Here is an 86,294-nt window from a genome sequence, read left to right as displayed (position 1 = left end):
CTTGTACTGGACGTACCAGGGTGCTGCGACAACGCGGCGAGGCGCCGTGCCGGGCGGCGCGGGGGCGTGCCCCACTTCCCCGAGGCCGCTTAGAGGCGGCCGGCGGACTTGAGGGACAGGTAGGCGTCGGCCAGGGCGGGGGCCAGGGTGTCGGGGGTGGCGTCCACCACGTGGATCCCGTGGCGGGTCAGCTGCTCCGCCGTGCGGCGGCGGGCGGCCTGGGACTGGGTGCCGGCCGCGGCCTCGTACACCGCGTCGAGCGTGCCGCGGGACTTCGTCATCCCCTCTATGTGGGGGTCGGCCACCGAGGCCAGCAGGACCGTGTGGCGCTGCGTGAGGCGGGGGAGCAGGGGGAGCAGGCCTTCCTCTATCGGGGCCGCGTCAAGGCTCGTCAGAAGGACCACCAGGGACCGGCGCGGGGCGTTTCGGAGGACGGTGGAGACCAGGGTGCGGGCGTCGGTTTCGACGAGCTCCGGTTCCAGGGTGGCCATGGCGTTCACGAAGGCCGGGAGGATGTCGCCGGCCGAGCGGCCCTGGACCTGGACGCGGGTGCGGCGGTCGTGGGCCAGCAGGTCGACGCGGTCGCCGGCGCGGGAGGCCAGCGCGGCCAGCAGCAGGGCCGCGTCCATCGCGGAGTCCAGGCGGGGGGCGTCGCCGACGCGGCCCGCCGAGGTGCGGCCGGTGTCCAGGCAGATCAGGATGTGCCGGTCGCGTTCCGGACGCCAGGTGCGGACGGCGACCTTGTTCTGGCGGGCGGTGGCCCGCCAGTCGATGGAGCGGGTGTCGTCGCCGGGGACGTAGTCGCGGAGGCTGTCGAACTCGGTGCCCTCACCGCGGGTCAGGACGCTTGTACGGCCGTCCAGTTCGCGCAGCCGGGCCAGGCGCGAGGGGAGGTGCTTGCGGCTGGTGAAGGGCGGCAGGACCCGGACCGTCCAGGGGACGGTGTGGGTGCCCTGGCGGGCGAACAGGCCGAGCGGTCCGTACGAGCGGATCGTCACGCGGTCGGCGCGGCGGTCCCCACGGCGGGTGGGGAGCAGCCGGGTGGTGATCCGGCGGCGTTCGCCGGCCGGGATCGTCAGGGTGTGCCGGGAGGCCTCGGCCTCGGTGCCGGGGAGCCAGCTGCTGGGGGGCCAGGCGTCGCGGATGCGGGCCCGGAGCGTGCGGGTGCCCGGGTTGGTGAGGGTGAGGTGGACCTGCGCCGGTTCACCGAGGCGGACGGAGGTGTCACCCGTGCGGGTGAGGCTGAGCCTGCGGACCGGCGCGGCGAGGGCGTAGTCGACGGCGCAGGCCAGGGCGAGGGTGCCGTTGACCGCGAGCATCCCCGTCCAGCTCGGTTCGAGGATGCCGACGGGGAGGCTGCCGAGGGCCGCCAGCAGGGCGGCGCGTCCGGTGAGGGCCATCAGCGCGGGACGGGGACGTGGGACAGGATCGCGGTGATGACGGCGTCGGCCGTGACCCCCTCCATCTCGGCCTCCGGGCGGAGTTGGACGCGGTGGCGCAGGGTGGGCAGGGCGAGGGCCTTGACGTCGTCGGGGGTGACGTAGTCGCGGCCGGTGAGCCAGGCCCAGGCGCGGGCGGTGGCCAGCAGGGCGGTCGCGCCGCGCGGGGAGACGCCGAGGGTGAGGGACGGCGATTCGCGAGTGGCGCGGCAGATGTCGACGACGTACCCGGCGATCTCCGGGGAGACGGACACCTTGGCGACGGCGTCGCGGGCGGCTTCGAGTTCGGCCGCGCCGGCGACCGGGCGCAGGCCTGCGGCCTGGAGGTCGCGGGGGTTGAAGCCGGCGGCGTGCCGGGTCAGGACGCCGATCTCGTCCGCGCGGGAGGGCAGGGGCACGGTGAGCTTGAGGAGGAAGCGGTCCAGCTGCGCTTCGGGGAGGGGGTAGGTGCCCTCGTACTCGACCGGGTTCATGGTGGCGGCGACGAGGAACGGCTCGGGCAGCCGGCGCGGGGTGCCGTCGACGGTGACCTGGCGCTCCTCCATGGCTTCGAGGAGGGAGGACTGGGTCTTGGGCGGGGTCCGGTTGATCTCGTCCGCGAGGAGGAGGTTGGTGAAGACCGGGCCGTTCTGGAAGGAGAACTCGGCGGTGCGGGCGTCGTAGACGAGCGAGCCGGTGACGTCGCTGGGCATCAGGTCCGGGGTGAACTGGACACGCTTGGTGTCGAGTTCGAGGGAGGCGGCCAGGGCCCGTACGAGGAGGGTCTTGGCGACGCCGGGTACGCCTTCGAGGAGGACGTGGCCGCGGCACAGGAGGGCGACGACGAGACCGGTGACGGCCGAGTCCTGGCCGACGACGGCCTTTCCGATCTCGGTGCGGATCGCTTCCAGGGAGGAGCGGGCGCTGTCCGTGGTGGCCGTCATGAGGTGCGGACCTCTCTTTCGAGGGCGTCGAGGTGGTCGGCGAGCGCGACGAGTGCCGCGTCGTCGGCGGGTGTGGTGCCGAAGAGGAGGGCGGTCAGGTCCTCATGTCCGGCCGTCAGGCGGGCGGACACGGCGGGGACCAGGGCCGCGGGTTCGTGGGCCTGGGTGGGCGGTACGCCGACCAGGGCGGCCAGGCGTTCGCGGGCGGCGGCGCGCAGCACGGTGGCGGCGCGGTCGCGGGCGCCGGCCTTGCGGTAGAGGCGGGCGCGGCCCTCGGTGGTCTCGGAGGCGCGGATGGCGACGGGCAGCTTCTCGGTGACGAGGGGGCCGAGTCGGCGGGCGCGCCAGAGGGCGGCGAGGGCGGCGGCGACGAAGAGCTGGAGGAGGGCCCAGCCCCAGCCGCGGGGGACGAGCTCGAGGAAGCCCTTCTCCTGGGCGGGGTCCTCGTCCTGGACCTCCGTGAGGGAGGGCAGGTACCAGACGAGGTCGGGGCGGGAGCCGAGGAGTTGGAGGGCGAGGGAGGCGTTGCCCTCGGAGGCGAGCTTCTTGTTGAGGAGGAGCGTCTCGGAGCCGAGGAGAACGGTGTCGCCGCCCGTGGTGCCGGAGGGGAGGACGAGGAGGGTGGGGTGGCCGCCGCTGGGGTAGCACGCCGCGGCGGCTGCTCCGCCGGTGTAGCGGTGGCCGCCGCCGGTGGTGGCGCGGCCGGCGGTGGCGGCGGCGGGCAGGGCGCAGCCGGGGTCGAGGTTCTCGTCGAGGGCGTCGCCCTTTGTGCGGGCGGCCGGGGCCAGGTCGGAGAGGCTGACGCTGCCGGGGGCGAGCAGGACGGTACGGCCGCCGGAGAGGTCGATCGCGGAGCGGATGGCGCGGCGCTGGGTGTCGCCGAGCCGGTCGGGGTCGGTGACCAGCAGGGTGGTGCCGGGGCCGGCCGCGGCGGCGGCCTCGCGGGCGCTGGTGACGACGCGTGTGGTGACCCCGCGGGCCTGGAGCAGCTCGGCGACGGCCCGGCTGCCGTCGGGGTCGGCGGAGCGGGGGTCGAGCCGCCCGTGGCGGCTGCCGGAGCCGAGGGCGGCGAGGACGACGGCGCCGACGAGCAGGATCCCGAGGCAGAGGAGCACACCGCGGGAGCGCCGCCACACGGCGGTGGGAGTGATCCCCCGGGCGGCCGTGCCGGGGGCTTCGCCGGGCGGCGGGCCCGTCGGTGTGCCGGGGGCGTGGGGGCCGGGGGCGGGGGCGGTCATGCCGGGGGTCCCGTCAGGAGCGGCTTCGTGCGGGCCAGGGTGGTGTCGAGGGTGTGGAGGCGGGCGTACATGGCCTCGTCGCCGGGGCGGCCGCCGTACGTGACGTCGTCGAAGGTGCGGGCGGCAGCTCGGAGGGCTTCGGCGTGGTCCGGGAGGGAGAGCGCGGCTTCGGCGGCCGCCTCGTCGGCGGTGCGGCCCGGGCGGGGGTCGAGCAGGGTGCGTTCCTCGAGGGAGCGGACGACGGCGCGCATGCGCTCCTGGACGGCTTCCGTCCAGTGGCCCGCGGCGGCGTGCGCGGCGGCGGCGGTGCGGTGGTCGGCGGCGCTGAGCAAGGTGTCGTCGAACACCCCCGCCGACGCGGTGGGGGTCCGGCGGGGGGAGCCGAGCCGCCACCACAGGGCGGCGAGGGCCAGGGCGGCCAGGACGGCGATGGCGACCAGGCCAAGGGTGCCGCCGGGGGCGGCGCCCGAGGCGTGGTCGAAGAGGTTGCCGACCCATTCCCAGAGCCGGTCCAGGGTGCGCTGGAGCAGCCCCGGGTCGTCCTGGTGGTACAGCGGTTTGGACAGTTCGCGTTCTGCCGCCTCGCGGGCGGGGTCGCGCGGTGTCGTCACCGGTGGTTTCTCCGCGGCCGGCAGGAGCGCCGCGGAGAGTGTGATGAGGCCCCCCGTACTCATCATCCGTGCATCAGCCTCCGGTCGGCGGTGCGGCGGCGTCCGGGGCGTAGTTCTCCAGGCCTGCCGCCCGGGCGAGCTCCAGGTCGAGGGCCTCGCGCCGGATGCGCTGGTCGACGTACAGGAGGACGGTGACGCCCGACTGGATCGGCATGGTGATGGTCTGGGCGATGACCGCGCCGACCGCGGAGAGGATCAGCGGGGCCCAGCCGGTGGCGGCGGTGCCGTTCTCCAGGCCTTCCATGCCGCTGTCGGCGAAGCCGATGGCGAGCCCGACAGCGGTCAGCGGCCAGACGATGATCGCCGAGACGAACGCGGTGATGAGGCCGGTCAGGGCGGTGATGCCGAAGATGCGCCACCACGAGCCCTGGACGAGCCTCGAGGAGCGGCGGAGCGAGGTGATGACGCTGCTCTTCTCCAGCATCAGCGCGGGCGAGGCCAGGCTGAACTTGAGTGCGAGCCAGATGAGCAGCGGGAGGGCGGCGAGGCCGCCGGCGACGGCGATGCCAACGCTGCGCAGGAGGATGCCGGGCAGGAGCGGCACGAGGACGATGACGATGCCGCCGAGGGCCAGCAGGAGGGTCAGCCCGAGCAGGCGGAGCAGCTGGGGGCGGGCCTCGCGCCAGGCTTCGCCGATCGAGGAGCCGTGGCCGAGCACGGCACGGCTGAAGATCATCGTGAGCATGGCGGTGGCCACGATGGTCCCGATGAGCTGGACGAAGCCGTTCGCGAGCAGCGCCACCATGCTGCCGCCGAGGGCGTCGAAGGCTTCCTTCAGGCTGTCCCCGGAACCGGGGTCGGAGGTGACGGCGAGGTCGGCGTACGTGTACTTCTGCACGAGCACGCTGATGACCTGCACGACGGTGGCCACGACCAGCGTGATCGGCAGGACCGTGCGCCAGTGGGTGCGCATGGTGGCGACCGCGCCGTCGAGGATCTCGCCCAGGTCGAGGGGGCGCAGCGGGATCACGCCGGGCTTGGCGGCCGGGGGCTTGCCCCACTGGCCGCCCTGCGGGCCCTGGGGGCCGCCGTACGATCCCCAGCCCGCGCCCGGCTGAGGCAGCTGCTGCGGGGCCTTCGGGGCCTGGGGGGTGCCGGGGCTCGACCACTCGCCGGGGGGCGGCTGCTCGGCGGACCACTTCGGTCCGCCGGCGGGCGGCGGTGTGCCGCCTTCGGCGCCGTCCCGGCCGTCTGATGCGCCCGGCCGCTCGCCGTCGGACGGGGAGGGTCCGGGCACGGCCCAGCCCGGAGAGTCGTTCATCGTCGCTCCTTCACGTGCACTGCGGGGCGGGGGGCGTCAGGGGGTGTGTTGCGGGTCAGGCCGGGCTCGCGGCGCCCGGCACCGCGCCTCGCCGCGTTCTCGTCGGTCGCCGACGCTCCGCGTCGACTCCCTCCTCCGCCTTGCGATCCACGACACCGGACACCGCTCCCTGATCCGGCCTGGCCCACAAGACACCCCCCTATTCGGCTGCCATCGTGCCACGTGGGAATGTTGAGCGGACCGGCCGTCCCCCGGAACTCCGGCCGCCCGCGCCTTCAATTGTCGCCCGGATCCGGGGCAGACTGGTCGGTCTGATCTCCACGCAGGTCCGAGGGGCGATTTCCAGCCCTTTTGGCTGTGGGACAGCTCACCGACAGGTAACGATTAGCTAATGGGATGATGTCAAGCATGAAGGGACGAGTCCTTGTCGTCGACGACGACACCGCGCTGGCCGAGATGCTCGGCATTGTGCTGCGTGGAGAAGGTTTTGAGCCGTCGTTCGTAGCGGACGGCGACAAGGCGCTGGCGGCCTTCCGCGAGGCGAAGCCGGATCTCGTGCTGCTGGACCTGATGCTGCCCGGACGGGACGGCATAGAGGTCTGCAGGCTGATCCGGGCCGAGTCCGGCGTACCGATCGTCATGCTCACCGCGAAGAGCGACACGGTGGACGTCGTCGTGGGCCTGGAGTCCGGGGCCGACGACTACATCGTCAAGCCGTTCAAGCCGAAGGAGCTGGTGGCCCGTATCCGGGCCCGCCTGCGCCGCTCGGAGGAGCCCGCGCCCGAGCAGCTGGCCATCGGTGACCTGGTCATCGACGTGGCCGGGCACTCGGTCAAGCGGGACGGTGCCTCGATCGCCCTGACCCCGCTCGAGTTCGACCTGCTGGTCGCTCTTGCGCGCAAGCCCTGGCAGGTGTTCACCCGCGAGGTGCTGCTGGAGCAGGTCTGGGGCTACCGGCACGCGGCGGACACCCGCCTGGTCAACGTGCATGTCCAGCGTCTGCGCTCCAAGGTCGAGAAGGACCCGGAGCGCCCCGAGATCGTCGTGACGGTGCGCGGTGTCGGCTACAAGGCGGGACCGAGCTGACGTGCAGCCCGGCAGGCCCCGCCGCGGGTCCCGCTGGGGGGCCCTGAGGGGCGGCCGGCAGCTCCGTCAGATGGCAGACGGAGCGCCCGGCGGCCCTGTGCTGCGGTTGTTCGTACGCCTCGTACGCCGGCCGCTGCTTCCGGCTGTCCGGCTGTGGCGGCGCAACATCCAGCTGCGGGTGGTCGCCGCCACGCTGCTGATGTCGCTGGCCGTGGTCCTCTCGCTCGGCTTCGTCGTGATCGCGCAGGTCAGCAAGGGGCTCCTCGACGCCAAGGAGGAGGCCGCGCAGAGCCAGGCGGCGGGCGGGTTCGCGGTCGCACAGGAGAAGGCCAACACGCCCTCCACGGTGGACGGGCCCGATGCCACCGACAACAAGGTCGGGCGGGACGCCAGCACCTGGATGAACTCGCTGGTCAAGCAGCTCGCCAGTGGCGGCCAGACCGCCTTCGAGGTGGTCGCGCTCGGCGCCGGCCCCGGCGCGGGCGGGCAGCCCGACGGGCCCACCGTCTCGGGCGTCAAGGGCGCCCGAGCCTCCGGGAACGTGGACCCGACGGCGAGCGTCCCGCCGCAGCTGCGGCGGGAGGTCAACCACGCCACCGGGACCTTCAAGACCTTCTCCCAGATCCGGTACACCGCCGGGGCCGGGGACAAGGCGCCCGAGCCCGCGCTGGTCGTGGGCAAGCGGCTCACCGACATCAACGGGGACCCGTACGACCTGTACTACCTCTTCCCGCTCACGCAGGAGGAGGAGTCCCTCAACCTGATCAAGGTCACCATCGCCACCGCCGGCGTCTTCGTGGTCGTGCTGCTCGGCGCGATCGCGTGGCTCGTCGTGCGCCAGGTCGTGACGCCCGTGCGGATGGCCGCCGGGATCGCCGAGCGGCTCTCGGCCGGGCGGCTCCAGGAGCGGATGAAGGTCACCGGCGAGGACGACATCGCCCGTCTGGGCGAGGCCTTCAACAAGATGGCCCAGAACCTCCAGCTCAAGATCCAGCAGCTGGAGGACCTGTCGCGGATGCAGCGCCGGTTCGTCTCCGACGTCTCGCACGAGCTGCGGACGCCGCTGACGACCGTACGGATGGCAGCCGATGTCATCCACGACGCCCGGGTCGACTTCGACCCGATCACGGCCCGCTCCGCCGAGCTGCTCGCCGGGCAGCTCGACCGCTTCGAGTCGCTGCTCGCGGACCTGCTGGAGATCAGCCGGTTCGACGCGGGTGCCGCGGCCCTGGAGGCGGAGCCGATCGACCTGCGGGAGGTCGTACGCCGGGTCATCGACGGCGCCGAGCCGCTCGCCGAGCACAAGGGCACCCGGATCCGGGTGCTGGGCGACACCCAGCCCGTCATAGCCGAGGCCGACTCCCGGCGCGTGGAGCGGGTGCTGCGCAATCTCGTCGTCAACGCCGTGGAGCACGGTGAGGGCCGCGACGTGGTGGTCCGGCTCGCATCGGCGGGCGGGGCCGTCGCGGTGGCCGTACGGGACTACGGCGTCGGGCTCAAGCCCGGCGAGGCCACCCGCGTCTTCAATCGCTTCTGGCGGGCCGACCCGGCCCGCGCCCGCACCACCGGCGGGACGGGCCTCGGCCTGTCGATCGCCGTCGAGGACGCGCGCCTGCACGGCGGCTGGCTCCAGGCCTGGGGCGAGCCGGGCGGCGGTTCGCAGTTCCGGCTGACCCTGCCGCGGACCGCGGACGAGCCGCTGCGCGGGTCCCCGATCCCGCTGGAGCCGGAGGATTCCCGGGCCAACCGGGCCAGGGCCGCGGCCGACGCGGCGGGCTCCGGTACGCCCCCGCAGGCGCCGCCGGCCCCGGGGCGGCCCGACCGCTCGCCGATACCGCCCCGGTCGGCGGTCGGCGGGGCGCTGCCGGTGCCCGCGGACCCGACGGCCCTGCCGGGCAACGGGGCCCGCGTCGTGGCCCGCCCGGCCGACCAGGCGGCGGCGGACCGGACAGCGGCGGACCGGGCGGCGGCAGACAGGGCCGACGCGGCCGACCAGGCAGCAGCACAGGAGGATCGAGCAGGTGGACGCTGAGCCCGCACGGGTACGCAAGGACGACCGCCGCCGGTGGCGGACGGTGCGGGCGTACGCCTTCGGCGCGGCCGGGCTGCTGCTGGCCGGCTGTGCCTCCATGCCCGACCACGGCGAGATCCGCGAGGTGCGGGCCTCGCAGGGCGTCGACTCGCAGGTCCGGGTGTTCGGCGTGCCGCCGGCCGACAAGGCCGGCGCGGCCGACATCGTCGACGGCTTCCTGGAGGCCATGACCAGCGACGACCCGCAGCTGCAGACCGCCCGGAAGTACCTCACCGAGGACGCGGCGAAGAACTGGAAGCCCGGCGCCGCCGTCACCGTGCTCTCCGCGGGCATCGACCGGTTCTCCGTGCAGGGCGAGAAGGACCCCTCGGGCCCCCGCTGGAAGATGACCGGCACGAAGCTCGCGACGGTGGACGAGCGCAGTGCGTACCAGCCGGAGACCACCGGGGCGCGCTACGAGGAGTTCCTCCAGCTGGTCCAGGAGAACAAGCAGTGGCGGATCGCGACGCCGCCGAGCAGCCTCGTGCTCAGCGAGTCCGATTTCCAGCGCATCTACATGCCGGTCAACAAGTACTACTTCGCGGGCGGCAGCCTCGTCGCCGATCCGGTGTACGTGCGCCAGCGCAGCGACCCCGACTCGCGGATGGACCCGACCACGCAGACCGTGCAGTCGCTGCTGGCCGGGCCGTCCAAGTGGCTGGGGCCCGTGGTGACTTCGAGCTTCCCCACCGGGACGGAACTGCGCGAGGGCACCAAGTCCCTTGCGTATGACGGCCAGAACGCGCTGAAGGTGCCGCTCAACGACAAGGCCGACAACGTCGCGCAGCCGCAGTGCCAGAAGATGGCCGCGCAACTCCTGTACACCGTGCAGGATCTGACGGCCTCCCGGCTGGCGCGGGTCGAGCTGCTGCGCTCGGACCGGTCCTCGCTGTGCTCGGTGACCGATGCGGCAGCGGGGGCGATCGCCCACCGGGCGCCGAGCCCCGAGTACCAGTACTACGTGGACAGCGACAGCCGGCTCGTGCGGATGAAGCTCGACATCTCCAGCGAGGACCAGCAGTACAAGCCCGAGTCGGTGCCGGGGCCGCTGTCCCCGACCGCCACGAGCCCCGGGTTCAAGGTCGGCTCCGCGGCCGTCTCGTACGACGAGAAGCGCGCGGCGGTGGTGTCCGAGGACCAGCACGGGCTGTACCTGGTGAACCTGACGACGGCCGGGCCCGTTCCGCAGCCGGTGCTGACCAGCAAGGGTGTCAAGCCGAACGGGCTGGGTGCGCCGAGCTGGGACACGGCGGGCGACCTGTGGATCGCGGACCAGGACCCGCAGAATGCGGGGCTGTACCGGGTGCCGGGCGGTACCGGGGCCCCGCAGAAGATCGATGTGGCCGGGCTCGACGGCGGGCGGATCAGGGCGCTGAAGGCGTCGCCGGACGGGGTGCGGATCGCGCTGCTGGTGGAGAAGGACGGCCGCAAGAACCTGTACATCGGGCGGATCGAGCGGCCCGAGGGCAAGGGCGATGCGGGGCCGGTGTCGGTGCGCGAGCTGCGTCCGGCGGCCCCGCAGATGGCGAGTGTGACGGCGCTGAGCTGGGCGCCGCGCGGCCGGCTGCTGGTCGTGGGCCGGGAGAGCGGCGGGGTCGTGCAGGCCCGGTACATGCTGGCCGACGGTTCGATGGTCGCGGCGAGCCTGCCCGGGGCGACCGGGCTGGACGCGGTCGCGGCGACGGAGGACGAGAAGAAGCCGGTGGTCGCGTACTCGGAGGAGGACGGGATCGTGTGGCTGCCGCCGGGGGCGCAGTGGCGCACGGCGGCGGCGGGCGGCCGGGCCCCGATCTACCCCGGCTGACCTGTCTGACCTGTGCTTTTGTGCCCGGGGCCCGGTTGTCCACAGGGGTGGCGGGGTGCCCGGCCGGCCCGGCACAGTGGTGGGTATGCGGGGGTGGTGGCAGGAGCTCGCCGGGCTGGTCCTGCCGGTCGACTGCACCGGCTGCGGGGCTGCCCGCGTGCTGCTGTGCGCGGGCTGCGCGCAGGCGCTGAGCGGGGCCGCGGCGGGGTCTGTGCGGCCGTCTCCGGGACCTTCGGGGCTGCCCGTGGTGTATGCGGCCGCCGCGTACGAGGGCGCCGTACGGGAGGCCGTACTGGCGCACAAGGAGCGCGGGGTGCTGCCGCTGGCCGGGCCGCTCGGCGCTGCCCTGGCGGCGGCCGTCCGCGGGTGCCTCGGTGCGGGCCTCCGCGGGGGCTGGGCGTGGTCGGCGGGGGAGGAGCTGGTGCTCGTCCCGGTGCCGTCGGCGCGGCGGCAGGTGCGGGCGCGCGGGCACGATCCGGCGCGCAGGATCGCCCTGGCGGCCTCGGAACGGCTGCGGCGGGCCGGTGTTCCCGCGCGGGTGGCGCCCGTACTGCGCCATGTCCGGCCGGTGGCCGATCAGGCGGGCCTGGGGGCCCGGGAGCGGCGGGAGAACCTCGCAGGGGCCCTGGGGCTGTGCCGCGGGGGCGCGGTGCGGCTGCCGGCCGGTGCCCGGGTCGTGCTGGTGGACGACGTGATCACCACCGGAGCCACGCTCGCGGAGGCGGCCCGGGCGGTGCGGGCGGCGACGGCGGCCGGAGCGGTGGCGGGGGCGGCCGTGGTGGCGGCTCCGACAGGATCCTTCGTAAGAAATCGGTCGACAACCCGTACAGAGCAACGCTCTTGTGAATAGATTTGGAACTCTTGGGGAAGGCGCATCGTTGCAGGTAGTAGGAGAGAACAGCCACCTGAACGGAGGTACGGTCCGGTAGCGGGTGCCGACAACCGGCATGGAGGGATATGTTCGGTTGTAAGGAACTGGCGAGTCCTGGCTACACGCATCGGATCGCACGTTTCGGAGGTGAAAGTCGCCAGTCCGGGGCTCCGGTGTTCACCGGGGCCTGGTGCGAAAGGGAGACGCTTCGCCCCATGAGGCGGAGCTATCCGGGAACGGAGTTCTGCGTGGACATCGTCGTCAAGGGCCGCAAGACCGAGGTGCCCGAGCGGTTCCGCAAGCACGTGGCCGAGAAGCTGAATCCGGAGCGGATCCAGAAGCTCGACGCCAAGGTGATCAGCTTGGACGTCGAGGTGTCCAAGGAGCACAACCCGCGCCAGGCCGACCGTTCCGACCGCGTGGAGATCACTCTGATTTCGCGGGGCCCGGTGATCCGTGCCGAGGCCGCCGCCGCGGACCCGTATGCGGCGCTCGACCTGGCACAGGAGAAGCTTGAAGCCCGGCTGCGCAAGCAGCACGACAAGCGCTACACCCGCCGTGGCAACGGCCGGCTCTCGGCGGCAGAGGTCGCCGACGTGGTGCCGGGCGTGGCCCAGCTGAACGGAAACGGCGAATTGTTCACGGGGGAGAAGGCGGAGGCGATCCCGACCACCCGGATCGGATCGCTGGAAGTACAGGGCGAAGGCCCGCTCATCGTCCGCGAGAAGACGCACTCGGCAGCACCCATGCCGCTCGACCAGGCTCTGTACGAAATGGAACTGGTCGGCCACGACTTCTATCTGTTCGTCGACTCCGACACCAAGATGCCCAGCGTCGTCTACCGGCGCCACGGCTATGACTACGGCGTGATCCACCTCAACTCCGACCAGGCCTCCAGCTCGGGTGAGCCCGGCTCCGGCGCGGGCGGGGCGCTCGGCGGCTGACGCCGCATCCTGAATTTCGGTGAAGTGCCCCCGGGGATGCAGCAGCGTCTCCGGGGGCCTCTGCATGACTCGTATGCGCCAGGTGGTCGTCGCAGGCTCCCCGCCGGGTGGCGCGGGCATGGAATCATGGCGGGCAGTCAACCGGCGCGCATCGCGGTCCGGTTGACTCGGCAGGTCGGTACATGCAGGGGGAGGAACGATGGCGGACAGTTTCGGGCCGGTGCGCGGTGATGAGGGCGGCGAGCCGATCCGGGTGCTCGTCGTCGACGACCACGCCCTGTTCCGGCGCGGGCTGGAGATCGTCCTCGCGCAGGAGGAGGACATCCAGGTCGTCGGTGAGGCGGGGGACGGCGCGGAGGCGGTGGACAAGGCGGCGGACCTGCTGCCGGACATCGTGCTGATGGACGTGCGGATGCCCCGGCGCGGCGGTATCGAGGCATGCACCTCGATCAAGGAGGTGGCCCCCTCCGCGAAGATCATCATGCTGACGATCAGCGACGAGGAGGCGGACCTCTACGACGCGATCAAGGCGGGCGCCACCGGGTATCTCCTGAAGGAGATCTCGACCGACGAGGTGGCGACGGCGATCCGCGCGGTGGCCGACGGGCAGTCGCAGATCAGCCCGTCGATGGCCTCGAAGCTCCTGACGGAGTTCAAGTCGATGATCCAGCGGACGGACGAGCGGCGGCTGGTGCCGGCACCGAGGCTGACGGACCGCGAGCTGGAGGTGCTGAAGCTGGTGGCGACCGGAATGAACAACCGCGACATCGCGAAGGAGTTGTTCATCTCCGAGAACACCGTCAAGAACCACGTCCGCAACATCCTGGAGAAGCTGCAGCTGCACTCCAGGATGGAGGCCGTGGTCTACGCGATGCGGGAGAAGATCCTCGAGATCCGCTAGCCGAAGCGCGCGGGCGGGCCGGGGCGCCCCGGCCCCCCGCCCGCGCCTACAGGGCGGCCAGTTCCGCCGTGATGGCGGCGGCCTCCCCGGGACTCTGGGCGCGCTCCACGCGGACCGAGTCGCAGCCGACCCACTCCGCCGCCTCCCGCAGGGCCTGGGCCATCGGGCGGGCGGCCTTCGGGGACGTCAGGGAGACCTGCCGGGCGACCAGGGTGCTGCCCTCGCGGGCCGGGTCGACGCGCCCCTGGAGCAGTCCGCCCGCGAGCAGCGGCATCGCGAAGTAGCCGTGGATCCGTTTCGGCTTGGGGACGTACGCCTCCAGGCGGTGCGTGAAGCCGAAGATCCGCTCCGTCCGGGGCCGGTCCCAGACCAGGGAGTCGAACGGGGACAGCAGCGTAGTGCGGTGGCGGCCGCGCGGCGCCGTCGCCAGGGCCGAGGGGTCGGCCCAGGCCGGCTTGGACCAGCCCTGGACTTCGACCGGGACCAGTCCGGAGTCCTCGACCACGGCGTCGAACTGCTCGCCCTTGAGGCGGTGGTAGTCCGCGATGTCGGCGCGGGTGCCGACGCCGAGGGACCGGCCGGCCAGTGCGACCAGACGGCGCAGGCACTCGCGGTCGTCCAGGTCGTCGTGGAGCAGATCGTCGGGGACCGCCCGCTCGGGCAGGTCGTAGACCCGCTTCCAGCCGCGGCGCTCGGTGACGACCACGTCGCCGGCGTCCAGCAGCCACTCCACGGCGATCTTGGTCTCGGACCAGTCCCACCAGGGGCCGCCGTTCTTCGCGCCGCCCAGTTCGGTCGAGGTCAGCGGGCCCTCGGCGCGCAGCCGGTCCAGGACGAGGCGGCAGGAGCCCTCCTTGTCCTTCATCCTGTGCCAGCGGTAGCCGTGCGCGCGCTTGATGCGGCGGCGGAAGGCGAAGTGCGGCCACTCCTCGATCGGCAGGATGCAGGCCGCGTGCGACCAGTACTCGAAGGCGTGCCGGTCCGACCAGTACGCCTTCTCCACGGTGTCCCGGCCCACCGCGCCCAGCCGTGCGTACGGGATCAGCTCGTGCGAGCGGGCCAGTACGGAGATCGTGTCCAGCTGGACGGCGCCCAGGTGGCGCAGCACCCCCCGGACCCTCCCCCTGGCTCCGCTGGGGGTACCCCCGCCCCGGCGGTCGGGCGCTCCGAGGAACCCCTGCGCGCGCAGGGCGATCCGACGCGCGTCGTCGGCGGACAGGGCGAGCACGGTCTCGGTCATGCCGCGAGCCTAGGAGGTGCCACTGACATTGATACGCGTAGCGGGCAGGTAGGGCAGCGGGGAGGGCAGGCCGAGGTCGGAGGGGAGCAGGGCGCCGATCCAGCAGTCGCGCAGGGTCCCGCGCAGGTCGAGCCCGGCGCGCAGGGTGCCCTCGACAAGGAATCCGGCCCGTTCGGCGACGGTGCGGGAGGCCGTGTTGCCCACGGCGGCGCGCCACTCCAGCCGGCCGGCGCCGACCTCGGTGAACACCCAGTGCGCGACGCCGCGGACGGCCTCGGTCATGTAGCCGCGGCCGCGGTGCTCCTTTGCCGTCCAGTAGCCGATCTCGTACGCCCCGGGGCCGCGCACGTGCACGCCGACGGCCGCGACCAGCGGGCCTTCGGCCCCGAGCCGCACCGCGAAGGCGTACGCGGTGTCGTCGCGCCAGCCGCGGGGGGAGAGCTCGGTCACCCAGCCCTCCGCGTGCGCACGCTCGTACGGGGAGGGGACGAGCGTCCAGCGCTGGATGCCGGGGTCCTGGCAGGCCGCGTACACCTCCTCGGCGTCCGAGGGGGCGAAGGGGCGCAGGAAGAGGCGTTCGGTGGTCAGCGTGGTCGGCTCCATGGACGGATTGTGGTCGCGCCGGGTAACCCGGGCGAGCGGTTTTCGCCCGCGACGGCACCTTCCGCGTCCCCCGTACGTTCTCATTCCGGGCGCTCGCGCCCTGCGGAAGGTGCGGACCTCCCGACGCGACCGCGTCCTCGCTTACGATGGCCGTTGCGGTGGGGCCCACCCTCCGTGCCCGTGTACGAACCAGTGCCAGGCCCGACCGGCAAGGAGACAAACCTCGGTGTCCGTCTTCAACAAGCTCATGCGTGCAGGCGAAGGCAAGATCCTGCGCAAACTGCACCGCATCGCGGACCAGGTCAACTCCATCGAAGAGGACTTCGTCAACCTCTCCGACGCCGAGTTGCGTGCGCTCACGGACGAGTACAAGCAGCGCTACCAGGACGGCGAGAGCCTGGACGACCTGCTGCCCGAGGCCTTCGCGACCGTCCGCGAGGCCGCCAAGCGCGTCCTCGGCCAGCGGCACTACGACGTCCAGATCATGGGCGGTGCCGCGCTGCACCTCGGCTACGTCGCCGAGATGAAGACCGGTGAGGGCAAGACCCTCGTCGGCACGCTCCCCGCGTACCTGAACGCGCTGTCCGGCAAGGGCGTCCACCTGATCACGGTGAACGACTACCTCGCCGAGCGCGACTCCGAGATGATGGGCCGGGTGCACAAGTTCCTCGGTCTCGAGGTCGGCTGCATCCTGGCGAACATGTCCCCGGCCCAGCGCCGGGAGCAGTACAACAACGACATCACGTACGGCACGAACAACGAGTTCGGCTTCGACTACCTGCGCGACAACATGGCGTGGTCGGCGGACGAGCTGGTGCAGCGCGGCCACAACTTCGCCGTGGTCGACGAGGTCGACTCGATCCTGGTCGACGAGGCCCGTACCCCGCTGATCATCTCCGGCCCGGCCGACCAGGCCACGAAGTGGTACGCCGACTTCGCGAAGCTGGTCACCCGCCTCACCAAGGGCGAGGCCGGCCAGCCGCTCAAGGGCATCGAGGAGACCGGCGACTACGAGGTCGACGAGAAGAAGCGCACCGTCGCCATCCACGAGGCCGGTGTCGCCAAGGTCGAGGACTGGCTCGGCATCGAGAACCTCTACGAGTCGGTGAACACCCCGCTCGTCGGCTACCTGAACAACGGCATCAAGGCGAAGGAACTGTTCAAGAAGGACAAGGACTACGTCGTCATCGACGGCGAAGTCATGATCGTCGACGAGCACACCGGCCGTATCCTCGCCGGCCGCCGCTACAACGAGGGCATGCACCAGGCGATCGAGGCGAAGGAAGGGGTGGACATCAAGGACGAGAACCAGACCCTCGCCACGATCACCCTGCAGAACTTCTTCCGCCTGTACGGCAAGCTGTCGGGCATGACCGGTACGGCCATGACCGAGGCCGCCGAGTTCCACCAGATCTACAAGCTCGGTGTCGTCCCGATCCCGACCAACCGCGACATGGTCCGCAAGGACCAGCCGGACCTGATCTACCGGACCGAGGTCGCGAAGTTCGCCGCCGTCGTCGACGACATCGCGGAGAAGCACGAGAAGGGCCAGCCGATCCTGGTCGGCACCACCTCGGTCGAGAAGTCCGAGTACCTCTCGCAGCAGCTCTCCAAGCGGGGCATCCCGCACGAGGTGCTCAACGCGAAGCAGCACGAGCGCGAGGCCTCGATCGTCGCCCAGGCCGGCCGCCGCGGCGCCGTGACGGTCGCCACGAACATGGCCGGCCGCGGTACCGACATCAAACTCGGCGGCAACCCGGACGACCTGGCCGAGGCGGAACTGCGCCAGCAGGGCCTGGACCCGGAAGAGCACATCGAGGAGTGGGCGCACGCCCTGCCCTCCGCGCTCAAGCGCGCCGAAGCGGCCGTGAAGGCCGAGTTCGAAGAGGTCAAGTCGCTCGGCGGGCTGTACGTGCTGGGCACCGAGCGGCACGAGTCGCGCCGTATCGACAACCAGCTGCGCGGCCGCTCCGGCCGTCAGGGCGACCCGGGCGAGTCCCGCTTCTACCTGTCGCTGGGCGACGACCTGATGCGCCTGTTCAAGGCGCAGATGGTCGAGCGGGTCATGTCGATGGCGAACGTGCCGGACGACGTGCCGATCGAGAACAAGATGGTGACGCGCGCGATCGCGTCGGCCCAGTCGCAGGTCGAGACCCAGAACTTCGAGACGCGCAAGAACGTCCTGAAGTACGACGAGGTCCTCAACAGCCAGCGCGAGGTCATCTACGGCGAGCGCCGCCGCGTCCTGGAGGGCGAGGACCTGCACGAGCAGGTGCGCTTCTTCATGGATGACACGATCGACGCGTACATCGCGGCAGAGACGGTCGAGGGCTTTGCCGAGGAGTGGGACCTGGACCGGCTGTGGGGCGCCTTCAAGCAGCTCTACCCGATGAAGGTCACGGTCGCCGAGCTCGAGGACGCGGCGGGCGACCGCGCGGGCATCACCGCCGAGTTCATCGCGGAGTCCGTCAAGGACGACATCCACGAGCAGTACGAGACGCGTGAGAAGGCGCTGGGCCCCGACATCATGCGCGAGCTGGAGCGGCGCGTGGTCCTGTCGGTGCTGGACCGCAAGTGGCGTGAGCACCTGTACGAGATGGACTACCTGCAGGAGGGCATCGGCCTGCGGGCGATGGCCCAGAAGGACCCGCTGGTCGAGTACCAGCGCGAGGGCTTCGACATGTTCAACGCCATGATGGAGGGCATCAAGGAGGAGTCCGTCGGCTACCTGTTCAACCTGGAGGTTCAGGTCGAGCAGCAGGTCGAGGAGCTTCCGGTGCAGGACACGGCGCCGTCGCTGACGAAGCCGGAGATCCGGGCCAAGGGGCTCGACGCCCCGCAGCGGCCGGACCGCCTGCACTTCTCGGCGCCGACGGTGGACGGCGAGGGCGGCGTCGTCGAGGGCGACTTCGACGCCGACGAGGCGGGCGACGGGATGACCCGGGCCGAGCGCCGCAAGGCCCAGAAGGCCGCAGGCGGCCGCCGCCGCAAGAAGTGACCCCTGCCCGTACGGGCACCCCCGGCGGGGCCGGACACCACACGGTGTCCGGCCCCGCCGGCGTTCTGGCACCGAGGCCGGCCGGGTCCGGGCGGAGCCCGGGGAACGGGGGAAGGGCGGGGCTGGGAGAGGCTCCGCGCAGCGGTGGTGGAAGGGGGCCCGTTTCCCCCTGAGCGCAGTGCCCGTTTCGGGCCTGGTCGCTGCGCACAACGTCAAAGTTCCACCCCCCGTTTTGTACAGATCCGGCGCATGACTCGGAGGGGGTGCCCGGTGCTTAACTGAAGCCATGGACAAGCGAGTTGAGAGCAATCGGCAGCAGCAGCAGTTCGAGCTGCGCTGTGGCGGGCTGCACGTGGTCATTCACCGTGTCCCCGTCTGGCTCATTGCGCTGGTGACCACGGCCACCGGCAGCGGAGCCGCCGCCTGGTGGACCGGCCGATAGGGCCCCGGTCACGGCAGAGGGGCCATCTCGATGGCCGCGCAGCGCCAGCGGAGGTCCGGGCCCTGTTCCAGGCGGAACGCCATGGCCGAGACGCGGTCGCCCGTCGTGATGCGGGCGAAGGCCTCGATCACGCCCGGGCCCGGGTGGAAGCGGCCGCACCGGCGCAGGACCGGGCGGAGCCCAGCCCGAAGGGCGAGGGCCGTGGGGGCCAGGGTGACCAGCTGCTCGTAGGCCGGGCCGACCGTGTGGCCCAGCAGCGAGTGGACCGGCCGCTGGCCGCTGACCACCGCCAGCAGCCGCTCCGCGAACCAGTCGTGCGGGCCCCGCGGAGTGCGGGGGCGGCGCTGGTCGTGTCGGCCGGGGGGCCGGGTGGTGTTCCTGGTCCTGGTCATGGCGGTCGTCCCCGAGAAGTCCGGGCCCGGAGCGGTACCGGGCGGTAACTTGGTAGGGGACTTCTACGGTCCGCGGCCACCCTCCGCAACGGCCGCTCCGCGGGCCGCACGGGCCGCGACCCGTTCACCTATCCGGGTGGGCGCCGCGCGGCCCCCGGCCGGTCCACGGGCCTCCGAGCGGCACGCGGTGGACGGAATCCGGGCGGCGGACGGGAGTCCGAAGGGGGACCGGCGCCGTCACCCGGCGGAGTTCCGCCAAGTCGTATCCTGAGGGCGTTTCCGACTACCGAAAGCAGCCGGCCATGCGCGTGTACGTCCCCCTGACCCTCCCCGGGCTCGCCGAGGCGCACAAGGCGGGTGAGCTGGGCCCCGCCCCGCTGCGTGCGTACGCCGTCACGCCCGGCCTGCGGGAGTGGTACGTGTCGGACGACCTGGAGGAGCTGGAGTACGCCGCCCTCGGCCGGGCCGCCGCGGCCTCCCTGCGGATGCTCGCCGAGGACGGGGCCGCCCCGCGCAAGCGGGTCGTCGTCGCCGTCGACGTGGACGACAAGGCCGCCGCCGCGACCCCCGGGGCCGACGAGGCCGCCCTTGGCCAGGTGACCCTCGCCGCGGCCGTACGCCTCTCCGTGGCCGCCGCCGTGCACGTGGACGCCGACGACGCCCTGGGTGACGTGACGGCCGCCGCCGCTGCCCTGGAGGCCGCAGACGGCGGGGACGACGACGCGCAGTTCACCGTGGACGGCGCCGAGGACCACGAGCTGCTGTGGTTCGGCGTCCAGGAGATCCCGGGGCTGCTGAAGTGATCACATCCAGCACCCGGGCCGACCCCGCCGACGCCCCCGTCCACATAGTCTGGGACTGGAACGGCACGCTGCTGCACGACATCGACGCAGTGATCGCCGCCACCAACGCCTCCTTCGCCGAGTTCGGCTTCGCGCCGATCACGCTGGAGCGCTACCGCGAGCTGTACGTCGTACCCGTGCCGAAGTTCTACGAGCGGCTGATGGGACGGCTGCCCACCGACGCCGAGTGGGAGGTCATGGACGCCACCTTCCACCGGCACTACTGGGCCGCCGCCGACACCGCCGGGCTCACCGAGGGGGCCCGCGAGCTCCTGCGCGACTGGCAGGCCGACGGGCTCACGCAGTCCCTGCTCTCCCTCGCGCCGCACGAGAAGCTCGTACCACTCGTACAGGCGCACGGCATCCACCGGCACTTCCTGCGCGTCGACGGCCGGACCGGCCCCTCGCACACCAGCAAGGCAGGACATCTGGTACGCCATTTGGCGGCCCTGGAGGAGACGGGCGTGACCGCCGGCCGTACGGTCCTCATCGGGGACGCCGTGGACGATGCCATGGCCGCTGCACATGTGGGTGCGAGAGCCGTCCTCTACACGGGTGGTTCGCACAGCCGACGCAGTCTGGAATCGGCGGGTGTCGACGTCGTCGACACGCTGGCAGAAGCCGTATCCGCTGCTCGCCGACTGGCTGAATAAGTACGCGCCGAATATGCCCCCGTCACTGCGCACATCGTCAAAGTTCGGGACCTGCTTTTGTACAGATCCAGTGCGTGACGGACAGGGGGTCCGGCGAGATAGCCTGGTACCCGTGATCAGCGCGATAGTCATCGGAGGCATTGACGCCTCCGGCCAGCGCCCGGCGCACGACCGTGCCCGGGCCTTCGCTGATCCCTGCTGCCGGGAGCCGCAGCCGATCATGGCCAGTTCCTTCCCGGTCGCCTCTCATCACGGCAGAGCGCCGATCCCCAGCGGTCACCCCGCGTCGCGGCGCCACGCCATTCCTTCCTTCACCTACGTCACGCAATGGCGCGCGACAGGAGCCAGAGGACATGCAGACCAAGCTGGACGAAGCAAAGGCCGAGCTGCTCGCGCGGGCGGCCCGGGTAGCTGAGCACAGCCCGGCCGGGGGGCTACTTCCGACTGGGTCCGAGCAGGGAGAGCGCCCCGACCGGGACACCACTCTCGCCTACCTCCAGCGCTACTACCTGCACACCGCCCCGGAGGACCTCCTCGACCGGGACCCGGTCGACGTGTTCGGGGCTGCGCTCTCGCACTACCGTCTCGCCGAGAACCGGCCGCAGGGCACCGCGAACGTGCGCGTGCACACCCCCACGGTCGAGGAGAACGGCTGGACGTCCAGCCACTCGGTCGTCGAGGTCGTCACCGACGACATGCCGTTCCTCGTGGACTCCGTGACGAACGAGCTGTCCCGGCAGAGCCGCGGCATCCACGTCGTGATCCACCCGCAGGTCGTCGTCCGCCGTGACCTCACCGGCAAGCTGATCGAGATCCTCGGAGCCGACTGCGACGCGCACGGCCCCAAGACCGCGCGCCCCCACGACTCCCTCGTCGAGTCCTGGATCCACGTCGAGACCGACCGCGAGACCGACCGCGCCGACCTCAAGCAGATCACCGACGACCTCAAGCGCGTCCTGTCCGACGTACGCGAGGCCGTCGAGGACTGGGAGAAGATGCGCGACGCCGCGCTGCGCATCGCCGACGCCCTGGCCGACGAGCCGGTCGCCCCGGACCTGCGTCAGTACGAGCTCGAAGAGGCCCGTGAGCTGCTGCGCTGGCTCTCCGACGACCACTTCACCTTCCTCGGCTACCGCGAGTACAACCTGGTCGACGGCGACTCGCTGGCCGCCGTCCCCGGCACCGGCCTCGGCATCCTGCGCTCCGACCCGCACCACAGCGGCAAGGACGACGGCCACCCGGTCTCGCCGTCCTTCAACCGGCTGCCGGCCGACGCCCGTGCCAAGGCCCGCGAGCACCGCCTGCTGGTGCTGACCAAGGCCAACAGCCGCTCCACCGTGCACCGCCCCTCGTACCTCGACTACGTCGGCGTGAAGAGGTTCGACGCCGAGGGCAACGTCGTGGGCGAGCGCCGCTTCCTCGGCCTGTTCTCCTCCGCCGCGTACACCGAGTCCGTGCGACGCGTCCCGGTCATCCGCCGCAAGGTCGCCGAGGTCCTCGAAGGCGCCGGCTTCTCGCCGAGCAGCCACGACGGCCGCGACCTGCTGCAGATCCTGGAGACCTACCCGCGCGACGAGCTGTTCCAGACCCCGGTCGACAAGCTCCGCGAGATCGCCACCTCCGTCCTGTACCTCCAGGAGCGCCGCCGGCTGCGGCTGTACCTGCGCCAGGACGAGTACGGGCGTTACTACTCGGCGCTCGTCTACCTGCCGCGCGACCGGTTCACCACCGGCGTCCGGCTGCGCCTGATGGACATCCTGAAGGAGGAGCTCGGCGGCACCAACGTCGACTTCACCGCCTGGAACACGGAGTCGATCCTCTCCCGCATCCACTTCGTCGTCCGCGTCCCGCAGGGCACCGAGCTGCCCGCGCTGACCGACGCCGACGTCGAGCGCCTCGAGACCCGCCTGGTCGAGGCCGCCCGCTCCTGGGCCGACGGCTTCGGCGAGGCCCTGGTCGCCGAACTGGGCGAGGAGCGCGCCGCCGAGCTGCTGCGCAAGTACGGCACATCCTTCCCCGAGGGCTACAAGGCCGACCACAAGCCGCGCGCGGCCGTGGCCGACCTCTGCCACCTCGAGCGGCTTTCCGCCAGCGACCGGGAGTTCGCGCTCTCGCTGTACGAGCCGGTCGGCGCGGCCCCCGGCGAGCGCCGGTTCAAGATCTACCGCACCGGTGAGCAGGTTTCGCTCTCCGCGGTCCTGCCGGTGCTCCAGCGACTGGGCGTCGAGGTCACCGACGAGCGCCCGTACGAGCTGCGCTGCAGCGACCGCACCAACGCGTGGATCTACGACTTCGGCCTGCGGATGCCGCTGCCCGCCGGCAACGGCGGCGACAGCTACCTCGGCGACGACGCCCGCGAGCGCTTTCAGGACGCCTTCTCCGCGGTCTGGCAGGGCGACGCCGAGAACGACAACTTCAACACCCTGGTGCTGAGCGCCGGGCTCACCTGGCGCCAGGCCGTGGTGCTGCGCGCGTACGCCAAGTACCTGCGCCAGGCCGGCGTGAACTTCAGCCAGGACTACATGGAGGACACCCTCCGCAACAATGTCCACACCACCCGGCTGCTGGTCTCGCTCTTCGAGGCCCGGCTGTCGCCCGGCCGCCAGTCCGCCGGCACCGAGCTCATCGACGCCATGCTGGAGGAGCTGGCCGGGGCCCTGGACCAGGTCGCCTCGCTGGACGAGGACCGGATCCTGCGGTCGTTCCTCACGCTGATCAACGCGACGCTGCGCACCAACTTCTTCCAGCTCAACGACGCGGGCGAGCAGCACGCGTACGTGTCGATGAAGTTCGACCCGCAGGCCATCCCGGAGCTCCCGGCTCCGCGCCCGGCTTTCGAGATCTGGGTGTACTCCCCGCGCGTCGAGGGCGTCCACCTGCGCTTCGGCAAGGTCGCCCGAGGCGGCCTGCGCTGGTCCGACCGCCGCGAGGACTTCCGTACGGAGATCCTCGGCCTGGTCAAGGCGCAGATGGTCAAGAACACCGTCATCGTGCCGGTCGGTGCCAAGGGCGGCTTCGTCGCCAAGAACCTGCCGGACCCGTCGGTGGACCGCGACGCCTGGCTCGCCGAGGGCATCGCCTCGTACAAGATCTTCATCTCGGCGCTGCTCGACATCACCGACAACATGGTCGGCGGCGTGGTCGTGCCGCCGAACGGCGTGGTCCGCCACGACGAGGACGACACCTACCTCGTCGTCGCCGCCGACAAGGGCACCGCGACCTTCTCCGACATCGCCAACGGCGTCGCCGAGGCGTACGGCTTCTGGCTGGGCGACGCGTTCGCGTCGGGCGGCTCGGCCGGCTACGACCACAAGGGCATGGGCATCACCGCCCGCGGCGCCTGGGAGTCCGTCAAGCGGCACTTCCGCGAGCTGGGCCACGACACCCAGACCGAGGACTTCACGGTCGTCGGCGTCGGCGACATGTCCGGCGACGTGTTCGGCAACGGCATGCTGCTCTCCGAGCACATCCGCCTGGTCGCCGCCTTCGACCACCGGCACATCTTCCTCGACCCGTCCCCGGACGCGGCGACCTCGTACGCCGAGCGCCGGCGCCTGTTCGAGCTGCCCCGCTCCTCGTGGGCCGACTACAAGGCGGAGCTGCTCTCCGCGGGCGGCGGCATCCACCCGCGCTCGGCGAAGTCCATCCCGGTCAACGCGCACGTCCGCGAGGCCCTCGGGATCGAGGACGGCGTCACCAAGATGACCCCGGCCGACCTGATGCAGGCGATCCTGCAGTCCCCCGTGGACCTGCTGTGGAACGGCGGCATCGGTACGTATGTCAAGGCGTCGACCGAGACGCACACGGACGTCGGCGACAAGGCCAACGACGCCATCCGCGTCAACGGCGGGGACGTCCGGGCCAAGGTCATCGGCGAGGGCGGCAACCTGGGCCTGACCCAGCTCGGCCGGATCGAGTTCGCCCGGATCGGCGCCGGCGGCGAGGGCGGCAAGGTCAACACCGACGCCATCGACAACAGCGCGGGCGTGGACACCTCCGACCACGAGGTGAACATCAAGATCCTGCTCAACGCGGTGGTCAGGGACGGGGACATGACCGTCAAGCAGCGCAACAAGCTGCTGGCGGAGATGACCGACGAGGTCGGCCACCTGGTGCTGCGCAACAACTACGCGCAGAACGTGGCCCTCGCCAACGGCATCGCCCAGGCCCCCAGCCTGCTGCACGCCCAGCAGCGCTTCATGCGCCGCCTGGAGTCGGCCGGTCTGCTGGACCGGAGCCTGGAGTTCCTGCCCACCGACCGGCAGATCCGCGAGCTGCTGAACAACGGCAAGGGCCTGACCCAGCCGGAGCTGGCCGTCCTGTTCGCCTACACCAAGATCACGGTGGCGGACGAGCTCATCGCCACCGAGCTGCCGGACGACCCGTACCTGCGCCGCCTGCTGCACGCGTACTTCCCGGCCGCCCTGGGCGGGAAGTTCCCCGAGCAGATCGACGCGCACGCCCTGCGCCGCGAGATCATCACGACGCTGCTGGTCAACGACACGGTCAACACCGGTGGTTCGACCTTCCTGCACCGGCTGCGCGAGGAGACCGGGGCCTCCACGGAGGAGATCGTCCGGGCGCAGCTCTCGGCCCGCGAGATCTTCGGCCTGGCCGGGGTGTGGGACGCGGTCGAGGCGCTGGACAACAAGGTCGCGGCCGACGTCCTGACCCGGGTGCGGCTGCACTCGCGGCGCCTGGTCGAGCGCGGTACCCGCTGGCTGCTGAACAACCGGCCGCAGCCGCTCCAGATCACCGAGACCATCGAGCTCTTCGGTGACCGGGTGGGCCACGTCTGGGACGAGCTGCCCAAGCTGGTGCGCGGCGCCGATCTCGAGTGGTACCAGTCGATCATGGACGAGCTGATCGGCGAGGGCGTCCCGGAGGAGCTGGCGGCCAAGGTCGCCGGGTTCTCCTCGGCCTTCCCGACGCTGGACATCGTCGCGATCTCGGACCGCACCGGGGTCGACCCGCTGGGTGTCGCCGAGGTGTACTACGACCTCGCCGACCGCCTGGACATCACGCAGCTGATGGACCGGATCATCGAGCTGCCGCGGGCCGACCGCTGGCAGTCCATGGCCCGCGCCTCCATCCGCGAGGACCTGTTCGCGGCGCACGCCGCGCTGACCGCCGACGTGCTGGCGGTGGGCAACGGCAACTCGACTCCCGAGGAGCGCTTCAAGGCGTGGGAGGAGAAGAACGCGGCGATCATCAGCCGGGCCCGGACGACCCTGGACGAGATCCGGGGATCGGACGACTTCGACCTGGCGAACCTGTCCGTGGCGATGCGGACGATGCGCTCGCTGCTGCGGACCCACGCCTAGTCGCCGGGCTCCGCCGCAACGGCTGAACGGGCGGCCCCGGGACCTGATGGTCCCGGGGCCGCCCGTTTTCCGTAGGGCGGTCGCGGCCTCAGCGGCCCGAGGTGAACTCCTCGTACGCGTCGCAGACCTCGGCGGAGGGGCCGTCCATCCGCAGGACGCCGGCCTCCAGCCAGATCGCCCGGTCGCAGGTCTCGCGGACCGTGCCGATGCTGTGGCTGACGAGGAAGACGGTGCCGGCGCGCTCGCGGAGCTCCTCGATGCGGGCCTGGCTGCGGCGCTGGAAGGCGGCGTCGCCGGTGGCGAGGGCCTCGTCGATCATCAGGACGTCGTGGTCCTTGGCGGCGGCGATGGAGAAGCGCAGCCGGGCGCCCATCCCGGAGGAGTACGTGCGCATGGGCAGGGAGATGAAGTCGCCCTTCTCGTTGATGCCGGAGAAGTCGACGATGCCCTGGTAGCGCTCGCGGACCTGCTGCCTGGACATGCCCATCGCGAGGCCGCCGAGGACCACGTTGCGCTCGCCGGTGAGGTCGTTCATCAGGGCGGCGTTCACGCCGAGGAGCGAGGGCTGGCCGTGGGAGTAGATCCTGCCGCGGGCCACGGGCTGGAGGCCGGCGATCGCGGAGAGCAGCGTGGACTTGCCCGAGCCGTTGGAGCCGATCAGGCCGATGGCCTCGCCCTTGTACGCGACGAAGCTGACGCCCTTGACGGCGTGCACCTCGCGGATGCCGGGGGCGGGCTTACGGGAGAAGATCCGGCTGAGGGCGGCGGTGGCGCCGCCCTTGCGGGCGCCGGCGCCGTGCACCTTGTAGACGACGTGGACCTCGTCGGCGATGACGGTGGGCACGCGGGTGTCGTCGATCGCCACGGACGGTGCGCGGTGTGCGGGGGCGGTTGCGGTGTCAGCCACGGCCGTACTCCTCCTCAGCCTTCCAGAAGTAGATGAATCCGCCGACGCCCGCGAGCAGGGCCCAGCCGACGGCGATGGCCCATACATGGTGCGGGAGCGCGTGCGGGTCGAAGCTGTCGATCAGCGCGTAGCGCATCAGGTCGATGTAGACGGCTGCCGGGTTGGTCTTGAGCACGACGGTGACCCAGTGCGCGAGGTGGTCCTTCCGGAGCATCTGGTCGATGGACCACATGACCCCGGAGGAGTACATCCACGTGCGCAGGATGAACGGCATCAGCTGGCTGACGTCCGGGCTCTTGCTGCCGATGCGGGCCATGACCATGGCGACGCCGGCGCAGAAGACGGCCATCAGGGCCAGGGTGGGCGCGGCCATCAGCCACCTGAGGGTCGGGGTCTGGCCGCAGGCGAGCAGCAGCAGGACGAGCGCGCCCATGGTGACGAGCAGCTGCTGGAAGAGCTGGACGACGGTGGACAGCGGCAGGCTGGCGCGTGGGAAGTGCAGGGCGCGGACCAGGCCGAGGTTGCTGTGTACGGCGCGGGTCGAGGCGTTGATGGAGCTGCCGATGAAGTCCCAGACGAAGACGCCGGTGATGAGGAACGGGATGTAGTCCGGCACGCCGTGGCTGGCGTTCATGACGATGCCGAAGATGAAGTAGTAGACGGCCGCGTTGAGCAGCGGGGTCACCAGGTGCCAGACCTGGCCGAGCCTGGCCGTGCTGTACGTGGCGTGCATCCGGGCGGTGGCGTACGCGGTCACGAAGTGGCGGCGGCCCCAGAGCTGGCGCACGTAGCTCGGGAGCGGGGGCCGGGCGCCGCTGATGGTCAGGCCGTGGGCCGCCGCCAGTTCTGCGAGCGAGGCGGGCGCGGCGGTCGCGGCGGGCGCGGCGGGCGCGGCGGACGTGGCGGTCGCAGCGGGCGTGGCGGGCTCCGCGGTCGGGGTGGTCTCGGTCACGGGGGTCACGAGGGTCGCTTTCGACGGGGCCGGGGCGTCGGCTGGCTGGGGGCACCTTCCAGCGGTAGCTGGGGGAGGGACGGGTCCGTATCGTCGCTACGGCGAGGTTAGGACGGGTTACGTCGGAACGCAACCGTATCGTCGTGACGAGCTGGTCGCGGCGTACCCGGCTATGCTCTGTGCATGACCACCGACTCGGCCGCCGGCACCGCCCCAGCCCCCGCTCCCGCCCGCCGCGCCCCCGCCGGGGCCGCCGTCCTGCGCGAGGACGTGACCGAGGCGATCCGGGCCGCGGTACTGGACGAACTGGCCGCGGTCGGGTTCTCGCGGATGTCCATCGAGGGGATCGCCCGGCGCGCGGGCGTCGGCAAGACGGCCGTCTACCGGCGCTGGAAGTCGAAGCTGCACCTGGTGCTGGACCTGGTGGGGGCCTTCGCGGTGGACGGCCTGCCGGTGCCCGCGACGGGATCGCTGTACGGGGACGTACGGGCCCTGCTCGAGGTGATGTCGCACGTGCTGCGGCACCCCGTCGCCTCGGCGGTGATCCCGGACCTGCTGGTCGAGGCGGCCCGCAACCCGGAGATCGCGGACGCGGTGCGCGGCGCCCTGCTGGAGGGGGAACGGCGGATGGCCGAGGGGATCGTGTCGGAGGCGGTGGCGCGGGGCGAACTCGCGGCGGGAACGGATCCGGGCCGGGCGCTGGACCTGGCCATCGGCCCGCTCTACTGGCGGCAGGTGGTCGTACGCGACGCCGTGCCGGCGGAGTACCTGGACGACCTGGCCCGATCGGTGGTGGCGGGCCTGACGGCCACGTCGTCCGCGTCCTGACGCGGACGACAGGGGCGGCCGACGGCGGCACCAGCGGGCGGAACGGAAGAACGGGACGGCTACGGCCAGAGACCCGGAGTTGTCAGCGGGGCCAGTGTGGGTTCCGGGGTGGCGGACGGGGCCGAGGGCGGGGCCGTCGGAGCCGGCCGGCGCTCAGCGAGCGGGACGACCGGCGGGACCGCGGCCGGCTGGCCCAGGAAGACGCGGCGTACGACGCGTTCGGCTGCATGGCCGTCGTCGTACGAGCAGAACCGCGAGCGGAACGCCGCCCGCAGCTGCGCGGAGCGCGAGCCCTGCCAGTGGCCGGTGGCGAAGATGTCCACCAGCTCGTCCTCGGTCCGGGCGATCGCTCCCGGCGGGCACGACCGCAGGTCGAAGTAGGTGCCGCGGGCGGCCTCGTACGCCTCCCAGTCGTCCGCGTGGATCACGATCGGCCGGTCCAGCGCCGCGTAGTCGAACATCAGGGACGAGTAGTCCGTCAGCAGGGCGTCCGAGGCCAGGCAGAGCTCTTCCACCGACGGGTACGCGGAGACGTCGACCAGGCGCGGGTGGCGCACCGGCTGGGCGGGCGAGTCCGCGTACGTCAGGTGCGTACGCGTCAGGATCGTGAAGCGCGGGCCCAGATCGCGCAGCACCCGCTCGAAGTCGAGGTGTTCGGGCCGGCTGCGCCGGTAGTCGCGGTGGGTCGGCGCGTACAGGACCGCCGTCGAGCCCGCCGGGATGCCGAGGCGTTCGCGCAGCGCCAGCACGTCGTCCAGGGTGGCCCGGTGGAAGGCGTCGTTGCGCGGGTAGCCGTACTCGAGCGTGGCGTACGAGGAGGGGATCGCCTTCTCCCACACCAGAGTGGAGTGCCGGTTCGCGGAGAGCAGGTAGTCCCACTGGTCCGCGCCGCGCAGCAGGCCCGCGAAATCCGTGGTGGGAGTGGCCGCCGGCCGGTCCTGGAGGTCCAGGCCGACCCGCTTGAGCGGAGTGCCGTGCTGGGTCTGCAACAGCACCTGGCCCGGCCGCTTGACCAGGGCGCGGTCGAAGTTGACGTTCGTGGTGAGGTACGTGGCCCGGGCGAGGGCCGTCCAGTACGCCGCGGAGCCCGGCCGGAGCATCGCCGTCTGCGGCGGGAGCGTCGCCGCGTGCTGCGGGTCGCAGATCCACGCCGTCCGCATCCGGGGCGCGAGCTCGCGCAGCTTGGCCTCGACGGCCGCCGGATTGCAGGCGTAGCCGCCGTGCCAGTACGCGGAGAAGACCGCCAGCTCCTGGCGCAGCGGCAGCAGCCGCTGGACGCGGTAGTGCAGGCGCAGCGCGCTCTCGCGCAGGCCCCGCCACAGCGACACCCCCGCGCGCCCCGCCGCCAGCGCGGCCGAGCGGAGCAGCGACAGCGTGCGGTACGTCCGGCGCACCCCGAACCGCATCAGGGTGTGCCGGATCCGGTCGGTGCGCGACAGGGACAGCGGCCGGATGCCGGCGGCCCGGTAGCGGCGCAGCAGCCCGGAGGCCCGGTGGAAGAACTCGGCGCGGCTCGTACGCGGGAGGCGGCGCGGGTCGGCGTACAGGGCGCAAAAGTGCTCGGCCATCCGCCGGTGCACGGTGGGGCGCCAGCGCTCCAGCTCGGGGCGGCCGGCGAGGAACCCGAAGACCCGGTCGTACTGGTCGAAGATGTCCAGGTGGCGGCCACTGCTGGTGGTCAGGATCGAGCCGGTGCGCCGCTGGCGGTAGTGCACGCACACCCGGTCCAGGACGGCGAGGGACTCGGCGGCCAGCAGCGCCGGGTAGGTCCAGGGGGTGTCCTCGTAGAACCCGGGCGGGAACTCCAGGCCCTCACGCTCCACGTACTCGCGGCGGTAGGCCTTGTTCCAGACGACCATCAGCATGCCGAGCAGGGCCGGGCGGTCCGCGAGCCGGAAGCTGGCCGGGCCCTCCTCGGACAGCCGGTGCGCGAGCCGGTTGCGGACCAGTTCCCCGGTCCAGAAGGTGCGCGCGTAGTCGTAGACGAGGACGTCCGGGGAGCCGGTGTCCTTGAGCCGGTCGGTGATGGCCTGCAGGGCGCCCGGGGCGAGGGTGTCGTCCCCGTCGAGGAAGAGCAGGTAGTCGCCGGTCGCCCGGGCCAGGCCCGCGTTGCGGGCCGGGCCCAGGCCGAGGTTGTGCGCCAGGTGCACGGCGGTGACCCGCGGGTCCCGCGCCGCGTACTCGTCGATGATCGAGCCACAGGCGTCCGGGGAGGCGTCGTCCACCGCGATCAGTTCCAGATCCGGGTACGACTGGGACAGGACCGAGTCCAGGCTCTCCTGGAGGTACGCCTGAACCTTGTACGCGGGCACGATGACGCTGAACCGGGGCACGGCACATCCAGGGGTCGGCGCGGGCATATTGCCCAGCAACCCCCGGTGTGGCGATCGGGTTACGCAGCGTGTGGCATTCGGGTTACCGAGCGTCAATGCCGCACGTCAACGATGCTGTGGTAGTTACTTGACCGCCCCCGCCATCACCCCCGTGACGAACTGCCGCTGGAAGGCGAAGAACACCACGAGCGGCACCACCATCGACAGGAACGCACCGGGCGCCAGCACGTCGATGTTGTTGCCGAACTGCCGTACCTGCTGCTGGAGGGCGACCGTGACGGGCGGGTGCGCCGAGTCCGCGAACACCAGCGCGACCAGCATGTCGTTCCACACCCACAGGAACTGGAAGATGGCGAGCGAGGCGATCGCGGGCGCGCCCAGCGGCAGCACCACCCGGGCGAACAGCCGCAGTTCGCCCGCGCCGTCGAGGCGGGCCGCCTCCAGCAGCTCGCGCGGGATCTGCGCGAAGAAGTTGCGCAGCAGGAAGACGGCGAACGGCAGCCCGAACGCGGTGTGGAACAGGACCACCCCCGCCGTGGTCTCGAACAGTCCGATGGAGCCGAAGAGTTCCGAGACCGGGATCAGCGCCACCTGTACGGGAACGACGAGCAGCCCGACCACGACCAGGAACAGCCAGTCCCTTCCCGGGAACTCCAGCCAGGCGAAGGCGTATCCGGCGAACGAGCCCAGGGCGACCACGAGCAGGGTCGCCGGGACCGTGATGGCCACCGTGCTGAGCAGCGCATTCATGATGGTGTCGTTGGCCAGCAGCCGCTCGTAGTTGTCGGCCGTCAGCCGCGTCGGCGCGGTCAGCGCCTGCCACCAGCCGCCCTTGTTCAGATCGGTGGGAGAGAGGAACGAGGAGATCAGCAGCCCGAGCGTGGGCAGCAGCCAGAACAGCGCGGCCAGCACCAGGAACACGCGGACGGCCCCCGCCGCCGCGCCGGCCGCGAGCCGGCCGGCCCGCGCACCGGCGCGGGGAACGGGGCGGGCACCGGCACGTGCTTCCGGGCGGGCCTGGGCGGAGGCGCTCATCGGGACCCCTCCTTACGCAGCCTGCGGATGTTGTAGAGCATGACCGGGAGCACCAGCGCCAGCAGCAGTACGGCGATGGCGCTGCCCAGCCCCGGATCGGCGTCGGTGCCGAAGGAGGTGCGGTACAGCTGGAGGGCCAGGACGTTCGCGTCGTCCTGCACCGAGCCCGGAGCGATCACGAAGACCAGGTCGAAGATCTTCATCACGTTGATGACGAGGGTGACGAGGACGACCGCCAGCACGGGCGCCAGCAGCGGCACCGTGACCCGGCGGAATACCTGCCACTCGTTCGCCCCGTCCACCCGCGCCGCCTCCAGCAGCTCCCGCGGTACGGCGGCCAGCCCGGCCCCGATCAGCACCATCGCGAAACCGGCCCACATCCAGACGTACGCCCCGATCACCGCCGGGGTCACCAGCGTCGGGCCGAGCCACTCCACCCCCGCGTACGCCTCCCGGAAGTTCGACGCGGGCAGCCGCAGCAGCGCCCCGTCGGCCTTTGCGGACAGGGTGAAGGTGCCGTCGGCGCGGGCCGTCGCCGAGTCGACCACCTTGCCGTCCTTGACCGCCTCGATCCGTATCCCCGCGAAGCCGGACTCGGTCGGGTCGACCGCGTTCGTCCGGCCGCCGCCGCCCCGGGTGAAGTCCTGCCAGGCCGTCCCGGTGACCTTGCCGGGCTCGGCGGGCGCGGCCCGGGCCGTACGGGTCCCCTCGGGCAGGTCCTCCGGGGCCACGCCGACCAGCGGGAGCAGCACCGCTGCGCCCGCCCGTACGGGATCCCGGGTGGTGAAGCCGCCCGCGGCGGCTCCGGTGGCCGGGACCAGCGGGGAGTCGCGGCCCGGACGGGCCTTCGGGAAGGCCGAGGACTCCGCGAACGTGTCGTGCACCCCGACCCAGACCGCGTTCGCGACCCCCCGGTCGGGGTCGTGGTCGTACACGAGCCGGAAGATGATGCCCGCCGCCAGCATCGAGATCGCCATCGGCATGAAGACGAGCAGCTTGAACGCCGTGCCCCAGCGCACCCGTTCGGTGAGCACCGCGAAGATCAGGCCGAGGGCGGTGGCCGTGGTCGGCGCCAGCACCACCCACAGGGCCGTGTTCTTCAGGGCCGTGCGGATCGTGTCGTCGTGCAGGATCTCCTGATAGTTGCCGCCGCCCACGAACGTGTCACCCGAACGGTCGAAGAAGCTGCGGTAGACCGAGTAGCCGATCGGGTGCACGACGAGCGCGCCGAGCAGCACCAGGGCGGGCAGGAGGAACGCCGCCGCGACGAGGCGGCGGCGCCGGGCCTCCGCGGACCGTGAAGGAGAGCCGGCCGTGGTGGCCGCTGATCCCGTGGCCGGCACGGGATCAGTTCCCGTAGGCCTTGGCCGCGTCCGCCTCCAGTCTGGCCTGGATGCCCGCCACGTCCGACGGGTTCGCCAGGAAGTCCTGAAGCGCCTTCCACTCGCCCGCGCCCGGGGTCCCGCCGAACGCCGCCGGTGCCTGGTCCGACATGTCGAAGCGGAAGTCGTCGCCCGCCGCGATCAGGGCCTTGGCGATGTTCCGCTGGATGTCGTTCGGATAGGCCTTCAGGTCGACCGACTTGTTCGGGGAGACGAAACCGCCCTCACGGGCCTGGATCTCCGCCGCGTCCGGGGACGCCAGGAACGTCAGCAGCGCCTGCGCCCCCGTCGACGGCTTCAGCGCGACCGCGACATCGCCGCCCGAGACCACCGGCGCCTTGTCGCCGACCGCCGGGAACGGGAAGACGAGGGCGTCCTTGCCCACCTTCGCCTCGGTCTGCCCGATGTTCACCGCCACGAAATCGCCCTCGTAGACCATCGCGGCCGCCGGACGGTCGCCCCCGGTGAACGTCTGCGTCACCGACTTCGGGAACTCGGTGGCCAGCGCCCCGCTCGGGCCGCCCGCCAGGAAGTCCTTGCGCCCGAACAGCTCCCCGAGGGTGGTCAGCGCCTGCTTGACGCTGTCGTCCGTCCACTTGATCTGGTGCTTGGAGAGCTGGTCGTACTTCTGCGGGCCCGCCTGCGAGAGGTAGACGTTCTCGAACCAGTCCGTCAGGGTCCAGCCGTCCGCACCGGCCACCGAGACGGCCGGGGTACCGGACGCGGAGAGGGTGTCGGCCGCGGTCAGCAGCTCCTTCCAGGTCTTCGGGGGCTGCACGCCCGCCGCCTCGAAGGCCTTCGCGTTGTACCAGACCAGCGACTTGTTGGCGGCCTTGTAGTACACCCCGTACTGGGTGCCGTCGACCGCGCCCAGCTGCTTCCAGCCGTCCGAGTAGTTCTTGTCGAGCTGCGCCTTGGCCTCCGGGCCGACCGGCTGCACCCACTTGTTCTGCACCGCCGACACCAGGGCGCCGACCTGCGGCAGCAGCGCCACGTCCGGCGGCTGGCCGCCCGCGATCTTCGTGCCGAGGAAGGTGACGATCGGGTCCTGGGCCGGGACGAAGGTGACCGTGGCACCCGTCCGCTTCTCGAACTCCTTCAGGACCTTCGTGAAGTTCGCCTGCTCCGGACCCGTCCAGACCGCCGCGACCTCCAGCTTCTCGCCGTTCAGTTTCGGTAATTCCACCCGCTGCCCGGCCGTGGACGCCTCCCCGCCCTGCGGCGGGCCGTCCTTCTTCTCCCCGCCGTCCCCGCACGCGCTCAGCGCGAGCGCACCCGCGGCCGCGAGCGCCGTCCAGGCGGCGGCGTGGCTGCTTCTACGGTTCGTCGTACGGCTCGTTCCCTGCCTGCGCATGGCTCTGCCCCCGATGCCCGTGGTGTGACTGGTCCCACAAGGTCTACGCCGAGCCGCGCACCCCCGCAATACCGCCTCAGCCGTGTCGCCGCGTGTCGCGGTCCCAGGGCTCACGGCGCAGGGCCCAGGGCTCAGCGCTCGGGGCTCACGGCGCCGGGGCGACCGGCGGGGCCGGCGGGAACAGCACGGGTATCGCCGAGACCAGGTGCGAGGCCCGGTCCAGGGCGCTGGCCAGCAGCGCCAGGTCGGTCGGGCCGTTGCCCAGCTCGCGCACGGGGCGGCGGGCCGGGGGATCGCCCATCCGCTCCCACTCCACCGGCACCACGGTCGGCCGCTGCGTCGCCGTCCGCGGGATCCGGCCGGTCACCCGGCCGGCCTGGAACGGGACCGTCCGCCCGTCGGCGTACCGCAGCAGGCCGCGGCCGGGGCCCGGCTGGTCGGGGGCGTCCAGATCGATGCGGAGCGGGTTCGCACGGGACAGCTCGCTGTCGGCCGTACGGTCCGGGCGGGCGCTGGCGGCCACCAGGTGCACGCCGAGCCGGGCGCCGTCGCGGGCCACCGCGTCCAGCGCCCGTACGACGGAGCCGGCGGCGGGGCGGCCCGTACTGCCGAGCCCCGGCGCGACCAGCGCGTCGAAGTCGTCCACCAGCACCACCAGCCGGGGCAGCGGGCTCGGCCCGGCCGGGTCGGTGCGCGGGGCGGCGGTGCGCAGCCGGAGCGTGCCCGTGCGCTGGGGGTCGAGGTCGCCGAGCAGTTCGCCGGGGCTGGGCCGGCGCGGTGAGACCATCCGGTCGGACACCTCGTGCCGGGCGTGCCACTCGGCGAACGGGATCCCGTCCAGGAGCTCGGCGCGGCGCTTCAGCTCGGCGCCGAGGGCCTGCGCGAACTCCCGCATCCGGACGGGGTCGGAGGCGATGAGGTGGGCGGCGACGTGCGGGAGCTCGGTGCAGGGCTGCAGCCCGTCGCCGCGCTCGCCGCCGGCCCCGTCCAGCAGGACGAGGCCCAGCCGGTCGGGCCGGGCGGCCGCGGAGAGGGAGGCGGCCACCGACCGCAGGAGTTCCGTACGGCCGCTGCCGGCGGGCCCCTCGACGAGGAGGTGCGGCCCGTCCTGGACCAGCTCGGCCCCGACCGGCCCGCGCCGTCCGCTGCCGAGCACGAGCTCGGCGCGGCCGCCCACCTCCTGCCCCTGGTCGGTGGCGGCGGCCCAACGGGCCATCAGGGAGGCCGGGGTGGCCCGGGCCAGCCCCAACTCGTCCAGCAGCCGGGCGGTGTTCGGGAGCGCGGCTGCGACGGCCCGCCGGGGCGCGGCGGGGGAGGGCTCGCCGCGCAGCGGGGCCAGGGCCCGGGCGAACCGCTCGGCCCAGGCCGCGGAGACGGCGTCGGCGGTGGCGGTGGTGCCGGGCGGGGCCGGCTTGCCGCCGGTCACCGTGAACGTCCGTACGGTCGTGGCCACATCACCGCTGAGCAGGGCGACCGCGCCGCAGTCCCGGAAGGCGGGGCTGCTCGCGCAGGCGGCCTCGTACGTCTCGGCGAGCGGGGAGGCGGGCGTGGCGGCCGGCGTCTCGGCCAGCACGAGGACGTGGATCCCGGCGGCCGGCCCGTGCGAGGCGAGCCGGCCGGTGATGTCGCGCAGCGCCCCGGAGCCGGGATCGCCGTCGACGACGAGCAGTGTGTACGGGCCCTGGTGGGCGTACGCGGCTTCGCGGACGCTGTGGGGGTCGGCGGCGGCCCAGTGGGTGCCGAGGGGACTGTCGTCGAGGCGCCGGGTCAGCTCACCGGTGCGGGCGGTGGCCTGGTCGCGGTCGTACGCGAGGAGCAGCCGGCAGTCCTGGCCGTGCGCGGCGCGCACGTGCGGCAGCCAGCCGAGCCACCCCCAGTCGCCGCGCCGCTCGGCGACACCGCGCGCCCGGTCTGCGGCGAGGAGCACGATCTCCAGCTCTCCGGGCGCGTGCAGCCCTGCGAGCTGGGCGACGACGGACCGGGCGACCCCGGCCAGCCGTCCGCGGGGCCCGGCGATGCCGAGCGAGCCGACGTCCTGGAGCGCGATCCGGCTCCCGGCCCCGAGGCCGACGTCGAGCTGCCCGCGGGTACGGGACCACAACCGCCGGGTCGGCCCGAGCGCGGCCAGCAGCAGCGCGGCGGGATCATCGGCATCGGGCACGGCGGCCACGGCCGGCTCGGCGGCCGCACCCCCGTACGCGGGCTCCTCTTCCCCCCGCACCCACTTCCGCGCCCAGGCCCCGATCCCCCTCTTCCGCCCCGCCTTCTGCCCACCGGCGCCGGACTCCCCGGCTGCGCCGGGCGTGCCGATGTGCAGGCCCGTCCCGGAAGTGGCCCCGGAGGGGCCGCCGGGCGCCGAGCCCGGGGTGGGTTCGGCTTCGCCGGTCCGGCCCGGCCCTGAGGGGCGGTCGGGGCCGGAGCCCCCGTTTCGGGAAGGGGCGGGGCGGGGGAACGATCCCTGCTGGGCGGCGGCAGAGCCGGCCGCCCCCGGCCGGGAGGGCGCCCGGCCCCCCTCGGACGGCATGCCGTTCCCGCCGGTCCGGCCCGCGCCGGGCTCTGCGGGGCGCCCGGTGCCGAGACCGGCCTCGCCGGACCATTGCGCGCCGGAGGCTCCGGCGGCGGCGTCGGGTTGCCGGCCCGAGTCCGCCGCGCCGGAACGCTCCGTGCCGGGACCGGGCTCGGCGGGGGTGTCCTGGGGCGGGCCCGCCAGGGAGAGGTGGCCCTCCAGGTCCGGGACGACCGGGAGCGGGGACGCCGAGCCGGGGGCCAGGCGGAGGGTCGATTCCCCGACGCGGAGCAGCGCGCCCGGCGGCAGCGCCACCGGCTGCGCCCCCACCACCGCGCCGTCCACCGTCGTGCCGTTCGTCGAGTCCAGGTCGGCCACCGCCACCCGCCCGTCCGGCATCACCGTCACTGCGCAGTGCAGCCGCGACACGTCCGGGTCGTCCAGCGGGACGTCGGCGTCGGCCGAGCGCCCGATCCGGATCGCCCCGGGGTGCAGCAGGTGCACCCCGCCCGCGTCCGGGCCCGCCACCACGTGCAGCTGCGCGCCGTCCGTCCCGTCCGGCAGGACGTCCGGCACCGGCGCGTGCAGCCCCAGCACCGCCCCGTCCACGAGCGGCGGCTCCCCGAGCACCCGCCGCTGGAGGTCGAGCCGCTCCGTACCGGCGTACAGCACGACCGTGCCGCCGGTGTCGGGCCCGCCGACGCTCGCCGCCAGGCCGGAGGCCACGGCGGCGAGCGCGGTGCCCACGGGCGCGGTGACGAGCACGTCACAGCCGGCGGGCGCGGTCTGGTGGCCGCTGCGCGACCCAAGGACGGTCAGCCGGATCTGCATCGCCGTCAGCGGTCCCTTCTGCGCGGTGCGCGGTGCGTGCGCCCGGCAGGGGTACGACGGGCATGCCTGCCCGACCAACCCCCCACCCGGCACGGCGCGTCGTCCGGTCAGGTCTGCCCGGAAGGCGGGGCTCCCGTCCCGGCCGTTCCGTACGGGTGCATCCTCGCACCTGTCACGGACAACACGCCCGGCACCGGCCAATAAATGATCTTGAATGATCGCACCCCTTCGTCCGCGCGAGGCATCCGGCCGGGCGCGCATCCGGACATACAAGCCGACGAAAGCCGGGGGGCGCCGGGCAACCCAGGGGAAAATCGCCCCCGGCATACCCCGCCAAACATCACTCTTCGTATATATGTGCGGCAACCAACCCCCGGCACCCCGCGTCTTCCCCGGCGACACCCCCTAGAGTGGGCCGGAAAAACGAACCACAGCAGGACGACAGCAGGGAGCGCGAGACGTGCGGCCAGTCGGCAGCAAGTACCTGCTCGAGGAGCCGCTCGGACGCGGCGCCACGGGCACCGTCTGGCGTGCCCGCCAGCGGGAGACCGCCGGCGCGGAGGCAGCCGTCGCCGGGCAGCCCGGCGAGACGGTGGCCATCAAGGTCCTCAAGGAGGAGCTGGCCCAGGACGCGGACATCGTCATGCGCTTCCTGCGCGAGCGCTCCGTCCTGCTGCGCCTGACGCACCCCAACATCGTGCGCACCCGCGACCTCGTCGTCGAGGGCGACCTCCTCGCCCTCGTCATGGACCTGATCGACGGCCCGGACCTGCACAAGTACATCCGGCAGAACGGCCCCTTCACGCCGGTCGCCGCGGGCCTGCTGACCGCCCAGATCGCGGACGCGCTCGCCGCCAGCCACGCCGACGGCGTGGTCCACCGCGACCTGAAGCCCGCCAACGTCCTGCTCGACGAGCGCGGCGGGCAGATGAAGCCGATGCTCACCGACTTCGGCATCGCCCGTCTCGCCGACTCCCCGGGCCTGACACGCACGCACGAGTTCGTCGGCACCCCCGCCTACGTCGCGCCCGAGTCCGCCGAGGGCCGCCCGCAGACCTCCGCCGTCGACATCTACGGCGCCGGCATCCTGCTCTACGAACTGGTCACCGGGCGCCCGCCGTTCGCCGGCGGCACCGCCCTCGAGGTGCTCCACCGCCACCTCAGCGAGGACCCGCAGCGCCCGCCGAACGTGCCCGAGCCGCTCTGGATCGTCATCGAGCGCTGCCTGCGCAAGGAGCCGAACGAGCGCCCCAGTGCCGAGAACCTGGCCCGCGGACTGCGCGTGGTCGCCTCCGGCATCGGCGTGCACAGCGCCCCCGCCGAGGTGGAGGCCGCCCTCGGCGTCGGCGCGCTGCTCGCGCCCGACCCCTCGCCCGCGCCAGTCCCCGAGACCCCGGGCGCCGCGGCCGACCCGACCCAGGTGCTGCCCGGCCGCGCCGCCGCCGCGTCGCCCATGGGCGCGTACGACCCGAACGGCATGACCAGCGTGCTCCCGCCGGTCGGCGCCGCCGATGCCACCTCGGTGCTGCCCAGCACGGGCGGCCCCGGCGGGCCCGGCGCGGACCCGACCTCCGTCATGCCCCCGGTGCAGCAGCCGGACCAGCCGCACCCGTGGCAGTCGCAGATGCAGGCCGCGCGCGACCGCAACGAGCAGACGCAGATGCAGTACCTCGACCCGAGCGAGGACCCCCTGCGCCGGCGCCCGCAGCGGCAGGCGCCCCCGCCGCCGCAGCAACGGCCGCAGCAGCCCCCGCAGTACCGGCAGGGCCCGCCGCCGCAGCCGTACCAGCAGCAGCGCCCCCAGCCGCCGCAGTACCAGCAGCCCCCGCAGCAGCAGCCGTACTACCAGCCGCAGCCGCCGCCCCAGCAGTACCAGCAGCCGCAGCAGCCCCCGTACCAGCAGCAGCCCCAGCGCCAGGCGCCCCCGCAGCAGCAGCCCCCGCAGGGCCCGCCGCCGCAGCAGCGCGCCCCCCGGGAGCCCCGCGAGCCGCGCCGCCGCAGCGCCAACCCGGTCAAGATCCCGGGCCTGGGCTGCCTCAAGGGCTGCCTGGTCATGATCCTGCTGTTCGTCGTGGCGGGCTGGCTGGTCTGGGAGCTCACCCCGCTCCAGGAGTGGGTCGGCACCGGCAAGGGCTGGTGGGACCAGCTGTGGACCTGGGGCTCCGACATCGTCGACTGGGTCGGCGCGATCGGCGACTCCGCGGGCGGCGGCACGGGTGGCGGCACGCCCTGAACCGGGCTCTCGTAGCGCCGACTTCGTGGATTTGTCGACTTCTGGGACGTGATTTCGCGCCCAGAAGTGAAGGTCACCGTGTTCCGGGGCGTCCAACCCCCACCCGGCCGCGTAGCTTTGGTGCGTACGCCAGCCGCTGAGGGAGCAGTCGTGGCACGGAAGATCGGCAGCCGGTACACCGCGCACCAGATCCTGGGGCGCGGCAGCGCGGGCACGGTGTGGCTGGGCGAGGGGCCGGACGGGCCCGTCGCCGTCAAACTGCTGCGCGAGGACCTCGCGTCCGACCAGGAGCTGGTCGGACGCTTCGTCCAGGAGCGCAGCGCGCTGCTCGGCCTGGACCACCCGCACATCGTCTCCGTCCGCGACCTCGTCGTCGACGGCAACGACCTGGCCCTGGTCATGGACCTCGTACGCGGTACGGACCTGCGCACGCGCCTCGACCGGGAGCGCCGGCTCGCCCCCGAGGCGGCCGTGGCGATCGTCGCCGACGTCGCGGACGCCCTGGCGGCAGCGCATGCGGCCGGGGTCGTGCACCGGGACGTGAAGCCCGAGAACGTCCTGCTGGACATGCAGGGGCCGCTGGGGCCGGGCGGATCGCATCCGGCGCTGCTGACCGACTTCGGCGTGGCCAAGCTGATCGACTCGCCGCGCCGGGCCGTCGGGGCGCCGGGCGCGCGGGCCTCGGCCCCGACGACCCGGATCATCGGGACGCCGGACTATCTGGCGCCGGAGATCGTGGAGGGCCTGCCGCCGCGGGCGGCGGTGGACATATACGCCCTGGCCACCGTGCTGTACGAGCTGCTGGCGGGTTTCACGCCGTTCGGCGGGGGCCACCCGGGCGCGGTGCTGCGCCGGCACGTGACGGAGACGGTGGTCCCGCTTCCCGGGATCCCGGACGAGCTGTGGCAGCTGATCGTGCAGTGCCTGGCCAAGGCCCCGGCCTCGCGCCTGCGCGCGTCGGAGCTGTCGGTCCGCCTGCGGGACCTGCTCCCCCTCCTGGCCGGGATGCCGCCGCTGGACGTGGACGAGCCGGACGAACCGGAGCCGGAGCCGGAGTCGGCGGAGCCGGTGGAAGGCGACGGCCCGGTCCGCCGCCGGGGGGTGGTCCCGCTGGTGCCGGGCTCCGCGACGGACTCGAACCGGGACACGCACACCTCGATGCGGGTGCCGGGGCCGGACGAGCTGGCCGGGGGCGCGCTGGGCACGGCCCGGGTCCCCCGCCCTGCGGGCGGCCACCGGCCGGGCTCGGCCCGCCACCGCGCGGAGACGGCCCGCAAGCGCCGCCTGGCCCTGACGGCCGGGGCCGTCGCCCTGGCCGCCGCGCTGGGCGTGGGCACCTGGCTGGCCGCCTCCGGCGACGAGCCGCCACCCCCGCAGGACAGCAAACACTCCGCCCCGTCGAAGCCGAAGCCCTAGCCGGCAGCACCTGGCGCCGGACGGGTGGAAGCTCCAGCCCGTCGGCGTTCGGGCTCCGAGCCGGCGGCTAAGCGGCCAGTTCCGGGTGCCAGCGGCGGGCCACCGCCGGGTGGGCCCGGGTCCAGCCCTTCAGCTCGTTGCGGCCGTACTCCGCGTGCAGCGGATTCGTGGCATCGTGCGCCACCCCCGGCGCCGACCGCAGGTACTCGCCCGGAACCGTCTCCACCACCGCATCCAGCCGCGGGTTGTAGAAGAACGGCACCGAGTACCGCTCCACCGCCCCCGGCGGGCTGACCACCCGGTGGTCCGTGGCCACCAGGTACCCCTCCGTCGCGATCTCCAGCAGCTCGCCCAGGTTGACCACGAACGCCCCCGGCATCGGCGGCACGTCCAGGAACCCGTCGCCCTGCCGCACCTGCAGGCCGCCCACCGAGTCCTGCAGCAGCAGCGTCAGGAACCCGTAGTCCTTGTGGGCCCCGACCCCCTGATCGGTGCCGGTCGGGGAGGAGCCGGGGTAGCGGATCAGCTTCGTGTGCAGGTGCGGCCGGTCCGCGAAGGCCTCGTCGAAGAAGTCGGAGGGGGCGCCGATCGAGGTCAGCAGCTCCTGCAGCAGGCGGTGGGCCACCGCGGCCAGCCGGGACTGCCACTCCAGTACGACGGGACGCAGCTCCGGCAGGGCCTGCGGCCACTGGTTCGGGCCCTCCAGCCACAGGAACGGCGGGTCGTCGGGGCCCACCACGGGCGCCGGCCGCTCGGCGCCGACGTCCAGCTGGTCGCGCCAGTCGGAGGCCCCGCCGGTCAGCTCGTGGCCGATACGGGTGTAGCCGCGGAAGTGCGGCGAGTTCAGGTTGCTCACGGCGAGCCGGTCGGCCTCGGGCAGGGCGAAGAAAGCCCTGGTCAGCTCGAGGATGCGGGCGGTCTCCGCATCGGTGATGCCGTGCCCGGTCAGATGCAGGAAGCCGGTGTCCCGGGCTGCCGCGTGCAGCTGCTTCAGGAAGTCGGCCCGCTGGGTCGGGTCGTCGGCCTGGGAGAGATCGATGACGGGAAGAGAGGTGTGCGCGGACGGCATGACGGCTCCGTTTCGGATGTCACGGGGTCCTGTTCCCCAAAGGGTGTCGGGGCAGCGGATGGGGAGGGCCGCCGGCAGGGATGGCGCCGGAGCCGCTTGGGCCGCGTACAGGACCAAGTCGGATCGGGGTGGATCAGGCTTGGGGATGGTCCGGCGGCAGACAGCTCGTCGTCGTGACACGCATGTGGTCCACATGGCGGCGCTTGACGAGGAGGAGAGTCATACCGTGAGCGTACGCCCGTTCCCCTGCTCACCAGAACGGGTGATCCGGCCTGCCCGGACGGTGCCGTCCGCGGACCGGCTACGCTGGACCCGTGGCAGTCGTCGATGTTTCCGAAGAGCTGAAGTCCCTCTCCTCGACCATGGGGTCGATCGAGGCCGTCCTGGACCTCGACAAGCTGAGGGCAGAAATCGCCGTGCTCGAGGAGCAGGCCGCCGCGCCGTCCCTGTGGGACGACCCGGAGGCCGCCCAGAAGATCACGAGCAAGCTTTCGCACCTCCAGGCCGAGGTCCGCAAGACCGAGACCCTGCGCGGCCGCATCGACGACCTCGCGGTGCTGTTCGAGCTCGCCCAGGAAATGGACGACGCGGACACCCTCGCCGAGGCCGAGGCCGAGCTGACCTCCGTCCGCAAGGCGCTGGACGAGATGGAGGTCCGCACCCTGCTCTCCGGCGAGTACGCCGAGCGCGAGGCGCTGGTCAACATCCGCGCCGAGGCCGGCGGCGTCGACGCCTCCGACTTCGCCGAGCGCCTGCAACGCATGTACCTGCGCTGGGCCGAGCGCCACGGCTACTCCACCGAGATCTACGAGACCTCGTACGCGGAAGAGGCCGGCATCAAGTCGACCACCTTCGTGGTCAAGGCCCCGTACGCCTACGGCACCCTCTCCGTCGAGCAGGGCACCCACCGCCTCGTGCGCATCTCGCCCTTCGACAACCAGGGCCGCCGCCAGACCTCCTTCGCGGGCGTCGAGGTGCTCCCGGTCGTCGAGACCAGCGACCACGTCGAGATCGACGAGGCCGAGCTGCGCGTCGACGTGTACCGCGCCTCCGGCCCCGGCGGCCAGGGCGTCAACACCACCGACTCGGCGGTGCGCATCACGCACCTGCCGACCGGCATCGTCGTCTCCTGCCAGAACGAGCGCTCGCAGATCCAGAACAAGGCCAGCGCGATGAACGTCCTCCAGGCCAAGCTGCTCGAGCGGCGCCGCCAGGAGGAGAAGGACAAGATGGACGCCCTCAAGGACGGCGGCAGCTCCTGGGGCAACCAGATGCGCTCCTACGTCCTGCACCCGTACCAGATGGTCAAGGACCTGCGGACAGAGTTCGAGGTCGGCAACCCGCAGGCGGTGCTCGACGGCGAGATCGACGGCTTCCTCGAGGCCGGCATCCGCTGGCGCAAGCAGCAGGAGCAGACCGCGTAAGGCGGCAGCAGACCGCTGAGGCGGCGAACGGCATGGGAAGGGCCCGGACACCTGAGGTGTCCGGGCCCTTCCCATGCCGGAATGTCATGATCGGAACGCGGGGAGGCTACGCCGCCTGCTGCGCCACCCAGGCCAGAGCTGCCACAAGGACCACCAGGAGCAAGATGAGCGCCATGGGGTTCAGGCCGGCGAAGGGGCCCTCCTGCTGGAGGCGCTCCCGGTTCGCCCGGCACACCGGGCAGCGGCCCTGACTGACGGGCGCGGCGCAGTTCGCGCACACGAGCCGGTCATATGTCATGCGCTCTCCTCCTCTCGTCCCCTTGAACAACGCCTGACGGAACGAGTCCGTTCCCTACCACTGTGCCAGCTCTCGCGACATTCGGCGCGGCCCGTCCGGGCAATCACGGACCATCCCGGGACGATCCCCTCCCGGACCAGGGGATATATCGGGCAACTCCGGACGCCGGGCCCCCACCCCCCGCCCGTTCGCGTATGGTCACGCACACCGACTCCGCACACCTACTCCCGGCGACCGTGGTGCACCCGTGATCCGATTCGACAACGTCTCCAAGTCCTACCCGAAGCAGAACCGTCCTGCACTCAGAGATGTCTCCCTGGACATCGCGAAGGGCGAGTTCGTCTTCCTGGTCGGCTCCTCCGGCTCAGGCAAGTCCACCTTCCTGCGGCTGGTCCTGCGCGAGGAACGGGCGAGTCACGGCCAGGTCCACGTGCTCGGCAAGGACCTCGCCAAGCTCTCCAACTGGAAGGTCCCGCAGATGCGGCGCCAGCTGGGGACCGTCTTCCAGGACTTCCGCCTCCTCCCCAACAAGACCGTGGCCGAGAACGTCGCCTTCGCCCAGGAGGTCATCGGCAAGCCGAGAGGCGAGATCCGCAAGGCCGTCCCCCAGGTCCTGGAGCTCGTGGGCCTCGGCGGCAAGGAGGACCGGATGCCAGGCGAGCTCTCCGGTGGTGAGCAGCAGCGCGTGGCCATCGCCCGCGCCTTCGTCAACCGGCCGGCCCTCCTGATCGCGGACGAGCCCACCGGCAACCTCGACCCGCAGACCTCGGTCGGCATCATGAAGCTGCTGGACCGGATCAACCGGACCGGCACCACCGTGATCATGGCCACGCACGACCAGCAGATCGTGGACCAGATGCGCAAGCGCGTCATCGAACTCGAACAGGGCCGACTCGTACGCGACCAGTCGCGCGGCGTCTACGGCTACCAGCACTGAAGGGCTTTGAGACGTCATGCGCGCCCAGTTCGTCATGTCGGAGATCGGCGTCGGTCTCCGTCGCAATCTCACCATGACCTTCGCGGTCATCATCTCCGTGGCCCTGTCGCTGGCCCTGTTCGGTGGCTCCCTGCTCATGCGCGACCAGGTGAGCCAGATGAAGGGCTACTGGTACGACAAGGTCAACGTCTCGGTCTACCTCTGCAACAAGAGTGACGTGGAGGAGAACAGCGAGGGCGGGAGCAAGGCCTGCGCCAAGGGCGCGGTCACGCCCGAGCAGAAGCAGCAGATCGAGGCCGACCTGAAGAAGATGGACCTCGTCGAGACGGTCCACTACGAGTCCTCGGACGAGGCCTTCAAGCACTACAAGGAGCGCTTCGGGCACACCGCGCTCGCCTCGGTGATCACACCGGACCAGATGCCCGAATCCTTCCGGGTGAAGCTGGAGCAGCCCGAGAAGTACAAGGTCATCACCACCGCCTTCGCGGGCCGCGACGGCGTGCAGTCGGTCGAGGACCAGCACCAGGAGCTCGACAACCTCTTCACGATGCTCGGCTACCTCAACCTGGCCGCCCTCGGCATCATGCTGATCATGCTGATCGTGGCCCTGCTGCTGATCGTCAACACCGTGCGCGTCTCCGCCTTCAGCCGGAGGCGGGAGACCGGGATCATGCGGCTCGTCGGCGCCTCCAGCTTCTACATCCAGGTGCCGTTCATCATGGAGGCCGCCTTCGCGGGCCTCATCGGCGGCATGTTCGCCTGCGTCATGCTCGGCGCCGGCCAGTACTTCGTCATCGACCACGGCGCCTCGCTGCGCGCCAAGATGGAGCTGATCAACTTCATCGGCTGGGACTCCGTCCTGACCAAGCTGCCGTTGGTGCTGGTCATCGGGGTGCTGATGCCCTCGCTGGCCGCCTTCATCGCATTGCGCAAGTACCTGAAGGTGTGACAAGCGCCCCGTGTGAGGTCCGCCCAACCCGCCGTGCCTCCACGGGGCTTGTCCTAGACTCGGCGCCATGCCGGGTCTGCCCGCCTTCTGTCTCCGGCCCCGCGACCTGCGTCGCGGGGCCGTTTTGACGTTGGCCTTCATCGCGGCCGTCGGCGCCGCGGCGGGCACCGGCTGCTGGGACCGCGCGGACGCCCTGGGGGCCGCCGGCGGCGGGTTAACGGCCGCCGGTATGCAGACCCCCGCGGCCGCGCCCGAGGCGCCCCGGGAGAGCGGCACCGCCGACCGCGAGGCCGTGGCCCGCGCCGCCGCCGAAGCCGTCGCCGAGGGCAAGTCCGGCAAGAAGGCCGCCCAGGAGGTGGTCAGCCGCAGCGGCGACCGCTGGGGCATGGTCTACGACCAGGGCGAGTACGCCGCCTTCACCGACGACCTCGACGGCCGCTGGACCGGCGTCGGGCTCTGGACCGAGCGCCGCCGGGACGGCCGCATCGACGTCGACAAGGTCCAGCCAGGCAGCCCCGCCGCCCGGGCCGGGCTCCGCGCCGGGGACCGGCTGCTGAGCATCGACGGCAACGCCGTCACCGGCCTGCGCGTCTGCGACGTGGTCGCCCTGCTGCGCGGCGAGGCCGGCACCCCCGTCGTCCTGCACCTCACCCGGGACGGCGTCGACCGCACCGAGACCCTGCGCCGCGAGCAGCTGCACGCCGAGCCCGTGACCGTACGGGAGCTCCCGGGCGGGATCACCGTCATCAAGGTCGCCTCCTTCACCCGCGGCTCGGGCGAACAGGTCCGGGCCGCCGTCCGCGCGGCCCCGGCCGGCGCCGGCTTCATGCTCGACCTGCGCGGCAACCCGGGCGGCCTGGTCACCGAGGCCGTGACGGCCGCCTCCGCCTTCCTGGACGGCGGGCTGGTGGCCACGTACGACGTACGGGGGGCCCAGCGCGCCCTGTACGCGAGTCCGGGCGGGGACACCGCGAGGCCCGTGGTGGCGCTGGTCGACGGCGGCACGATGAGCGCGGCGGAGCTGGTGACGGGCGCCCTCCAGGACCGCGGCCGCGCGGTGGCGGTGGGCACGAGGACCTTCGGCAAGGGCTCGGTGCAGATGCCGACGGAGCTTCCGGACGGCTCGGTGGCGGAGCTGACGGTCGGCACGTACCGCACCCCGGCGGGCCGCAGCCTCGACGGCAACGGCATCACCCCGGACCTCGCGGCGGCCGACGGCGCCGAGGAACGGGCGCGCACAGTATTGGGTGGCCTGGGGGTGGGTCCGTAGTGCGAAAATGACCGCACTATGGCTAAGGAAAAAGGGCGCAAGCTGATCGCCCAGAACAAGAAGGCGCGGCACGACTACACGATCATCGACACCTACGAGTGCGGCCTCGTGCTCACGGGTACCGAGGTCAAGTCCCTGCGCCAGGGCCGTGCCTCGCTGGTGGACGGCTTCGTGTCGGTGGAGAGCGGCGAGGCCTGGCTCTACAACGTGCACGTGCCGGAGTACAGCCAGGGCACCTGGACCAACCACAGCGCCCGCCGCAAGCGCAAGCTCCTCCTGCACCGCGAGGAGATCGACAAGCTGGACTCGAAGACCGGCGAGACGGGCAACACGATCGTGCCGCTCTCGCTGTACTTCAAGGACGGCCGGGCGAAGGTCGAGATCGCGCTGGCGAAGGGCAAGAAGGAGTACGACAAGCGCCAGGCCCTGCGCGAGAAGCAGGACACGCGCGAGACGAACCGGGTGATCTCGGCCGTGAAGCGCAAGGAGCGCGGTCAGCTGTAATCTCCTGGCATCCCGTGGTCCACTTCGCGTACCATGGCGTCAGCACCGCCCCTCCGGGGTCGGAGCATCTTGTAAACAAAACATGGGGATGATCGGTTTCGACAGCGGATGTCGATGCAGGGGAAGCGAGCCGAGGAAGCGGCAATGATCTCGCTAACCACATGTCGCAAAAAATAATCGCCAACTCCAAGAGCGATAACTCCCGCTTCACCCTCGCTGCCTAATAACAGTGAGCTGAAGCCTCTGTGAGGAGCGTCAGCCCGGAAGTGGTCCCGGTCCGGATCCTGGCGTCAATTAGGGATCTAAACCTCTAGCCCCGGTCACGGGGGCTGGAGGGAAACCAAACAGTGACTGAGCCCGTCGGAGACTTGTCCGTGTGATCTCCGGGGCTGAGAAAAGCGCAGCGGAATGCGCTCGGAGAAGCCCTGCTTCTGCACCGTTGGACGCGGGTTCGATTCCCGCCATCTCCACTCATCCCATGTGGGCGAAGGCCCCGCAGCCGTCAGGCTGCGGGGCCTTCGTCATGCCGGAACTCCTCGGCCTGTCCTGGAATGGCGATACGCTGCGAATGGAGCGCCCGCTGACGAGGGGGCCAGCCATGCAAGACGGAGGAGGGGCACGTATGACCACCGCTGCCGTGGGCGAACCGGGCATCCCGCCCATGCCGGAGAGGACCCCCAGGGCCCTGCGGGAAGCCATCGCCCAACATGCCCCAGAGCTCCTTGCGGACTTTGACGCGCACTGGAAGCGGGACATCGCGGACGCGTACGACATCGCACCCGTCCCGGCCTTCATGGCCCGCTGGTGGGGCGAGTACGCCATTGCCCGTGACCCGCTGCTGGATCACGAGGTGCGTCGCCTGGAGGATGAGGCCGCCGAAGCGACCGATATCAACCGCGCCAAGGCGCTCCTCGAAGAGGCCGGCCACATCCGCCGTAACGCTCGCCAGGTGGAGCCCGGCCAGTGACGGACGACTTCATGGGGCCACCTTGGCAGGCGGACTGGGTGGAGGCGGCTTCCACCTATCGTGACGCCCTCCCCGAGGAAGTACGGAAGAAGATCAGAGACGGCATGGCCGAATTGGTCACTGCCAGGAATTCGTACCTTCCCCAGGACGCATTGCCGGAAGGCTTCTTCCTCGAACCAGCCCGGTCCAGCCGCCCGAAGGGTCCACACATCCTCTCCTTCGACCGGGGGAGGGGCTGTCCTCACTCCTCCCCTCCGGCCGGCTGCCTCAGCTCGTTCCTGTTCTTGGCGACCGACGACGCGCCCTTCGCGATCACGTGCGACATCGATGTCGAGGGCGATATCTCCCCTTTTTCGCGCCGGGTGGCGATGGTCACCTGCGCGTGGCCGCCGTCCCCACGAGCAGGGCGGCCAGGGCCGCCGCCGCGGGGAGGGCGTACGGGGTCGTGGGGCCCAGGTGGTCGATCAGGGTGCCTGCCGTGGCCGAGCCCAGCGAGATGCCCGCGAAGATGGCCGTGACCGCCAGGGTCATGCCCTCGTTGAGGCGGCCCTCCGGGGTGACCGCGTGGATGCGGGACATCGCCGTGACCATCGTCGGAGCCGTGGCCATGCCCGCCAGGAGCAGGGCGCCGGCCAGCAGCGGGAGCGAGCTCGTGGCCGCCGCCGCCCAGGGGAGGGCCATGGCCGCGGACAGGGTGATCAGGCAGGTCCGCAGGCTGCGCGGGCGGAAGGCTCCGTAGAGCAGGCCGGCCGCGCAGGAGCCCGCCGCCTGGAGGGCCAGGACCAGGCCGGTGCCGGCGCCCAGGCCGTGGGCGTCGAGGTGGGCGATCGACGTGACCTCCATCGAGCCGAACACCACGCCCAGCGGAACGAAGAGCACCAGGAGGGGGCGGACCGCGCGGAGCGGGGAGGCGCCGTGGCCGGGCGCCGACGCCGGGGGCTCCGTGGCGCGTTGGGACGTGAACAGCAGCATGCCCGTGAGCAGGAGGGCGGCCGCCGTGAGGGTGCCCGCCTCCGGGAAGACGGCCGAGCAGAGGAACGCCGCCACCACCGGGCCGAACATGAAGCACAGCTCGTCCGCGGCCTGCTCGAAGGACATCGCCGTGTGGTGCGCGGCGGGCGAGTCGCGCAGCAGGTGGGTCCAGCGGGCCCGGGACATGCCGCCGATGTTGGGCGTGGTCGCGGTGGCGGCGTAGGAGGCGAAGAGGGTCCAGGCGGGGGCCTGCGTACGGACGCAGAGGATCAGCGCCACCGAGCCGAGCACCGCGATCAGCGTCGCCGGGACGGCGATCCGAGCCTGGCCGTACCGGTCGACCAGGCGGGCGGTCCACGGCGCGACCAGCGCGGTGGCGGCCAGCCCGGTGGCGGTGACCGCGCCGGCGAGGGCGTACGAGCCGCGCTGGCCGGCGATCATCATGACCGCGCTGATGCCGAACATGCCCATCGGCAGGCGGGCGATGAGGTTCCCGGCGGTGAAGGCGCGGGTCCCGGGGAGGGTGAACAGGCGCCCGTACGGGCCCGGCGCGCGGGCCGCCCGCCGGCGCGGGGCGGGGGCGATCACGAGGGTCGAACCGGTCACGGTCATCAGCGGGGCGGAGGTGGTCTGCGGCATGATCCAAGGCTCAGGCGCGGAGTGCCCGGGCGTCCAACACCTGTTCCGAGGCCATTCACCCGCTTCCGTTGTTAGTCTCCTCGGGTGAATCCCCGTGATGTGGAACCCCGGCTGCTGCGCGGGTTCGTCGCCGTGGCCGAGGAGTTGCACTTCACCCGCGCCGCCGCCCGCCTGTACGTCGCCCAGCAGGCGCTCAGCCGGGACGTACGGCGGCTCGAAGCGGCCGTGGGCGCAGTGCTGTTCGTACGGACGACCCGCGCCGTCGAGCTGACCGCCGACGGGGAGCGGCTCCTTCCGCTGGCCCGGCGGGTGCTGGCCGCGCACGAGGCGCTCGCCGCCGCCTTCGCCTCCGCAGGCCCCCGGCCGCTGCTCGTGGATCTGAACACCGACGGGCCGAGCACCGCCCGTACGGTGCTCGAGCGGGCCCGGGACATCGCCCCGGACTGCGAGCTGATGGCCCGCTTCGAGAGCGGGCTCACGTACGCCGCCGCCGAGGTCGCCGCCGGGCGCCTCGACGTGTCCTTCGGGTACGCCCACGGGCTGGACCCGGCGCTGCGGGCCCGCCTCGCGCACCGGCCCGTACGGTACGAGCCGCTCGCGGTGCTGCTGCCCGACGGGCATCCGCTGGCCGCGCGGGCCGAGGTACCGCTCGATGCGCTGGCCGGGGAGACCGTGTACGCGGGAGCCGGCAATCCGCGGACCCTGGAGTGGACCGGGCTCGCCCGCGAACTGTTCGCCGGGCGCGGGATCGCCCTGGCGCCGCCCGCACCGGTGGCGATGGGGAAGGAGGAGTTCCGCCGGGTCATGGCCAAGACCCGCAATCCGGTGCTGGTCACCGTGGACTTCCTCGACCTGCCCGGGAGCGTGAAACGGCCGCTGGTCGAGCCGCTGCCGCTGTCCCCGCTGTCGATGGTCTGGAGGAAGGGCTTCAGCCACCCCGGGCTCGACGCGCTGCACCAGGCCGCGGCCGGGATCGCCGCCGAGCGCGGCTGGCTGGACGTGCCCCGGGCGAGCTGGCGCCCCGCCGCGCTCACAGGCGCCCCGGGCGGCGGGTGAGTGCAAGGTTTCCCACCGGTCATCCGGCGGGGACCGGGGCCGAAACGCGCCGTTCCTACGGTCGTCACCACGGACGCGACAGCTGTGGAGGCGTGTGATGAACAGTACGACCGCACCGCGCAAGGGGGGCCGCTGGATCGAGCGGTGGGAACCCGAGGACGAGACGTTCTGGAAGGAGTCCGGGGAGCGCATCGCCCGCCGGAACCTTCTCTACTCCGTGCTCTCCGAGCACATCGGGTTCTCCATCTGGTCCCTGTGGTCGGTGATGGTCCTGTTCATGGGCCCCGCGTACGGGATCGACCCGGCAGGGAAGTTCTTCCTCATCGCGACCGCGACCTTCGTGGGCGCCCTCGTGCGGGTGCCGTACACCTTCGCCGTCGCCCGGTTCGGCGGCCGGAACTGGACCGTCGTCAGCGCCCTGCTGCTGCTCGCGCCGACGGTGGCCGCACTGGTCGTCATGGAGCCCGGGACCTCGTACGGGACCTTCCTGGCGGTGGCCGCACTGACGGGCGTGGGCGGCGGGAACTTCGCCTCCTCCATGACCAACATCAACGCCTTCTTCCCGCTGCGCAAGAAGGGCTGGGCGCTCGGCCTGAACGCGGGCGGCGGCAACATCGGCGTGCCCGTGGTGCAGCTCATCGCCCTGCTGGTCATCGGCACCGCCGGGGCCGGCCACCCGAGGCTGCTGCTGGCGGTCTACCTGCCGCTGATCGTGGCCGCGGCCGCGCTGGCCCTGCTGCGCATGGACAACCTGGCTCCCGTACGCAACGACGCGGGCGCCGTCCGCGAGGCGGCCCGGGACGCCCACACCTGGATCATGGCCTTCCTCTACATCGGCACCTTCGGGTCCTTCATCGGCTACAGCTTCGCCTTCGGGCTCGTGCTCCAGACGCAGTTCGGCCGCACCCCGCTGCAGGCCGCCTCGCTCACCTTCATCGGGCCGCTGCTCGGCTCGCTGATCCGGCCCGTCGGCGGCGCCCTCGCCGACCGGTTCGGCGGGGCGCGGATCACCCTCGCGACGTTCGTGGCGATGGCCGCCGCGACCGGGGTCGTCGTCTACGCCTCCGGCCAGAAGTCGCTGTCCGTCTTCCTCGTCGGATTCGTGGCGCTGTTCGTGCTGAGCGGGCTGGGCAACGGCTCCACGTACAAGATGATCCCCGGCATCTTCCAGGCCAAGGGGCTGGCGCGGGGCATGGACGCCGAAGCCGCGGCCGCATACGGGCGCCGGCTGTCCGGGGCCGCCATGGGGCTCATCGGCGCCGTGGGCGCACTCGGCGGACTCGGCATCAACCTGGTGTTCCGGGAGGCGTTCTCGACCTCCGGGTCCGGGACGGCCGCCTTCGTCACCTTCCTCGGCTTCTACGCGGCCTGCTGCGCGGTGACGTGGGCGGTATACCTTCGCCGGCCCGCCCCCGCGGCGCTCCCGGCGGCCGGGGCCGAGGCGAAGCCGCAGCTCACCTCGGTGTAACGGCGGTTTACGGACACGAAATACGACGGAACCGAGCCTGACACGCCGACTTGACAGGCTCGGTCCCGTTCACGCGGCACGTGATCGCGCGATGTGATACCGACCCACTGGGCAAGGCAGGTCACCATGGACGACACGCACACCGCCGCCGCCCCGACGGCGGGCCCGCTGGCGGGATTCACCGTGGGAGTCACCGCAGCCCGGAGGGCGGACGAACTCATCGCCCTGCTGCGCCGGCGGGGCGCCACCGTCCTGCACGCCCCGGCCCTGCGGATCGTGCCGCTGGCCGACGACAGCGAACTGCTCGCCGCCACGAAGGAACTGATCCACTGCGCGCCCGACACGGTGGTCGCCACCACCGCGATCGGATTCCGCGGGTGGATCGAGGCCGCCGACGGGTGGGGCATCGGCGAGGAGCTGCTCGTACGGCTGCGGGCATGCGAACTGCTGGCGCGCGGACCGAAGGTGAAGGGCGCCGTCCGGGCCGCCGGGCTGGTGGAGACCTGGTCCCCGGAGTCGGAGTCCCTCGCCGAGGTGCTCGAGCGGATGCTCACCGCCGGGGTCGCCGGGCGGCGCATCGCGCTCCAGCTGCACGGGGAACCGCTGCCCGGATTCGTCGAGGCGCTGCGGGCCGGCGGGGCCGACGTGGTCGTGGTCCCGGTGTACCGGTGGATGGCCCCGGAGGACCTCGGACCCCTGGACCGGCTGCTGGACGCGGTGGCCTGCGGCGGGGTCGACGCGGTGAGCTTCACCTCGGCTCCGGCGGCCGCCTCGCTGCTGTCCCGGGCGGAGCAGCGGGGGATGGCGGACGCGGTGCTCGCGGGGCTGCAGGGGGACGTGCTGTCGGCGTGCGTGGGGCCGGTGACCGCGCTGCCGCTGCAGGCGCGCGGGGTGGACACCGTGCAGCCGGAGCGGTTCCGGCTGGGCCCGCTCGTGCAGCTGCTGTGCCAGGAGCTGCCGGGGCGGGCCCGGGTGCTGCCGGTGGCCGGGCACCGGGTGGAGATCCGGGGGCACGGGGTGCTCGTGGACGCGGAGCTGCGGCCGGTGCCGCCGGCGGGGATGGCCCTGCTGCGGGCGCTGGCGCGCAGGCCGGGGTGGGTGGTGGCGCGGCCGGAGCTGCTGCGGGTGCTGCCGGGGGCGGGGCGGGACGAGCATGCCGTGGAGACGGCGATGGCGCGGTTGCGGGGGGCGCTGGGCGTGCCGAACCTCATCCAGACGGTGGTGAAGAGGGGGTACCGGCTGGCGCTGGATGCGGGGGAGTGTGCCACTGGCTCGGCCGGTTGAACGGGGTGGGGTGCGGCGCCGCTGCCGGGGCTCCGCACCCGGACCTCCCCCGGCTACCGCTGGGAGGTGCCCCCAGCGCCTCGATCGCCGGCGGGGCTGGGATCGGCGGGCGGGGTTCGCTAGCTTGTTCTGGTGATCATTGACGGGGTGGAGATGCGGGGCGTCGAGGTCGGGGATGCCGGGGGGCTGGCCGACGTGCTGACGCGGAACCGGGCGTACATGGCGCCCTTCGAGCCGTGGCGGTCCGAGGTGTTCTTCACCAAGGAGGGCCAGGTCGCCCGTATCGAGGCGCTGCTCGCCGAGCGCGACGACGGGCGCCTCGCGCCGTACGTGCTCGTCGAGGCAGGCACCGGCGCGCCCGTCGGGACGATCAACCTCGGCAGCATCTCCCTCGGGCCCTTCCGCAGCGGCGGCGTCGGCTACTGGGTCGACCGGGCCTGGACCGGCAAGGGGCTGGCCACCGCCGCCCTGGAGGAGGTCTGCCGGATCGCCCGCGACGAGCTCGGGCTGCACCGGGTCGAGGCCGGGACCCTGGTCGACAACGTGGCCTCGCAGCGCGTCCTGGCCAAGGCCGGGTTCGAGCAGTACGGGCTCGCGCCCCGCTACCTGCACATCGACGGCGCCTGGCGCGACCACCGCCTCTTCCAGCGGCTCCTGCACGACGACCCGCCCCTCTAGGAGACTTCCTGGCCCCCGTACGGGGGGTTCCGCATCGAAGCGGCGCGCGGCACTCTGAGAGGCACGCCCCCACGGGGTGTCCGGCGCAAGAGGCGGTGACGGGCATGTGGTTCGACTCCGGGCGGGTCTGCCTGGACCTGGTGGCCACCTTCGCGGCCCCCGCGGGCGCCGAGGAGATCCAGGACGGCGACGAGCTGCGGCTGTGGCTCGCCGGAGCCGGGCTCGTGCCCGACCGGACGCCGATCGCGCGGGTGGGCCCCGACTGGGTGGAGGCCTTCCGGGCGCTGCGCTGCGACGTGGGGAGCCTCGTACGGGCCGAGCTCGCCGCGGACGGGCCCGACGAGGGCGCGCTGGCCCGGGTCAACGCGCTGGCCGCCGGTCCACCCCCGGGACTGTGTGCCGTACAGGACCAAGAGGGTCACCTCGTACGGGAGTTGTGCGGCGGGGTGGAGTGCGGTGCACTGCTCGCCGCCGTCGCCCGGGACGCGGTGGAACTGCTCACCGACCCCGGCGAGCGGGCCCTGCTGCGGTCCTGCGAGGGGGACGGCTGCACCCGGGTCTACCTGGACACTTCGCGCGGGCACCGGCGGCGATGGTGCTCCAGCGAGCTGTGCGGCAACCGCGAGCGGGTCGCCCGGCACCGCCGCAGGGTCCTCGCGGCACGTCCCGGGTAGCTGCCGGGAAGTGATCTTCGCCCGGTCACCGGAACGGGCGTGCGGACAGGGTGCGGATTCGCGTACGGTTGACGGTCGCCCATGCACGTCAGAAGGGGGCCTTGGTGGCCGCGCAGAATGCCGCTGTCGACAGCACGGCGGATTCCGTCCGCGATCGGGAGATCGCGGTCGAGCAGACGCATCTGGATCAGGTGTACCGCCGCCTAGAGGAGAAGATCGACGAGGCCGAGTTCCTGATGAACGACGCGGCCAAACGCGGTCAGGTCGGCACGCCCGGCGCGCTCGCCGAGCGCGACGCGCAGGTCTTCCGGGCAGGCATCCACCTGAACCGGTTGAACAACGAGTTCGAGGACTTCCTCTTCGGCCGGATCGACCTGGTCCTCGGCAAGGACGGGGAGCGCGGCCCGGACGGCGCGTACACCTCCGTCCAGCCGGCCGACGACGCGATCCGCGAGGACCTCACCGCCGACATCGCGGAGACGCTCCACATCGGGCGCATCGGCGTGCTCGACTCCGACTACGCGCCGCTGGTCATCGACTGGCGCGCGCCGGCCGCCGCGCCGTTCTACCGGTCCACGCCCAAGGACCCCGGCCGGGTCGTGCGGCGCCGCGTCATCCGCTCCAAGGGCCGCAAGGTGCTCGGCGTCGAGGACGACCTGATGCGCCCCGAGATCACCGCGTTCCTCGACGGCCGGGAGCTGCCCGTCATCGGCGACGGCGCCCTGATGGCCGCGCTCGGGCGGGCCCGTACGCATTCGATGCGGGACATCGTCTCCTCCATCCAGGCCGAGCAGGACATGGTGATCCGGGCCCCCGCCGCCTCGGTCGCCGAGGTCGCCGGCGGGCCGGGCACCGGCAAGACCGCCGTCGCCCTGCACCGCGCCGCCTACCTGCTCTACCAGGACCGGCGCCGCTACTCCGGCGGCATCCTGATCGTCTCGCCGACCCCGCTGCTCGTCGCGTACACCGAGGGCGTGCTGCCCTCCCTCGGCGAGGAGGGCCAGGTCGCCATCCGGGCACTCGGCTCGCTGGTCGACGGCGCGGAGGCGACGACGTACGACGAACCGGCCGTGGCCCGGATCAAGGGCTCCTCCCGCATGCGCAAGGTGCTCCACAAGGCCGTACGGGGCGCACTGGAGCTCGGCAACGCCCCGGACCGGCTGCGGGTCGTCGCCTTCGGGCGGCGCCAGGAGCTGGAGGCCGACGAGCTGAACAGGATCCGGCAGAACGTGCTCAGTGGCACCGCGCCGGTGAACCTGCTGCGCCCGCGCGCCCGCAAGCTGCTCCTCGACGCCCTGTACGCCCGCTCCGGCGGGGCCGGCCGGCACAGCGATCCGGAGCTCGCCGCCGAGCTGCGCTCCGCGTTCGACGAGGACATCTCCACCGAGGACGCGTTCATCGACTTCCTGAACGCCTGGTGGCCCGAGCTGGCCCCGCGCGGGGTGCTGGCCGCGATGGCCGACGAGCGCAGGCTCGGGCGCTGGTCGCGGCGGGTCCTGAACCCGCGCGAGACCCGCCAGCTGGCGCGCTCGCTGCGCCGGGTGGGCCCGGACGGCAAGGGTCCGCTGTCGGTGCACGACGTGGCGCTGCTGGACGAGCTCCAGCTGCTGCTCGGCGCGCCGGCGCGGCCCAGGCGCAAGCGGCAGCTCGACCCGCTGGACCAGCTCAGCGGGCTGGAGGAGCTGATGCCGACCCGCGAGGAGACCCAGTGGGAGCGGGCGGAGCGGATCGCGGCGGAGCGCACCGAGTACGCGCACGTGATCGTGGACGAGGCGCAGGACCTGACGCCGATGCAGTGGCGGATGGTGGGCCGCCGCGGCCGGCACGGCACGTGGACGGTGGTCGGCGACCCGGCGCAGTCCTCGTGGACGGACCCGGACGAGGCCGCCGCGGCGCGGGACGAGGCCCTGGGGTCCCGGCCCCGCCGACGGTTCACCCTGACGGTGAACTACCGCAACCCGGCAGAGGTCGCGGAGGTCGCGGCGCGGGTGCTGCGGCTGGCGATGCCGGGCATGGAGCCGCCGACGGCGGTCCGCTCCACCGGTCTGGAGCCCCGCTTCACGGCTGCCGGGGCCGATCTGGGCGCGGCGGTCCGGGAGGAGACCCGGCGGCTGCTGGAGCAGGTGGACGGCACGGTCGGCGTGGTCGTGGCCATGGACCGGCGCGCGGAGGCCGCGGGCTGGCTGGCGGACCTGGGGGAGCGGGCGGTGGCGCTCGGCAGCCTCGAGGCGAAGGGCCTGGAGTACGACGCCACGGTGGTCGTCTCCCCGGCGGAGATCGGGGACGAGTCCCCGGCGGGACTGCGCGTCCTGTACGTGGCCCTGACCCGCGCGACGCAGCAGCTGACGGTGGTCTCGACGGGCCGTGACGAGCCCGACGCGGCGGGCGTCCCCGCGCTGCTGAAGCCGTAAGCGGTCTCGGAGAAGTGGGGCACGCCCCCGCGCCGCCCGGCACGGTGCCTCGCCGCGTTGTCGCAGCACCCTGGTACGTCCAGTACAAGCGTGCCGCTCCGCCTTGCGATGCACCGCACCGGACGACGCGAAAACGAAACCCCACTTCCCCGAGGCCGCTTAGTCCGCGCTTAGTCCGCGCTTAGTCCTGCCGAACTCGCCCCGTACGACCGGATGGCTCGCAGCCAACGGCGTGGTGGGGCGAGGTCAAGCCCCTGGAGGGGGATCGCTTCCGGCGATCCTTTGTTAGCCTGGGTACGGCACCGACTCGATCCAAGCCCCCGGGCCCAACCTTCGTCGCTTAGAGCGACCACTTGCCGCGAGGCGAGCATGGCGGGTCGGTGTCATAGACGTTCATACAGGTCCGCGCCCCTCGGTCACCGAGGGGCGCGGACCTTTTTCGTACGCGGCTACGCTTCCCCGCACCCCCGCCTATCTCGTATGGTGGAAGTGTCTTTCCGAAATTTGTAGCTGGTTACCTTGTACTGGCTGGTAGGTGGGACGATCGGACAACAGGTCCTGCCGCACCCGGCGTGCAGCGGGACCCTGTGTGTACAGAAGAACCAGGGACAGAACAGAGGAACACGGCCATGGCAACGGCGCCCAGCGTCTCGTACTCGATGACGGTCCGCCTGGAAGTGCCCGCGAGCGGAACCGCGGTCTCCCAGCTCACCACCGCCGTGGAGTCTTCCGGTGGGTCGGTCACCGGCCTCGACGTGACCGCCTCCGGTCACGAGAAGCTCCGTATCGACGTCACCATCGCCGCGACCTCCACCGCGCACGCCGACGAGATCGTCGGCAAGCTCCGGGGGATCGAGGGCGTCAGCCTCGGCAAGGTCTCCGACCGAACCTTCCTGATGCACCTCGGCGGCAAGATCGAGATGGCGTCCAAGCACCCCATCCGCAACCGTGACGACCTCTCGATGATCTACACCCCGGGCGTCGCCCGCGTATGCATGGCCATCGCCGAGAACCCCGAGGACGCGCGCCGCCTCACCATCAAGCGCAACTCCGTCGCAGTCGTGACGGACGGCTCTGCCGTCCTGGGCCTCGGCAACATCGGCCCCATGGCCGCACTGCCCGTCATGGAGGGCAAGGCGGCCCTCTTCAAGCGCTTCGCCGGCATCGACGCATGGCCGATCTGCCTGGACACCCAGGACACCGACGAGATCGTCGCCGTCGTCAAGGCGATTGCCCCGGGCTTCGCCGGCATCAACCTCGAGGACATCTCCGCGCCGCGCTGCTTCGAGATCGAGGCCCGCCTGCGCGAGGCCCTCGACATCCCCGTCTTCCACGACGACCAGCACGGCACCGCCATCGTCGTCCTCGCCGCCCTCACCAACGCACTTCGCGTGGTGGGCAAGGCAGTTGGCGACGTCAAGGTCGTCATGTCGGGCGCCGGCGCGGCCGGTACGGCCATCCTCAAGCTGCTCCTCGCGGCCGGCGTCAAGAACGTCGTCAGCGCCGACATCCACGGTGTCGTGCACGCGGACCGCCCCGACCTGGTCGACGCGGACCTCGACTCCCCGCTGCGCTGGATCGCCGACAACACCAACCCCGAGGGCTACACGGGCACTCTGAAGGAGGCCGTGGTCGGCGCGGACGTGTTCGTCGGCGTCTCGGCCCCCAACGTGCTGTCCGGCGAGGACGTGGCCGCCATGGCGGAGGGCGCGATCGTGTTCGCGCTCGCGAACCCGGACCCCGAGGTGGACCCGGCCATCGCCCGCCAGACCGCCGCCGTCGTGGCCACCGGCCGCTCCGACTTCCCGAACCAGATCAACAACGTGCTGGTCTTCCCGGGTGTCTTCCGCGGCCTGCTGGACGCCCAGTCCCGCACGGTGAACACGGACATGATGCTGGCCGCGGCGAGCGCGCTGGCGGACGTCGTCGGCGAGGACGAGCTGAACGCGAACTACATCATCCCGTCGGTCTTCAACGACAAGGTGGCCGGCGCGGTCGCCGGAGCCGTCCGCAAGGCCGCCTCGGCGATCTGACGCGGGGTCCGGCAAGGGGCGTGAGGGCCGCTGTGACGGCCCTCACGGCTTGCCGATCCCGGCGCGTCGCGAGATGCGGGCCCGCCGGGCCGCCTCTAGGGTTGCGGGGATGCCCGCGAGGTCCGCGGTCCGCATCCACCAAGTGCGGACGGAGCGTCACCGCGGCGTGACTGTGGCGCTTTTCGTGTGACCCTGGCGGGTGCCGGATTGGCTTTCCCGCCGCTGGTGGGGGCAGGATGCGTAACCGGGCGAGAGGGTCTGACGTTCAGACCCGGGTCCGGGGACTGTCCGAGGGCCCTGGCAGCATCGGCTTCGATCTCACGCCTCTAAGGCAAGTTGAACACGGGAGTACAACATGAACCGCAGTGAGCTGGTGGCCGCTCTGTCCGAGCGCGCCGAGGTGACCCGCAAGGACGCCGACGCCGTTCTGGCCGCGCTCGCCGAGACCGTCGGCGAGATTGTCGCCAAGGGCGACGAGAAGGTCACCATCCCCGGCTTCCTGACCTTCGAGCGCACCCACCGTGCCGCTCGCACCGCGCGCAACCCGCAGACCGGCGACCCCATCCAGATCCCGGCCGGCTTCAGCGTGAAGGTCTCCGCGGGCTCCAAGCTCAAGGAAGCCGCCAAGGGCAAGTAGTCCGCCCTTGTGCCGAGGGCCGCAAAGGCCCTCGGGACGGCAGCAGTACGCAGAGAACGCCGAAGGGCGGCCACCCGGGTGGGTGGCCGCCCTTCGGCCTGTCCAGGGGCCCTTGCAGGGCCTTGGCGGGCCCTTGCGGGGCCGGCGGCGCGAGAGGCGGGCGCCCCCCTCGGGGGCGCCCGCCTCGAACACGCCTCGGCAAGCGCCTCAGACGAGGTCGCCGCCCGGGAGTTCGACCTTGGCTCCCAGCTCCACGAGCTTCTCCATGAAGTTCTCGTAGCCGCGGTTGATGAGGTCGATGCCGTGGACCCGCGAGGTGCCCTCGGCCGCCAGCGCCGCGATCAGGTACGAGAACCCGCCGCGCAGGTCGGGGATGACCAGGTCGGCGCCCTGCAGCTTCGTCGGGCCGGAGACGACCGCCGAGTGCAGGAAGTTGCGCTGGCCGAAGCGGCAGGCGCTGCCGCCCAGGCACTCCCGGTACAGCTGGATGTGTGCACCCATCTGGTTGAGGGCCGAGGTGAATCCCAGCCGGGACTCGTAGACCGTCTCGTGGACGATCGAGAGGCCCGCGGCCTGGGTCAGGGCCACCACCAGCGGCTGCTGCCAGTCGGTCTGGAAGCCGGGGTGCACGTCCGTCTCGAGCGCGATCGCGTTGAGCGGGCCGCCCGGGTGCCAGAAGCGGATGCCCTCGTCGTCGATCTCGAACGCGCCGCCGACGCGGCGGTACGTGTTCAGGAAGGTCATCATCGAGCGCTGCTGCGCGCCGCGCACGTAGATGTTGCCGCCGGTCGCGAGCGCCGCGGAAGCCCAGGACGCGGCCTCCAGACGGTCCGGGAGCGCCTTGTGGTTGTAGCCGCCGAGACGGTCCACACCGGTGATCCGGATGGTCCGGTCGGTGTCCATGGAGATGATGGCGCCCATCTTCTGCAGGACGCAGATGAGGTCCTCGATCTCCGGTTCCACCGCGGCGTTGCTGAGCTCGGTGACGCCCTCGGCCAGGACGGCCGTCAGCAGCACCTGTTCGGTCGAGCCGACCGAGGGGTAGGGCAGGCGGATCTTGCAGCCGCGAAGGCGCTGCGGGGCCTCCAGGTACTGGCCGCCCTCGCGCTTCTCGATGGTCGCGCCGAACTGGCGGAGCACGTCGAAGTGGAAGTCGATCGGCCGGCCGCCGATGTCGCAGCCGCCGAGGCCCGGGATGAACGCGTGGCCGAGGCGGTGCAGCAGCGGGCCGCAGAACAGGATCGGGATGCGCGACGAGCCCGCGTGCGCGTCGATGTCCGCAACGTTCGCGCTCTCGACGTGCGTCGGGTCGAGCACCAGCTCGCCCGGCTCCTCGCCGGGGCGCACGGTCACCCCGTGCAGCTGGAGCAGCCCGCGCACGACCCGGACGTCGCGGATGTCGGGAACGTTGCGGAGCCGGCTGGGTCCGCTGCCGAGCAGAGCGGCGACCATGGCCTTGGGCACGAGGTTCTTCGCACCGCGGACACGGATCTCGCCCTCGAGCGGGGTACCGCCATGGACAAGTAGTACGTCGTCTCTGTCTGTGCCGGTCATGAATCTCGCGTTCCGGAGAGGGGCTCCCCCGGCGAAGCCAGAGGAGGGTGGGCAGGGGGCCAGGGAAAAGGGTAAGGGGCAGGACCCCCTTGTTCGTAAGGGCGACGCGGCCGTAGGACTGTCATGAATTAGCCACAACACCCTCAGTGCCCGCCCCATGGCGGAGTGTCGCATTCCGCCCGTACCGGCGCCGCGCGCTCCTTCCTGCTGCCGTGCGCCCTGAGCTGCGTGCGATCCGATCCCTTCGCCCGCTCCCCCTGAAGGGCGATTGTGCGAGATCATGTCGGCATGACCGAGGTGTCCTCCCTCACAGGGCGGCTGCTCGTGGCCACCCCCGCCCTCGCGGATCCGAACTTCGACCGCGCGGTGGTGCTCCTGCTCGACCACGACGAGCAGGGCTCGCTCGGCGTGGTCCTCAACCGGCCCACCCCCGTGGGCGTCGGCGACATCCTGCTGCCCTGGGCGACGCTGGCCGGCGATCCGGGGGTCGTCTTCCAGGGCGGCCCGGTGGGCCTGGACTCGGCCCTCGGGGTGGCGGTCATCCCGGGCGAGGAAGGGCCACTCGGATGGCGCCGCGTGTACGGGGCGATCGGCCTGGTCGACCTGGAGGCCCCGCCGGAGCTGCTCGCCGCGGCCCTGGGCTCGCTGCGGATCTTCGCCGGATACTCGGGCTGGGGCCCGGGCCAGCTGGAGGTCGAGCTCGGCGACGGCGCCTGGTACGTCGTGGAGTCCGAGCCGGGGGACGTGTCCTTCCCGGACCCGGAAAGGCTGTGGCGCGCGGTGCTGCGCCGCCAGCGCAGCGAGCTCGCGATGGTCGCCACCTATCCGGACGACCCGTCGCTCAACTGACCCGCGCGGGGGTCGGTACCCTGGCTTTTATGAGCACTCTTGAGCCCGGGCGCGGGACTGGTACGGGGACCCTCGTAGAGCCGACGCCGCAGGTGTCCCACGGCGACGGCGACCACGAGCGCTTCGCCCACTACGTCCAGAAGGACAAGATCATGGCGAGCGCCCTCGACGGGACCCCCGTCGTCGCGCTCTGCGGCAAGGTCTGGGTGCCGGGCCGGGACCCGAAGAAGTACCCGGTCTGCCCCATGTGCAAGGAGATCTACGAGTCGATGGGTCCCGGCGGGGACAAGGACAAGGGCGGCCAGGACAAGTAGGTCCGGTCCGTCCGGTCCCCTCTTCGGCAGGACCAAGGCCCTCGAAGGCCCCCTGACGCGCCGGTGTGCGTCCGGGGGCCTTTGCCGTGCCCGGGGGGAGGGCTAGGGTCTGCGGCAACGCTGGCGCCAGGCGCGCCCTGCGAAACGCGCGTTGCGCATCCTGCAACGCCCGGACGGTGGAGGGGCCGAGGTCATGCCCGAGTTGATTCCGGAGCCGCGGTACGCGCGATTCGCCCGCGACGCCGGCACGTGCGTGCTGGACGATCCGCTGCTCGACGTCGGCCCCGGCGCCGAGGGCACCGCCCGCTGGCTGCGCCGCGAGCTCGGCGCCGCCACCGGCTGGGAGCTGCCCGCGCCGGCCGCGGGGGAGACGTACGGCGAGCGCGCGGTGATCCGGCTGGTGCTCCGCCCCGAGCTCGCGCGCAGCGTCGGCGCGGAGTCGTACGAGCTGCACGTCACGCAGCGGTGGGTGCTGCTCGAAGGCGCCGACCCGGCGGGCCTCTTCTACGCCGCGCAGACGCTGCGTCAGCTGCTCGGGCCCGAGGCCTACCGGCGCGCGCCCATCGCGCCGGGCCGCGGCCGGCGGCTGCCGGTGGGAGGCGTCCAGGACGGGCCCCGGTTCGGCTGGCGCGGGATGATGCTCGACGTGGCCCGGCACTTCATGCCGAAGGACGGCGTGCTGCGGTACATCGACCTGCTCGCCGCGCACAAGCTCAACGTGCTGCACCTGCACCTGACGGACGACCAGGGCTGGCGGGTCGAGATCAAGCGCCACCCGCGGCTCACCGAGGTCGGTGCGTGGCGGCCGCGCAGCCGCTGGGGGCACCGGGCCTCGCCGCTGTGGAACGAGACCCCGCACGGCGGCTTCTACACGCAGGACGACATCCGCGAGATCGTCGCGTACGCCGCCGAGCGGCACGTCCGGGTGGTCCCGGAGATCGACGTGCCCGGGCATTCGCAGGCCGCGATCGCCGCGTACCCGGAGCTGGGGAACACCGACGTCGTGGACACCGCCGCACTGGAGGTGTGGGACGACTGGGGGATCAGCGAGAACGTGCTCGCGCCGACCGAGGCCGTACTGCGCTTCTACGAGGGCGTGTTCGAGGAGCTGCTGGAGCTGTTCCCGGCGGACGTCTCCCCGTTCGTGCACGTGGGCGGCGACGAGTGCCCCAAGGGGCAGTGGCGCGCGTCGGCGCTCGCGCAGGAGCGGATCCGGGAGTTGGGGGTGGACGGGGAGGACGGGCTGCAGTCCTGGTTCATCCGGCACTTCGACGGCTGGCTCGCGGAGCGCGGGCGGCGGCTGATCGGATGGGACGAGATCCTGGAGGGCGGGCTCGCGCCGGGGGCCGCGGTGTCCTCCTGGCGCGGGTACGCGGGCGGGATCGCCGCCGCCGAGGCCGGGCACGACGTGGTGATGTGCCCGGAGCAGCAGGTGTACCTGGACCACCGTCAGGCGGGCGGCCCCGGCGAGCCGATGCCGATCGGGTACGTGCGCTCGCTGGAGGACGTGTACCGCTTCGAGCCGGTGCCGCCGAAGCTGTCGCCGCAGGCCGCGGCCCGCGTGCTGGGCGCGCAGGCCAACGTGTGGACCGAGGTGATGGAGAACCAGGGCCGGGTCGACTACCAGGTGTTCCCCCGGCTGGCGGCCTTCGCGGAGGTGGCGTGGTCCCGGCTGCCGGAGCCGGCGGAGCGGGACTACGCGGGCTTCGAGGCCAGGATGTGCGGGCACTACCGGCGGCTGGACGCGCTGGGCGTGGACTACCGGCCGCCGGGCGGGCCGTTGCCCTGGCAGCGGCGGCCCGGGGTGCTCGGGCGTCCGATCGAAGGGGAGCCCCCGAACGTGTGACGCGGGTGGGAGCGGGCGGCGGCCGGTGGCCGGAAGCTTTCCGCGCCCTTGCGTGCCCTTCCGCGCACCTCCCGCGCCCTCGCACGCCCCTTGCGCGGCGTCGCGGGGGCCGCGTGCGGTGTTCCGGACGGTTCGGCACTGTTCGGAATCCTCCGGACTTCCGCGGAACTCCGGAGGCTTCCGGGACGTCCTTCGTACTTGGGGGTTGCCGGGAACTCTTGCTCGATTTCGGTGTATTCGGCGAATACTTCCGATTCGGTTGATTCGGTGGATACGGGGGAAACCGGACGGCCGGAAGCTTCAGGGGGCGCCCGCCGGACCCTCGCGCCGGGCGGTGGGGAAGATGTGCCAGAGTTGCCACGTCCCGGCGGTGAGCACGTACCGTACGGCGGACAGGCGTGAGCGCCGGGACCGGGACATCGGGAAGGGGCAGCTGGGTTGACCACGCACGCACCGCATGCACTGCATTCATCTCAGGGGCCGCAGGCGGCGCAGTCCGTGACGCTGCCGGCCTCGCTCGACGAGGCCGTGGCGGCGCTCGCCGCCATGCCCGCTGCCGTGCCCGTCGCCGGCGGCACCGACCTCATGGCCGCCGTCAACGCCGGGCTGCTGCGGCCCGCCGCGCTGGTGGGCCTGGGCCGGATCAACGAGATCCGCGGCTGGCAGTACCAGGACGGGCACGCCCTGCTCGGCGCCGGGCTCACCCACGCGCGGATGGGACGGCCGGATTTCGCCGCTCTGATCCCCGCGCTGGCCGCGGCCGCACGCGCCGCCGGGCCCCCGCAGATCCGCAACGCCGGCACCCTCGGCGGCAACATCGCCACCGCCGCGCCGACGGGCGACGCACTGCCCGTACTGGCCGCGCTGGAGGCGATCCTCGTCATCCACGGCCCGGGCGGCTCGCGCCGGGAGATCCCGGTCTCGCACCTGCTGGCCGGTCGCGAGATGCTGCGGCCCGGCGAGCTGATCGGCTTCGTACGGGTGCCGCTGCTGCACGCGCCGCAAGTCTTCCTGAAGGCCACGGGCCGTACGGGGCCGGGGCGCGCCGTGGCGTCCGTGGGGCTCGTACTGGACCCGGCGCGCCGGGGGGTGCGCTGCGCGATCGGCGCGGTCGCCCCGATGCCGCTGCGGCCGCTTGAGGCCGAGCAGTGGGTGGCCTCGCTGATCGACTGGGACGGGGGGCGGACGCTGGCCCCCGAGGCGCTGGAGGCCTTCGGCGAGTACGTCGCGGCCGCCTGCGTGCCCGACCAGGGGGAACCGGTGGCTCCCGGTGTACTGCATCTGCGGCGGACGGTGGCCGTGCTGGCACGGAGGGCCCTGGGGAGGGCGCTGACCTCATGAGTGAGAACGAGAACGTGAGCGGAACGACGGGGGAGGCGGGTCCCGCGGGACCCGCAGGGCCTGCGGGCCGGACCGGCGCCGGCTGGGGCTGGGAGCCGGTGCCGCAGGGCGGCGAGTACGACTCCGACGCGACGGCCTTCGTGAAGCTGCCGCAGGACATGCTGGACGCGCTCGGCACCGGTGAGCCGCTCGCGGCGCCCGGGCACGGCTACGTGCCGCCGCCGATGATCGTGCCGCTGGGCTCCGCCAGTGCGGATCCGGCGGCGACGGGGACGTGGACGATCCCGGTGCAGTGGCCGGAGGCGGGGACGACGCCTCAGGCCGGTACGGGGGCCGGCGGTGCCGTGGGCGCGGCTGCGGCCGCGCCGGTCGCAGGGCCGATCCCGGCCTCGATCCCGATCCCGGCGTCGGTGGCGGCGGCGTTCGCGGATCAGCGGCAGGGGCAGGTTTCGGGCCACGCGCAGGACCTCGCGCAGGGCCGGGCGCACGGCCACGCCCAGGGCCAGGCTGCCGGGCACGGTCCGGCTTCGGCGGAGGCCGGGCACGATCCCGGTGCGACCGCCGAGTGGCGGTTCCCGGAGGCCGTGCAGGACTCCGAGCCCGTGACCACCGGCCAGTGGACCCTCCCGGATCTCCCCGAGGAGACCGGCGAGTTCCGGCGGAGCGGGCTGGAGGCCGACTGGAGCCAGGCTCCGGCGACACTGCCGGGCGGCGCTGCGGCCCCCTGGGCCACCCACCCCGACTTCGAGGCCCTGGCGGCCGCGCGTCCGGGTGCCGTTCCGGGTGCCGCTGCTGGGGCCGCTGCGGGTGCCGTTCCGGGTGCCGTGATGAGCTCGGGCGTGCTGCCCGAGGCGCGGCCGGACGCGGGCGACGCGGGCACCTCGGGCGCGGGCCTGCGGCGGCTCGGCGGCCCCGGCGTCGGCGGCCCCGGGCGTGGCCCGAGGGTGCTGGGCGGGCCCGGTGTGGGCACGCTCCCGGAGGGGGAGCCGGCGCATCCGGCTCCGCATGACATCGAGGCCGCCCACGGCCCGGCGGCGACGCCGGTCACGGCGGAGCGGCCGCATCCGGGGGCGGAGGCCCCCGAGCTGCCGGCGGTGGCTGCGGCCAGGGCTGCGGGCGCGGCCGGCGCTGCGGAGCCGGTCGCGGAGCGGGAGCGCGAGGTGAGCGCCGTCGCGGCGGCGGAGTACGCCCTCGCGGGTGGTCCGGGCGCAGACGGCATCGGCGGCGTCGGCGGCACCGGAGGCTTCGCGGAGCCCGGCGACACGAACGGGCACGGTTTCACGGCATCCGGCCACGGCGCCGCCGGGGCGGAGCCCGGGCCGGCCGGTGAGCCCGGTGAGCACGGGTTCACGGCGGAGCCCGCCGGCACGGACGGGCGCGGCTTCGGTTCCGGACCCGGGCCCGGACTCGGACTCGGCGAAGCCGCCGGGGTGGGTTCGGAGGCCGGGGCGGTCGGGGGTGCGGGCTCGGGCTCGGGCGAAGCCGGGGCTGCGGCCGCGCCGGGTGCGGACACCGCCGACAGCGCTGTGGCAGCGCCGGATGCGGGAACGGCCGGAGGTTTCCCGGTCGAGGGGCCGACGTACGAAGAAGAAGCGACTGCCGAGGCCGTCGCCCATCACGAGCACCCGCTGGCTTCCTACGTTCTGCGCGTCAACGGCGCCGACCGGCCCGTCACCGGTGCGTGGATCGGCGAGTCCCTGCTCTACGTGCTGCGCGAGCGCCTCGGCCTCGCCGGCGCCAAGGACGGCTGCTCGCAGGGCGAATGCGGTGCGTGCGCGGTGCAGGTCGACGGCCGGCTCGTGGCCTCCTGCCTGGTCCCGGCCGCGACGGCGGCGAGCAGCGAGGTCCGCACCGTGGAGGGGCTCGCCAGCGGCGGGGAACTTTCGGACGTGCAGCAGGCGTTGTGCAGGTCGGGTGCGGTGCAGTGCGGGTTCTGCGTGCCGGGCATGGCCATGACCATCCACGACCTGCTGGAGGGCAACCACGCCCCCAGCGAGCTGGAGACCCGGCAGGCCCTGTGCGGGAACCTCTGCCGCTGCTCCGGCTACAAGGGCGTCATCGAGGCCGTCCGCGAGGTCGTCGCGGAGCGCGGGGCGACGGCCGCGGCCGACGCCCCGGCGGCCGGGCCTGCGCCCGTTGACGGGTCGGGGCTCGGCAACGGTGCCGGGAACGGCCCGGAGGCGCGCATCCCGCACCAGGCGCCGCCCGGCGAGGGCGGGATCCACCACCACGGAGGCATGGCGTGAGCGGGCACGACGCGGCCACGGCCACGGCCACGGCGACGGTAACGGTCTCCACGAGCGCTTCGGCCGCCGCGCCGCCCGAGGCCGGCGAGCAGGAGGTACCGCGCGGAATCGGAGCCTCCGTACCGGCCGCCGACACGCGCGCCAAGAGCGAGGGCACCTTCCCCTACGCCGCCGACCTGTGGGCCGAGGGCCTGCTCTGGGCCGCTGTGCTGCGCTCCCCGCACGCCCACGCCCGCATCCTCTCCGTCGACACCTCCGCTGCCGCCGCCATGCCCGGCGTACGCGCCGTCGTCACCCACGCCGACGTCCCCGGCGCGACCACGCACGGCCGCCGGATCGCCGACCGGCCCGTCTTCGCGCACGACGTCGTACGCCACCACGGCGAGCCCATCGCCGCCGTCGCCGCCGACCACCCGGACACCGCGCGCCTCGCGGCCGCCGCGATCGCCGTCGAGTACGAGCTGCTCGACGCGGTGACGGACCCCGAGCAGTCCTTCGGGGCGCCCGCGCTGCACCCCGACGGCAACCTGATCCGGCACATCCCGCTCCGCTACGGCGACCCGGAGGCCACCGGCGAGGTCGTCGTCGACGGCCTGTACCGGATCGGCCGCCAGGACCCCGCGCCCATCGGCGCCGAGGCCGGGCTGGCCGTGCCGCGGCCCGACGGCGGCGTGGAGATCTACACCGCCTCCACCGACCCGCACCTGGACCGCGACCTGGCGGCGGCGTGCTTCGGCCTCGAACCCGACCGCGTCCGCGTCGTCGTCACCGGAGTCCCGGGCGCCACGGCCGACCGCGAGGACGCGGCCTTCCAGCTGCCGCTGGGCCTGCTGGCCCTGCGGACCGGCCACCCGGTGAAGCTGGCCGCCACCCGCGAGGAGTCCTTCCTCGGCCACACCCACCGCCACCCGACGCTGCTGCGCTACCGCCACCACGCGGACGCGGACGGCCGCCTGGTCAAGGTCGAGGCCCAGATCCTGATGGACGCGGGCGCGTACGCGGACTCGTCCTCCGAGTCCCTGGCCGCGGCGGTGGCCTTCGCGTGCGGCCCGTACGTGGTCCCGCACGCCTTCGTGGAAGGCTGGGCGGTCCGCACGAACAACCCGCCGTCGGGCCACGTACGGGGCGAAGGCGCCATGCAGGTCTGCGCCGCGTACGAGGGCCAGATGGACAAACTGGCCGCTGCGCTCGGCATCGACGGCGCGGAACTGCGCCTGCGCAACGTCCTGGCGACGGGCGACCTGCTCCCCACGGGCCAGACGGTCACCTGCCCGGCCCCCGTGGCCGAGCTCCTGCGCGCGGTACGCGATTTCGAACTCCCCTCCCTCCCGAAGGACACCCCGGAGGACGAGTGGCTGCTGCCGGGCGGCCCGGAGGGCGCGGGCGAGCCGGGCGCGGTGCGCCGCGGCGTCGGGTACGGCGTGGGCATGGTCCACATGCTCGGCGCGGAGGGAACGGACGAGGTCTCGACGGCGACGGTCAAGGTCGTCAACGGGTCGGCGACGGTCATCTGCGCGGCGGTGGACACCGGCCAGGGCTTCTCCACCCTCGCCCGCCAGATCGTCCAGGAGACGCTGGGCGTGGACGAGGTGGTGACGGCCCCGGTCGACACCGACCAGCCGCCGGCGGGCCCGGCTGCGCACGGCCGCCACACGTGGGTGAGCGGAGGCGCGGTCGAGCGGGCGGCCAAAATGGTCCGCACCCAACTTCTCCAGCCGATGGCCCACAAGCTGGGCATGTCGACGGAACTCCTCCAGATCCAGGACGGCCGGATCACCTCGTACGACGGGGCGTTCTCGATGTCGGTCGCGGAAGCCATGGCGGGCAAGGAACTCTGGGCCACGGCCCAGTGCCGCCCCCACCCGACGGAGCCCCTGGACGGCGACGGCCAGGGCGACGCCTTCGTGGGCCTGGCCTTCTGCGCGATCCGCGCGGTGGTGGACGTGGACATCGAGCTGGGCTCGGTACGGGTGGTGGAGCTGGCGGTGGCCCAGGACGTGGGCCGCATCCTCAACCCCCGCCAGCTGGAGGCCCGTATCGAAGCGGGCGTCACGCAGGGCGTGGGCGCGGCGCTGACGGAGAACCTCCGCTCGGCCTCGGGCCTGATCCGCCACCCCGACCTGACGGGCTATGCGCTGCCGACGTCGCTGGACGCCCCGGTGGTCCGCATCGTCAAACTGGTCGAAGAGCGGGACGTGGTGGCCCCGTTCGGGGCGAAAGCGGCCAGCGCGATCCCTGTGGTGACGACCCCGGCGGCGGTAGCCTCGGCGGTACGGTCGGCCACGGGCCGCCCGGTCAACAGGCTCCCGATCCGCCCCTCGGCGGCGGTCGCGGCGCCCAACTCATGACCGTGTGACCCCCATTGCACGTGCAACCCCGAGCTTGGGACTGTCGGTACCGGTCGCTAGAGTGATCGGTAAGACGTAGTACGTGCGCGATTGAACGGGTGCGAACGGGGAGGGGCCGCGGCGGATACGCCGCGACCCCGGGGATTTCGGGGAGTCGGGGAGGCCATCGTGGCAGAGGAGAAGGCGCCGGGCCTGTTGGGGCTGGGCGGCATGAATGCGGGTCTGGCGGATGCGATCCGGGCGCAGGCTGCGTCGCAGGAGAAAGCGGCAGCGCTGAAGGTCGAATACGACACGCTGACGCAATACCAGAACATGGTGAAGGACCTGCTGGACGACCTCACCGGCTCGCACGCGGACCACAAGAAGCTGGCGGACGACACCCTGCCGGCGGGCAAGCTCGGCACCGGCTTCCCTGAGGCGGACGCCCTCTTCAAGTCGTACGGCACAGTCATCACGGAGCTGCAGAAACTCTCGAAGGGCCTGGCGGAGCAGATCGAGGGCCTGGGCATCGCGATCCTGACGGCGGGCAAGGGCTTTGCCGGGGTGGACGACGACACCAGGCGCCGAATGGCCGCCATCGCCAAGCAGGCAGAGGCACAGTACGTGCTGGAGCGCGACCCGTATCCGGAGGAGCAGCGCAAGCTGGCGGCCTCGAAGCACGCTGGCCCCGCGACGGGGGGTAAATACTGATGGCAACGAATTTTGAGGGCTACTCGCACCAGAAACTGCGCGAGATGAGGGCCTCGCTGGACCCGACTGCGGTCAAGGATCGGGCTGACCGCCTGCAGAAGGCGTCCGAGGACATCGCGAAGATCGCGGAGAAGCTCAAGAACCACCGGGTCACCGGCTGGGAGGGCGAAGCGGCCACGGCCTTCCAGGAGTGGGTGGGCCGGGCCGGCAACGCGACGCTGCGGCTGAGCGAATACAGCGCGACGGGCGCCAAGTGGATGGGTGACACCGTCCAGAAGATGATCGAGGCGCGGGACATGCCCGCCTACGACACGAAGTCCGCCGAGAACCTGGAAGCGGCTCGCAAGGCGCACAACGACCCGGACGCGCAGCAGATTGCCCAGCAGGAGCAGAGCAAGCTCAACGCGGACCACCGAGAGTCCATCAGGTTGATGAACAACCTGGCGCAGTCGTACGAGCTGTCGTACGGCGAGATGAACAAGGCGGAGATCCCGACGTTCCCGCCGCCGCCGGCGAGGTTTGTTCCGGACCGCCTCTATGGCCAAGAGGACATGGCTCGTCCGGGGGGCAGTTCGGGATCGGGGAACCACACGGCATACGCGCCGTCTGACCCTGGTGGCAGTCGCTCTGAGAACGAGCCGGGCTGGATGCCGGGGCATCAGTCGAAGGCGGACGCCGTTACGCCCCAGACGACAGGGCCCACGTCCCTTCCCGGGCTCCCGGACCGTGACGTGGACGTGGACCTCGACCACGTTGCGACCCTGCCGCCGCCCACGACGACCCTGCCTCCGACGACGGGCACGCCGGTCCCCAACCTCCCTGTGGGCCCCGGACCCGGCCCCGTCGCTCCCCTCCCGCCCGTGGGGCTCCCGCCGATCACCGGCAAGACGGTTCCCGGCCTCGGTCCCGGTCAGCTGCCGAACCTCGGTCCCGGCGGTAACGGCCTCACTAAGGTCACCCCGATCGCAGGCCTGCCCCCGCGGGATTCCGGCATCATGGGCGGCCGCCAAGTGCCGACCAGCGGCCCCAACACGGGTATCCCGCGCGGCACGGTCATCGGCACCGAAGGCACGCAGACCGGCCGCGGCATGATGGGTGGTCCGCACGGTGGTGGCGGTGGCCACGCCGGCGGCGTGAGCGGTTCCCCTGCGGCACGCCGGCTGGCCTCGGAGCCGGGCGGCATCGTGGGCGGCCGCCAGGCTGTGACCGGCGGACGCATGGCCACCGGCGGTCAGCCGTTCACCCAGGGCGGCTCGGGTCTCGCACGCAACAGCGGTGGTGCCATGGGCCACGCGGGTGCGGGTACGCATGCTCCGGGCAGGCGACGTGAGGACCAGGGCGGCGAACGCCCCGATTACCTGGTCGAGGACGAAGAGACCTGGCAGGGCGACCGTCGTGTTGCTCCGCCGGTGATCGACTGAGCAGAACGGACGTTGTACGAGATGCACATGCGCAAGGCGACCGCGGCCCTGGTAGGCCTGCTGCTGGCCGGGGTCGCCGCGACCCCGGCCCATGCGGAGACCATTCGCTCGCAGCAATGGCATCTCGACAGCATGAAGGCCGACGACATCTGGAAGATCAGCAACGGCAAGGGGGTCACCGTCGCGGTGATCGACTCCGGCGTTAATCGCATTCCAGAACTTGAGGGGCAGGTCCTTCCCGGCGCGGTCTTTCCCGTTGGCGATGCCGCGGGTGACAAAGACAACGATTACGACGGCCATGGCACCGGCATGGCGGCGCTCATCGCCGGTACCGGAAAGCACCCGAGTGGGGATGGTGCCTACGGACTTGCACCCGGCGCCAAGATCCTCCCGATCCGTGTGCCCAATTTGCTGGAAGGGGACAACACCCCGTCCTTGGTTGCGGCCATTCGATACGCGGCGGACTCGGACGCCAAGATCGTCAATATCTCCATGGGTAGGTCCGGCAAGCCAGAGTCGGATCGGGAGCGTACCGAGGCGGTGAAGTACGCGCTTTCGAAGGGCAAGCTGATCTTCGCCGCTGCTGGCAACTCCGGAGATACGCTAAACGAGGTCGAATACCCCGCTGCGACGCCCGGAGTGGTCGGCGTCGGCGCAGTGGATGTCAAGGGTGAGCCGACCAAGGAGTCACAGCACGGCCCGCAGGTAGACCTCTCTGCTCCGGGCATCGACATCGTCACCGCTTGCAAGGGCAAGACAGGGCTGTGCAAGACCCACGGCACCAGTGACGCGTCGGGCCTCGCCTCCGCATCCGCCGCCCTGCTCTGGTCCGCGCACCCCGACTGGACCAACAACCAGGTTCTGCGGGTCCTCCTGAACACCGCCGGCAAGCCGACCGACGGCGCTCCGCGCAACGACTACATCGGCTACGGCATCATCCGGCCCCGGATCGCCGTGCCCACGCCCGGTGACCCCGGTCCCGCGGATGTCTTCCCGCTTCCCGACCTGGCGGCGGCGGACGGGAAGAATTCGCCGGCCCCGTCGGCCGACGGCAAGAAGCCCCAGTCCAGTGCGCCCCAGGCAGAGGCCAAGAAGGACGGAGGCGGCAGCCTCCTCTGGATCGGGCTCGGCCTGGGGGCCTGTGTCCTCATCGGAGGAGCCGTCACGGCGGTCGTGGTCCGGCGCAGGAACGCCTGACAACGCCCGATGCAGAGGCGCGGGACGACCTCGGCCTGGGTAGGTCTCCTGCCGGCCGGGGTCCCCTCGACGGCCCGTGCTGAGACGTTCGGCCCCAGCCATGGCATCTCGTTGCCATGAAGGCGATCGACACCTGGAAGACCAGCACCGGCAAGGGCGTCATGGACACCGGCCTCGGCCGGATCCCCGAACTCGAGGGCCAGGTGGTCCTGGGCGGGGAGGTCTCCCACGGGTGCGACGGCGACGAGCGCGCCGACTCCGACGACCACGACACCGGTATCGCCGCCCTGATATCGCAGCCCTGAGCGCGGGCACCGGCAAGCGATCGGGCCTCAGGGGCCAAATCCACCCCACCCGCGTCCCCGAAGACGGCGGAAACCACGCGCTTCCATCAGCCGATCACCGAGGCGATCCGCTTCGCGGTGGACTCCATAGGTGGGCCGGGTCAGAGCGAGAAACTCGACACAGCCGTCCGGTACGCCCTGCACAAGGGCAGGCTCATCTTCCCCGCGGCCGGCGACGGGGCGGGCCCGCCCGCCGCCCTGCTCCGGTCCGCGCATCCCGGCTGGACCGACCACCAAGTGACCACGCCGGCTGCGGAGTCGTACGCCCCGCCCATCGCGCTGCCAGCCCCCCCCGGCGTCCCAGTCCCCCGGACGCCTTCCCGCGCCCCGACCTCGCAGCGGCCGAGGCGACAGCCACCTCACCCACCTCACCCGCCTCACCGGCCCCGGGCTGACGCAAACCGGCCCCCGCATCCGCACCCCGCGTACAGAACCAGACAGTCACCCGCAGCTTCCTTCCCCGGGCCGTCCCCGGGATGGGAGCCTGCCTGCTCACTGCCGGAGCCGTAACCACAAGCACAGTTCAACGTGTTAGACGCTGATGTGACACAAGGAGAAATGCACGCGATGTCGTTCGACGAAGAATGGTCCACCGCGCGTGCCACCGCCGCGGCCAACGTCTCGATGCGCCTCAACCACGTCCCGACCGACCCCGGCGGTGGCGGGGCCGGCAGCGGTGATCTCGAGATCAACCAGGACCACATCGGCGGCATCGGGACCGAGGCCTACAAGCTGCACTCCCGGCTCCTGACCGACGGCAAGCACGCCGCAGCATCCTCGGCCGAGGCGGCCGGTGCGCTCTCCAAGGAGAGCTTCGCCAGCGGTGCCGCTCTGGCCAAGGCCAACACCGCATGGGAGAGCCAGGTGAAGACCCTGGTCGCCGCCTGCGCGAACGTGTCCAACGGACTGAACTACTCGCTCTCCTCCCATGCCAAGGACGAGCAGCAGCTCCAAGCCGACTTCACGGCCTCCGCCATCGACAAGTACCTCAAGTAGGCCCACGATGCTGACGTACGAGAACGTGCTCAACGCACCCGCCGACAAGCTGCAGACGGCCGTCACCGACTGGAAGGCGATGGCCGACAAGCTCGACGAACTGGCCGAGTCCGCCCGCAACGGGATGAAGGCCAAGTCGGACAAGGCCCAGTGGAGCGGTGTCACCGCCGGCGTGGCGCGAGGGTTCGTCGACAAGACGGCCAAGGAGTTCGAGGACGCGGCCAAGGAGGCCAGGGGCATCCACAGCGCCCTGACCGAGGGCCTCGGGGTCTTCAAATCGTCCAGGGAGCAGTTAACGAAGATCGCGACCGAGGAGGCGCCCGCGGCCGGCTTCCAGGTGAGCGCTGACGGCAAGGTCTCGCCCACCCCGCTCGCCACCGAGGGGGAGCGGAACGCGGCGCGCCACGATCCCGACTACCAGCAGTCCATCCGGGAGAACCGCGGGCTGTGGCAGAAGAAGATCGACGACATCATCGACAACTGTGACGACGTCGACCAGTCGCTGGCCCGCCTGCTCGCCGCCAACGTCACCGACGGCCACGACTTCAGCGGACCCAAGTACGCCGGCCTCGACGCCGAGCAGGCCGGCCATGCCGCAGACCTCGCCAAGAAGGGCCGGGACCTGACACACGCCGAGCTCGTCGAGCTCAACGAACTGCTGGCGGACAACGCCAAGGTCCCGGAGTTCTCCAAGGACTTCTACGAGGCACTCGGCCCGAAGGGCGCGCTCCAGTTCTTCGGGTACATGTCCACGGACACGTACGACTACTCGAAGCTCGACGAGCAGCGGCTCAAGGACGTCCAGGAGCTCCAGAAGAACCTGGGACTGAACCTCGCCACCGCCACCAACTCCAAGAGCGAGCCCCACCTGCCCGACAGCTTCGCGCAGGACCTGCGCAAGCTGGGCACCCAGCACATCCCGCTCGCGAAGTACGACCAGCACCCGCCGTACGGGTACCAGCTGCTCGGCGGCATCATGCGGTACGGGAACTACGACCCCAAGTTCCTGGTCCCGATCGCCGAGCACGCCACGCAGATCCATGCCAAGGATCCGGATTTCTTCAACCAGACCCGGCAGCTGAACGGCTACGGCAAGAACCTCTTCAACCCCTCCGGGGTCAACGGCGCCGGCTACGACCCGGTGGTCAGCTTCCTGGAGGCGCTGGGGCACAGCCCGGAGGCGTCGGCCCAGTTCTTCGACCCCGATCGGCCCCCGCACGCGTACAACCAGGACGGCACGGAGAAGTCCGGCCCCGCCGACCTGGGCAAGGGAGCGGACAAGAAGCCGGTCAAGAACTACCTCGACTTCTTCGGCAACGCGAAGTACGACTTCACCATCGACATGGAGGGCACGAACCCGGACGACCTGAAGAAGGTCCAGCAGTACATGCCGGACGCCCTCGGCCACGCCCTGGAGGCGGCAACCCTGGGCCACGCCTGGGACGACCCGAGGCCCACTCTCGACCGGACCGAAGCGGGGGCGCGGGTCATGGACGCGGCTGTCGCGAAGTACGGCGGCGACGCGGGCCTGCTCAAGGCGCAGGAGTCGCTCGCGGACAGCCTCGGCAACATGACCGCCGGATACATCGACGACGTCAACCACGCTCTCGACGACGAGACCGACATGGCGGAGAACGGCGGCAAGAGCGTCTTCGCCCCAGGGGCCGGTGACAAGCAGGCACACGCGAGGTTCGACCGCGAGGGCGCACGCGACCTGCTCAGCGCGCTGGGGCAGCATCCTGACGCCTATGCGACCGTCTCCACGGCCGAACGCATCTACTCGGCAAGCGTGCTGGAGACTCAAGGCGTGCACGACGGGCAGGTCGACGAAGGCCGCGCCCGGTCGACGATCCGGACCACCGCCGAGGTCCAGGGCATGCTCGACGAGTCCCGGGCCGATCAGGTCAAGGCAGAGGGGGAGAAGAAGCACGAGGAGTACGAGAAGGCCCATGAGAAGCGGGCTGCGTGGGTCGAATTCGGCACCACCGCGGCCGTGGCGGCCGGTGTCGCCTTCCTCCCGGCCACCGCCGTCGCGGCCGGTGTAGCGGCGGTCGTCGTTCCGCTGGCTGTGGACCTGGGCAGTGGCGCGGTGGAACAAGCGGCTTCGCAGGTGGTCGGGGAGTGGTCGGACAACGCCGTGGAGAAGCACAAGGACAAGGCCGAAGAGCAGACGCATGCCACCACCAAGCAGATGTTCCAGGCAGGTGAGCACAGCGCCGAGGCACCGATGAAGGAGTTCATGGAACGCCATCACATCGATCCGCGGAGCAACTTCGGCAATGACTTCATCGAGTCGATGCGCGACGGATACCAGGTCGGGAACTCTCGTGCCGTTCAGCAGGGGCATGCCTCGGAACCGGGCAAGTAGATGCACAGGGAGGGTGGGGTGCGGCCGTTGTCGGCCGCGGTCGTCGGCCTGGTGAGTCTGGGTGTCCTGGCGGCAGGATGCACCGCGTCCGAGCCGGACGATCCGCAGTTGCAGGAGCCGAAAGTGGTGTCCGCGACGCAGGTCTGCGGGGGAACACTGTTCACACCCGAGGCGGGCAAAGCCCTGGAGCGGGTCCTGCAGTCCACGGAATTCGTCATCCGCGAGGACAAGGTGGACCTGAGTACAGCGGCCATGGCCAAAAAACTGGAAGACGCCTACCGGTCGGGGAAGGAGGTTCGAAACATGCCCATGCCAGACTGCGATGTTTCCGGAAAGCCCAAGGAGATCGACGGGTTCGGCCACTACCCGTCGGCTCAGGTGAGGTTCAAGGCGTTCAGCAAGAACGCCGGAATCCCGGACTACGTTCCCGGCGCCACCGACAGCGGTGTCAAGGTGGGAGGCCGCGTCCGTCAGCGGAGCGTCGCATTCGACTGTGTCAGCCCGCGCGTCGGATCCACTGCCGAGGTACCGCTACGGATCACCGCCACCTTCTTCAACAAGTTCGACAAGGGCAACGGCGACGAAGCGGTGCTGGACAAGGACTACTTCCTGCTCATACACACGGCCGCCCTCTCGATGGCCGAGGAGCTCGGCTGCGCAAACAACGGCGGCCTCCCCGACCGGGCCGATGCGCTGCCGCCGATGAACGGATAGCCGCACACGGCGGAGCCGCCGGTGCACTTACGGTCGCCAAGTCCAGGCCGTGAGGCCGTGCGGCGGAGTGTCGGCCACGGTGCGGGGGCCGAGTGGCCGGAACGCGTCGGCTACGGTGTCGTCCGCTCGCCCCGCACCCCGGGCCGACGGCGCGCTCACGAGCCGGAACAGGATGGAGACAGCACGCGATGTCGTTCGACGAGGAATGGGCGGCGGCACGCGCCACGGCCGCTGCCGACGTCTCCATGCGGCTCAACCACGTACCCGTCGAGCCCGGCGGCAGCGGCGGCAGCGGTGGCGACCTGGAGCTCAACCAGGACCACATCGGCGCCATCGGCACCGAGGCGTACAAGCTGCACTCGCGGCTCCAGACGGACGGCAAGCACGCCGCCACCGCCACCAGCGAGGCTGCCGGGGCGCTCACGAAGGAGAGCTTCGTCAGCGGGGCGGCGCTGCTGAAGGTCAACGCCATGTGGGAGAGCCAGGTGAAGACCCTCGTAGCCGCCTGCGCGAACATCTCGAACGGCCTGAACTACTCGCTCACGTCCCACGCCAAGGACGAGCAGCAGTTGCATGCCGACCTCACCACGTCCGCGATCGACAAGTACCTCAAGTAGGCGGCGCCCCCATGCTGACGTACGAGAACGTGATGAACGCGCCCCTGGACAAGCTCCAGACGGCGGCCACGGACTGGAAGGCCATGGCCGACAAGCTGGACGAGATGGCCGAGGCCGCTCGCAACGGCATGAAGGCCAAGGCCGACAAGGCCGAGTGGAGCGGGGTCACCGCGGGCGTCGGGCGGGCGTTCGTCGACAAGACGGCCAAGGAGTTCGAGGACGCGGCCAAGGAGGCCAAGGGCGTCCACCAGCTCCTCAGCGACGGCCACACCACCATCAGGACGGCCCGGGACGCGCTCAAGAAGGCCGCCGACGAGGAGGCCCCGGCCGCCGGCTTCCGCGTGGACGCGGCCGGCAAGGTCTCGGCCGTCCCGATGGATCCGAAGACCGAGTTCGCGGCGCGGCACGACCCGGACTACCCCGAGTTCAAGCGCAAGCAGGAGGAGAACCGCAAGGCCTGGCAGGCGAGGGTGGACCGGCTCCTCGAGGACTGCGCGGACGCCGACGACTCCCTGGCCCGCGCACTGCGCGCCAACGTCTCGGACGACCACGACTTCACCGCGCCGAAGTACACCACCCTGGACGGCGAACAGGCCGACCGGGCGGCCGAGCTGATGAAGAAGCTCAGCAAGGAGCCGGGCGGGGTGGCCCGCAACCCCGAGGCCCTGCGGGAGCTGGAGGACCTGCTCGACGACAACCGCAACGACCCGGAGTTCGCGCCGGACTTCTACCGCAAGCTCGGCCCCGAAGGCACGCTTGAGGCGTACGCGAAGCTGTCCATCGACGCGTCGACCCTGGGCGAGGCCGGCAAGGACCGCCTGGCGATGGTCGGCAACATCCAGAACGACATGGGCGCGATGCTGGGGCTCGCCACGCAGAAGAGCTCGCCGAACCACCTGGATGCGGCGTGGACGACCGACCTGATGAAGGCCGGCCGCAAGGAGATGCAGGTCACCGGCGATCTGACCAGCAAGATCTACGGTTACCAGGCGCTGGGCGCGCTGCTCCACGAGGGCAAGTACGACAAGGACTTCCTGACCTCGGTCGGCCGGGACATGGTCGCGTTCGACCGTGAGAACCCGAAGGCCTGGGAGCACGGCTCCCCGTACGACCCGAAGACGGTGCTCAGCCAGGGCAAGGACGGCAGCCGGGGCTTCTACCCGCTGACGGGCCTGATGGACGCGATGTCCCACAACCCGGACGCGTCGACGGCCTTCTTCAACGAGCCGGTCCGTCAGGACAGCAACGGCGACGGCATCGTCACCACGGCCGACAAGGTCGTGGACGGCCAGCACGGCAAGGCCCGGGGCATGGTCGACTACATGCTGGACAAGGAGTCATGGGCCGACGCCTTCGACCGGACGCCCAGCCACCCCTACGGCGAAGCGGGCCCGGCCCAGGACGCACTCGGCAACGCCCTCGAAGCGGCCGTCTCGGGCCGCGCGGCGGGCGACGAGGACGCGAAGCCGGTGCCGCACACCAAGGAAATGACGGCGATCATGGAACGGGTCGTCGAGAAGGTCGGCGACGACCCGTCCCTGGTGGCGCAGGACCCGGAGGACGAGGACAAGAAGCCGAGGCTGGGCCCCCTGTCGGGGCACCTCGGCAACATGGCGGCGGAATACATTCCGGACCTCCAGGCGTCCGCCGAGAACGGCGGGAACCAGATCAAGGTCACCGGGGACATGGCCGAGTTCAACAAGGCGACGATGTCCCGTTTCCTCGGCGCGGTCGGCCAGGATCCGGAGGCCTATGGCGCCATCACGAATGCCAACCAGGCGTTCACGGCGGTCCTCATCACCGACGTGGTCCAGCATCCCGGCGACAACGGCCTCCTGGACGCGGCCGTGGAGAACGCCGTGCAGCCCGGTGGCCAGATCGCGGGCATGCTGACGGAGGCTCGCGCCCAGAACATGCACGCCGAGACCGCCCACACGAACGAGGAGTACGTGAAGGGCGTCGAGGACGGCGGCAAGTGGATCAACCGCGGCATTTCGGCGGTCGGCGGTAAGTACCTCGAAATGGTGCCGGTCGCCGGTGACGTCGTGGAATGGGTTCAGGAGGACGTCACCGAGCTCTTCGTAGAGGACGCCAAGGAGAAGGGCAAGGAGAAGACCGCCAACACCCAAGAGGCCGTGGCGAAGATGTACGCGGAGGCCGAAGGCCAGACGAGCGATGCGGCAAGCAGGGCCGTGCTGCACGTGGCCGCCGGCTCTGGTCTGTCCGAGAAGGAGATCAACACGCTCGCGGGTGTGGCGTCCAAGGAATCGGCGGTCGCTCATTCGGTCGGCCGCGACTTGGTGGACAGCTCGAAGGGGACGTCCTGATGTCCGTGGCGAGGCCGGGGAGAGCCGACGGCACGCCGCACTGGGACGCGAGGTGGGCAGGCCGATGTACGTTCAGCTGACGAAGGAAGACGACCAGGACTTCCCCCACAAGGAGCTGAAGTGCGCCCCCTGATGGTTTCCACCGCCCGCCTCGCGGCACTCGCGGTGTTCGTGACCCTGGTCGCAGGATGTACCACGTCAGATCCCGAGCCCAAGGCGTCGCTTTCGGCGAAGCCTCCGGAAGTGGATCTGACGGAGGCGTGCCCCGGGCTGATCACGGATGCCGCCGGTAAGGCCCTGACGGACGTCCTGCAGTCCTCGCATCTGGTCAATGACGATGCCCGGACCGTCGGTGTCACAGCCATGGGCAAGGCTCTGGAGGAGTTCTACCGCGCGGGGCCGAAGGCCGGGGAGTTCGCCGCTCCTGCGTGCATCGTCACCGGAATCGTGGGCAGGGGGAAGCGGGTCGGGGAGATTCGCCTCGCCGCCGAGAGCCGGAACGCTGGCGCGCCGGGAACTGACCAGACGGCTGTCCGGGTGACGCGCGCCGACAAGGAGCGAGGTGTGGCCTTCGACTGCGTGAGTGCCCGTGTCGGCTCCACACTCGACATGCCGCTGCGGATCACGGCCTTCTACAAGGACCGGTATCAAAGCAGCAGGGGAGATGCCGTGCTGGGTGAGGACTACCTGGTCCTCGCCCACTCCGCCGCGGTTGCGATCGCCGAAGAGCTGGGGTGCGAGAACAACGGCGGACTACCCGAAGGGGCCTCTGCCCTTCCGAAGCCGTGACGTACGGCGCGGGCCGAGTACTGCCGGACAGTAAAGAGAAGGCCGCTCAGGAGACTCCTGAGCGGCCCTTCGTCGAAGCCGTGACCGGAATCGAACCGGCGTAACTCGCTTTGCAGGACTGTCTTGGCTGGTCAGAGCCGCTCCGTAGCCGTTCACTACAGTTCATGCTCGAACGGGCACAGGGAGGTGAAGGCCTCCACGTCGTCCCGGTCACTGTCCGAAGTCGATTAAGTGTTTGATGAAGGTGATAGCCGGGAGGTGCTGCCCGTCTGGAGTGATGAGTCCGATCGGGACGTAGGGCACCGGCGCAGGCACGCCAGCCGGAGCGCTCATGCTGTCGCGCCGTAGCGCCCTGGCCGTTGAGGGTGCCGCTCACCGCTCACGCCGCGGCCGCTGCCCGCGCCGGACGGCCGGGGCGGCATGGAGACGCAGCGCCCCGTCAAACGGTGGCCTTACGGGGCGGTGCGCGGTGTGTGGCGTGGGCGCCTACTTGATGTTCAGCGGGACCGTATCGCCTTCGGTGAGGTTGTCCAGCGGGATCGTCCTGCTGAACGTTTGGGCCTTCTTCCCCGGTGCCTTACACGTGACGTCGACCGCGAGGCTGAACTGCGAGTCCAACGGGGCGTCGAGGCTGATAGGGCCGAACGTCGCCCTGCGGTCGGTCGGGTTGTTGGTGGGACCCGACGCATCGTCCTCATCGCTGTCCAGCGATACCCGGGTGGGGACAGAGTTGCTGGGGGCCGGGAATGCGTTCTTGCAGGTCACCTTGCCGCTGAAGGACACCGTCCCGACTGGGGGCGCTGCTGAGGCCTGACCGGCCGTCAGGAGACCTCCAACCAGCGCCGCGGCGACAATCGGGGCCATGGTCACGAGAGTACGAGACCTGCCGGAGATGTGGGACATGTGGGATGTGCACGTAGACATGGGACCACCTGCTCGTTGGCGTACGAGTAGTTCTGTGGAGGCCGACCCTGACGCCGACACGACAGGCGTGACATCGGAGATCGCCAGGTTTCGCGGGGTCGTCCGTGAACCGGGTCAGGGTTCAGCTGCCGCGCTTGACCAGTTGATTCGGCAGCCCCCAGGCCCGTCACTCACCACATTCCTACAGCGCCTCCCGGCCCGCAACCGGACGGTTTCCCCTGTACCGCGCGGGTACTCCCAGGAAATTTGGGGAGCCGCTGTGACCTCGCGCCTTGCTGAACTGCTCCAGCGGCTGCCGCACCCGGTCACCGTACGTCAGCTGTCGGTCGTACAGCCGGGGTTGTTGCGGGCGGGACGAGTTGACCGGATGTCCCGTCCGGTCAGTTGAGGAACGTCAGGGGCTGCGGGTCATTGCTGCTAAGCAGCCTTCCGGGCGACTCCGGCTTGGACTGCCTGGAGTATGTGGTCCAACCGCCTCGGAGGGTTCGTACTGCATCTCCAGGCAGCGCGGGGAGCAGCTGCCGGAGCCGACGTTCACGATCGACGTCCCGGCCGAGCCGCTGGCCATCCGGCCGTAACCGCGGCCCCCGTAATGTCCCTTCGACGGGGCGCGGTCACCACCACCGGCAGGTGCGCTCTCGGCACAACTGAGACGGGAATTAAGACGGACGAACGAAAAGGCGGCATCCCATCTGGGATGCCGCCTTTTCGTTTTGCCCGTTCAGGGCGCTAGAAGCCGTGACCGGAATCGAACCGGCGTAACTCGCTTTGCAGGCGAGTCCCTCAACCACTCGGGCACACGGCTGTGGGGTGGTTACGGGTATGACCGTACGAGGGGTGCCGCGGGGCGGGAAGGGGGGCGCGGGGGGTGCAATGCGACTGCCATGCTGCGTTCATGGTCGCCGTGGTCCTAGGTCCCGCGGCCTACCGTCGAATCCGCCGAATTGACAGGGGCGCAACCCAGGCACGCGCCTTACTCTGGGGCGATGAGTGCCCTTGAACCCCGCGTGCCACAGCGCAGTGTGCCGGTCCCGCCCGAGCCCCAGGGCGGGATTCTGGGGTCCGCGTACCGGACGCTCAGTATCGGGATCATCTCCGTCATTTTTCTGATCGCCTTCGAGGCGACCGCCGTGGGGACGGCCATGCCCGTCGCCGCGCGGGAGCTGGAAGGGATCGGGCTGTACGCCTTCGCCTTCTCCGCCTACTTCACCACCAGCCTCTTCGGGATGGTGCTGTCCGGGCAGTGGGCCGACCGGCAGGGGCCGCTGCGGCCGCTGACCGTCGGGATCGGGGCCTTCGCCGCCGGGCTGGTGCTCGCGGGGACCGCCGGGGGCATGTGGGTGTTTGTCCTCGGGCGGGCCGTGCAGGGGTTCGGTGGCGGGCTCGTCATCGTCGCCCTCTACGTCGTGGTGAGCCGGGCGTACGAGGAGCGGCTGCGGCCCGCGATCATGGCCGCCTTCGCCGCGAGCTGGGTGGTGCCGTCCATCGTCGGACCGCTGGCCGCGGGGACCGTGACCGAGCACCTCGGCTGGCGCTGGGTGTTCCTCGGCATACCGGCGCTGGTCGTCGTCCCCCTGGTGGTGGCCCTGCCGGCGATACGGCGGACCGCGTCCGGGCCGGTGGATCCGGACGCGCCGTCCGCCGCCCTCGACCGGCGGCGGATCCGGCTGGCGCTCGGAATCTCCGTCGGGGCGGGGCTGTTGCAGTACGCCGCCCAGGACCTTCGGTGGCTGTCGCTGCTCCCGGCCGCGGCCGGTACGGCGCTGCTGGTGCCCGCCGTACGGGGGCTGCTGCCGCGCGGGACCTACCTGGCGCGGCGGGGGCTGCCGTCGGTGGTGCTGCTGCGCGGGGTGGCCGCGGGGTCGTTCATCGCGGCGGAGACCTTCGTGCCGCTGATGCTGGTCACCCAGCGGGGGCTGAGCCCGACGCTGGCCGGGTTCTCGCTGGCGGCGGGCGGGGTGACCTGGGCGGGCGGCTCGTGGCTGCAGTCGAAGGGGCGGATGGCCCCGTACCGGGAGCGGCTGATGGTCGCCGGGATGGTGCTCGTGGCCTTCGCCATCGCCACGGCCCCGGCCGTGCTGATCGAGTCCGTGCCGGTGTGGACGCTGGCCGCTGCGTGGGCGGTGGGGTGCCTGGGGATGGGGCTGGTGATCGGCTCTACGAGCGTGCTGCTGCTGGAGCTTTCGGCGCCGGAGGAGGCGGGGGCCAATTCCGCTGCGCTGCAGATCTCGGACGCGCTGGCCAATGTGGTGCTGCTGGCCGCGGGGGGCGCGGCGTTTGCCGCGCTGGGCGGGGGAGCGGTGGGGGCCGCGCATGCCGTGGCCGGGGATGCGGCGTCGGGTTCGCACCCGGGGGCGTTCGTCGTGGTGTTCCTGCCGATGGCCGCGGTGGCGTTGGTGGGGGCCTGGGTTGCGACCCGGCTGTACGCCGATCGGCCGCCGGGGCCGGTGGCTGCGCAGGCGCACGCGTAGGCGGCTTGCGCCGCGGGCCGCTCGGGGCTCCGCCCCCAGACCCCCGCGCCTCAAACGCCGGCGGGGCTGGATTTGCCCCGGCGGGCCGGACTGAGCGGTCTCGGGGAAGTGGGGCACGCCCCCGCGCCGCCCGGCACGGCACCTCGCCGCGTTGTCGCGGCACCCGAGTACGCCCGGTACGGGGGCGC

Annotated in this window: 65 protein-coding genes, 1 tRNA gene and 1 other RNA gene; 46 read left to right on the top strand and 21 right to left on the bottom strand. The window is 71.9% G+C overall.

Annotation, left to right across the window (positions count from 1 at the left end; translation table 11 throughout):
- Positions 1–89: 89 nt before the first annotated feature.
- The 5 genes from AB0M76_RS34890 to AB0M76_RS34870 are packed head-to-tail and all read right to left on the bottom strand — an operon-like array spanning position 90 to position 5,532.
- Entirely contained in the window at positions 90–1,400 is a 1,311-nt protein-coding gene (locus AB0M76_RS34890) for a DUF58 domain-containing protein (RefSeq protein ID WP_365956766.1), read from the bottom strand.
- Positions 1,400–2,362 carry a MoxR family ATPase gene (locus AB0M76_RS34885; protein ID WP_365956765.1) on the bottom strand — a complete coding sequence of 321 codons (963 nt, stop codon included), beginning with the start codon at positions 2,360–2,362 and terminating at the stop codon, positions 1,400–1,402. The genes AB0M76_RS34890 and AB0M76_RS34885 overlap by 1 nt, the downstream gene beginning before the upstream one ends.
- Positions 2,359–3,600: a DUF4350 domain-containing protein gene (locus tag AB0M76_RS34880; protein WP_365956764.1), complete on the bottom strand. Its 1,242-nt coding sequence runs from the start codon at positions 3,598–3,600 to the stop codon at positions 2,359–2,361. Before AB0M76_RS34880 ends, AB0M76_RS34885 begins: the two co-directional genes overlap by 4 nt.
- On the bottom strand, positions 3,597–4,277 hold the full coding sequence (locus AB0M76_RS34875) for a DUF4129 domain-containing protein (RefSeq protein WP_365956763.1): 681 nt from the start codon (positions 4,275–4,277) through the stop codon (positions 3,597–3,599). The genes AB0M76_RS34880 and AB0M76_RS34875 overlap by 4 nt, the downstream gene beginning before the upstream one ends.
- Positions 4,278–4,284: 7 nt before the next feature.
- Positions 4,285–5,532, bottom strand: coding sequence for a hypothetical protein (locus AB0M76_RS34870; protein WP_365956762.1), 1,248 nt, complete (start codon positions 5,530–5,532; stop codon positions 4,285–4,287).
- A 396-nt stretch (positions 5,533–5,928) separates the two neighbouring features.
- Between AB0M76_RS34870 and mtrA the strand changes: the two genes are divergently transcribed.
- The 6 genes from mtrA (at position 5,929) to AB0M76_RS34840 (ending at position 13,209) form a co-directional block, all read left to right on the top strand.
- On the top strand, positions 5,929–6,618 hold the full coding sequence (gene mtrA / locus AB0M76_RS34865; RefSeq protein WP_189973359.1) for a two-component system response regulator MtrA: 690 nt from the start codon (positions 5,929–5,931) through the stop codon (positions 6,616–6,618).
- Between the two features lie 70 nt (positions 6,619–6,688).
- Positions 6,689–8,650, top strand: a complete 1,962-nt coding sequence (gene mtrB, locus AB0M76_RS34860) for an MtrAB system histidine kinase MtrB (RefSeq protein ID WP_365956761.1) — start codon at positions 6,689–6,691, stop codon at positions 8,648–8,650.
- Positions 8,640–10,493 (top strand): LpqB family beta-propeller domain-containing protein, encoded by a 1,854-nt coding sequence (locus tag AB0M76_RS34855; RefSeq protein WP_365956760.1) that lies wholly within the window; start codon positions 8,640–8,642, stop codon positions 10,491–10,493. The genes mtrB and AB0M76_RS34855 overlap by 11 nt, the downstream gene beginning before the upstream one ends.
- A gap of 85 nt (positions 10,494–10,578) precedes the next feature.
- Positions 10,579–11,343 (top strand): phosphoribosyltransferase family protein, encoded by a 765-nt coding sequence (locus AB0M76_RS34850; protein ID WP_365956759.1) that lies wholly within the window; start codon positions 10,579–10,581, stop codon positions 11,341–11,343.
- A 236-nt stretch (positions 11,344–11,579) separates the two neighbouring features.
- Complete coding sequence (raiA, locus tag AB0M76_RS34845) at positions 11,580–12,308, top strand: ribosome-associated translation inhibitor RaiA (protein ID WP_365956758.1); 729 nt, start codon at positions 11,580–11,582, stop codon at positions 12,306–12,308.
- A gap of 199 nt (positions 12,309–12,507) precedes the next feature.
- Complete coding sequence (locus tag AB0M76_RS34840; RefSeq protein ID WP_030300047.1) at positions 12,508–13,209, top strand: response regulator transcription factor; 702 nt, start codon at positions 12,508–12,510, stop codon at positions 13,207–13,209.
- Between the two features lie 46 nt (positions 13,210–13,255).
- Here the strand turns inward: AB0M76_RS34840 and AB0M76_RS34835 are convergent, their stop codons facing one another.
- Together AB0M76_RS34835 and AB0M76_RS34830 are read right to left on the bottom strand one after the other, a co-directional pair.
- A complete protein-coding gene (locus AB0M76_RS34835; protein WP_365956757.1) occupies positions 13,256–14,449 on the bottom strand; it encodes a crosslink repair DNA glycosylase YcaQ family protein in 1,194 nt (397 codons plus the stop codon).
- 9 nt (positions 14,450–14,458) lie between these two features.
- A complete protein-coding gene (locus AB0M76_RS34830) occupies positions 14,459–15,052 on the bottom strand; it encodes a GNAT family N-acetyltransferase (RefSeq protein ID WP_365956756.1) in 594 nt (197 codons plus the stop codon).
- 226 nt (positions 15,053–15,278) lie between these two features.
- Between AB0M76_RS34830 and secA the strand changes: the two genes are divergently transcribed.
- Entirely contained in the window at positions 15,279–18,050 is a 2,772-nt protein-coding gene (gene secA, locus AB0M76_RS34825) for a preprotein translocase subunit SecA (protein ID WP_365956755.1), read from the top strand.
- 286 nt (positions 18,051–18,336) lie between these two features.
- The gene (locus AB0M76_RS34820; protein ID WP_365956754.1) at positions 18,337–18,492 is read left to right on the top strand and encodes a hypothetical protein; all 156 of its coding nucleotides are present in this window, start codon (positions 18,337–18,339) and stop codon (positions 18,490–18,492) included.
- 8 nt (positions 18,493–18,500) lie between these two features.
- Here AB0M76_RS34820 and AB0M76_RS34815 read toward each other — a convergent pair whose 3' ends face one another.
- Complete coding sequence (locus AB0M76_RS34815; RefSeq protein ID WP_365956753.1) at positions 18,501–18,884, bottom strand: Rv3235 family protein; 384 nt, start codon at positions 18,882–18,884, stop codon at positions 18,501–18,503.
- A 302-nt stretch (positions 18,885–19,186) separates the two neighbouring features.
- On the opposite strand from AB0M76_RS34815, the gene AB0M76_RS34810 reads away from it, so the two are divergent.
- The 3 genes from AB0M76_RS34810 to AB0M76_RS34800 all read left to right on the top strand — a co-directional run bounded on the left by AB0M76_RS34810 (position 19,187) and on the right by AB0M76_RS34800 (position 25,703).
- A complete protein-coding gene (locus tag AB0M76_RS34810) occupies positions 19,187–19,687 on the top strand; it encodes a hypothetical protein (RefSeq protein WP_365956752.1) in 501 nt (166 codons plus the stop codon).
- A complete protein-coding gene (locus AB0M76_RS34805; protein ID WP_365956751.1) occupies positions 19,684–20,379 on the top strand; it encodes an HAD family hydrolase in 696 nt (231 codons plus the stop codon). The genes AB0M76_RS34810 and AB0M76_RS34805 overlap by 4 nt, the downstream gene beginning before the upstream one ends.
- A 353-nt stretch (positions 20,380–20,732) precedes the next feature.
- Positions 20,733–25,703 carry an NAD-glutamate dehydrogenase gene (locus AB0M76_RS34800; protein WP_365956750.1) on the top strand — a complete coding sequence of 1,657 codons (4,971 nt, stop codon included), beginning with the start codon at positions 20,733–20,735 and terminating at the stop codon, positions 25,701–25,703.
- An 88-nt stretch (positions 25,704–25,791) separates the two neighbouring features.
- On the opposite strand, the gene AB0M76_RS34795 is transcribed toward AB0M76_RS34800, so the two are convergent.
- Positions 25,792–26,562: an ABC transporter ATP-binding protein gene (locus AB0M76_RS34795; protein ID WP_365956774.1), complete on the bottom strand. Its 771-nt coding sequence runs from the start codon at positions 26,560–26,562 to the stop codon at positions 25,792–25,794.
- A gap of 40 nt (positions 26,563–26,602) precedes the next feature.
- Positions 26,603–27,454 (bottom strand): ABC transporter permease, encoded by an 852-nt coding sequence (locus AB0M76_RS34790; RefSeq protein ID WP_365956773.1) that lies wholly within the window; start codon positions 27,452–27,454, stop codon positions 26,603–26,605.
- Between the two features lie 291 nt (positions 27,455–27,745).
- Between AB0M76_RS34790 and AB0M76_RS34785 the strand changes: the two genes are divergently transcribed.
- Positions 27,746–28,390: a TetR/AcrR family transcriptional regulator gene (locus AB0M76_RS34785; protein ID WP_365956749.1), complete on the top strand. Its 645-nt coding sequence runs from the start codon at positions 27,746–27,748 to the stop codon at positions 28,388–28,390.
- Between the two features lie 59 nt (positions 28,391–28,449).
- Here the strand turns inward: AB0M76_RS34785 and AB0M76_RS34780 are convergent, their stop codons facing one another.
- The 5 genes from AB0M76_RS34780 to AB0M76_RS34760 form a co-directional block, all read right to left on the bottom strand.
- Positions 28,450–30,723: a bifunctional glycosyltransferase family 2 protein/CDP-glycerol:glycerophosphate glycerophosphotransferase gene (locus AB0M76_RS34780; RefSeq protein ID WP_365956748.1), complete on the bottom strand. Its 2,274-nt coding sequence runs from the start codon at positions 30,721–30,723 to the stop codon at positions 28,450–28,452.
- 123 nt (positions 30,724–30,846) lie between these two features.
- Positions 30,847–31,758, bottom strand: a complete 912-nt coding sequence (locus AB0M76_RS34775) for a carbohydrate ABC transporter permease (RefSeq protein ID WP_365956747.1) — start codon at positions 31,756–31,758, stop codon at positions 30,847–30,849.
- On the bottom strand, positions 31,755–33,008 hold the full coding sequence (locus tag AB0M76_RS34770; protein WP_365956771.1) for a sugar ABC transporter permease: 1,254 nt from the start codon (positions 33,006–33,008) through the stop codon (positions 31,755–31,757). The genes AB0M76_RS34775 and AB0M76_RS34770 overlap by 4 nt, the downstream gene beginning before the upstream one ends.
- Positions 33,009–33,105: 97 nt before the next feature.
- The gene (locus tag AB0M76_RS34765) at positions 33,106–34,494 is read right to left on the bottom strand and encodes an ABC transporter substrate-binding protein (protein ID WP_365956746.1); all 1,389 of its coding nucleotides are present in this window, start codon (positions 34,492–34,494) and stop codon (positions 33,106–33,108) included.
- A gap of 145 nt (positions 34,495–34,639) precedes the next feature.
- The gene (locus AB0M76_RS34760) at positions 34,640–37,831 is read right to left on the bottom strand and encodes an FHA domain-containing protein (protein WP_365956745.1); all 3,192 of its coding nucleotides are present in this window, start codon (positions 37,829–37,831) and stop codon (positions 34,640–34,642) included.
- A gap of 460 nt (positions 37,832–38,291) precedes the next feature.
- On the opposite strand from AB0M76_RS34760, the gene AB0M76_RS34755 reads away from it, so the two are divergent.
- Together AB0M76_RS34755 and AB0M76_RS34750 are read left to right on the top strand one after the other, a co-directional pair.
- The gene (locus AB0M76_RS34755) at positions 38,292–40,064 is read left to right on the top strand and encodes a protein kinase (protein ID WP_365956744.1); all 1,773 of its coding nucleotides are present in this window, start codon (positions 38,292–38,294) and stop codon (positions 40,062–40,064) included.
- Positions 40,065–40,214: 150 nt separating this feature from the next.
- On the top strand, positions 40,215–41,480 hold the full coding sequence (locus AB0M76_RS34750) for a serine/threonine-protein kinase (protein ID WP_365956743.1): 1,266 nt from the start codon (positions 40,215–40,217) through the stop codon (positions 41,478–41,480).
- Positions 41,481–41,547: 67 nt separating this feature from the next.
- Here AB0M76_RS34750 and AB0M76_RS34745 read toward each other — a convergent pair whose 3' ends face one another.
- Positions 41,548–42,549 carry a 2-oxoglutarate and iron-dependent oxygenase domain-containing protein gene (locus tag AB0M76_RS34745; RefSeq protein WP_365956742.1) on the bottom strand — a complete coding sequence of 334 codons (1,002 nt, stop codon included), beginning with the start codon at positions 42,547–42,549 and terminating at the stop codon, positions 41,548–41,550.
- Positions 42,550–42,863: 314 nt separating this feature from the next.
- Between AB0M76_RS34745 and prfB the strand changes: the two genes are divergently transcribed.
- A complete protein-coding gene (gene prfB / locus AB0M76_RS34740; RefSeq protein WP_266666571.1) occupies positions 42,864–43,973 on the top strand; it encodes a peptide chain release factor 2 in 1,110 nt (369 codons plus the stop codon).
- A gap of 106 nt (positions 43,974–44,079) precedes the next feature.
- On the opposite strand, the gene AB0M76_RS34735 is transcribed toward prfB, so the two are convergent.
- A complete protein-coding gene (locus AB0M76_RS34735; RefSeq protein WP_053784895.1) occupies positions 44,080–44,271 on the bottom strand; it encodes a hypothetical protein in 192 nt (63 codons plus the stop codon).
- 247 nt (positions 44,272–44,518) lie between these two features.
- On the opposite strand from AB0M76_RS34735, the gene ftsE reads away from it, so the two are divergent.
- The 6 genes from ftsE (at position 44,519) to AB0M76_RS34705 (ending at position 48,898) form a co-directional block, all read left to right on the top strand.
- Entirely contained in the window at positions 44,519–45,208 is a 690-nt protein-coding gene (gene ftsE, locus AB0M76_RS34730; protein WP_030161344.1) for a cell division ATP-binding protein FtsE, read from the top strand.
- A 16-nt stretch (positions 45,209–45,224) separates the two neighbouring features.
- Positions 45,225–46,157: a permease-like cell division protein FtsX gene (gene ftsX, locus AB0M76_RS34725; protein ID WP_365956741.1), complete on the top strand. Its 933-nt coding sequence runs from the start codon at positions 45,225–45,227 to the stop codon at positions 46,155–46,157.
- Between the two features lie 67 nt (positions 46,158–46,224).
- Positions 46,225–47,427, top strand: a complete 1,203-nt coding sequence (locus AB0M76_RS34720; protein ID WP_365956740.1) for a S41 family peptidase — start codon at positions 46,225–46,227, stop codon at positions 47,425–47,427.
- 18 nt (positions 47,428–47,445) lie between these two features.
- Positions 47,446–47,931 carry an SsrA-binding protein SmpB gene (smpB, locus tag AB0M76_RS34715; protein ID WP_030161337.1) on the top strand — a complete coding sequence of 162 codons (486 nt, stop codon included), beginning with the start codon at positions 47,446–47,448 and terminating at the stop codon, positions 47,929–47,931.
- Positions 47,932–48,015: 84 nt separating this feature from the next.
- Positions 48,016–48,404, top strand: a transfer-messenger RNA (tmRNA) gene (gene ssrA, locus AB0M76_RS34710).
- A 149-nt stretch (positions 48,405–48,553) separates the two neighbouring features.
- Entirely contained in the window at positions 48,554–48,898 is a 345-nt protein-coding gene (locus AB0M76_RS34705) for a hypothetical protein (protein WP_365956739.1), read from the top strand.
- Between the two features lie 372 nt (positions 48,899–49,270).
- On the opposite strand, the gene AB0M76_RS34700 is transcribed toward AB0M76_RS34705, so the two are convergent.
- The gene (locus tag AB0M76_RS34700; protein WP_365956738.1) at positions 49,271–50,509 is read right to left on the bottom strand and encodes an MFS transporter; all 1,239 of its coding nucleotides are present in this window, start codon (positions 50,507–50,509) and stop codon (positions 49,271–49,273) included.
- Between the two features lie 84 nt (positions 50,510–50,593).
- On the opposite strand from AB0M76_RS34700, the gene AB0M76_RS34695 reads away from it, so the two are divergent.
- The 8 genes from AB0M76_RS34695 to AB0M76_RS34660 all read left to right on the top strand — a co-directional run bounded on the left by AB0M76_RS34695 (position 50,594) and on the right by AB0M76_RS34660 (position 60,750).
- Positions 50,594–51,565 (top strand): LysR family transcriptional regulator, encoded by a 972-nt coding sequence (locus AB0M76_RS34695; RefSeq protein WP_365956737.1) that lies wholly within the window; start codon positions 50,594–50,596, stop codon positions 51,563–51,565.
- A 97-nt stretch (positions 51,566–51,662) separates the two neighbouring features.
- The gene (locus AB0M76_RS34690) at positions 51,663–53,033 is read left to right on the top strand and encodes a nitrate/nitrite transporter (protein ID WP_365956736.1); all 1,371 of its coding nucleotides are present in this window, start codon (positions 51,663–51,665) and stop codon (positions 53,031–53,033) included.
- A gap of 126 nt (positions 53,034–53,159) precedes the next feature.
- Positions 53,160–54,317, top strand: a complete 1,158-nt coding sequence (locus AB0M76_RS34685) for a uroporphyrinogen-III synthase (RefSeq protein ID WP_365956735.1) — start codon at positions 53,160–53,162, stop codon at positions 54,315–54,317.
- A gap of 153 nt (positions 54,318–54,470) precedes the next feature.
- Positions 54,471–54,995 carry a GNAT family protein gene (locus AB0M76_RS34680; protein WP_365956769.1) on the top strand — a complete coding sequence of 175 codons (525 nt, stop codon included), beginning with the start codon at positions 54,471–54,473 and terminating at the stop codon, positions 54,993–54,995.
- 104 nt (positions 54,996–55,099) lie between these two features.
- A complete protein-coding gene (locus AB0M76_RS34675; RefSeq protein WP_365956734.1) occupies positions 55,100–55,669 on the top strand; it encodes a CGNR zinc finger domain-containing protein in 570 nt (189 codons plus the stop codon).
- Positions 55,670–55,773: 104 nt separating this feature from the next.
- Positions 55,774–58,080, top strand: coding sequence for a UvrD-helicase domain-containing protein (locus tag AB0M76_RS34670; RefSeq protein WP_365956733.1), 2,307 nt, complete (start codon positions 55,774–55,776; stop codon positions 58,078–58,080).
- A 629-nt stretch (positions 58,081–58,709) separates the two neighbouring features.
- Entirely contained in the window at positions 58,710–60,113 is a 1,404-nt protein-coding gene (locus AB0M76_RS34665; RefSeq protein ID WP_365956732.1) for an NAD-dependent malic enzyme, read from the top strand.
- Between the two features lie 355 nt (positions 60,114–60,468).
- Positions 60,469–60,750: an HU family DNA-binding protein gene (locus AB0M76_RS34660; protein ID WP_030161324.1), complete on the top strand. Its 282-nt coding sequence runs from the start codon at positions 60,469–60,471 to the stop codon at positions 60,748–60,750.
- A 207-nt stretch (positions 60,751–60,957) separates the two neighbouring features.
- On the opposite strand, the gene murA is transcribed toward AB0M76_RS34660, so the two are convergent.
- Positions 60,958–62,304 (bottom strand): UDP-N-acetylglucosamine 1-carboxyvinyltransferase, encoded by a 1,347-nt coding sequence (gene murA / locus AB0M76_RS34655; protein ID WP_053691036.1) that lies wholly within the window; start codon positions 62,302–62,304, stop codon positions 60,958–60,960.
- 288 nt (positions 62,305–62,592) lie between these two features.
- On the opposite strand from murA, the gene AB0M76_RS34650 reads away from it, so the two are divergent.
- From AB0M76_RS34650 to AB0M76_RS34575, 16 genes are all read left to right on the top strand, one after another.
- Positions 62,593–63,153 (top strand): YqgE/AlgH family protein, encoded by a 561-nt coding sequence (locus AB0M76_RS34650; RefSeq protein ID WP_053784881.1) that lies wholly within the window; start codon positions 62,593–62,595, stop codon positions 63,151–63,153.
- A gap of 29 nt (positions 63,154–63,182) precedes the next feature.
- A complete protein-coding gene (locus AB0M76_RS34645; protein WP_365956731.1) occupies positions 63,183–63,467 on the top strand; it encodes a DUF3039 domain-containing protein in 285 nt (94 codons plus the stop codon).
- Positions 63,468–63,660: 193 nt separating this feature from the next.
- Positions 63,661–65,313, top strand: a complete 1,653-nt coding sequence (locus tag AB0M76_RS34640) for a beta-N-acetylhexosaminidase (RefSeq protein ID WP_365956730.1) — start codon at positions 63,661–63,663, stop codon at positions 65,311–65,313.
- A 462-nt stretch (positions 65,314–65,775) separates the two neighbouring features.
- The gene (locus AB0M76_RS34635) at positions 65,776–66,654 is read left to right on the top strand and encodes an FAD binding domain-containing protein (RefSeq protein ID WP_365956768.1); all 879 of its coding nucleotides are present in this window, start codon (positions 65,776–65,778) and stop codon (positions 66,652–66,654) included.
- On the top strand, positions 66,651–68,900 hold the full coding sequence (locus AB0M76_RS34630) for a (2Fe-2S)-binding protein (RefSeq protein ID WP_365956728.1): 2,250 nt from the start codon (positions 66,651–66,653) through the stop codon (positions 68,898–68,900). Before AB0M76_RS34635 ends, AB0M76_RS34630 begins: the two co-directional genes overlap by 4 nt.
- Positions 68,901–69,007: 107 nt before the next feature.
- Positions 69,008–71,248, top strand: coding sequence for a xanthine dehydrogenase family protein molybdopterin-binding subunit (locus tag AB0M76_RS34625; protein WP_365956767.1), 2,241 nt, complete (start codon positions 69,008–69,010; stop codon positions 71,246–71,248).
- A 168-nt stretch (positions 71,249–71,416) separates the two neighbouring features.
- Positions 71,417–71,938, top strand: a complete 522-nt coding sequence (locus AB0M76_RS34620) for a hypothetical protein (protein ID WP_365956727.1) — start codon at positions 71,417–71,419, stop codon at positions 71,936–71,938.
- Complete coding sequence (locus AB0M76_RS34615; RefSeq protein ID WP_365956726.1) at positions 71,938–73,359, top strand: hypothetical protein; 1,422 nt, start codon at positions 71,938–71,940, stop codon at positions 73,357–73,359. Before AB0M76_RS34620 ends, AB0M76_RS34615 begins: the two co-directional genes overlap by 1 nt.
- 27 nt (positions 73,360–73,386) lie before the next feature.
- On the top strand, positions 73,387–74,556 hold the full coding sequence (mycP, locus tag AB0M76_RS34610; RefSeq protein WP_365956725.1) for a type VII secretion-associated serine protease mycosin: 1,170 nt from the start codon (positions 73,387–73,389) through the stop codon (positions 74,554–74,556).
- 116 nt (positions 74,557–74,672) lie between these two features.
- The gene (locus AB0M76_RS34605; protein ID WP_365956724.1) at positions 74,673–74,861 is read left to right on the top strand and encodes a hypothetical protein; all 189 of its coding nucleotides are present in this window, start codon (positions 74,673–74,675) and stop codon (positions 74,859–74,861) included.
- A 606-nt stretch (positions 74,862–75,467) separates the two neighbouring features.
- Positions 75,468–75,896: a hypothetical protein gene (locus AB0M76_RS34600; protein ID WP_365956723.1), complete on the top strand. Its 429-nt coding sequence runs from the start codon at positions 75,468–75,470 to the stop codon at positions 75,894–75,896.
- Between the two features lie 7 nt (positions 75,897–75,903).
- Entirely contained in the window at positions 75,904–78,264 is a 2,361-nt protein-coding gene (locus AB0M76_RS34595) for a hypothetical protein (RefSeq protein ID WP_365956722.1), read from the top strand.
- Positions 78,265–78,291: 27 nt separating this feature from the next.
- Positions 78,292–78,978, top strand: coding sequence for a hypothetical protein (locus AB0M76_RS34590; RefSeq protein ID WP_365956721.1), 687 nt, complete (start codon positions 78,292–78,294; stop codon positions 78,976–78,978).
- 188 nt (positions 78,979–79,166) lie between these two features.
- Positions 79,167–79,595, top strand: a complete 429-nt coding sequence (locus tag AB0M76_RS34585) for a hypothetical protein (protein WP_365956720.1) — start codon at positions 79,167–79,169, stop codon at positions 79,593–79,595.
- A gap of 11 nt (positions 79,596–79,606) precedes the next feature.
- Positions 79,607–81,922 carry a hypothetical protein gene (locus tag AB0M76_RS34580; protein WP_365956719.1) on the top strand — a complete coding sequence of 772 codons (2,316 nt, stop codon included), beginning with the start codon at positions 79,607–79,609 and terminating at the stop codon, positions 81,920–81,922.
- A gap of 120 nt (positions 81,923–82,042) precedes the next feature.
- Positions 82,043–82,711: a hypothetical protein gene (locus tag AB0M76_RS34575; protein ID WP_365956718.1), complete on the top strand. Its 669-nt coding sequence runs from the start codon at positions 82,043–82,045 to the stop codon at positions 82,709–82,711.
- Between the two features lie 486 nt (positions 82,712–83,197).
- Here the strand turns inward: AB0M76_RS34575 and AB0M76_RS34570 are convergent, their stop codons facing one another.
- Together AB0M76_RS34570 and AB0M76_RS34565 are read right to left on the bottom strand one after the other, a co-directional pair.
- Positions 83,198–83,575, bottom strand: coding sequence for a hypothetical protein (locus AB0M76_RS34570; RefSeq protein WP_365956717.1), 378 nt, complete (start codon positions 83,573–83,575; stop codon positions 83,198–83,200).
- A gap of 793 nt (positions 83,576–84,368) precedes the next feature.
- Positions 84,369–84,440: transfer RNA gene (locus AB0M76_RS34565), tRNA-Cys, on the bottom strand.
- A gap of 181 nt (positions 84,441–84,621) precedes the next feature.
- On the opposite strand from AB0M76_RS34565, the gene AB0M76_RS34560 reads away from it, so the two are divergent.
- The gene (locus AB0M76_RS34560) at positions 84,622–86,106 is read left to right on the top strand and encodes an MFS transporter (RefSeq protein WP_365956716.1); all 1,485 of its coding nucleotides are present in this window, start codon (positions 84,622–84,624) and stop codon (positions 86,104–86,106) included.
- Positions 86,107–86,294: the final 188 nt, after the last annotated feature.

It is taken from the genome of Streptomyces sp. NPDC051364, from assembly GCF_040682115.1.
GTDB lineage: Bacteria > Actinomycetota > Actinomycetes > Streptomycetales > Streptomycetaceae > Streptomyces.
Note: the sequence above shows the minus strand (reverse complement) of the source record. Positions and strands in the feature narration are given on the sequence as shown.

Excerpts from the sequence above, each read along its gene's own strand:
- AB0M76_RS34570 (WP_365956717.1), bottom strand. The coding sequence starts at position 83,575 with ATGGCCCCGATTGTCGCCGCGGCGCTGGTTGGAGGTCTCCTGACGGCC.
- AB0M76_RS34615 (WP_365956726.1), top strand. The coding sequence starts at position 71,938 with ATGGCAACGAATTTTGAGGGCTACTCGCACCAGAAACTGCGCGAGATG.
- AB0M76_RS34830 (WP_365956756.1), bottom strand. The coding sequence starts at position 15,052 with ATGGAGCCGACCACGCTGACCACCGAACGCCTCTTCCTGCGCCCCTTC.
- AB0M76_RS34680 (WP_365956769.1), top strand. The coding sequence starts at position 54,471 with ATGCGGGGCGTCGAGGTCGGGGATGCCGGGGGGCTGGCCGACGTGCTG.
- AB0M76_RS34640 (WP_365956730.1), top strand. The coding sequence starts at position 63,661 with ATGCCCGAGTTGATTCCGGAGCCGCGGTACGCGCGATTCGCCCGCGAC.
- AB0M76_RS34675 (WP_365956734.1), top strand. The coding sequence starts at position 55,100 with ATGTGGTTCGACTCCGGGCGGGTCTGCCTGGACCTGGTGGCCACCTTC.
- AB0M76_RS34885 (WP_365956765.1), bottom strand. The coding sequence starts at position 2,362 with ATGACGGCCACCACGGACAGCGCCCGCTCCTCCCTGGAAGCGATCCGC.
- AB0M76_RS34595 (WP_365956722.1), top strand. The coding sequence starts at position 75,904 with ATGCTGACGTACGAGAACGTGCTCAACGCACCCGCCGACAAGCTGCAG.
- AB0M76_RS34870 (WP_365956762.1), bottom strand. The coding sequence starts at position 5,532 with ATGAACGACTCTCCGGGCTGGGCCGTGCCCGGACCCTCCCCGTCCGAC.
- AB0M76_RS34875 (WP_365956763.1), bottom strand. The coding sequence starts at position 4,277 with ATGATGAGTACGGGGGGCCTCATCACACTCTCCGCGGCGCTCCTGCCG.
- AB0M76_RS34880 (WP_365956764.1), bottom strand. The coding sequence starts at position 3,600 with ATGACCGCCCCCGCCCCCGGCCCCCACGCCCCCGGCACACCGACGGGC.
- AB0M76_RS34720 (WP_365956740.1), top strand. The coding sequence starts at position 46,225 with ATGCCGGGTCTGCCCGCCTTCTGTCTCCGGCCCCGCGACCTGCGTCGC.
- AB0M76_RS34580 (WP_365956719.1), top strand. The coding sequence starts at position 79,607 with ATGCTGACGTACGAGAACGTGATGAACGCGCCCCTGGACAAGCTCCAG.
- AB0M76_RS34890 (WP_365956766.1), bottom strand. The coding sequence starts at position 1,400 with ATGGCCCTCACCGGACGCGCCGCCCTGCTGGCGGCCCTCGGCAGCCTC.
- AB0M76_RS34810 (WP_365956752.1), top strand. The coding sequence starts at position 19,187 with ATGCGCGTGTACGTCCCCCTGACCCTCCCCGGGCTCGCCGAGGCGCAC.
- AB0M76_RS34840 (WP_030300047.1), top strand. The coding sequence starts at position 12,508 with ATGGCGGACAGTTTCGGGCCGGTGCGCGGTGATGAGGGCGGCGAGCCG.
- AB0M76_RS34745 (WP_365956742.1), bottom strand. The coding sequence starts at position 42,549 with ATGCCGTCCGCGCACACCTCTCTTCCCGTCATCGATCTCTCCCAGGCC.
- AB0M76_RS34585 (WP_365956720.1), top strand. The coding sequence starts at position 79,167 with ATGTCGTTCGACGAGGAATGGGCGGCGGCACGCGCCACGGCCGCTGCC.
- AB0M76_RS34605 (WP_365956724.1), top strand. The coding sequence starts at position 74,673 with ATGAAGGCGATCGACACCTGGAAGACCAGCACCGGCAAGGGCGTCATG.
- AB0M76_RS34665 (WP_365956732.1), top strand. The coding sequence starts at position 58,710 with ATGGCAACGGCGCCCAGCGTCTCGTACTCGATGACGGTCCGCCTGGAA.
- AB0M76_RS34600 (WP_365956723.1), top strand. The coding sequence starts at position 75,468 with ATGTCGTTCGACGAAGAATGGTCCACCGCGCGTGCCACCGCCGCGGCC.
- AB0M76_RS34820 (WP_365956754.1), top strand. The coding sequence starts at position 18,337 with ATGGACAAGCGAGTTGAGAGCAATCGGCAGCAGCAGCAGTTCGAGCTG.
- AB0M76_RS34560 (WP_365956716.1), top strand. The coding sequence starts at position 84,622 with ATGAGTGCCCTTGAACCCCGCGTGCCACAGCGCAGTGTGCCGGTCCCG.
- AB0M76_RS34760 (WP_365956745.1), bottom strand. The coding sequence starts at position 37,831 with ATGCAGATCCGGCTGACCGTCCTTGGGTCGCGCAGCGGCCACCAGACC.
- AB0M76_RS34785 (WP_365956749.1), top strand. The coding sequence starts at position 27,746 with ATGACCACCGACTCGGCCGCCGGCACCGCCCCAGCCCCCGCTCCCGCC.
- murA (WP_053691036.1), bottom strand. The coding sequence starts at position 62,304 with ATGACCGGCACAGACAGAGACGACGTACTACTTGTCCATGGCGGTACC.
- AB0M76_RS34765 (WP_365956746.1), bottom strand. The coding sequence starts at position 34,494 with ATGCGCAGGCAGGGAACGAGCCGTACGACGAACCGTAGAAGCAGCCAC.
- AB0M76_RS34835 (WP_365956757.1), bottom strand. The coding sequence starts at position 14,449 with ATGACCGAGACCGTGCTCGCCCTGTCCGCCGACGACGCGCGTCGGATC.
- AB0M76_RS34815 (WP_365956753.1), bottom strand. The coding sequence starts at position 18,884 with ATGACCAGGACCAGGAACACCACCCGGCCCCCCGGCCGACACGACCAG.
- ftsX (WP_365956741.1), top strand. The coding sequence starts at position 45,225 with ATGCGCGCCCAGTTCGTCATGTCGGAGATCGGCGTCGGTCTCCGTCGC.
- AB0M76_RS34660 (WP_030161324.1), top strand. The coding sequence starts at position 60,469 with ATGAACCGCAGTGAGCTGGTGGCCGCTCTGTCCGAGCGCGCCGAGGTG.
- mycP (WP_365956725.1), top strand. The coding sequence starts at position 73,387 with ATGCGCAAGGCGACCGCGGCCCTGGTAGGCCTGCTGCTGGCCGGGGTC.
- mtrB (WP_365956761.1), top strand. The coding sequence starts at position 6,689 with ATGGCAGACGGAGCGCCCGGCGGCCCTGTGCTGCGGTTGTTCGTACGC.
- AB0M76_RS34700 (WP_365956738.1), bottom strand. The coding sequence starts at position 50,509 with ATGCCGCAGACCACCTCCGCCCCGCTGATGACCGTGACCGGTTCGACC.
- AB0M76_RS34630 (WP_365956728.1), top strand. The coding sequence starts at position 66,651 with ATGAGTGAGAACGAGAACGTGAGCGGAACGACGGGGGAGGCGGGTCCC.
- AB0M76_RS34650 (WP_053784881.1), top strand. The coding sequence starts at position 62,593 with ATGACCGAGGTGTCCTCCCTCACAGGGCGGCTGCTCGTGGCCACCCCC.
- AB0M76_RS34685 (WP_365956735.1), top strand. The coding sequence starts at position 53,160 with ATGGACGACACGCACACCGCCGCCGCCCCGACGGCGGGCCCGCTGGCG.
- AB0M76_RS34645 (WP_365956731.1), top strand. The coding sequence starts at position 63,183 with ATGAGCACTCTTGAGCCCGGGCGCGGGACTGGTACGGGGACCCTCGTA.
- AB0M76_RS34735 (WP_053784895.1), bottom strand. The coding sequence starts at position 44,271 with ATGACATATGACCGGCTCGTGTGCGCGAACTGCGCCGCGCCCGTCAGT.
- AB0M76_RS34705 (WP_365956739.1), top strand. The coding sequence starts at position 48,554 with ATGACCACCGCTGCCGTGGGCGAACCGGGCATCCCGCCCATGCCGGAG.
- AB0M76_RS34800 (WP_365956750.1), top strand. The coding sequence starts at position 20,733 with ATGCAGACCAAGCTGGACGAAGCAAAGGCCGAGCTGCTCGCGCGGGCG.
- mtrA (WP_189973359.1), top strand. The coding sequence starts at position 5,929 with ATGATGTCAAGCATGAAGGGACGAGTCCTTGTCGTCGACGACGACACC.
- raiA (WP_365956758.1), top strand. The coding sequence starts at position 11,580 with ATGAGGCGGAGCTATCCGGGAACGGAGTTCTGCGTGGACATCGTCGTC.
- smpB (WP_030161337.1), top strand. The coding sequence starts at position 47,446 with ATGGCTAAGGAAAAAGGGCGCAAGCTGATCGCCCAGAACAAGAAGGCG.
- AB0M76_RS34775 (WP_365956747.1), bottom strand. The coding sequence starts at position 31,758 with ATGAGCGCCTCCGCCCAGGCCCGCCCGGAAGCACGTGCCGGTGCCCGC.
- AB0M76_RS34850 (WP_365956759.1), top strand. The coding sequence starts at position 10,579 with ATGCGGGGGTGGTGGCAGGAGCTCGCCGGGCTGGTCCTGCCGGTCGAC.
- AB0M76_RS34690 (WP_365956736.1), top strand. The coding sequence starts at position 51,663 with ATGAACAGTACGACCGCACCGCGCAAGGGGGGCCGCTGGATCGAGCGG.